The 115,343-nt window shown below is 66.4% G+C and carries 92 protein-coding genes and 1 riboswitch (1 of these 93 running past the window's edge); of the genes, 44 read left to right on the plus strand and 48 right to left on the minus strand.

The genetic code is table 11. The features are described 5' to 3' along the window. The 6 genes from ABE543_RS05265 to ABE543_RS05290 all read left to right on the plus strand — a co-directional run. Nucleotides 1-388 (plus strand): DUF2345 domain-containing protein (locus ABE543_RS05265; protein WP_346475396.1); only part of this gene is annotated, 388 nt, incomplete at its 5' end. Nucleotide 389: 1 nt separating this feature from the next. Continuing rightward, nucleotides 390-1,361: a DUF4123 domain-containing protein gene (locus ABE543_RS05270; RefSeq protein WP_346475397.1), complete on the plus strand. Its 972-nt coding sequence runs from the start codon at nucleotides 390-392 to the stop codon at nucleotides 1,359-1,361. After that, the gene (locus ABE543_RS05275) at nucleotides 1,348-4,716 is read left to right on the plus strand and encodes a T6SS effector BTH_I2691 family protein (protein WP_346475398.1); all 3,369 of its coding nucleotides are present in this window, start codon (nucleotides 1,348-1,350) and stop codon (nucleotides 4,714-4,716) included. Before ABE543_RS05270 ends, ABE543_RS05275 begins: the two co-directional genes overlap by 14 nt. Continuing rightward, nucleotides 4,713-5,636, plus strand: coding sequence for a DUF6708 domain-containing protein (locus tag ABE543_RS05280; RefSeq protein ID WP_346475399.1), 924 nt, complete (start codon nucleotides 4,713-4,715; stop codon nucleotides 5,634-5,636). The genes ABE543_RS05275 and ABE543_RS05280 overlap by 4 nt, the downstream gene beginning before the upstream one ends. Nucleotides 5,637-5,735: 99 nt before the next feature. Next, complete coding sequence (locus ABE543_RS05285; protein WP_346475400.1) at nucleotides 5,736-6,656, plus strand: DUF6708 domain-containing protein; 921 nt, start codon at nucleotides 5,736-5,738, stop codon at nucleotides 6,654-6,656. A 390-nt stretch (nucleotides 6,657-7,046) separates the two neighbouring features. Next, nucleotides 7,047-7,676 carry a DUF6708 domain-containing protein gene (locus tag ABE543_RS05290; RefSeq protein WP_346475443.1) on the plus strand — a complete coding sequence of 210 codons (630 nt, stop codon included), beginning with the start codon at nucleotides 7,047-7,049 and terminating at the stop codon, nucleotides 7,674-7,676. Nucleotides 7,677-7,795: 119 nt separating this feature from the next. On the opposite strand, the gene ABE543_RS05295 is transcribed toward ABE543_RS05290, so the two are convergent. Both ABE543_RS05295 and ABE543_RS05300 read right to left on the minus strand, forming a co-directional pair. Next, nucleotides 7,796-9,016 (minus strand): multifunctional CCA addition/repair protein, encoded by a 1,221-nt coding sequence (locus ABE543_RS05295; RefSeq protein WP_053519875.1) that lies wholly within the window; start codon nucleotides 9,014-9,016, stop codon nucleotides 7,796-7,798. A gap of 37 nt (nucleotides 9,017-9,053) precedes the next feature. Next, complete coding sequence (locus ABE543_RS05300; RefSeq protein ID WP_180875847.1) at nucleotides 9,054-11,027, minus strand: transglycosylase SLT domain-containing protein; 1,974 nt, start codon at nucleotides 11,025-11,027, stop codon at nucleotides 9,054-9,056. Between the two features lie 163 nt (nucleotides 11,028-11,190). Here ABE543_RS05300 and ABE543_RS05305 point away from each other — a divergent pair, with 163 nt between their 5' ends. Beyond that, nucleotides 11,191-11,598 carry a biopolymer transporter ExbD gene (locus tag ABE543_RS05305; RefSeq protein WP_346475401.1) on the plus strand — a complete coding sequence of 136 codons (408 nt, stop codon included), beginning with the start codon at nucleotides 11,191-11,193 and terminating at the stop codon, nucleotides 11,596-11,598. Between the two features lie 296 nt (nucleotides 11,599-11,894). Beyond that, nucleotides 11,895-14,756 (plus strand): TonB-dependent receptor, encoded by a 2,862-nt coding sequence (locus ABE543_RS05310; RefSeq protein WP_065181748.1) that lies wholly within the window; start codon nucleotides 11,895-11,897, stop codon nucleotides 14,754-14,756. 85 nt (nucleotides 14,757-14,841) lie between these two features. On the opposite strand, the gene fhuE is transcribed toward ABE543_RS05310, so the two are convergent. From fhuE to ABE543_RS05325, 3 genes are all read right to left on the minus strand, one after another. Next, nucleotides 14,842-17,001: a ferric-rhodotorulic acid/ferric-coprogen receptor FhuE gene (fhuE, locus tag ABE543_RS05315; RefSeq protein ID WP_053519871.1), complete on the minus strand. Its 2,160-nt coding sequence runs from the start codon at nucleotides 16,999-17,001 to the stop codon at nucleotides 14,842-14,844. A 199-nt stretch (nucleotides 17,002-17,200) separates the two neighbouring features. Then, nucleotides 17,201-17,770, minus strand: a complete 570-nt coding sequence (locus tag ABE543_RS05320; protein ID WP_277381087.1) for a M23 family metallopeptidase — start codon at nucleotides 17,768-17,770, stop codon at nucleotides 17,201-17,203. Between the two features lie 37 nt (nucleotides 17,771-17,807). Beyond that, on the minus strand, nucleotides 17,808-18,281 hold the full coding sequence (locus ABE543_RS05325) for an Lrp/AsnC family transcriptional regulator (protein ID WP_346475402.1): 474 nt from the start codon (nucleotides 18,279-18,281) through the stop codon (nucleotides 17,808-17,810). A gap of 72 nt (nucleotides 18,282-18,353) precedes the next feature. On the opposite strand from ABE543_RS05325, the gene ABE543_RS05330 reads away from it, so the two are divergent. Next, nucleotides 18,354-19,229, plus strand: coding sequence for an EamA family transporter (locus ABE543_RS05330; RefSeq protein WP_197572194.1), 876 nt, complete (start codon nucleotides 18,354-18,356; stop codon nucleotides 19,227-19,229). A gap of 133 nt (nucleotides 19,230-19,362) precedes the next feature. Here ABE543_RS05330 and ABE543_RS05335 read toward each other — a convergent pair whose 3' ends face one another. From ABE543_RS05335 to ABE543_RS05350, 4 genes are all read right to left on the minus strand, one after another. Then, on the minus strand, nucleotides 19,363-20,130 hold the full coding sequence (locus ABE543_RS05335) for an endonuclease/exonuclease/phosphatase family protein (protein WP_053519867.1): 768 nt from the start codon (nucleotides 20,128-20,130) through the stop codon (nucleotides 19,363-19,365). A gap of 23 nt (nucleotides 20,131-20,153) precedes the next feature. Further along, nucleotides 20,154-20,981, minus strand: a complete 828-nt coding sequence (locus tag ABE543_RS05340; RefSeq protein WP_053519866.1) for a thiol:disulfide interchange protein DsbA/DsbL — start codon at nucleotides 20,979-20,981, stop codon at nucleotides 20,154-20,156. Nucleotides 20,982-21,087: 106 nt separating this feature from the next. Beyond that, nucleotides 21,088-21,735, minus strand: a complete 648-nt coding sequence (locus ABE543_RS05345; protein ID WP_053519865.1) for a thiol:disulfide interchange protein DsbA/DsbL — start codon at nucleotides 21,733-21,735, stop codon at nucleotides 21,088-21,090. A gap of 105 nt (nucleotides 21,736-21,840) precedes the next feature. Then, the gene (locus ABE543_RS05350) at nucleotides 21,841-22,641 is read right to left on the minus strand and encodes a c-type cytochrome (RefSeq protein ID WP_065175142.1); all 801 of its coding nucleotides are present in this window, start codon (nucleotides 22,639-22,641) and stop codon (nucleotides 21,841-21,843) included. A gap of 156 nt (nucleotides 22,642-22,797) precedes the next feature. On the opposite strand from ABE543_RS05350, the gene yihA reads away from it, so the two are divergent. Further along, a complete protein-coding gene (gene yihA / locus ABE543_RS05355) occupies nucleotides 22,798-23,400 on the plus strand; it encodes a ribosome biogenesis GTP-binding protein YihA/YsxC (protein WP_053519877.1) in 603 nt (200 codons plus the stop codon). A gap of 67 nt (nucleotides 23,401-23,467) precedes the next feature. Here yihA and ABE543_RS05360 read toward each other — a convergent pair whose 3' ends face one another. From ABE543_RS05360 to ABE543_RS05370, 3 genes are all read right to left on the minus strand, one after another. Continuing rightward, entirely contained in the window at nucleotides 23,468-24,439 is a 972-nt protein-coding gene (locus tag ABE543_RS05360) for an MBL fold metallo-hydrolase (RefSeq protein WP_346475403.1), read from the minus strand. Between the two features lie 487 nt (nucleotides 24,440-24,926). Next, complete coding sequence (locus tag ABE543_RS05365; protein WP_111186175.1) at nucleotides 24,927-25,751, minus strand: helix-turn-helix transcriptional regulator; 825 nt, start codon at nucleotides 25,749-25,751, stop codon at nucleotides 24,927-24,929. After that, nucleotides 25,748-26,452 (minus strand): VIT family protein, encoded by a 705-nt coding sequence (locus ABE543_RS05370; protein ID WP_065175139.1) that lies wholly within the window; start codon nucleotides 26,450-26,452, stop codon nucleotides 25,748-25,750. The genes ABE543_RS05365 and ABE543_RS05370 overlap by 4 nt, the downstream gene beginning before the upstream one ends. 152 nt (nucleotides 26,453-26,604) lie before the next feature. Here ABE543_RS05370 and ABE543_RS05375 point away from each other — a divergent pair, with 152 nt between their 5' ends. Continuing rightward, nucleotides 26,605-27,969, plus strand: coding sequence for a glutamate--cysteine ligase (locus ABE543_RS05375; RefSeq protein ID WP_346475404.1), 1,365 nt, complete (start codon nucleotides 26,605-26,607; stop codon nucleotides 27,967-27,969). A 130-nt stretch (nucleotides 27,970-28,099) separates the two neighbouring features. Here ABE543_RS05375 and ABE543_RS05380 read toward each other — a convergent pair whose 3' ends face one another. Beyond that, the gene (locus ABE543_RS05380) at nucleotides 28,100-29,152 is read right to left on the minus strand and encodes an NAD(P)-dependent alcohol dehydrogenase (protein ID WP_053517445.1); all 1,053 of its coding nucleotides are present in this window, start codon (nucleotides 29,150-29,152) and stop codon (nucleotides 28,100-28,102) included. A gap of 106 nt (nucleotides 29,153-29,258) precedes the next feature. Here ABE543_RS05380 and ABE543_RS05385 point away from each other — a divergent pair, with 106 nt between their 5' ends. Beyond that, a complete protein-coding gene (locus tag ABE543_RS05385; protein WP_065181739.1) occupies nucleotides 29,259-30,143 on the plus strand; it encodes a LysR family transcriptional regulator in 885 nt (294 codons plus the stop codon). Between the two features lie 66 nt (nucleotides 30,144-30,209). Continuing rightward, nucleotides 30,210-30,878, plus strand: coding sequence for an SMI1/KNR4 family protein (locus tag ABE543_RS05390; protein WP_164152837.1), 669 nt, complete (start codon nucleotides 30,210-30,212; stop codon nucleotides 30,876-30,878). Between the two features lie 31 nt (nucleotides 30,879-30,909). Here ABE543_RS05390 and ABE543_RS05395 read toward each other — a convergent pair whose 3' ends face one another. Further along, nucleotides 30,910-31,314, minus strand: a complete 405-nt coding sequence (locus ABE543_RS05395) for a VOC family protein (RefSeq protein WP_065181737.1) — start codon at nucleotides 31,312-31,314, stop codon at nucleotides 30,910-30,912. Between the two features lie 145 nt (nucleotides 31,315-31,459). Between ABE543_RS05395 and ABE543_RS05400 the strand changes: the two genes are divergently transcribed. The 6 genes from ABE543_RS05400 to ABE543_RS05425 all read left to right on the plus strand — a co-directional run bounded on the left by ABE543_RS05400 (nucleotide 31,460) and on the right by ABE543_RS05425 (nucleotide 37,963). Then, nucleotides 31,460-32,467: a glycoside hydrolase family 43 protein gene (locus ABE543_RS05400; protein WP_065181800.1), complete on the plus strand. Its 1,008-nt coding sequence runs from the start codon at nucleotides 31,460-31,462 to the stop codon at nucleotides 32,465-32,467. Between the two features lie 68 nt (nucleotides 32,468-32,535). Further along, on the plus strand, nucleotides 32,536-32,811 hold the full coding sequence (locus tag ABE543_RS05405) for a metal/formaldehyde-sensitive transcriptional repressor (protein WP_053517440.1): 276 nt from the start codon (nucleotides 32,536-32,538) through the stop codon (nucleotides 32,809-32,811). 58 nt (nucleotides 32,812-32,869) lie between these two features. Then, a complete protein-coding gene (locus ABE543_RS05410) occupies nucleotides 32,870-33,979 on the plus strand; it encodes an S-(hydroxymethyl)glutathione dehydrogenase/class III alcohol dehydrogenase (protein ID WP_065175135.1) in 1,110 nt (369 codons plus the stop codon). A 51-nt stretch (nucleotides 33,980-34,030) separates the two neighbouring features. Continuing rightward, nucleotides 34,031-34,861, plus strand: coding sequence for an S-formylglutathione hydrolase (fghA, locus tag ABE543_RS05415; protein WP_340044959.1), 831 nt, complete (start codon nucleotides 34,031-34,033; stop codon nucleotides 34,859-34,861). Between the two features lie 192 nt (nucleotides 34,862-35,053). Next, on the plus strand, nucleotides 35,054-36,481 hold the full coding sequence (locus ABE543_RS05420; protein ID WP_346475405.1) for a GGDEF domain-containing protein: 1,428 nt from the start codon (nucleotides 35,054-35,056) through the stop codon (nucleotides 36,479-36,481). A gap of 159 nt (nucleotides 36,482-36,640) precedes the next feature. Continuing rightward, the gene (locus ABE543_RS05425) at nucleotides 36,641-37,963 is read left to right on the plus strand and encodes an alpha/beta hydrolase (protein WP_346475406.1); all 1,323 of its coding nucleotides are present in this window, start codon (nucleotides 36,641-36,643) and stop codon (nucleotides 37,961-37,963) included. A 45-nt stretch (nucleotides 37,964-38,008) separates the two neighbouring features. On the opposite strand, the gene ABE543_RS05430 is transcribed toward ABE543_RS05425, so the two are convergent. The 5 genes from ABE543_RS05430 to ABE543_RS05450 form a co-directional block, all read right to left on the minus strand. After that, nucleotides 38,009-38,347 carry a hypothetical protein gene (locus tag ABE543_RS05430; RefSeq protein ID WP_346475407.1) on the minus strand — a complete coding sequence of 113 codons (339 nt, stop codon included), beginning with the start codon at nucleotides 38,345-38,347 and terminating at the stop codon, nucleotides 38,009-38,011. A gap of 91 nt (nucleotides 38,348-38,438) precedes the next feature. Continuing rightward, entirely contained in the window at nucleotides 38,439-39,380 is a 942-nt protein-coding gene (locus ABE543_RS05435; RefSeq protein ID WP_053517434.1) for a DegV family protein, read from the minus strand. A gap of 94 nt (nucleotides 39,381-39,474) precedes the next feature. Continuing rightward, nucleotides 39,475-40,107, minus strand: coding sequence for a DsbA family protein (locus tag ABE543_RS05440; RefSeq protein ID WP_346475408.1), 633 nt, complete (start codon nucleotides 40,105-40,107; stop codon nucleotides 39,475-39,477). 17 nt (nucleotides 40,108-40,124) lie between these two features. Next, on the minus strand, nucleotides 40,125-41,387 hold the full coding sequence (locus ABE543_RS05445; RefSeq protein ID WP_346475444.1) for an amidohydrolase family protein: 1,263 nt from the start codon (nucleotides 41,385-41,387) through the stop codon (nucleotides 40,125-40,127). A 17-nt stretch (nucleotides 41,388-41,404) separates the two neighbouring features. Beyond that, the gene (locus ABE543_RS05450) at nucleotides 41,405-42,814 is read right to left on the minus strand and encodes an amidohydrolase (RefSeq protein ID WP_065181733.1); all 1,410 of its coding nucleotides are present in this window, start codon (nucleotides 42,812-42,814) and stop codon (nucleotides 41,405-41,407) included. A 151-nt stretch (nucleotides 42,815-42,965) separates the two neighbouring features. Here ABE543_RS05450 and ABE543_RS05455 point away from each other — a divergent pair, with 151 nt between their 5' ends. Then, entirely contained in the window at nucleotides 42,966-43,742 is a 777-nt protein-coding gene (locus ABE543_RS05455) for an AMP nucleosidase (protein ID WP_053517431.1), read from the plus strand. A 43-nt stretch (nucleotides 43,743-43,785) separates the two neighbouring features. Then, complete coding sequence (locus ABE543_RS05460; protein WP_111186169.1) at nucleotides 43,786-44,325, plus strand: DUF924 family protein; 540 nt, start codon at nucleotides 43,786-43,788, stop codon at nucleotides 44,323-44,325. Between the two features lie 87 nt (nucleotides 44,326-44,412). Here the strand turns inward: ABE543_RS05460 and grxD are convergent, their stop codons facing one another. After that, nucleotides 44,413-45,339 carry a Grx4 family monothiol glutaredoxin gene (grxD, locus tag ABE543_RS05465; RefSeq protein WP_053517428.1) on the minus strand — a complete coding sequence of 309 codons (927 nt, stop codon included), beginning with the start codon at nucleotides 45,337-45,339 and terminating at the stop codon, nucleotides 44,413-44,415. Between the two features lie 60 nt (nucleotides 45,340-45,399). Between grxD and ABE543_RS05470 the strand changes: the two genes are divergently transcribed. After that, nucleotides 45,400-46,209: a polysaccharide deacetylase family protein gene (locus tag ABE543_RS05470; RefSeq protein ID WP_197571741.1), complete on the plus strand. Its 810-nt coding sequence runs from the start codon at nucleotides 45,400-45,402 to the stop codon at nucleotides 46,207-46,209. A 61-nt stretch (nucleotides 46,210-46,270) separates the two neighbouring features. Here ABE543_RS05470 and ABE543_RS05475 read toward each other — a convergent pair whose 3' ends face one another. Genes ABE543_RS05475 through ABE543_RS05485 form a run of 3 tightly spaced genes read right to left on the minus strand, consistent with a single transcriptional unit; the run spans nucleotide 46,271 to nucleotide 48,886 of the window. Further along, a complete protein-coding gene (locus tag ABE543_RS05475) occupies nucleotides 46,271-46,987 on the minus strand; it encodes a class I SAM-dependent methyltransferase (RefSeq protein ID WP_053517426.1) in 717 nt (238 codons plus the stop codon). Between the two features lie 3 nt (nucleotides 46,988-46,990). Further along, the gene (locus tag ABE543_RS05480; RefSeq protein WP_065175127.1) at nucleotides 46,991-47,608 is read right to left on the minus strand and encodes an SGNH/GDSL hydrolase family protein; all 618 of its coding nucleotides are present in this window, start codon (nucleotides 47,606-47,608) and stop codon (nucleotides 46,991-46,993) included. A 3-nt stretch (nucleotides 47,609-47,611) separates the two neighbouring features. Continuing rightward, on the minus strand, nucleotides 47,612-48,886 hold the full coding sequence (locus tag ABE543_RS05485) for a pyridoxal phosphate-dependent aminotransferase (protein WP_065175207.1): 1,275 nt from the start codon (nucleotides 48,884-48,886) through the stop codon (nucleotides 47,612-47,614). Nucleotides 48,887-49,010: 124 nt separating this feature from the next. Between ABE543_RS05485 and rsgA the strand changes: the two genes are divergently transcribed. Beyond that, nucleotides 49,011-50,111, plus strand: a complete 1,101-nt coding sequence (rsgA, locus tag ABE543_RS05490) for a ribosome small subunit-dependent GTPase A (RefSeq protein ID WP_231107749.1) — start codon at nucleotides 49,011-49,013, stop codon at nucleotides 50,109-50,111. Between the two features lie 123 nt (nucleotides 50,112-50,234). Beyond that, on the plus strand, nucleotides 50,235-51,488 hold the full coding sequence (locus ABE543_RS05495; RefSeq protein WP_065175125.1) for a flavohemoglobin expression-modulating QEGLA motif protein: 1,254 nt from the start codon (nucleotides 50,235-50,237) through the stop codon (nucleotides 51,486-51,488). An 81-nt stretch (nucleotides 51,489-51,569) separates the two neighbouring features. Here ABE543_RS05495 and ABE543_RS05500 read toward each other — a convergent pair whose 3' ends face one another. The 4 genes from ABE543_RS05500 to ABE543_RS05515 all read right to left on the minus strand — a co-directional run bounded on the left by ABE543_RS05500 (nucleotide 51,570) and on the right by ABE543_RS05515 (nucleotide 57,294). Further along, nucleotides 51,570-53,846 carry a TonB-dependent receptor gene (locus tag ABE543_RS05500; protein ID WP_197601244.1) on the minus strand — a complete coding sequence of 759 codons (2,277 nt, stop codon included), beginning with the start codon at nucleotides 53,844-53,846 and terminating at the stop codon, nucleotides 51,570-51,572. 140 nt (nucleotides 53,847-53,986) lie between these two features. Beyond that, entirely contained in the window at nucleotides 53,987-54,727 is a 741-nt protein-coding gene (phbB, locus tag ABE543_RS05505; protein ID WP_053517420.1) for an acetoacetyl-CoA reductase, read from the minus strand. A gap of 25 nt (nucleotides 54,728-54,752) precedes the next feature. After that, nucleotides 54,753-56,081: a CitMHS family transporter gene (locus ABE543_RS05510; protein ID WP_053517450.1), complete on the minus strand. Its 1,329-nt coding sequence runs from the start codon at nucleotides 56,079-56,081 to the stop codon at nucleotides 54,753-54,755. 73 nt (nucleotides 56,082-56,154) lie between these two features. Beyond that, nucleotides 56,155-57,294 (minus strand): porin, encoded by a 1,140-nt coding sequence (locus tag ABE543_RS05515; protein WP_065175123.1) that lies wholly within the window; start codon nucleotides 57,292-57,294, stop codon nucleotides 56,155-56,157. Nucleotides 57,295-57,620: 326 nt separating this feature from the next. Here ABE543_RS05515 and ABE543_RS05520 point away from each other — a divergent pair, with 326 nt between their 5' ends. The 4 genes from ABE543_RS05520 to ABE543_RS05535 are packed head-to-tail and all read left to right on the plus strand — an operon-like array spanning nucleotide 57,621 to nucleotide 61,463. Further along, nucleotides 57,621-58,310 carry a response regulator transcription factor gene (locus ABE543_RS05520; RefSeq protein WP_053517418.1) on the plus strand — a complete coding sequence of 230 codons (690 nt, stop codon included), beginning with the start codon at nucleotides 57,621-57,623 and terminating at the stop codon, nucleotides 58,308-58,310. Further along, a complete protein-coding gene (locus ABE543_RS05525; protein ID WP_346475409.1) occupies nucleotides 58,303-59,694 on the plus strand; it encodes a sensor histidine kinase in 1,392 nt (463 codons plus the stop codon). The genes ABE543_RS05520 and ABE543_RS05525 overlap by 8 nt, the downstream gene beginning before the upstream one ends. Continuing rightward, nucleotides 59,691-60,746 carry an ABC transporter substrate-binding protein gene (locus tag ABE543_RS05530; protein WP_346475410.1) on the plus strand — a complete coding sequence of 352 codons (1,056 nt, stop codon included), beginning with the start codon at nucleotides 59,691-59,693 and terminating at the stop codon, nucleotides 60,744-60,746. Before ABE543_RS05525 ends, ABE543_RS05530 begins: the two co-directional genes overlap by 4 nt. Nucleotides 60,747-60,806: 60 nt before the next feature. After that, a complete protein-coding gene (locus ABE543_RS05535) occupies nucleotides 60,807-61,463 on the plus strand; it encodes a response regulator transcription factor (protein ID WP_074899758.1) in 657 nt (218 codons plus the stop codon). Nucleotides 61,464-61,504: 41 nt separating this feature from the next. Here ABE543_RS05535 and ABE543_RS05540 read toward each other — a convergent pair whose 3' ends face one another. From ABE543_RS05540 to ABE543_RS05555, 4 genes are all read right to left on the minus strand, one after another. Further along, a complete protein-coding gene (locus ABE543_RS05540) occupies nucleotides 61,505-62,863 on the minus strand; it encodes a GlcNAc-transferase family protein (protein ID WP_346475411.1) in 1,359 nt (452 codons plus the stop codon). 57 nt (nucleotides 62,864-62,920) lie between these two features. Further along, nucleotides 62,921-63,583: a hypothetical protein gene (locus tag ABE543_RS05545; RefSeq protein ID WP_346475412.1), complete on the minus strand. Its 663-nt coding sequence runs from the start codon at nucleotides 63,581-63,583 to the stop codon at nucleotides 62,921-62,923. Nucleotides 63,584-64,122: 539 nt separating this feature from the next. Beyond that, nucleotides 64,123-66,768: a PAS-domain containing protein gene (locus ABE543_RS05550; RefSeq protein WP_346475413.1), complete on the minus strand. Its 2,646-nt coding sequence runs from the start codon at nucleotides 66,766-66,768 to the stop codon at nucleotides 64,123-64,125. Nucleotides 66,769-66,836: 68 nt separating this feature from the next. Beyond that, nucleotides 66,837-68,006 carry a porin gene (locus ABE543_RS05555; RefSeq protein WP_262100463.1) on the minus strand — a complete coding sequence of 390 codons (1,170 nt, stop codon included), beginning with the start codon at nucleotides 68,004-68,006 and terminating at the stop codon, nucleotides 66,837-66,839. Nucleotides 68,007-68,339: 333 nt separating this feature from the next. Between ABE543_RS05555 and ABE543_RS05560 the strand changes: the two genes are divergently transcribed. Both ABE543_RS05560 and ABE543_RS05565 read left to right on the plus strand, forming a co-directional pair. After that, nucleotides 68,340-69,683, plus strand: a complete 1,344-nt coding sequence (locus ABE543_RS05560) for a dicarboxylate/amino acid:cation symporter (protein ID WP_053517411.1) — start codon at nucleotides 68,340-68,342, stop codon at nucleotides 69,681-69,683. 230 nt (nucleotides 69,684-69,913) lie between these two features. Further along, nucleotides 69,914-72,205, plus strand: coding sequence for an NADP-dependent malic enzyme (locus ABE543_RS05565; protein ID WP_065175119.1), 2,292 nt, complete (start codon nucleotides 69,914-69,916; stop codon nucleotides 72,203-72,205). A 96-nt stretch (nucleotides 72,206-72,301) separates the two neighbouring features. On the opposite strand, the gene ABE543_RS05570 is transcribed toward ABE543_RS05565, so the two are convergent. Together ABE543_RS05570 and ABE543_RS05575 are read right to left on the minus strand one after the other, a co-directional pair. Then, nucleotides 72,302-73,048 carry a basic secretory protein-like protein gene (locus ABE543_RS05570; protein WP_053517408.1) on the minus strand — a complete coding sequence of 249 codons (747 nt, stop codon included), beginning with the start codon at nucleotides 73,046-73,048 and terminating at the stop codon, nucleotides 72,302-72,304. A gap of 4 nt (nucleotides 73,049-73,052) precedes the next feature. After that, nucleotides 73,053-76,397: a GH92 family glycosyl hydrolase gene (locus tag ABE543_RS05575; protein WP_346475414.1), complete on the minus strand. Its 3,345-nt coding sequence runs from the start codon at nucleotides 76,395-76,397 to the stop codon at nucleotides 73,053-73,055. 455 nt (nucleotides 76,398-76,852) lie between these two features. Here ABE543_RS05575 and ABE543_RS05580 point away from each other — a divergent pair, with 455 nt between their 5' ends. From ABE543_RS05580 to ABE543_RS05595, 4 genes are all read left to right on the plus strand, one after another. Further along, on the plus strand, nucleotides 76,853-79,594 hold the full coding sequence (locus tag ABE543_RS05580) for a TonB-dependent receptor (RefSeq protein WP_197600590.1): 2,742 nt from the start codon (nucleotides 76,853-76,855) through the stop codon (nucleotides 79,592-79,594). A 120-nt stretch (nucleotides 79,595-79,714) separates the two neighbouring features. Continuing rightward, nucleotides 79,715-79,912, plus strand: coding sequence for a zinc-finger domain-containing protein (locus ABE543_RS05585; RefSeq protein WP_346475415.1), 198 nt, complete (start codon nucleotides 79,715-79,717; stop codon nucleotides 79,910-79,912). Nucleotides 79,913-79,925: 13 nt separating this feature from the next. Next, on the plus strand, nucleotides 79,926-81,041 hold the full coding sequence (locus tag ABE543_RS05590) for a glycosyltransferase (RefSeq protein WP_065181722.1): 1,116 nt from the start codon (nucleotides 79,926-79,928) through the stop codon (nucleotides 81,039-81,041). Further along, nucleotides 81,022-82,365, plus strand: coding sequence for an O-antigen ligase family protein (locus tag ABE543_RS05595; RefSeq protein WP_053517402.1), 1,344 nt, complete (start codon nucleotides 81,022-81,024; stop codon nucleotides 82,363-82,365). Before ABE543_RS05590 ends, ABE543_RS05595 begins: the two co-directional genes overlap by 20 nt. A 27-nt stretch (nucleotides 82,366-82,392) precedes the next feature. On the opposite strand, the gene ABE543_RS05600 is transcribed toward ABE543_RS05595, so the two are convergent. Then, nucleotides 82,393-83,310 (minus strand): LpxL/LpxP family Kdo(2)-lipid IV(A) lauroyl/palmitoleoyl acyltransferase, encoded by a 918-nt coding sequence (locus ABE543_RS05600; protein ID WP_253118300.1) that lies wholly within the window; start codon nucleotides 83,308-83,310, stop codon nucleotides 82,393-82,395. 60 nt (nucleotides 83,311-83,370) lie between these two features. Here ABE543_RS05600 and waaA point away from each other — a divergent pair, with 60 nt between their 5' ends. Beyond that, entirely contained in the window at nucleotides 83,371-84,669 is a 1,299-nt protein-coding gene (gene waaA / locus ABE543_RS05605) for a lipid IV(A) 3-deoxy-D-manno-octulosonic acid transferase (RefSeq protein ID WP_346475416.1), read from the plus strand. A 214-nt stretch (nucleotides 84,670-84,883) separates the two neighbouring features. Then, complete coding sequence (locus ABE543_RS05610; RefSeq protein WP_111186157.1) at nucleotides 84,884-86,083, plus strand: amino acid transporter; 1,200 nt, start codon at nucleotides 84,884-84,886, stop codon at nucleotides 86,081-86,083. Nucleotides 86,084-86,155: 72 nt separating this feature from the next. On the opposite strand, the gene ABE543_RS05615 is transcribed toward ABE543_RS05610, so the two are convergent. The 3 genes from ABE543_RS05615 to ABE543_RS05625 form a co-directional block, all read right to left on the minus strand. Continuing rightward, complete coding sequence (locus tag ABE543_RS05615) at nucleotides 86,156-87,514, minus strand: TolC family outer membrane protein (protein ID WP_065175111.1); 1,359 nt, start codon at nucleotides 87,512-87,514, stop codon at nucleotides 86,156-86,158. A gap of 16 nt (nucleotides 87,515-87,530) precedes the next feature. Further along, on the minus strand, nucleotides 87,531-88,178 hold the full coding sequence (locus ABE543_RS05620; protein WP_053520104.1) for a protein-L-isoaspartate O-methyltransferase: 648 nt from the start codon (nucleotides 88,176-88,178) through the stop codon (nucleotides 87,531-87,533). Between the two features lie 140 nt (nucleotides 88,179-88,318). After that, nucleotides 88,319-88,996 (minus strand): TetR/AcrR family transcriptional regulator, encoded by a 678-nt coding sequence (locus tag ABE543_RS05625; RefSeq protein ID WP_065175109.1) that lies wholly within the window; start codon nucleotides 88,994-88,996, stop codon nucleotides 88,319-88,321. A 114-nt stretch (nucleotides 88,997-89,110) separates the two neighbouring features. Here ABE543_RS05625 and ABE543_RS05630 point away from each other — a divergent pair, with 114 nt between their 5' ends. Continuing rightward, nucleotides 89,111-90,241 carry an efflux RND transporter periplasmic adaptor subunit gene (locus ABE543_RS05630; RefSeq protein ID WP_253118302.1) on the plus strand — a complete coding sequence of 377 codons (1,131 nt, stop codon included), beginning with the start codon at nucleotides 89,111-89,113 and terminating at the stop codon, nucleotides 90,239-90,241. 4 nt (nucleotides 90,242-90,245) lie between these two features. Beyond that, on the plus strand, nucleotides 90,246-93,407 hold the full coding sequence (locus ABE543_RS05635) for an efflux RND transporter permease subunit (RefSeq protein ID WP_346475417.1): 3,162 nt from the start codon (nucleotides 90,246-90,248) through the stop codon (nucleotides 93,405-93,407). Between the two features lie 174 nt (nucleotides 93,408-93,581). Here ABE543_RS05635 and ABE543_RS05640 read toward each other — a convergent pair whose 3' ends face one another. Beyond that, the gene (locus ABE543_RS05640) at nucleotides 93,582-94,487 is read right to left on the minus strand and encodes a LysR family transcriptional regulator (protein ID WP_053520100.1); all 906 of its coding nucleotides are present in this window, start codon (nucleotides 94,485-94,487) and stop codon (nucleotides 93,582-93,584) included. 117 nt (nucleotides 94,488-94,604) lie between these two features. Here ABE543_RS05640 and ABE543_RS05645 point away from each other — a divergent pair, with 117 nt between their 5' ends. Then, nucleotides 94,605-95,378 carry an SDR family oxidoreductase gene (locus ABE543_RS05645; protein ID WP_053520099.1) on the plus strand — a complete coding sequence of 258 codons (774 nt, stop codon included), beginning with the start codon at nucleotides 94,605-94,607 and terminating at the stop codon, nucleotides 95,376-95,378. Between the two features lie 112 nt (nucleotides 95,379-95,490). Here ABE543_RS05645 and leuB read toward each other — a convergent pair whose 3' ends face one another. The 9 genes from leuB to ilvC all read right to left on the minus strand — a co-directional run bounded on the left by leuB (nucleotide 95,491) and on the right by ilvC (nucleotide 105,152). Continuing rightward, nucleotides 95,491-96,552 carry a 3-isopropylmalate dehydrogenase gene (leuB, locus tag ABE543_RS05650; protein ID WP_197571665.1) on the minus strand — a complete coding sequence of 354 codons (1,062 nt, stop codon included), beginning with the start codon at nucleotides 96,550-96,552 and terminating at the stop codon, nucleotides 95,491-95,493. Further along, nucleotides 96,542-97,120 carry a 3-isopropylmalate dehydratase small subunit gene (leuD, locus tag ABE543_RS05655; protein ID WP_053520097.1) on the minus strand — a complete coding sequence of 193 codons (579 nt, stop codon included), beginning with the start codon at nucleotides 97,118-97,120 and terminating at the stop codon, nucleotides 96,542-96,544. The genes leuB and leuD overlap by 11 nt, the downstream gene beginning before the upstream one ends. Further along, a complete protein-coding gene (leuC, locus tag ABE543_RS05660; RefSeq protein WP_065181714.1) occupies nucleotides 97,120-98,538 on the minus strand; it encodes a 3-isopropylmalate dehydratase large subunit in 1,419 nt (472 codons plus the stop codon). Before leuC ends, leuD begins: the two co-directional genes overlap by 1 nt. 60 nt (nucleotides 98,539-98,598) lie before the next feature. Then, a complete protein-coding gene (locus ABE543_RS05665; RefSeq protein WP_111186152.1) occupies nucleotides 98,599-99,375 on the minus strand; it encodes a class I SAM-dependent methyltransferase in 777 nt (258 codons plus the stop codon). 10 nt (nucleotides 99,376-99,385) lie between these two features. Then, nucleotides 99,386-100,972 (minus strand): 2-isopropylmalate synthase, encoded by a 1,587-nt coding sequence (locus ABE543_RS05670; protein WP_065181712.1) that lies wholly within the window; start codon nucleotides 100,970-100,972, stop codon nucleotides 99,386-99,388. Then, nucleotides 100,969-102,060, minus strand: coding sequence for a threonine dehydratase (locus ABE543_RS05675; protein ID WP_053520293.1), 1,092 nt, complete (start codon nucleotides 102,058-102,060; stop codon nucleotides 100,969-100,971). Before ABE543_RS05675 ends, ABE543_RS05670 begins: the two co-directional genes overlap by 4 nt. Before the next feature lie 96 nt (nucleotides 102,061-102,156). Then, complete coding sequence (locus ABE543_RS05680) at nucleotides 102,157-102,420, minus strand: ACT domain-containing protein (RefSeq protein WP_053520294.1); 264 nt, start codon at nucleotides 102,418-102,420, stop codon at nucleotides 102,157-102,159. Next, nucleotides 102,404-104,140 (minus strand): acetolactate synthase 2 catalytic subunit, encoded by a 1,737-nt coding sequence (gene ilvG / locus ABE543_RS05685; protein WP_197600587.1) that lies wholly within the window; start codon nucleotides 104,138-104,140, stop codon nucleotides 102,404-102,406. The genes ABE543_RS05680 and ilvG overlap by 17 nt, the downstream gene beginning before the upstream one ends. Nucleotides 104,141-104,177: 37 nt before the next feature. Then, nucleotides 104,178-105,152: a ketol-acid reductoisomerase gene (gene ilvC, locus ABE543_RS05690; protein WP_053520296.1), complete on the minus strand. Its 975-nt coding sequence runs from the start codon at nucleotides 105,150-105,152 to the stop codon at nucleotides 104,178-104,180. Between the two features lie 696 nt (nucleotides 105,153-105,848). Here ilvC and ggt point away from each other — a divergent pair. Next, nucleotides 105,849-107,567 carry a gamma-glutamyltransferase gene (ggt, locus tag ABE543_RS05695; RefSeq protein WP_053520297.1) on the plus strand — a complete coding sequence of 573 codons (1,719 nt, stop codon included), beginning with the start codon at nucleotides 105,849-105,851 and terminating at the stop codon, nucleotides 107,565-107,567. Between the two features lie 357 nt (nucleotides 107,568-107,924). On the opposite strand, the gene ABE543_RS05700 is transcribed toward ggt, so the two are convergent. After that, the gene (locus tag ABE543_RS05700) at nucleotides 107,925-109,502 is read right to left on the minus strand and encodes a BCCT family transporter (RefSeq protein ID WP_053519166.1); all 1,578 of its coding nucleotides are present in this window, start codon (nucleotides 109,500-109,502) and stop codon (nucleotides 107,925-107,927) included. A 244-nt stretch (nucleotides 109,503-109,746) separates the two neighbouring features. Further along, nucleotides 109,747-109,847: riboswitch (TPP riboswitch) on the plus strand. Between the two features lie 82 nt (nucleotides 109,848-109,929). Here ABE543_RS05700 and thiC point away from each other — a divergent pair. From thiC to ABE543_RS05720, 4 genes are all read left to right on the plus strand, one after another. Then, nucleotides 109,930-111,774, plus strand: a complete 1,845-nt coding sequence (gene thiC / locus ABE543_RS05705) for a phosphomethylpyrimidine synthase ThiC (RefSeq protein WP_346475418.1) — start codon at nucleotides 109,930-109,932, stop codon at nucleotides 111,772-111,774. Between the two features lie 97 nt (nucleotides 111,775-111,871). Then, nucleotides 111,872-112,543, plus strand: a complete 672-nt coding sequence (locus tag ABE543_RS05710; protein ID WP_053519170.1) for an ion channel — start codon at nucleotides 111,872-111,874, stop codon at nucleotides 112,541-112,543. Between the two features lie 260 nt (nucleotides 112,544-112,803). Further along, the gene (locus ABE543_RS05715) at nucleotides 112,804-115,116 is read left to right on the plus strand and encodes a winged helix-turn-helix domain-containing protein (RefSeq protein WP_346475419.1); all 2,313 of its coding nucleotides are present in this window, start codon (nucleotides 112,804-112,806) and stop codon (nucleotides 115,114-115,116) included. Nucleotides 115,117-115,230: 114 nt separating this feature from the next. Next, nucleotides 115,231-115,343: the beginning of a helix-turn-helix transcriptional regulator gene (locus ABE543_RS05720; RefSeq protein ID WP_053519175.1), read on the plus strand. Its footprint extends 787 nt past the window's final position; 113 of the gene's 900 nt are visible here — the first part of the coding sequence; the start codon lies at nucleotides 115,231-115,233; its stop codon lies off the right edge, out of view.

Below are 115,343 nucleotides of genomic sequence, written 5' to 3' on the forward strand. Positions count from 1 at the left end.
CGCCGGCATGGAACCCAGCGGCGAGAGCCCGAACCAGGAGCGCGGCATCGCGCTGCATGCTGCACAGGGCAAGGTGAGTGCGCGTGCGCACAAGAACCAGGCGATCGTGGCCGCAAAGACGCAGGTGCGCATCGCCAGCACCGAAGCGGACGTGCAGCTGTCGGCACCGAGCAAGCATCTGCTGGCGACGGCGGCCGGGGCCTACATCCGGATCGAGGGCGACAACATCGAACTGGGCGCACCGGGCAAGGTGGAATTCAAGGCGAGCCAGCGCGAATGGCTGGGGCCGGCGAGTGTGGTGGGGCAACTCGCCGTGCTTGCCGCAGATCTCAAGGCGTGCCCAACCAAGGACAGTCAGCTGGCAGCGGCCGGCACTGCAACTATCTGAAATGAATCATCACTCGCTTGAATCGTTGATCCGGGATGTCGGTGAAAGATTGCATGGTCCGCGCCAGCCGCGCTGGGCAGGCGCAATCATCGATCCATTGGTGCGCGACCCATTTGATGATGGGCTTGTCGCGGAGCTGGGAGCAACCAAACTCAGAATCAATGTGCCGTTTCGTGACAAAACGCCATCGCGCCTTCCGTACCTGCTTCTGCTGGAAGCAACCTCTGATGGCGTCGCGCTGCTGCACGCCACCTGCCTTGAGGCAATGGAAGAGCAGCGGAACCCCGATAGTGAGGCAGAGCACGGGTTCGCCATTGGGCCTTGGATCGGCTTCGACTCCGAGCCTGATGAGATGGCCAGACATTGGGCCACGATCTGTACGATTCGAGTAGCCGGGCAGGGACGCCGGTATCTGCGCCTTGCGGATCGGCGGGTACTCAAGTGGCTCTGGCGCCGCCTGGACGCCGCCCAGCAGGCCTTCATGGCAGGACCCATGACGCAGATCCTGGTGTTGGGGCGAGATTCGAGTGTCGCTGAACTCCGCGTGTCAATGACACCACAGCGGGAGCGCACTGGGCTCCTATGGAAGTTCGATGGGAGCATGCTTGACGAGTGCGAGGCTGTGCAGAGCATGCTCAGAGGATGGCGGCGATTCGCACCAACCGTTCCGGCGAACTACCTCGATCTGGCCGAGTTCGCGCTATCCGAGGCGCAGGCCGCTGGCGCCCAAAGCCTGCATGATCGCGTGCTCCTCGGAGCGTACGCCTTGCAGGTAGACAATCACGTTCTCAGGTCGCCAGAGCTTCGGCGACTTGTTGCCACATCCCAGGCACAGGCCACGAATCTCGCTTTGGCCCTTGCTGCGATTCCCGATAGCAGGTGGGACGCCATGGCACTGGCCGTCCGACAAGGCCGATCCGGCGCTCGCTATCTGGAGGCCACTCAAGGAGGGAGCATTCATGGCTTCAGGTGATAGCAATCAATATTCGAGCAACGCCATCACCGCTGCCAGGAGAACCAAGACGTGCGGTGCTGGCGGTTGCGCGTCATGTGTCAAGTCTGGTCTGCCCGTGTTGCTTACCCGGCCGGGGCTGGCGGAAGCACGATACGCGGCCAGATCAGCCGTGCAGACACGTCAACTGATGGCCGGGCTTTCCGCGCCCGACCTGAAGTTCTCCGACTATGTCATGCGTGCGCTGAGGACAGGGTACGTCTACGTCTACTATCAGACTCCAGCAATGCATGCGCTGATCGGTGGAGAAGGTTGGGAGGCTTACGCTGTCGACGAGGCAGGCTATGTCAGCCCCATTCCGTTGGAGAATCCACCTCTGCCAGAGGAAATGCCGCGCTTCAGTCGTGAGCGCGCGGCGGGCTATGCCGCCGCTATGCTGATCAACATCAAAGAGCCCTCCCGTGCTGGTGAGGTCTGGATAGGTTTCAGCGAAGTGCCGCTATCCGTGAAGGTAAGGCAGAACTACGCGGCAGACCCGGAGCTTCTGAACCAGCGTTTTACTCGCCTGAACGCGTCCACCGGTCAAAGCAGCCGTGCGCTGGCGCTCACGGATGGTGCGATACAGGGCGCAATTGCGGACTACGACGTCGAGCGCGGTCGCATGCTTGAAGGTCTGCGCGGAAATCCCCATCGTCCAGGGCAGGTAGCGCTGGACAAGAATGGCAAGGTCCCGGAGAAGCCGGCTTCGGAAGATGCGCAGACCGAAGAGCGGCGCGAGTCCGCCAAGGACGTTGCCGCGGCGGCGGCTGCAATCGCGGGCGCATCCAGGGATCCAGCCGCCAGGCAGCCTCTGATCCTGGGTGTCAGCGACCCGGTCGGCATGGCCCACGAAGCCGCGCATCTGCGCCTGACACTACCCAGCAAGGCTGTGACGTGGTTGATGGCGCAGAAGGACGGTGCGCGACGCCTGCAGACTGCAGTGACGCTGGTGGGGCTTCAGCAGATGCTGGTTGAGCAGGCCAGGGTGCGGGAGGCTGACTTCCGTGATCGTAATCCGCCTGCGATGTCCGCAATGGATCTTCGTGCGGAAATGATAACGAAGACAGAGTTCGAGGCTCGCCAGAAGGCAGGCATCGTTCCTTCGTCCGCAAGCTGGTCGCCGCTCGCTATTCCCATGAACGGCCCGTGGGGTAAAGGCGTCGCCTCAAGCGGACAGAACGGCTACGGCACTGTGCACGTAGCCGGCGGCGCTTTTGAGGCCGACGCGCTTGAGCTGATCGAGAAGATCAAGAAGAAGGCGTCGGGCAAAACTCGCGACACCGTCACCGGAAATTTACTGGGCTGGGAAGACTACCTGAAGGAGTTTGGTAGGTTCTCCGCTGAGGACAAGGCACTGCGCAAGCACATCCAGGGGGATCATCGTGATCTTCTGTCGTGGCACGGCCGCAAGCTGGTCACCGGGTTCGATTTCGATGAGACGAGCCCCGAAGATGGCATCTACTACAGCCAGGTGGTCGCCAACCTATTGCACGGCGGGCCCATCGACGACGAGGCTGTGGAGTGGTACGCCGACTTCGTAAAGGATGATCCCAGCAACAAGGACAATCTGCTGGTCAGGGCCATGCTGGGCAATCAGAAAGACGCGTTTGAGCAGTTTTCCGGGTGGAGCGTCGAAGAGGGCCAGAGAAACAAGGCCACTGAGGTTCTCAACAATCTGCTTGATCTGGCAGAGAAGCTGAGCGAGTCCAACCAGGGCGGGAAGGCGGCCGCGTTGGCCGTGAAGCACGTTGACACGCTGCGGATTCTTGCACGTGCGTATGCCAGCCCGCTGATCGCGATGGTGGGCGCCGTAGCGCTTGGCGCAGGGAAAGTGAAGAAGACGCTCTCCCCGCTTCTGTACGACCGTGTCATGGCCTTGTTGAGCAGTATGGTCAAACGAGCAGCCCCGCAGATTACACATCTGATTGTTGATGCCCCTCTGCGGATGGCAGGGCGCGCGTGGCGGGAGGTCTCAAGGGCATTCACTGCGGCTGCGGCCGACACGCCGGCCGGCAAGCGCAATGGCGTGAAGAGCCTGGTGATTGGAAGCGGAAGCTCGCTCCAGCTTGCAGGTGCCGGTGAAGCGGCTGATACGCGAGTGAAGCTGCATCTGTGGACCAACCAGAGTGAAGAGCAACTGCGCGCGCTTCAATCCACGGTCCAGCCGGGGCAATCCGTGGCAAATGCGCGGCCAGCACCGGGATCGATGATGACGGGAGTTGTAGTTGCGGCTGCTCCCATCACGATGGGGTCCAGCGGTCTGATGAGCCTGGCTTCGGCCACCCCCAAGGTGATTGCCGATGTGCCCACGGTGATGAGTGCCGGTGCCGGCATCATTCACGCGATGGAAGTAGCCAAAGCATGGAAGAAGATGGAGGTTGGCACAGCGAAGGAGCGCAGAGATGCCATCTTCAGTTTCTTCTCGGCAGGGTTAGGAGTGGTCTCGGCATTCCTCGATGTCGCGAAATCGTACGCGCAGAATGTTCTCAAGAAGGGGCTTGCCAAGCGTCTGGAGGCCACGGTTGCTCTGTTTGCGGCTATTGGTTCGTTCATTGATTCGGCGCAGGCCTTTGTTGCTTCTGCGGACGATTTGAAGAATGGGCGCGGTGGTGCTGCTGTAGTGCATTTCCTAGAAGGGGTATCGCTGTTCGCTGGTGGGTTCGCTCTTGCTCTATACGCAGCATCCATCTTTGTTCAGAGTTTTGGCACAACTACTTCATGGCTTGGGTGGGGCATCGTCCTTGTGATTCTCGGACTTGCGCTCGGTTTCGTTGCCTCGCTTCTAATGACGCTTCCTCTCGAGGATTGGGCGGCCAGGACTATTTGGGGGAGGTGGATCTCGACCCGTTGGGTCACGCAGGAGGAAGAACTTGGAGAACTCAATAAAGTTCTTTTGGGTGTTGAGGTGGATGCGCAGTATAGAAGCGCGTTCAGCTGGAAGAATGTCGCATCTGCGGATGACGTGATCATCGGTGATGCAGTGAAACGCATGACCGCCCATGACTCCGGTGCAAGGTTCACTAGGGAGTTTTTGGTCACGCTTAAGCTTGTAGATCAGATTCGGAAACGGCTGGGAATAAATATTCTTGTGAGCGGTCAGGGCGCGGCAGGGATGGAGAGCATCGCCCGCTATTCCACCGATGAGTTGGGCAATGCCGGAGAGAACTGGGGCCAGGGCGTATCAGAAGGCAGGATGGATCATGTCTCGGTTGAGGCATTGACAATATCCGGCCATGTCGAGAGTAGTCGATTCTCGGCTTTGGCGGTGGAGCTCACAATTCGAGACGCTCTTGATGGAGGGGACGTTATTGTCTATGAGAGGATGGTGGTTGAATGAATAGACCCAGAAAGCGGTATGGCGACGTTCTGGTTGAAGAGTGGGAGGGCGAGGAGCCCTTCTTTGATACGGATTTTGCAAAGAAGCGGACTAACGGCACCGGACAGGTTGGTGTGGCCCAACCCCGCCGGATCCTGAATTCCACTGGCGGCGATCAAGTCCACAGTGGCCCCTCATCGTCCGATGTTGTTCTGGCGGCCTATGAGAACGGCATCATGATTAGCGGCCTGAGAGGGTCCGCAAGTCTTTCATTACTTGCGTGGTTCGGATTTCTTCCAGCCCTGGGTCTCGTCGCGTCCTCGTTCTTTGGTGCCTCTGTCTTGCTCAAGGGGGGCTGGGAGTTTCTGGTGCATGAGCCCGGCGTTGCGTTTGGCTTCGCATTTGGGACCTTGTTCGGTGCACTCTTTGGAACTAGTGGATTCAGTGTTCTGTTTCGTATTCTGGTGCTGATGCCATCGGATTTCCCGGTGATTTTTAACAGGAAAACGAAGGATGTCTGGGTGACAGTTCCTTCGATGCCGTCATTCATACGGATCTTTGAATTTATTCCGGTGAGGTTTGAACGGCACAGTTGGGAAAGTCTTCAACCTCGAATATACAGGATCCTCGAGGTCACTGCTGGCATGAGTTCTGCTCGCTGGACATACATCCTGACGATGGTTTTCGGACGTGAAGACGACCTCACGAAGGTCGCCAGTGAGGTGAACATCGGCTTCAAGGGATGGGGAGACGATTTCGAGTTGCTGCAGCTTTGGGAGCACATTCGTCAATACATGAACGATGCCGGCCCCGCTTTGGACCCGGGCGAAGAGTTCAAGACCTTCAGCACGGGCCGACTTCCCAAGTTCCCGGATGAGGCAATGGCGGCCTTAGGGCGAAAGCTCTCGGAAACCGAGGCTTGGGAAACTACGAGGGCCTAATGGCCCTGCTATTGGCGGTGGGCCAGATGAACCATGAACTCTAAAGAGCCCCGCTGCTGAAAAACAGAGGAAGTCGGTCTATGAGAGGATTTTGGTTGAATGAATAGACCCAAGAAGCGGTATGGCGACGTTCTGGTTGAAGAGTGGGAGGGCGAGGAGCCCTTCTTTGATACGGATTTTGCAAAGAAGCGAACTAATGGCGCCGGGCAGGTTGGTGTAGCTCAACCGCGCCGGATTCTGAATTCTACTGACGATGTCCGAGTTCATAGTGGTCCCTCGTCGTCCGAAGTTGTTCTGGCGGCCTATGAGAACGGTATCCTGATCAGTGGGCTGAGAGGTAATGCAAGTCTTTCTATACTGGCGTGGTTCGGATTCCTTCCTGCTTTAGGTCTTATTGCAGTAGCGATCTTTTGTGCAAATGTACTGTTTAGATTGGGCGCCAATGCTGTTTTTGAGCCCGGTATTGCCATTTCTTTTTTCTTTATTTCAATAGCTGGATTTCTGTTTGGTATTGGTTTAATTAGTTTTTTATTTCGTGTTCTTGTGTTAATGCCATCGGACTTTCCTGTAATTTTTAATAGGAGTGCGAAGGATATATGGGTGGCTGTTCCTACGCTGCCATCGTTTGTCCGGATACTTGAGCTCCATCCGGTGAGGTTTGAACGTTACAGCTGGGCAGATCTTCAACCTCGAACGTATAGGATCTTAGAGGTTACTCCAGGGGCGAGCTCTGCCCGCTGGATCTATATTCTTACCTTAGTCTTTGGTCAAAAAAATGATCCAAGAAGGGTCGCCTGTGAAATGAATATCGGCTTCAAAGGCTGGGGAGACGATTTCGAGCTGCTGCAGCTTTGGAAGCACGTTCGCCAATACATGAACGATGCCGGCCCGGCTTTGGACCAAGGCGAAAAGTTCAAGACCTTCAGCACGGGCCGACTTCCCAAGTTCCCGGATGAGGCAATGGCGGCCTTGGGGCGAAAGCTCTCGGAATCCGAGGCTTGGGAAATTACGAGGGCCTAATGGCCCTGTTATTGGCGGCGGGCCAGATGAAATGTGAGCTCTAAAGAGCCCCGCTGCTGAAAAACGGAGGAGGTCGGTCTACGAGAGGATTTTGGGTGAATGAATAGACCCAGGAAGCGGTATGGCGACGTTCTGGTTGAAGAGTGGGAGGGCGAGGAGCCCTTCTTTGATACGGATTTTGCAAAGAAGCGAACTAATGGCGCCGGGCAGGTTGGTGTAGCTCAACCGCGCCGGATCCTGAATTCCGCTGACGGTGCCCGAGTTCACAGTGGCCCCTCATCGTCAGATGTAATACTGGGGGTGTATGAGAATGGAGTGGTTGTAAGTGGATTGAGAGGAGCTTCCAGCTTATCCGCTCTTGCGTGGTTTGGGCTAATTCCATCGTTCTGTATGATTTTGATTGGCATTTATTGCGCGCATCTTATTATCAAGCTTGGGGAGGGTTTTGCTCAAGAGCCAGGGTTGGCCCTTGGCATTGGATGTGCTGGCTTGTTCGGATTATTTTTTGGGTTTAGTACATTCAGTGTGCTTTTCCGCGGATTGGTTCTAATGCCGTCCGATTTTCCGGTCATATTTAATAGGGGGACTAAGGAGGTATGGGTGTCTGTGCCCAAGATGCCGTCATTCATACGGATCTCTGAATTTCAACCGGTGAAGTTTGAACGGCACAGTTGGGAGAGTCTTCAACCTCGAACATACAGAATTCTCGAGGTCACTGCTGGCATGAGTTCTGCTCGCTGGACATACATCCTGACGATGGTTTTCGGACGTGAAGACGACCCCACGAAGGTCGCCAGTGAGGTGAATATCGGCTTCAAGGGGTGGGGGGACGATTTCGAGTTGCTGCAGCTTTGGGAGCACATTCGCCAATACATGAACGATGCCGGCCCGGCTTTGGACCCGGGCGAGAAGTTCAAGACGTTCAGCACGGGCCGACTTCCGAAGTTCCCGGATGAGGCAATGGCGGCCTTAGGGCGAAAGCTGTCGGAGTCTGAGGCGTGGGCTGCTCCAAAGACTTGACGCAAGATTGGCTGCGTCGGCATTTGACCTGCCCCGGTTTGTAGTCTCGACAACCACGATCTGGCGTGTCGGCCGTGAGCCTCTCCCCTCAGATGGGAGGAGAACCTGAAAATAGGGGATTACCGAGCCGCCGCAATCGCCTTCACCCGCGCCCTGGCCAATGCTTCACCAATCGCCGGGCCTTTCAGGTGCGTCGTATCCAGATCCCGTGCCTGTACCGATAGCGCGGCCTGATGCAGGCGCTTGAGCGTTTCGCCCTGCGGGTAGTCACTGTCCTCGAATCCCAGTCGTCCGCGCTTGTCGGCCTCGCAGCACACTGCGATGCGCGCGATGCGTTCGGGCCGGCGCAGCGCGTCGCAGCGACCGAGCAGTTCCAGCACGGTGGCATCGCGGAGCTCGTCGATGCGGTGCACGTTCAAGTGCTCGCGGCAGACCGCTTCCGCCAGCTGCTGGTGTTCGGCCGGGACCTTCAAGCGGGCGCACAGCGCCTTCAGCGGCGTAATGCCGCGCTGCTCGTGCATGATGTGGCGCGGCCATTCCTCCGGCGGGGTGAGGCCCTTGCCGAGATCGTGGGTGAGCGCGGCGAAGCCGACCAGGTCATCGCCCGGGGCCAGTCCCGCTGCCATGTCACTGACCATCTCCTGGTGCAGGCCGGTGTCGATTTCCGGATGGAACTCGGCACGCTGCGGAACGCCATACAGCGCTTCCAGCTCGGGCAGGACCGGGCCCAGTGCGTGCGCCTCGTGCAGGGTGCGCAGGAACGCCGAAGGCCGTTCGCTTGCCAGCGCCCTTCGTAGTTCCTGCCAGACTCGCTCTGGTACCAGCGCGTCGAGCTCACCGCTGGCAGCGACCTCGCGCATCAGCGCCATGGTTTCGGGGGCAACGGTGAACCCCAGCGGGGCAAAGCGGGCCATGAAGCGGGCCGCGCGCAGCACGCGCAATGGATCTTCAACGAAGGCAGGACCGACGTGGCGCAGCACGCGCTGCTCGATGTCACGCACGCCGCCGTAAGGATCGACCAGCGCACCGCTGTCTTCGTCGCAGGCAATGGCATTGATGGTGAAGTCGCGGCGCTGCAGGTCCTCTTCCAGCGTTACCGCCGGATCGGCATCGACCACGAAACCGCGATAACCGCGGCCGGATTTGCGCTCGGTGCGGGCCAGGGCGTATTCCTCACCGGTCTGCGGATGCAGGAACACCGGGAAGTCCCGCCCCACGGCGCTGAAGCCCTGCGCTTCCATCTGCGCGGGCGTGGCACCGACCACCACCCAGTCGCGGTCGCCGGCGGGACGCTGCAGCAGGCGGTCGCGCACGGCGCCGCCGACAAGATAGATCTTCATGGCGGGGATGATGGCATGCCCGGCGCGCAGAGCCGAATCAGTCGCCGCCCTGGCCCGCGTCCGCCGGACAGCTGAAGCTCTTGCGCTTGTCGACCAGGCGTCCCATCAGGCGGTCGCTCAGCGGCAGGGCGTCACCGTTGAGGCGCCAGTCGTAGATCACGCTGAAGGCCAGCACGCGCGCGACGTACTCGCGCGTTTCCTTGTAGCTGATCGTCTCGATCCACAGGTCGGGATCGAAACCGGGGCGCTGGCTCTGCCAGCGTGCCGTAGGCGTCGGACCGGCGTTGTAGGCGGCGATGGTCACATAGGGCAGGCCGTCGTACTTGTTCATCAGCTGGCGCAGGTAGGCGGTGCCGATGGCGATGTTGGTGTCGGGGTCGTAGAGGCTGTCGGCACCGCCGTAGCCGGTCAGGCCGATGGACTTTGCCACGGCGGCACCGGTGGCCGGCAGCACCTGCATCAGGCCCATCGCATTGGCAGGCGAGCGCGCGCGCGGAGTGAAGATGCTTTCGGCGCGGATTTCCGCAGCGACCCAGGCCGGATCGATGGCATTGCGCGCCGATTCGCGGCGGATCGTGGCGTCATGGTGCAGCGGGAAGCGCAGGTCATACAGGCGCTGTTCCTGCGGCTGCTTGCCGAGGGAGAACACCGCGCGGTCGAACCAGCCGTTGTCCTGGGCCACCCGCACGGCCAGTCGGCGCTGGGTGTCATCGAAGCGCGACAGCGCGCTGTTCCATTCGGCCACGGCCCAGCCGGCGCGATCGATCTGGAACAACGCCACTGCGCGCTGGATGGCAGGATCGCGAGCCACTGCGGCCTTGGCCTGTTCGCTGTCGTTGGGTTTCCACGGGCACAGCGTGTAGCCCTGCTGCAGCTTGTCGGCCGCGAGGAAGCCGTGGAAGGTGGGCGTGCGCGCGGCCTCCCGGAACAGCGACTGTGCCTGCTGTGCCTGCCCGGTCTTCTCCAGCATGCGTCCTTCGTAATAGCGCCAGCGTGGATCGTTGCGCTGCTTCGGCCCCATCTTGCGGATCGCCGCCAGGGTCGCCGGCCAGTCGCCACGCGACATCGCTTCGCGCACGCGCCATTCATGCAGGCGCTCGTCGTAGGCGGCGTCGGGGACTGCATTGAGGCGCCGCGCGGAATCAGGCAGGTAGGAGGCGACCGTCCACAACGCGATCTGGTAGCGCACCTGGGCCTGCTGCTCGGCACTCAGGCCCAGGGCCTGCGCGTACTGCGGCAGCTGCTGCTCGGTGGCATCCGGATCGGCCTTGGCCAGCTTGACCAGGCCGTCGGTGGCGATGCGCCGGCTGCGATCATTGCGCGGCCAGTTCAGTGCGCTGGCATTGGGCTTGTCGACGAACGCGGCATAGGTGTTGGCCAGCGCCAGGTCGGCAGCGGGAAGCCCACGCGCGGCGCTGCGCATCACCGCCGGCTGCTGCGCGTCGGCGGCCGCGTCGATGCGCTCCCAGCGCAGTGCGTCGCTCAGGCCCCCCTGGGCCTGCAGCACGGCGAACACCGCATCGCAGCCGTCGGGCAGTGACTTGCCGTTCCGGCGCCACAGCTCCTGGGCGTCGCTGATCCATTGCGGATCCACACCGCTGGTCACCTGTCGGGCGGTCAACTGCGCACAGCGCAGGCCGAGATTGTCGGTAGGCACCCAGTTGGCGAGCAGGGTGGGCCAGTCCTGCCGGCGTGCCACCGAAGGCAGCCACACGCTGCGGAAGGTGGTGGCCACGGCCTGGCCCTCGTAACGCTTGAGGAAGGCCTGCGCCTGCGCGGTGTCGACCGTGTCGATGTTGCGCCGCAGATTGGCGTACTCCAGCCAGCCATAGGCCGGATGGCGGCTGAGCGCGGCGGCCTGGCCGGGATCGAACTGGCCGCGTTCGGCAGCTGCGATGGCGGCTTTGAGCTGCGCGTTCTGGGCATCGAGGGACTGGGCACCGGCGCAGCCGATCAGCAGCAGGGAGGCCAGCGGGAGCAGGGACAGGGCGGTCGAAGAGCGTCGGGTCATGGCGCCAGCATAGCGGGCACTGGCTGAATTCAGTTTCGCATCGCGTGCACGCCAGACAAAGGCAACGGCGGCTGAATGCAGGTGCATGCAGCCTCTGCCGCAACGGCGGGATGCCGGCGTAACGTCAGAGCCGGGCGAACCGCCCGGCTGCAGGGAGCGGCACATGGCGTTCAGTAGCGCAGGAAGGAATGGCCCGCTGGCGGAGATCAATGTCACGCCATTGGTGGATGTGATGCTGGTGCTGTTGATCATCTTCATCGTGACCGCACCGATCGTGGCCCGGCCGATCGCAGTGCAGTTGCCGCAGGCGACCGATCGCGTGGTCGCCCGGCCGGACCCGCCGCCGCCGATCGAACTGCGTCTGGATGCAGCCAACCAGCTCAGCTGGAACGGCCAGTCTCTGGCCATTGCCGATCTGCAGTCGCGCCTGCAGGCGCAGGCGGGTAAGTACGCCGGCAACCTGCCGGAGCTGCGCATCGCGACCGATCCGGCGGCCGAGTACGAAGGGATGGCACGGATCCTGGCGGCGGCCGAGGCCACCGGCATGGAGCGCATTGCGTTCGTGCGCTGAGCAGCGGACGAGGGGCGGTCGATGGACAGCCCCTCCACCAAGAGTGCTTTGGAGCACTCCGCGGATGCCGGCACCTGCTGTCGCAACGGGCGCGTGACCGCCGCGCCAAGGCCGGAACAGAAGACAGAATCTGTCGCTATCTGATGTGATTGCCCGTCAATCGCGTCAAGCCTGCGTGAAAGGGTGTCGGTCATCACGCCGTGATTTTGACTACTTGTTTACAAAGGAGACGCTGCCGCCATGCAGGAGGGGCGTACGGCAGCCAATGTCCCGACATTCCTTTGGAGAGAGAGCGAATGAATCACCTGCACCACCGCCCCCTGGCGGTTGCCGTCGCCCTGTGCGTGACTGCCCTGGCACCGCTGGGCGCCGCCGCACAGTCCACCACCAACCTGGACGCGGTCGAAGTCACCGGTACCCGCATCAAGCGCGCTGAAGTGGAGGGCCAGGTTCCGATCCAGACCCTGACGCGCGGCGACATCGAGCGCACCGGCCTGAGTTCGATCGGCGAAGTGCTGCAGCAGCTCACCGGCTCCGGTTCGGCGCTCAATGCCAAGTTCAATTCGTCCGGCAACTTCGGCTTCCCCCCGGATGGCAGCGGCGTCGGTGCGGGTTCGGCGCAGGTCGATCTGCGCCACCTGGGGGCCAAGCGCGTGCTGGTGCTGGTCGATGGCATCCGCTGGGTCAATGAGTCTTCGGCGTCGGGTGTCGGCGCCGCGACCGATCTCAATACCATTCCGCTGGCCATCGTCGAGCGCATCGAAGTGCTGGAAGACGGCGCGTCGTCGCTGTACGGCTCCGATGCCATCGCCGGCGTGGTCAACATCATCACCCGCCGTGATTTCGATGGCGGCCAGGTGACCCTGAACTACGGCGAATACAGCAAGGGCGACGGCACGCAGAAGGGCGTGGACCTGGCCTGGGGCAAGAGCGGTGATCGCTTCAGTCTGTTCCTCGGCGCCAGCTGGACCAAGCAGGATCCGGTGTATGCGAAGGACCGTGAACAGTCGCGCTTCCCGATTCCCGGTACCGGCCTGGCCTTCGGCAGCGGTGCCATTCCGCAGGGCCGCTTCGCCTTCGTCGACCCCAACACGGGCGCGCAGCAGAACATCGTGCCCAACACCGGCGTGAGCAATCCACGCTATGACGGCAGTGCCGGCTGCAACCGCACTGACGACTACCACTGCTTCACCAGCGCTGACCGTTTCAACTTCGCCGAGTACAACATGGTGCTGACGCCGTCGGAGCGGAAGGGCCTCTTCGGTCAGTTCCGCTTTGACATCACCGACAACGTGCAGTGGTACGTCAAGGCACTGGGCAACCGTCGCGAGTCGACCAACCAGGCTGGCCCCGAGCCGCTGTTCTTCGGCCCCGATGGCGCCACCGGCAATCCGCTGGCCGACAACATCACCATCTCGGCGCTCAATCCCTACAACCCGTTCGGCTTCGACCTGGTGTCGTCCGGCAACATGAGCCTGGTCGGCCGCCGCCCGGTGGAAGGTGGCGCGCGCGTGTTCGAGCAGGAGGTCAACACCACGTACTTCGCCACCGGCCTGGTCGGCAACTTCCAGGCGGCCGACCGCAGCTGGTTCTGGGACGTCAACGGCATGTACAGCAAGAACAAGGCCGAACAGACCAACTACGGCAGCTACAACATCTACAACGTCAACCTGGCGCTGGGCGATCCTGCCGCATGTGCGGCGACGCCGGGCTGCGTGCCGCTGAACATCTTCGGCGGTGCCGGTTCCATCACCCCGGACATGCTGCGCTGGATCCAGCCGGTGGTACGCGACCGCAGCCAGAACGAGCTGAGTCTGTTCACCGCCAATCTGTCCAGCGATCTGTTCAACCTGCCGGCCGGCCCGCTGTCCTTCGCCACCGGTTACGAGTACCGCAAGTACGAAGGCTGGTACCAGCCCGACCCGTTGACGGTGATCGGTCACTACAACGGCGTGCCGTCGCAGCCGACCTCCGGCTCGTACGACGTCAATGAAGCCTACCTGGAACTGAGCGTGCCGATCTTCGCCGATTCGGCACTGGGCAAGAAGCTCGACCTGAGTCTGGCAGGCCGCTACTCGGATTACTCCACCTTCGGTGGTGAGTTCACGCCCAAGTACGGCCTGCGCTGGCAGGTGACCGATGACTTCGTGCTGCGCACCACCTATGCCGAAGGCTTCCGTGCGCCGTCGATCGGCGAACTGTACGGCTCGGCCGCGCGCGCGGACCTGCAGCTGTTCGATCCGTGCTCGATCGGCCTGGGCGGCACACCGCCGCGTGGCAGCGCCGCCAACTGTGCCGCGCTGGGCGTGCCGGCCGGCTTCCAGCAGGCCAACTCGCAGATCTCGGTGACCACCGGCGGCAACCGCGAGCTGGAACCGGAGCGTTCACGCAGCTTCAGTGCCGGATTCGTCTGGAGCCCGTGGTTCGGCAACAACACCTCCTGGTCGGAGCGCTTCGACGTGGAAGTGACGTTCTACCGCCACAACATCGATGGCGCGATCCAGGCGATCAACGCGCAGACCCAGCTGGACCTGTGCGTGGATACGCTGGATCCGGTGTACTGCGATGGCATCACCCGTGCCAGCACCGGCGCGGTCAGCAGCTTCAACAACCGACTGACCAACCTGGGTTCGATCAAGACCGATGGCTGGGACGTGGACCTGTTCTGGACCCTGCCGCAGACCTCGATCGGCCAGTTCAAGCTGGGCTGGAAGAACACCTTCGTCGGTCGTTACGAGGCCACCGGTGCGGCCGGCCAGCGGCAGCCACAGAAGCCGGGCGTGGAAGTGGCCGACAGCTCGATTCCGGAATGGACCAGCAACGCCAGCATCGGCTGGACACTGGACAACTGGAGCGCGAACTGGACGGTGCGGCACATCTCCGAGTTGACCGAAGACTGTGGCGACGCCGTGGCGTTCCCGGTGTGCAGCAACCAGGTGGCGGGCACCAACACGCTCTCGGCGACCACCTTCCATGATCTGCAGGTGGGTTACAGGATCGACTGGATGAAGGGACTGCAGCTGACCGCTGGCCTGAACAACGTGTTCGACAAGGATCCCCCGATCTGCCTGTCGTGCTCGCTGAACGGCTATGACGCGTCGACCTATGACATTCCGCGTGGCCGCTACTGGTACATGCGCGCGGACCTGCGGTTCTGATGTGATGAGGGGCAGCGCCGGACACTCCGGCGCTGCCCTGCGGGTGTAGAGCCGAGCCCATGCCCGGCTGATTCCCTGCAGTTGATCAGAACGACCAGGTGAACGTCAGCGAGCCGTTGCGGCCATCGCCGTACGCACCGTAGCCGTTGATCTGCGAGAGGTACTGCTTGTCCAGCAGGTTGTTGAGGTTGGCCTGCACGCTGAACTCCGGCGAGATGCGGTAGCGCACGAAGGCGCTGACCAGGGCATAGCCGTTCTGCTCGATGCGGCCGTAGGCCGGCACCGCATAGTAGATGCGGTTCTGCCAGTTCGCCCCACCGCCGACCGTCAGTGCCTGCAGCGACTGCGGCGTGTAGCTGGTGAACAGCTTCAGCGCAGTCTGCGGCAGGTTGGTGTTGATGTCGGCATCGTTGGCATCCTTGGCCACGTAACGCGAGGCACCGAAGGTCGCGTTCCAGCCCGGGGCCAGCTCGCCGTTCAGTTCGAATTCGAAGCCGCGGCTGACCGTGCCGCGCGCGGCGCGGTAGGCGAATTCGTTCTGGCTGCCCTGCACCGGCTCACCGGTGGCCTGGCCGACGTTGTCCTGCTCGATGCGGAACACTGCCAGCGAAGCATTGAGGCGGTTGTCGAACCAGGCGCCCTTGACGCCCACTTCGTAGCTCTTGCCATCGACCGGATCGAGGTAGCTGCCGTTGCGGTCCTTCAGTGTCTGCGGCTGGAAGATCTCGGTATAGGCGGCGTAGGTGGAGAAGGTATCGTTGATGTCCAATACCAGGCCGGCATAGGGCGTGGTGACCTTGTGCGAGCGGTCCGCACCTTCGCCTTCACTCTTCCAGTCGGTGTAGCGTGCGCCGACGATGAGCTTCAGCGGGTCGGCCAGCGACAGGCGCGTGGCCATGTAACCGGCCTTCTGGGTGATGGTGCCTTCGCTGGCCAGCGCCAGCGGGTTCCAGTTCGGCTCGGAGATGTCGCCGGTCCAGCCAAGGTAGCTGGTGAACGGGTCCCAGCTCTGGCCGGGGCCGCCAATCTGGTAGTCGCCGTAGTTGGCGTACTCGCGCTTGTTGTAGCTCAGGCCGGCCATGAACTGGTGCTCGCGGCCGAACAGCCGGAACGGGCCGTCGATATAGCCATCGACCGCGTTGACCTTGCGCTCGGTGTTGTAGAAGCCGGCCGACGGCGAAATGCCGGTGCCGGTGCTCCTGTCGAAGAACGAGGCACCACTGGTCCAGTCGTTGTAGGCCGGGTAGAACAGCTTGTCGTCGGCCTTGGTCTCATCGTGGGTCGCACCGACCTTGAACTTCCAGCCATTGCTGAAGGCATGCTGCAGGGTGGCGAACGCGCGCTTGCTGGTGGTGTCCCAGTAGGTCCAGTTCGGACTGGCGTTGAACGATTCGTCGTAGCCGGTGGCCGAGCCGTCGGAGAACAGCATCGGGAAGCCGCCCCAGGTCGCACCATTGGCGCGCTTCTGCTGGTAGTCGTAGCCCACGCTCAACTGCGTGTCCGGAGTCAGGTCGGCGTCGATCACCGCGTAGCCCAGCGTCTTGTGCTGGTTATAGCGGTCCATCTGCGCGTCGGTGTCGAGGTAGCTGCCGATCACCCGGCCACGCACGGTGCCGCTGGTGTTCAGCGCGCTGCCCACGTCCACGGTGGTACGGGTACGGCCCCAGCTGCCGACGTTCACCGATACGCTGCCGGCCAGCTCGGCGCTGTCGGCATGCTTGCGGATCAGGTTCACCGAGGCGGACGGGTTGCCTGCGCCACTGAGCAGGCCGGTGGCGCCGCGCACCACCTCCACGCGGTCATACAGGGCGAGGTCCAGGCCGGAATCGCCGTAGCTCCAGTTCTGCACCATCTGCGTGGGCAGGCCATCGAACTGGTAACTGTCGATGTAGAAGCCGCGCGCATAGAACTCGGTGCGCTCGCTGTCCGATTGCGTGCTGGTCACACCGGTAGTGTTGGCCAGCACGTCGATGATGTCGTCCAGGTTCTGATCTTCGATGCGCTGATGGCTGATGATGCTGACCGACTGCGGAATCTCGCGCGGCGTCAGGTCGAAGCGGGTACCGGCCGAGGTGCGGCGCACCGAGTAGCCCTCCGCGCGCTCGCCCTTGACCACCACCTTGTCGAGGGTGGTCGCATCGGTGGCAGTCTCTGCGAAGGCGGTCGGGGCGATGGCGCAGAGTGCGGCGAGCACGGCAACGGACAGCCGCTGTGGCTGCGGGATACGGAATGCAGGACGGTTCATGGGATTCCTGGACGAGCATGCGCGTTCGGCCGACATCCAGGAGGCGAGGCGCTAGGGGTAGGAGAGAGGCGGGCGCGCCCTCCTGGCGGCGCCGTAATCGAAAGGAATGTTAATACGAACTATTCCTATTTACAAACGATGAACAAGGGCGCGCGGGGCAGGATCGTCCGGCTGCCGGGGACGACCGCCGTCCGGCGGCTTAGCGGCGCAGCAGTGGCAGAGGATCCCGCGCGCCGTCTGCGCCATAGATGCCCCAGTGCAGGTGCGGCGGGGTGCCCTTGGCGTTGCCGCTGTCGCCGACGTGGCCGAGCAGATCGCCCGCGGCTACGACCTGGCCGCGGGCGAGGCCTGCGGCCCAGCTCTCCAGATGGGCGTAGTAGTAGCGCTCGCGGCCGGGGCCGATCACCCAGACCTGACGGCCACCCAGGCCGCCTTCCCGCACCTCGGCAACCACGCCCGGGGTCGCGCTGCGGACCGGGGTACCCCGCGCGGCGAAGATGTCGATGCCGGCATGGCTGCGGTCTCGCCCGCGCGGCGCGCCGAAGGTATCGGCGATCTGGCCCGGCCGCACGCCGTCCACCGGTACCGGCAGCTCGGTGGCCGGTGGCATCCGGGCCAATGACCACAGCATCTTCGGCGCTTCGGCCCAGCGGCTGTTCCAGACGGACAGGGCGGCAACGACGGTGACGACCAGCAGGAACGCACGCAGCAGCCAACGGCGCAGCTGGCGGGCGGAAGACGTGGAGGGTGTGCGGGGCGAAGGATTCATGCCGTGCCAGTATGGCCCGGTTGGCGTCGAGGCCGGTTCATTGCAGGGGGACTTCGAAACCGCGCTTCAGCGTGGACAGTGCCACCGCGGTGCGGAATCGTTCGATGTTGTCGTCGCCACCGAACAGCCGCTCGCTGATGGCGTCGTACTCCTCCATCGAGGTGGCCGAAAGCACCAGCAGGAAATCGCCGTCACCGGTGATGGCATAGCACTGCTGCACCGCCGGGTCGTCCTGCACGCGCTGCTTGAACGGTGCCACGCGATCACGCTGCTCGCTGACCATGCGCACCTCGACGATGAGGGTCAGCGGTCGGCCGATCCGCGCCGCCGCCACCACGGCCACATTGGCCGCGATCACGCCGCTGTCCTGCAGACGCTTGATCCGCCGCTGCACGGCCGGCGTGGACAGGTGCACGGCTTCGGCGATCTCCCGCTGTGGCAGCGTGTTGTCCCGCTGCAGCAGGGCGAGGATGGCGCGGTCGAAGCTGTCCAGCACGGGGGCAGTGGCCATGGCGAGCAGAAGTTGCATGGACGGGCCGGTAATTGAGCCAAGTGCTCGCCGTCGACGCAATAGACTGGACGCATGCAGACTTCACGATTCGCGCCGATGTTGCCGGCGCTGGCGGTGCTCGGCTCGGTAACCGCGCTGTCCGTTGGCACGTCCTATGCAAAGCATCTGTTCCCGCTGATCGGCGCGCAGGGCACCAGCGCACTGCGCGTGGGCTTCTCCGCACTGTTGCTGCTGCTGTTCTGGCGACCCTGGCGCTGGAAGACCCGCCGCGCGGATGCGATCACCATCCTGCGCTACGGGCTCACGCTGGGCCTGATGAACCTGCTGTTCTACATGGCCATCCGCACGATCCCGTTCGGCATCGCGGTGGCCATCGAGTTCACCGGGCCGTTGACCGTGGCGATGCTGTCGTCACGGCGCCCGATCGATTTCCTGTGGGTGGGATGCGCAGTGGTCGGCCTGCTCCTGCTGTTGCCGCTGGGCGGTGCGGCGGCACTGGACCCGGTGGGCGTGCTGTATGCACTGGGTGCGGCGGCGTGCTGGGGCCTGTACATCGTGTTCGGCAAGCGCGCCGGCCACCTGCATGCCGGCCATTCGGTGTCGCTGGGCCTGCTGGCGGCGTCGCTGGTGGTGGTGCCGGTCGGGGTGATCCATGCCGGCGCGGCCCTGCTCGATCCGAAGATCCTGCTGGCGGGCCTGCTGGTGGCACTGGTGTCCAGTGCGATTCCGATGTCGCTGGAGATGGTGGCGCTCAAGCGCCTGCCGAAGGAAACCTTCGGCATCCTGATCAGCATGGAGCCGGCGGTGGCCGCGCTGTGGGCGATGCTGTTGCTGCACGAACACCTGCATGGACTGCAGTGGCTGGCGATCGGCTGCACCGTGGTGGCTTCGGTGGGGAGCACGATGACGGCGCGGCGGTCGAAGGCGCCGGCATTGCAGGCGGGGTAGCGCCGGGGGGGGGGCGGGCGGCGGGGGGGGGGGGGGCGGGGGGGGGGCCGGCCCGGGGTGGGCGGGGGGGGCCGGGGGGGGCCGGCCGCGGGGGTGGGGGTCGGGGCGGCGGGCCGGGCCCCGGCGCTACCGATCAGCGCAGGGCGCTGGCCGGTACGTCGATGGCCATGGCCAGCGCCAGATGGTCCGAGAAGGCCGCCGGTACGGCTTCGACCGCGCGGGTCTGCAGGCTGCTGCTGACCAGGATGTGGTCGATGGCGCGGTCCGGGCGCCAGCTGGGGAACGTCGGCACGATGCAGCCTGGAGGCTGCAGCCGGGTCTTCTGGTACAGCACCTGCATTTCCGGTCGTTCGGCCAGGCAGTTGAAGTCACCCATCAGCACGGCATTGGGGTGGTCGGACAGCAGCTCGGCAATGAAACCGAGCTGTGCCATCCGCGAACCGGCACCCAGCGAGAGGTGGGCCACGGCCACGGCCAGGCCGTCCCTGCCATCACCGAACCTGGCCAGCAGCACGCCACGCCCGCCGATACGGCCGGGCAGGGCGTGGTCCTGCACCTCCACCGGCTCCAGTTTGCTCAGCAGGCCGTTGGCACTGGATGCCACCCCGCCCATGCGCCGGTTCGGCTGGTGGCTCCAGTAGTTGAAGCCGGCACGCTGGGCCAGGTAGTGGGTCTGGTTGGTGAAGCCCGAACGCAGGCTGCCTGGATCGGCTTCCTGCAGGCCAACGATGTCGTGCCCACGCGCCAGTGTGGCAATCGCATCAAGACTGCTGCGCTTGCGACCCGCCGGCAGCGCATGTGACCAGCTGCGGGTCACATAGTCGCTGTAGCGGCGGGTACTGGAGCCGGCCTGGATGTTGGCCGTCAGCAGACGCAGGGTCCGTGTAGAGGGGGAATTCACGGCCGGGGACAGCTTCTCTTGGATCAGTGAGCCTGGGCCGCACCGCGCTCGCGGGCGATCAGGTGGTCGGCGATGCGCAGCATGTCCGGGAAGCTCTTGCCCTTCACCAGGTACTTGCCATTGACGATGATCGACGGGGTGCCGCTGATCTGGCTGCGCTGCGCGAACTGCTTGGCCGAGTTGGTCTTGGCATTCACCGCGAAGCTGCCCATGGTGGCGGCGAACTGCTTCGGATCGACGCCGTAGCCGGCGTAGAACTTGGCGATGTCCTCGACCGAATCACGGCCGCGTTCGCCCTTCAGGGTCTTCTGCGAGTGGATGGCGGCGTACAGCGCCTCGTGGGTCTTCTCCTGCACGCCCAGCGTCTGCGCGGCATAGAAGGCACGGGCGTAGTCGTCCCAGGTGCCGCCGAACATGGCGGGCACGTAGACGAAGTTCACGTCGCCCGGCAGACCGGCTTTCCACGGGCCGACCAGCGGCTGGAAGGCGGCGCAGGCCGGGCAGACGTAGCCGAAGATCTCGACCACTTCGACCTTGCCGGCAACCGGCTGGAAGGGCTGGCCGTTCGGAATTTCCTGGTAGTCCTCACCGGCCACCGGCGCCGGACCGGTCAGTGCGGTGGTGGTCGGGGCCGGAGCGGCCGCAGGAGCGGCTTCGGCGGCCTTCTCGCCTTCGGCTGCCGGGGCCGCGCCTGCGTTGTCAGTGGCCGGTGCCGCAGCGGGGTCGGTGCTGGCCGGGGTGGTGGTCGGCTCGGCCGGGGCGGCGGAGGTGTTGGCGGTGCCGTCGTCGGCCTTGCAGGCCGCCAGGATCGGCAGCAGCGCTGCGAGTGCGAGGGCGTAGCGGATCTTCATGGAAGCGTCTCCAGCATCTGGAATGGTGGGGCCGGCGGCGGGCGCCGGCCAGGGGGAAATGATGACACGCGGCGGCGACAGCGCCGTGTCGGGAGTGGGCGTTGGTTCAGCGGCCGCGGTTGGCGCGGACCTGGGCGATCAGCGCCGAGGCAATGCGCAGCTGGTCGTCGAAGCTGTTGCCGCGGACCAGATACTGGCCGTTGATGATCAGCGCCGGGGTACCGGGGATGCGGGTGCGCTGGGCGAATGCCCGCGCCGCGTCGACTTTCTTCTGCACGGCGTCGCCCCGCAGGGCCTGGGTGTAACGCTCGGGCGCCACGCCGTACGCCTTGTAGAAGGTGGCGAGCTCATCGGCCGAGACATTCTGCATCGGCAGGGTGCCCTGCTCGTGCAGAGCCTTGAACACGGCCGCATGGCTGCGCTTGGCGACGCCGACTTCTTCGGCGGCGTAATAGGCCAGCGCCCAGGCATCCCAGGCGCCCCCGAACGCCGCAGGCACCGGAGTGAAGCGAACATCCGCCGGCAGCTTGGCCGCCCAGGCTTCCAGCTGCGGTTCGAAACGCGCGCAGTGCGGGCAGGTGTAGCCGAACACCTCGACCACTTCGATCTTGCCGGCGAGCGGCTGGAACGGACCGGCCTGGGCGATGCGCTCGTAGTCGCGACCTTCGACCAGCGGGGCTGCGGCAGGGGCGGCACTGGCGGCCATCGGCAGCAGCACCAGCAGGGACAACAGCAGGCGGGGAATCAACCTCATCGACACGCATCTCCGTTGAAAAAGCAACGCCGGCGCAGTCGCCGGCGTGAAGGAAACATACCGCAGGCGCGGGCCGCGGTGGCGGCCCGGGCCGACCAGTGGCGGTCAGGGGGCGGCGGCCGGTCGTGCCGGCGTGGCTTCGGTGGCCACGTCGTCGGCCCGGTTGTGCAGGCCCTGCAGGTAGCTGGACAGCGCCTGCACTTCCTGTTCGGTCAGCTTCTGTGCCACCGCGGCCATGATCTGGAAGTGTGCCTTGTCGGTTTCGTTGGTCTGCCCGGCCTGGTACTCCTGCAGGCGGCGCGCGACATAGCTGGCGTGCTGGCCACCGATATGCGGGTAGGCCGGGCCCGGGTTGCCGGCGCCGCTGGGGCCGTGACAGGCCATGCAGGCCGGCAGCCCGCGCGACGCGTCGCCGCCGCGGTACAGCTGCTGGCCGATCTGGTAGAACTTCATGCCCTTGTAGGGGCCTTCGGTCACCGCCGTGTCGTCGGCGATGCCGGCGGTGGCCTTCTGCGTGGCGAAGAACGCGCCGATGTCGCGCATGTCCTGCGGGGTGAGGTTCTGCACGAACGGCACCATCGCCACTGCCGCACCGGAGCTGCGCTGGCCGTTGGCGATCAGGGCCATCTGCTGGGCGACATAGCGCTCGCTCTGGCCGGCGATGGACGGGTACATCTCGACCGTGGAATTGCCGTCGGCACCATGGCAGGCCGCGCAGGCCGCAGCCTTGCCCTGGCCAGCCTTGGCATCGCCCCAGGTCGTCTTGCTGAAATCCACCTCCAGCGAGGCGGTGTTGATCGGCCCGTTGTCGGGCAGCGGGGTCAACGTGGTCTGCGCGAACGCAGCGGCGGCAACAACGACAGCAGTGGCAAGGGCGGATACGGCAAGAACGCGAGCGTGGCGCATGCTAAAGCTCCGTATGGACCGGGCCGGGCGGTGGCCGCCGGCATCGCCCGGATTATCAACGGCGTTTCCACGCACGGTCAACGAAGCAGTGCAGCAAAATCCCCGCTGGGGCCGTCGGCACGGGCGCGCGGCGCCGCAACATGCGATCCTATGCGCATGTCATTGCTCCTTGAACGCGCCCGTTATCACCTCTCGGCCCACAACGCGCGGCAGCTGCCGCCCGACGAAGGGGCCGAAGTGGCCTTCGCCGGCCGCTCCAACGCCGGCAAGTCCAGCGCCCTCAATGCGTTGACCCGGCAGAATGCCCTGGCCCGCGTCTCCAAGACCCCCGGCCGCACGCAGCAGCTGGTGTTCTTCCAGATCACCCCGGAAGCAAGCCTGGTCGACCTTCCCGGCTACGGCTACGCCAAGGTGCCGCTGGAGCTGCAGGCGCACTGGCAGGCCTTCATCGACAGGTACTTCCGTACCCGGGAGGCACTGAAGGGGCTGGTGGTGGTGATGGACATCCGCCACCCGTTGAAGGACTACGACCGCCAGATGCTGTCTTACGCCGTACAGCGCGGCCTGCCGGCGCATGCGCTGCTGACCAAGGCCGACAAGCTGGGCCGCGGCCAGCAGATGCAGACGCTGCAGAAGGTGCGCAAGGAACTGCAGTCGGCCTACGGCGACAGCGTCAGCGTGCAGGTGTTTTCCGGCGAAGACCGCACCGGCGTGGACGAAGCCCGTGCCGTGATCGGTGGCTGGCTGGGACTGGAGTAACCTCTCGCCCGCCGGGCATGGCCCGGCGCTACCGGATCGGTGGGTGCCGACCTTGGTCGGCACACCCTCACAATGGCGAATACTCCGCCGGCACCCAGGCATAGGCCTGGCCGTCCCTGCGCACGTGGCCCAGGCCCGGGAAAGGCAGATGCGCACCCGCCACCCACCACGCCCCGGCGGTGGCCTGCTGCAACAGACTGCGGCGGCTGGCCGTGGCCGCCTTGCGGTCCGAATCGGCCTCGAACGCGGCTTCCGGGTGGGCGAACTGCACCGCGTGGAAGTGCAGCACGTCGCCCCACACCAGCAGTGACTGGCCCTGGCTGTCGAACCGGTAAGAGACGTGGCCGGGGGTGTGGCCATGGGTATCCATCGCCAGGGCACCGCCGGGGCGGGCATCGCCAGGCTCGAAGGTACGCAGGTGGCCGCTGGCCTGATAAGGCGCCACGGCGGTTCGGGCGAGCGGGAAGGCAAAGCGCACGCCCTCCGGTGCGGTGGCTTCGCTGGCCGGGTTGAGCCAGTAGTCCGCGTCGGCCCTGGACAGCCACACTGTCGCGTTCGGATAGGCCGGCTTGCCCTGCGCGTCGAGCACGCCGCACAGATGGTCGGGGTGGGCGTGGGTCAGCAGGATGTCGTCCACCTCGGCGGGATCCACGCCTGCGGCACGCAGGTTGCCCAGTACCTGGCCCAGGCCGGGACCGAAGCACTGTGCGGTGCCCGTGTCGACCAGGGTGAGGTGATTGCCCTGGCGGATCAGGTAAGCATTGACCGCGGTCTGCAGGCCCTTGCTGTCTTCGGGGACATAGCGGCCTTCCAGCAGGCGGGTGACCAGCGTCGGCGGCACGTCGACCACTTCCTGCCGGCCGAGTGCGACCACGCCATCGAACAGGGCGGTGACCTGCAGGGTGCCGATGCGGTGGTGATAGACGCCGGGCATCTGCCGGGTGGGTGCGGGTGAGGTGGCTTCGGCGAGTGCGGTCAGCGGCAGCGCAGCCAGGGCCAGCAGCAGGGCGCCGCGCAGCGGCAGGTGATGCAGGGTCATGAGGGTTCTCGATGGAGGACGGGCGGTTCCGTTGCGGCTAGCGTGCCGTGGCCGGCGTGCGCGCGGCGCTCAAACCGCTGCGCGGAATGCTCAGGGAAGGGAGTGTGCTGGCAGGGCTGCGCCCTGCACCCGCAGAGGCAACGGCCGAAGCAACAGCCGAAGCAACGGCAACAGCGGGCTGTCCGTGGGATGGCGGGGTGGGTCCGGCTGCGGGGGACGCCGTAAATACGTCCCTGTAGGCTCGGTCGCGCCATCCATGGCGCTCACGCCCCCGCAACCGGACCCACCCCGCCTTCGACAGTTTTGCACGATCTGTCGGAAATGCTCTTGGGGTCAGATCCGTTTTCCGCGGGAAAACGGATCAGACCCCGGAATTTCATTCGATATCTGACAGAGGTGTCGACCAAGGTCGACACCTACCAACAGCCGCCGGAATCTGTCGAAGGCGGCGCACTGCGGGTGCAGGGCGCAGCCCTGCCTGACCCCCTCAGATGTCTGTAGGAGCCAGTCCGTACTGCTCGGCGAAGCGCTTGCTGAAACTGGCCGCGGAACGGTAGCCCGCGCGTGCGGCCACGGTCTTCAGCGGCAGGTCGGTGGTGTACAGCAACTGCATGGCGTGGGCCAGTCGTGCCTCGGTCAGCAGCTGGCGCAGGCTGGTGCGCTCGGCCGCAAGCCGACGACGCAGGGTGGCGCCGCTCAGTGCGAACTGCTCCTCCAGATCACGCGATTGCCAGTCGCGCGCAGGTTCAGCGGCGACGCGATCCCGTATCTGCTCACCCAGCGTCGGTGCAGTGGGCAGCAACAGGTTGCCGTGGCCTTGCCGGCACAGGGTCAGCACCATCGAGGCCAGGGCCAGCCGGGCGTCGCTGTAATGGCCATCCTGCAACGATTGCCGCCAGCGGCGCAGCACGGCGCCATGTTCGGCCAGCGACAACCGCGCCATCGACGGACCGGCGCTGGGCAGTTCCTCGTTCCACAGTGTCCGCGCCGCGGCCAGCACTTCCGCACACAGCGGCACGATGGCGCTGAGGTAACGGCCGCTGCGCGGGTCTGGACGGTTGACCACGTCGATGCGGCAACGCTGGGTCAGCAGCAGTATGTCGCCGGGCGCGAACTCCAGCGTCTGGTGTGCGGTACGTACCTGCTTGCGTCCTTCCAGCAGGATCGCGAACTGCGGTTGCGGGATCTCCACCGAGCTGGCGCCATGCTCGCGCCGTGCGGTGACGCAGGCATAACCCTCGGCGCGATCACAACCGGCCAGCGAAGACATCTCGGCCAGCAGCGCCGTTGCGGCGGGCAGCATCGTGGTCATGTCACGTGGGCTCCCAGCAGCCGGCCGACGCCGGCGGCTGCAGCCATTGCCAGTGCGCCCCAGAACATGACGCGCAGGGCGCCGCGCAGGGCAGGCGCACCTCCGGCGCGGGCCGCCATCGCGCCGGTCACGCACAGGCCCAGCAGGGTGCTGGCAGTGGTCACCCCTGCCACGGAGTCGGCCGGTGCCAGCAGTGCGGTCAGCACCGGCAGGGCCGCCCCACAGGTGAAGGCTGCGGCGGAGGCCAGTGCGGCCTGCAGCGGCCGGGCGCGCAGGGTATCGGTGATGCCCAGTTCGTCGCGAGCGTGCGCACCGAGGGCATCATGGGCCGTGAGCTGTTCGGCCACCTGCCGCGCCAGCGCCGGGGCCAGGCCGCGATGGCGGTAGATGGCGGCCAGCTCTTCCAGCTCGCTGTGCGGATCGTCCTGCAGTTCGCGCTTCTCCATCGCCAGGTCGGCGCCTTCGGTGTCGGCCTGGGTCTGCACCGAGACATACTCGCCGGCGGCCATCGACATCGCCCCTGCGACCGTGCCCGCCAGGCCGGTGGCCAGCAGGGTGCTGGCCGATGCGCCACTGGCGGCAACGCCGACCACCAGCCCTGCCACTGAAACGATGCCGTCGTTGGCGCCGAGCACGGCGGCGCGCAGCCAGCCGACGCGGTCGGCCCTGTGTCGTTCCGGATGGCGCGAATGACGGGTCATGCCTTGCAGTGTACGAGGGTCAAGAGGTCGTCGGTAGGATGCTGAAACCCGTCTCCGTCGCATGCTGCGACGGGGCGCCACGCTATAGTGCGCCCTTGCGATGGAAGGCTCCCAGCCCCACATCCCCCGTCACCGTACAGCGAGTCTTCCCCTTGTCGAGCCCCAGCCACGTCGCCGATACGCCCATTACCGACCGCTCGCAGCTGGTGGAGGTGATCGCCTCCGGCGAAAAGCCCCGCGCGCAGTGGCGCATCGGCACCGAGCACGAGAAGTTCGGCTTCCGCCTGGACGACCTGCGACCGCCGGCCTTTGAAGGCGAGCGTGGCATCGAGGCCCTGCTCAACGGCCTGGTCCGTTTCGGCTGGGAACCCGTGCAGGAAAACGGCAACACCATCGCCCTGCTGCGCGATGGCGCGTCGGTGACGCTGGAACCGGCCGGCCAGCTGGAACTGTCCGGCGCGGCGCTGGAGACCATCCACCAGACCTGCGTGGAGACCGGTACCCATCTGAACGAAGTGGCGCAGGTGGCCGGCGAGCTCCAGTTGGGCTTCCTGGGCATGGGCTTCCAGCCGAAGTGGGCGCGCGATGAGATGCCGTGGATGCCGAAGGGCCGCTACAGGATCATGCGCGCGTACATGCCCAAGGTCGGTTCGCTCGGCCTGGACATGATGACCCGTACCTGCACGGTGCAGGTCAACCTGGACTACGCCAGCGAAGCGGACATGGTGAAAAAGTTCCGCGTTTCGCTGGCACTGCAGCCGATCGCCACCGCGCTGTTCGCCGACTCGCCGTTCACCGAAGGCAAGCCGAACGGCTACCTGAGCTATCGATCGCACATCTGGACCGACACCGACGCCGACCGCACCGGCATGCTCGACTTCGTGTTCGAGGATGGCTTCGGCTATGAGCGTTACGTCGATTACCTGCTGGACGTGCCGATGTACTTCTCCTACCGCGATGGCATCTACCACGATGCCAGCGGGCAGAGCTTCCGCGATTTCATGCAGGGCCGGCTGCCGGTGCTGCCGGGCGAGTTGCCGACCCTGCGCGACTGGTCGGACCACACGACCACGGCGTTCCCGGAAGTGCGCCTGAAGAAGTATCTGGAGATGCGGGGCGCCGATGGCGGTCCGTGGAGCCGCCTGTGCGCCCTGCCGGCGTTCTGGGTCGGCCTGCTGTACGACGACACCGCGCTGGATGCGGCCTGGGATCTGGTGCGTGACTTCACCCTGGCCGAGCGCCATGTACTGCGCGACGGCGTGCCGGAGCATGCGATGAACCTGCCGTTCCGCGATGGCACCGTGCGCGATCTGGCGCGCGAGGCGGTGAAGATTTCCGTTGAAGGCCTGAAGCGCCGCGCCGCGCGCAATGCCGATGGCCAGGACGAGAGCAAGTTCCTGGATGTGCTGCAGGAGATCGTCGAATCCGGCCTGACACCGGCCGAGCGCAAGCTGGCGCTGTTCCATGGTCGCTGGCACGGCAACGTGGATCCGGTGTTCCGGGAATTCGCGTACTGAATGCGGCCGCCGGGCATGGCCCGGCGCTACCCGCCATGGCTCCGGCAGCGTCGGGCCATGCCGGCGGGTGTCGCGCGCAGAAAAAACCCCGGCCTCCACGCCGGGGTTTTTCATTCCATCAGCCGGGCCGTCAGGCCTTGAGGCTGGCCATGTCGATCACGAAGCGATAGCGCACATCGTTCTTCGCCATGCGCTCCCACGCGTGGTTGACATCCTTGATGTCGATCACCTCAACATCGCTGACGATGTTGTGCTCGGCGCAGAAATCCATCATTTCCTGGGTCTCGGCCATGCCGCCGATGGCCGAGCCGGTGACGTGCTTGCGGCCGAAGATCACGCTGGCACCCATCAGGGGCGGGTCCAGCTCGGTGATGACGCCGACCAGGCACATGGTGGCATCGCGCTTGAGCAGGCTCATGTACGGGTTGGTGTCATGGCTGACCGGCACGGTGTTGAGCAGGAAGTCGAAGCTGTTGGCGTGCGCCTTCATCTGCGCCGGATCGCGCGAGACCAGCACCTCGTCCGCGCCCAGGCGCTTGGCGTCGGCGCCCTTTTCCGGGGTGGTGGTGATCATCACTACGGTGGCGCCCATCGCCTTGGCAAACTTCACGCCCATGTGGCCCAGACCGCCCAGGCCGATCACGCCCACCTTCTGGCCGGGGCCGACCTTCCAGTGGCGCAGCGGCGAGTAGGTGGTGATGCCGGCGCACAGCAGCGGCGCGGCGGCCTTCAGGTCCAGCGTCTCGGAGACCTTCACCACGAAGCGCTGCTCGACCACGATGTGGTCGGAGTAGCCGCCCATCGTCAGCTCACCGGTATTGCGGTCGCGGCTGTTGTAGGTATAGGTCGGGCCCTTTTCGCAGTACTGCTCAAGGTCGTGGTCGCAGGCATCGCAATGGCGACAGGAATCCACCATGCAGCCGACGCCGGCGATATCGCCGACGCTGAGGCGGGTGACGGCCGGACCGACTTCGACCACGCGGCCGATGATTTCGTGGCCGGGAACCATCGGGTACTCCGCGCCGCCCCAGTCGTCGCGGGCCTGGTGCAGGTCGGAGTGGCAGATGCCGCTGTACAGCACTTCGATGCGGACATCGTTGGCGCCGACGGCGCGGCGTTCGAAGGTGAAGGGCTCGAGCGGAGCGGTATTGGTACGCACCGCATAACCATGGGCGAGGGACATGGGGAATCCTTGGCGGGTTTGTGGAAAGGCGTTTTACAATACGCCCCTCATACCCGCCCACAAAGCGTGGATATCGGCATGATTCATCAAGGCAGACTGCACAATCATGGCCACTGACAATCTCACCCACCTGGCCGCCTTCGCGGCGGTGGCCCGCCACCGCAGCTTCCGCCGGGCCGGCGCCGAGCTGGCCCTGTCGACCTCGGCGGTGAGCTATGCGATCCGGGCACTGGAAGAGCGGTTGGGGGTGGGCCTGTTCCATCGCACTACCCGCAGCGTGGCCCTGACCGAGGCCGGGCAGCGCCTGCTGGACCGGTTGCAGCCGGCGCTGGGCCAGGTGCACGAGGCGCTGGAGGAAATGAACCAGTTCAGGGACAGCCCAACGGGCCTGCTGCGCATCAACGCGGCCCGCGCGGCAGTGCCGACCCAGCTCGGCCCACGCCTGACCCGCTTCCTGCGCGCGCACCCCGATGTGCGCCTGGAGCTGACCGAGAACGATGGGCTGGTGGACATCGTTGCCGAAGGCTTCGATGCCGGCGTGCGGCTGCATGAGTTCGTGCCCGAGGACATGGTGGCCGTGCCGTTGGGCCCGGCCCTGCACGGCATGATCGTGGCCTCGCCCGGGTATCTGCGCCAGCACCCGGCACCGCAGCATCCCCGCGACCTGCTGCAGCACGAATGCATCCGCTTCCGCTTCGCCAGCGGTCACCTGTACAAGTGGCAGTTCGACCGCGATGGGCAGTCGCTGGAAATCGACGTGCGTGGGCGACTGACGCTGAGCGAGCAGACCACCATCATGCGCGCGGTGCTGGATGGCTTCGGCCTGGCCTATGTGCTTGAGGATGCCGCGCGCCCGCACATCGAAGCCGGGCGGATGGTGGCGGTACTGCAGGACTGGAGCGAACCGTTTCCCGGCTTCGTGCTGTATTACCCCAGGCAACGGCAGATGGCGTCGGCCTTGCGCGCATTCGTGGACATGCTGCGCGAATAGATCCGTGCCTGCGCGGATGCTGCCTGTCGAGGTAAAGTGCGTGCCGATCCAATCACAGGGACGTTCATGCATACGCTTGCCGAGATCGAACTGGCCACCGGCCAGACCTTTCCTGCTCTCTACCACCGGCTCGATACGGAAGACCGGCTGAGCTGGGGGGCGACCCATCCGCAATGGGCGCAGGTGTGCCTTCCGGAGCTGCAACCGGTACCGCCGATTCTGTTGTATGCGCAGGATTACGAGCCGCTTGAGCGTGGCGAACTGCTCGAGGCCTGGCAGGAGCTGACTGCAGAGGATCACTACAACCCATTGCGCGAGGATCTGCAGCTGCTGCCGTTCGCCCGCACGGGGGCCGGTGACAGCTACTGCTTCTGGACCAATGCGCCGGGCTGCGACGAGCCGCCGGTGCTGCTGGTGTGGCACGACGATGATCGCGCTGACGTACTGGCCCGCAACCTTCAGGATTTCCTGTTCCGCAAGATGGTGGAGGCAGTGGCGGACTACGAGGCCCCCTACACGCTGTTGTCGCACGGTGACCTGGCCGACAATCTCCAGCGCTGGCTGGGCTCGCATCGCGCGTGGCTGCGGGACGACCAGGCCACTGCGCTGGAGGCCCTGTTTGCACGCAGCGCAGAGATCGAGCAGGGAGAGATCGATGAGGATCAGGCGCAGGCGCTGGTGCAGCAGCTGATCGGATTCGAGCGGCTGGACGAATCATTCGCCTACGTGCGCTGATGCTGGCGGCGGGCCCGGTGCATTCCGCCGATCAATCCAGCAAGGCGTCGTAGCCGGGGCCGGTGAACTGGATCAGGCAGAAGCCGTGTCCGAACGGATCCGCCAGTACTGCGATGCGCCCCCATGAACGCTCGCGTGGCGCCTGCTCGAGCGCCGCGCCTGCCGCCAACGCCTGGGCAAGGGCGGCGTCGAGGTCCTCCACGATCCAGTCGATGTGCAGCGCGGTCCAGTGACGTTCGTAATCCCGCACGTCACCGTCGACGGTAGCTGCGCTGCCCGCTTCGTTCTGCAGCAGATAGAGCGGTGTCGGGCCGCCCAGCAGTTCCAGCACCTCCGGGCCGAGACGGCGCCCGGCATGGAGGCCGAAGGCGCGTGTGTAGAACGCCTCGGCGGCCGCGAGGTCCGGAACGTCCAGATTGATGATGAAGGGGATCATGGCCCGGGCCCTGCGTTGTGCCAGGCACCATGCGCCGATGATTCCCGTCGATCAAGAGGGTGCGCGGTTTGAGGCAGCGCGTCGCGGAAAGGCGCCGGCGATCGTTCTAGACTCGAGCGATCGAACCTGCATGGGAGTGGCTCTGATGGGACTGCGCGAATGGGGGAGGGGGGCCGCACTGGCCGTGCTGCTCGCAGCCACTGGCGTCGGCATCGCGGATGCGCGTGACAGCCAGGCACCGGTGATGTCCGGCAATCCGATCCTGCCGGGCTGGTACGCGGACCCGGAGGCGGCCGTATTCGGCAGCACCTACTGGATCTTTCCCACGCGCTCGCGGCCCTATGCAGAACAGGTTGCCTTCGATGCCTTTTCGTCGCCCGACCTGGTGCACTGGCGCCGGCACGACAGCGTGCTGTCCATCGAGAACATTCCCTGGGCCAGGCAGGCGTTGTGGGCACCCTCGGTGGTGGCCAACGACGGGCGCTACTTCTTCTTCTTCTCCGCCAATGACATCCAGAACGACGGCGAGACCGGTGGCATCGGCGTGGCCGTGGCCGACCAGCCCGAAGGGCCTTACCGCGATCTGCTCGGCAAGCCACTGGTGGGCGCGTTCCACAATGGCGCGCAGCCGATCGACCAGTATGTGTTCAAGGATGACGATGGTGCCTGGTACATGATCTATGGCGGCTGGAAGCACGCCAACATCGTGCGCCTGAAGGCGGATTTCAGCGGCCTGCTGCCCTGGGACGACGGCACGCTGTTCAAGGAGATCACGCCGGCGCCGGAGTACGTGGAAGGTCCGCTGATGTTCAAGCGGGGCGGTCGCTACTACTTCATGTGGTCCGAAGGCGGCTGGGGCGAGCCGGACTACTCGGTGGCCTATGCGATCGCCGACGCGCCGACCGGGCCGTTCACACGCATCGGCCGGGTCCTGCAGCAGGACCCGGCCATCGCGACCAGCGCCGGGCACCACTCCCTGATCCACGCGCCCGGCGATGACACGTGGTACATCGTCTACCACCGCCGGCCGCTCGACCAGACCGACCGCAATGCCCGCGTCACCGCGATCGATCGCCTGTACTTCGACGCGCAGGGCCGCATCCTGCCGGTGAAGATGACGCACGAGGGCGTACCCGCGCACCGCCTGCGCTGAGGCGCAGGATGTACCTTTCCGCCACCTGTGTATACTATCCCCCAGTATAGTTCCTGAGTCACCCTGCCATGCCGCACTCTCCCGAAGAGAAGAAGAAGGTCCTGGCCCGCGTGCGCCGCATCCGCGGCCAGTGCGATGCACTGGACCGTGCGCTGGAAGCCGGCGCCGACTGCGGGCCCGTGCTGCAGCAGATCGCCGCCATCCGCGGGGCGGTCAACGGGCTGATGTCCGAGGTGATGGAAGCCCACCTGCGCGAAGAGTTCGGACAACCCGCAGCGTCCGATGAACAGCGCGCCGAGCGCGTGCGCGAGATGAGCGGGCTGATCCGCTCGTACCTGAAATAAGCAACGGCGCAGCATAGCGTCGTCCATCTGTTACTGCCTGTCTTTGGAGAATCCCGCCATGAAATCCCGTGCCGCCGTCGCCTTTGCTCCCGGCCAGCCGCTGCAGATCGTCGAGATCGACGTCGCCCCGCCGAAGGCCGGCGAAGTGCTGGTCAAGATCACCCACACCGGCGTCTGCCACACCGATGCGTTCACCCTGTCAGGGGATGATCCGGAAGGTCTGTTCCCGGTGGTGCTGGGCCATGAAGGTGCCGGCATCGTGGTGGAAGTAGGCGAGGGCGTGACCAGCGTCAAGCCGGGTGACCACGTGATTCCGCTGTACACCGCCGAGTGCGGCGAATGCCTGTTCTGCAAGAGTGGCAAGACCAACCTGTGCGTGTCGGTACGCGCGACCCAGGGCAAGGGCGTGATGCCCGATGGCACCAGCCGCTTCAGCTACAACGGCGAGCCGATCTATCACTACATGGGCTGCTCGACGTTCAGCGAGTACACAGTGGTGGCCGAAGTCTCGCTGGCGAAGATCAATCCGCAGGCGAACCCGGAACATGTCTGCCTGCTCGGCTGCGGTGTCACTACCGGCATCGGTGCGGTGCACAACACGGCCAAGGTGCAGGAAGGCGACAGCGTGGCAGTGTTCGGCCTCGGCGGCATCGGCCTGGCCGTGATCCAGGGCGCGCGCCAGGCCAAGGCCGGCCGCATCATCGCGGTGGATACCAATCCGTCCAAGTTCGAGCTGGCGCGTGAGTTCGGTGCGACCGACTGCATCAATCCGAAGGACTTCGACAAGCCGATCCAGCAGGTCATTGTTGAAATGACCACCTGGGGCGTGGACCACAGCTTCGAGTGCATCGGCAACGTCAACGTGATGCGCGCGGCGCTGGAATGCGCGCACCGTGGCTGGGGCCAGAGCGTGGTGATCGGCGTGGCCGGCGCCGGCCAGGAAATCTCCACCCGTCCCTTCCAGCTGGTCACCGGCCGCAAGTGGATGGGCACGGCCTTCGGTGGCGTCAAGGGTCGCAGCCAGCTGCCGGGCATGGTGGAGGACGCGATGAAGGGCGACATCGAACTGGCGCCGTTCGTCACCCACACCATGGATCTGGACGGGATCAACGATGCCTTCGATCTGATGCACGAAGGCAAGTCGATCCGTTCGGTCGTGCACTACTGAGCCATCCCGGGTGGCAGGCCGTCAGGGCTGCCACCCTTCTGGAGAGACACCATGGAACGCATCGAACATCGTGCCTGCTTCGGCGGTTGGCAGGACGTGTACCGTCATCCCTCGTCCACGCTGGGCTGCGACATGCAGTTCGCCGTTTACCTGCCGCCGCAGGCGGAAACGCAGGCGCTGCCGGTGCTGTACTGGCTGAGCGGACTGACCTGCACCGAACAGAACGTCATCACCAAGGCGGGCGCGCAGCGCTATGCGGCCGAACATGGCGTGATTCTGGTCGCGCCCGACACCAGCCCGCGTGGCGACGATGTCGCCGACGCGGAGGGCTACGATCTGGGCAAGGGTGCCGGCTTCTACCTCAACGCCACCCGCGAGCCGTGGTCCAAGCACTACCGCATGCATGACTATGTGGCGCAGGAACTGCCGGCGCTGATCGAGGCGAACTTCGTGGTGACCGGGGCACGCGCGATCAGTGGTCACTCGATGGGAGGTCACGGTGCACTGGTGGTCGCGCTGCGCAATCCGGGGCGTTACCGCAGCGTGTCGGCATTTTCGCCGATTGTTGCCCCCAGCCAGGTGCCCTGGGGACAGAAGGCGTTCCAGGCCTATCTGGGCGACAACCGCGCCGACTGGGCCGCGTGGGATGCCTGCGAACTGATCGCTGCGGCCAGCGAACGCTTGCCGCTGCTGGTGGACCAGGGCGGGGCCGATGAGTTCCTGCAGAGCCAGCTGCAGCCGCAGCGCCTGCAGCAGGCCTGCGACGCCGTCGGCCATCCGCTGACCCTGCGCCTGCAGGATGGCTACGACCACAGCTATTACTTCATCGCCAGCTTCATCGGCGAGCACATCGCTCACCACGCCCGCGCGCTGCACGGCTGAATAGCCCGCGTGACAGCTGCGGTCCCGGGGACGCAACCGCGCATGCCCCGGCGCGACGGAACGCCTGCGTCGATGTAGCGCCGCGCCATGCCCGGCGCAGGGGCAGGGGAAGCAGGTGTGGCGTGGATCACGCCTCCATGGCGGCCTGTCGCGCTATCGTGCGTGCAGACAGGCTTGCGCAGTGGGGGATGCATGCCGGTAGTGCTGGCGCTGCTGTACGTGTTCGGCCATGGCCTGGTCGTGGCCCTGTGGCCGGGGCCGGCAGGCCTGGGTTCGTTCGTGTTCCTCACCGGCGCTCCGCTGCTGGCCGCCGCCGCATGCCTGTGGCGCGCGCGTGCGGATCGCGCCGCGCTGGGCTGGCGTGCCATCGCGCTGGCACTGCTGCTGTGGGCGGGGGGCATGGGCATCAACATGCTCGATGCACTCAGTGCCGACCGCCCCGACATCACCCCGGGCGCCAGCCTGCTGCTGTACGTGCTGTATGGCGTGCCGCTGGTGTTCATCCTGGCCCGCTCGCGGCGGGAGCGCTGGGCCATCAGCGTGATCGACGGAATCATGGCGGCCCTGCTGGGCGTGCTGTTCTTCGTGCATACCCAGTCATTTGCCGACCATGTCGGCATCGACGACCAGGCGCTGGCCAACATGCAGCGCATGTTCGATATCCAGAACCTGTGCATCGCTGTCTTTGCCATCGTGCGCTGGGTGTCCTGTGATGTCCCGGAGCGACGCAGCGTGTTCCGCGCGCTGGCGCTGTACGCGCTGGCCTATCTGCTGGTGGCCTACTACATCAACCACTTCACCTCCGAACAGTCTTTCGGCGCCTACAACGATCTGCTGATCGACGTGCCGTTCCTGTTGCTCGCGCTGCTGGCACTGCGGCGGTCGCCAGCTACCGGATTCGTGCTGCAGCCGCGGCTGGCCCGGCTGGTGCAGGCCGGCGGCCCGATCATCCTGCCGCTGCTGTTGCTGGTGGTGGGCACCCTGGTGGTGGACCATGCCAGGCCCCTGGCATTGGCTGGATTCGTTCTGGCCACGTTGGGCTTCAGCCTGCGCAGTGCGCTTCTGCAGATCGATCTGCTGGAACGGCAGGCCGGGCTCGACCAGCTCGCGCGCCAGGATGGCCTGACCGGCGTAGCCAACCGCCGCCAGTTCGATGCCGAACTGCAGGCCGAATGGAACCGGGCGCGGCGGAGCGGCAGCGAACTGGCGCTGCTGCTGGTCGATATCGATCATTTCAAGGCGTTCAACGATGCCCATGGTCATCCCGCCGGCGACCGTTGCCTGCAGGCCGTGGCGGCGCTGCTGCAGCACAGCGCCGGGCGTGCGGGCGACAGCGTGGCGCGCTACGGCGGTGAGGAATTCGCGGTGATCGTGCCCGGCACGCCGTTGGACGGCGTACAGGCCTTGGCCGAGCGACTGCGACGCGCGGTGGAAGCGCTGCAGTTGCCGGAAGGGCGGGTCAGCATCAGCGTCGGCATCGCGTTCCTGCATCCGCCGGCAACAGCCGATGCCGGACAGCTGCTCGCCGATGCGGATGCGGCGTTGTATGCGGCCAAACGCGCGGGACGCAATCGCGTGGCCATGCAGGGGGCAGCACCGGCTGGCGCAGACCGCCGCTAGCCCCCGCCCCCGCGCATTCGCCAAGGGAGCGCGGTTGCGCCGCCGGTGGCTGTCGCCCGCGGACGCGCCTTCGTCGGCTGTACCGGCACTCCGTCGCACCGCGCTGGCGATCGCGCGGGAGCCGGTCCACCGTCAGCCCCAGTGTGGAGAGGAGCAGACATGCACAGAACCCTGGTGTCGCTGGCCGCGTGGAGCGCGATGGCCTTCAGTGCGCAGGCGGTCGCGGCCACGGCGGCGTCGCCTTGCGCCGCTGCGAGCTATCGGATGGCCGATGGCAGTACGCTGGACATCGGCCCGGGTGCGGGCGATCAGCTGCGCTGGCGCACGCCAGATGGTCGCAGCGGCGCACTGCAGCGCACCGCGGGCGATGCCTGGACCAGTACCCGCGGCTGGACCGGGCAGCCGGACGGGCACCGGATGGTGCTCACGGACTGTGGGAAGCGCGGCATCAGCGTCGATGGAATGAAGGGCGAGCGCATTCCGCTGCGGCAGATCGACACCCGTTTCAGCGGTGCCGGCGCAACGCTGCAGGGGCGGCTGACGCTGCCTCCGGGCGATGCGCCGGTTCCACTGGTGGTGCTGGTGCATGGTGCGGAGAACAGCTCCGCGCTGGAGCGCTACTCGCTGCAGCGCGAGTTCGCCAGTGCCGGCATCGCCGTGTTCGCGTACGACAAGCGGGGCACGGGACGCTCTGGCGGGCGGTACACGCAGAACTACCTGACCCTGGCCAATGATCTGATCCTGGCCACGCGCGAAGCACGCCGGTTGGCGGGGGCACGTGCGCAGCGGGTCGGCTACCAGGCCGGCAGCCAGGGTGGCTGGGTGGCGCCGCTGGCGGCACGCATCGAGCCTGTGGATTTCATCGTGATCAGCTTCGGCCTGGCGGTCTCGCCGCTGGAGGAAGACCGCGAGGCGATCGCTTTCGACATGCAGCGGGCCGGCCAGGACGCAGAAGCCACTGCGCAGGCGATGCAGATCGCCGATGCGGTGGCGACCATCGTCGAAAGCGGATTCACCGAGGGATTCGATGTACTGGCGGAGGTGAAGCAGCGTTACCAGCATGCGCCCTGGTTCCCTGCGGTACGCGGGAACATTGCCGGGTATCTGTTGTCGACTCCGGAGGTCACTGCGCGCGAGCAGGGGCCGCGGCTGCTGGACGGGGTGCCGGCCCATTACGACCCTTTACCGGTGCTCACGCATCTGCAGGTGCCGCAGTTGTGGATCTTTGGCGGGCAGGACCGCGATGCGCCGCCGGGGGAGACGCTCAGGCGTCTTGCGGTTCTGCAGGGCCAGGGACGGCCGATCTACACGGCCGTGTATGCAGACGCCGATCATGGCATGTACGAGTTCGAGCTGGATGCGGCCGGGGAACGTGTATCGACACGGCAGCCGGCCGGGTACTTCCAGCTGATGACGGACTTCATCCGTGGCGATGCGCTGCGGGCCGAATACGGCCAGGCCCGCCCCACGTCCGCGCGATGAGGGCTTCGACGGGCGAAGCCCAGCAGAAGCCAGCGCGTTCGCCGCTCAACGCACGTCGCGCAGTTCCCAGTGATGGCCGGCCAGCAGACGCAGGCGCTGCTTGAACACATCGCTGTCGATGCGGGTGGTGGCCACCAGGTTGATGCGCAGGTCCTTCTGCTCACCGGTTACGGTGGCGTCCGGGTCGGTCACGCCCCACTGCGGCTCCACTGCATCCGGATCGGGTTGCTTGGCTCTCCAGCGCTCGAACAGCGCGCCGCTGCGCAGGGCGTCCTGCAGTTCTTCGGCAAAGCCGGCGGCGCCCTGCGAATGGAAGGACAGGTCGGGGTCGTTGCCGCGGGCCTTGGACGGGTCGGGAAGGCTGATGTGGTACTGCGCAGGCATGGTGATCTCCTTGAAGTGCGGCAAGGCTGGCATAGACGCGGTGCAATGCTTGTGTACATCCGGCGCACCTGCATGCAGGCGTCGCCCGCCCTCATTCGAACCGATGCGGTCCATCGGCAAAGCCCACGGTAACGGCGCCCTTGCCGACGTTGACCATGCCGGTCAGGCTCATCACCGATTCGTACACGGTGACGCCGTGGGTGGCGCAGACGTCCGTCAGCTGCGCATAGCCGGGCAGGGCGCGCAGCTCCTCCAGCTCACCGCCATAGCTGACGCAGACTGTCGGTGTCATCAGTCCACTACGCACGCGCTGGCCAACCACGGCGAAGAGCTTCTGCACGGCATTGTCGAAGCCCTTGATCTTGGCTACCGGGCCGGTCTCACCGCGGTAGCCGTGCAGCACCGGCTTGATGTCCAGTGCGCTGCCCAGCGCGGCACTGAGCAGGCCGACACTGCGGTCGCCCTTGTGCCGCGCGCGGGCCCGCATGTAATACAGGTCACGGGTGACCATGTAGCCATGCACGTTGCCGGCCAGTTCCTCCAGCCGCTCGCGGATCTGCTGCACGCTGGCGTTGCTGTCGCGCAGGCGAACCGCTTCCACCGCCGTCACCGCCTGCGCGGCGAACAGGTTCTGGGTGTCGAGCACGCGCAGTGCGAAGGGCGAGTTGTAGCCCGCGGCCTGCCGCACCGGCTTGTAGTCGTTGAGGATGGCGAAGCTGGCCTGCAGGGCGTTGTCGTGGATCGGGCTGCGGGTCTTGGTGATGGTCATGCAGAAGACGTGGTCGTAGTCGATCACCAGCTGCTGCAGGAACAGGTCACGGATCTGGTTGACGCTGAAGGGGATGGTCTCCGCCTCGGCACCATGTTCGGCCACGTGTGCGTGCAGGAAGCTGAGCGTGGCCTGTTCGTCGCGGTGGTCGGCGAGTACGGCTTCGCCGATCCGTACGGTGATCGGGAGCAGCACGATGTTGTGTTCGGCAATGAACGCCTGCGGCAGGTCGCAGGCCGAGTCGACGACGATTCCGATGCGCATCCGCGGCTCCCCCTCCAGGGCGGTTGTTGGTTCGGAAGTGTGAAAAATATCTCAAAACGGGAGCCCGCGCGCGAGGGAAGCGCAGGCGCCCTGTTCAGCGTCTGCGCTGTACCGCGATCGGCAGGGCCTCCACCCGCTGCCATTCCGGCTGCCTCAGCAGGTCCGGATCGGCCAGCACAGCGGCCATCAGCGGGTGCGCGTCATTGCCCCAGAACAGCTCGTCGCCGATGGCCAAGGTCGGTACGCCGAACACGCCGGCCGCGAGCGCAGCCTCGGTGTTGCGCCGCAGCTGCTCCTTGACCTCTGCGGTTGCCGTGGCGGCCGCCACATCCGCGATGCCCAGCCGCGCGCCGGGTTCGCGCAGCGCCTCGGCGCTGTCGGCGGCGTTGCCCTCGCGCCAGATCCAGTCGAACAGCACGTCCACGGCCTGCGCGCCGCCGCCTGCGGCCAGGCACAGCCGCAGAGCGGCCAGCGGGTTGAACGGGTGGGCAGGCGGGAAGCGCAGCGTCACGCCTTCCGCCTGCGCGTTCCAGAGCAACTGGCGGTAGATGAAGCGCCGCTTGGCCGGGATCTCGGCCGGGCCGAGATTGCCAAGCTGCTGCAGCACCGCCCCGAAGGCGATCGGCACCGGCTGTACCTGTGCGAACTGGGGCAGTTGCTTGACCTTCTGCCAATGCAGGTAGGAGTAGGGCGAGACGAAATCGAAGTACCAGTGCAGCGGGGCCATGGGGCTTTCCTCGTCGGTCAGGGCTGCGCGTTGCGCTGCAGATAGCGGTCGCGCAGGTCGGTCTGGCGCGAGCGCATCGGCATCGGCCGCCCTCCCATCCAGACCTGTTCGGCATAGTGCGCCACATCCAGCGGGTCGCCTTCCCACAGCACCAGGTCGGCGCGCTTGCCGGGCTCGATGCTGCCGATCTGGTCGGCCACCCCGAACGCCTGTGCGGGAACCCGGGTCAGGCCTGCCAGCCCGTCGGCCCAGGGCAGGCCATGGGCTACCGCATTGCCTGCGAGCTGGCGGATCTTGCGTGCGTTGTGCGAGGCATCGCCACGTTGCACGAAGCTGACGGGCACGCCCGCACGCTGCAGTCGTGCCGCGTTTTCCAGGGTGGCGCCGATCTGGTCGAAGCTGGCCGGCAGGTTGGCCAGCACGTCGACGAACACCGGCACGCCGGCCGCAGCCAGCTCCGGCGCCAGCTGCCAGGCTTCGCTGGCTCCAGACAGGGCGATCTTCACCTTTTCGCGTGCAGCCCAGCGCAGCAGCTGGCGGATATCGGCAGCGCGATCGATTTCAACCACGATGCGGCCCTGGCCGGCCAGATAGCGCGACAGTGTGCGGCGACCGGCCGGTGTCAGCACGGCGTGCGGTGAATCGGCGGCGACCTGGCCGCGCGCTTCATCCACCATCTGCTGCAGCAGCATCCACTGTGCTGCACGCGAATGACCGGTCAGTTCCGACGCTGCGGCGCCCAGCCGCAGGAACAGCGCACGTGGACCCAGCGGGTCGGCGCTGCCATCGAGCCGCATCACCCCGCCCTGGCCCGCCACGAAGCCACCGCCGGTGACGGCGCCCAGCGCGGTGAAGCCGATGCCCTCCAGTCGCGCCACCGGAATGAGCACCGACGCGGGGTTGTAGGCCAGGGTCACGTCGAACTCCGGACGCAGCGGTTGCTCGCCGATCTTCAGGCTGCTGTCGACCGTACTCGCTTCTCCCGAGACTTCCTCGATGCCGATCTCGGCGATGCCACCGAACAGCGCGGGCGTGAGCGGGCGGCCATCGGCTTCAACCACGGTCGTGCCGGCCGGTGCGGCCAGGCCCGTACCCACGGCACGGATGATGCCGCCCTGCACCAGCACATCGGCGTACTGCAGGCTGCCGCGTGCGCTGGCGGTGTGAACCGTCGCGCCGCGCACCAGCAGATCCTGTGCCGATGCCGTGCCGGTGATGGCTGCCAGCACCATGATCGCAGCGCCGAGCCATGCCCGGTTGCGGCTGGAAGACCTTGCCATCTGCATGGAACCGGCCATCAGTGCACCTCCTGCCCGAGCTGGAAGTCCGACTGCGGCGTTGCCGGCAACGCACTGCGGTCGTACAGGCGGCGGCCATCGACATAGACCTGCTCGGCCAATGCGTAGGAGCTGAAGGGATTGCCGTTCCACACCACCACGTCGGCCATCTTGCCGGGCTCCAGCGTGCCGGTCTGGCGCTCGATGCCCAGCGCCTTGGCGGCATTGGCGGTCATCCAGGTGATCGCATGTTCAGGAGTGATCGGGGCCATGCGTGCACGGCGCGCGGCGGCCATGACCTTGGCCGCCTCCTGGTTCAGGCGCTGGATGCCTTCGGGTGAATCGGAATGGACGATGGCGCAGCTGTTCTTCGCCCGGTCCACCAGCGCGATGTTCTCGGGGATGCCGTCGAAGGCTTCCATCTTGAAGCCCCACCAGTCGGCCCACAGTGCACCGCAGACGCCGTCCGCCGCCAGCCGGTCGGCCAGTTTGTAGGCCTCAACGCCGTGGTGGAACGCTGCCACCTTGAAACCGAATTCCTTGGCCAGATCAAGCATGGTGGCCATTTCGTCGGCACGGTAGCAGTGGATGTGCACGCGGATGTCGCCCTGGATCGCGCCGGCCAGGGTGTCCAGCTTGAGATCGCGCTTGCCACCGGCATCGCCCGCGCTGTCACCTTTGTCGCTGCCGAACCAGCGCTTGCGCTTGGCTGCCTTGGGCGTGTTCTTGGTGATGTAGTCGGCGGCATCGATGAAGGCTGCGCGGTAGCCGGCGACGTTGCCCATCCGGGTAGCAGGCGTCACACCCTTGCCTTCGCCATAGACGCGTTTGGGGTTCTCGCCGCAGGCCATCTTCAGGCCCCACGGCGCGCCGGGAAACTTCATCGCCTGGTAGGTGATGGCCGGAACATTCTTCAGGGTCACGCCGCGGCCACCGACCAGGTTGGCCGAGCCGGGCAGCACCTGCATGCTGGTCACGCCGCCGGCCAGGGCGGCAGCGAAGCCGGGATCCTGCGGCCACACCGAATGCTCCGCCCAGACATTGGCCGTCACCGGTGCGGTCATCTCGTTGCCATCGCTGTGGGCGCCCACCCCCGGGCTGGGATATACGCCCAGGTGCGAGTGCACGTCGATCAGCCCGGGGGTGACCCACTTGCCCTGCGCGTCGATGCGGGTGACATCGGCCTCGGCCTGCAGCTGCTGGCCGACAGCAACGATGCGGCCCTCACGCAGCAGCACGTCGGCATTGTCCAGGCGCTGGCCGGTGCCGGTCAGCACCGTTGCGTTGTGGATCAGCACCGGCGCATCGGGCTGCGCCCGATAGGTGCTGGGGTAAGGATCGGCCATGAAGCGCGAGGCGCCCAGTGCTGGCGCGGCGGCCAGCGTAACCAGCGCCAGCCCCAGCCCGGCGCGCAACAACGTCGACGTCATGCAGATCCCCTCGGCTACGTAAGCAACCGCTGACGCTAGCCGGGCAGCGGTGGGCTTGCCAAGTGACCTTCTTCACAGGGTGCGACCGCGTGCCTCGACGGCGTCGCCCCACTGGCCGAAAATAGGCGGTCCCCGCCGTTCCGGACCGAGCATGAAGAGCAAGCAGGAAATCGTCGACAACTGGCTGCCGCGCTATACCGGCGTGCCCCTGGACCAGTTCGGCCCGCACGTCCTGCTGACCAACTTCGGCGGCTACCTGCACACCTTCTCCGAACTGACCGGTGCGCCCATCGTCGGCCTGGACCGGCCCATGGCCAGCGCCACCAGCGATGGCATCACGATGATCAACTTCGGCATGGGCAGCCCCAATGCCGCGATCATCATGGACCTGCTGTCGGCGGTGATGCCCAAGGCGGTATTGTTCCTGGGCAAGTGCGGGGGCCTGAAGCGCAAGAACCAGCTGGGCGACCTGGTGCTGCCGATCGCCGCGATCCGTGGTGAAGGCACTTCGGGCGACTATCTGCCACCGGAAGTACCGGCACTGCCGGCCTTCGCCCTGCAGCGCGCGGTCTCGACCATGATCCGCGATCTGGGGCACGACTACTGGACCGGTACCGTCTACACCACCAACCGGCGGGTCTGGGAACACGACGAGGCATTCAAGGAACGGCTGCGCGCGATGCGCTGCATGGCCATCGACATGGAAACGGCCACGGTGTTCGCCGCCGGCTTCGCCAACCACATCCCCAGCGGCGCCCTGCTGCTGGTTTCGGACCAGCCGATGATTCCCGACGGGGTCAAGACCGAAGCCTCCGATGCCAAGGTCAGCTCCCAGTTCGTGGAAAACCATATCCAGATCGGCATCGAGGCGCTTAAGCTTATCCGGCGCAACGGCAAGTCGGTCCGCCATCTGCGCTTCGACGAATGATGATGAGGGCCGGGCGCGGGACGTCCGGGCCCGGGAGTAGGTAATGGACGTTGCCGCGCAGGTGGTGGAATTCTGGAAGGAGGCGGGCCCTGCGAAGTGGTTCGCCCGCGACGATGCGTTCGACGCGCAGTTCCGCCGATTGTTCCTCGATGAGCATTTCGCTGCGGCCGCGCGTGCGCGCGAACACTGGCTGGGCAGCGCCGAGGGTGCGCTGGCCCTGATGCTGCTGTTGGACCAGTTCCCGCGCAACTGCTTCCGTGGCACCGCCCACTCCTACGCCACCGATGGGCTGGCCCGGCACTACGCCATGCGTGCCATCGAGGAAGGGCTGGACCTGCAGCTGGTTCCGAAGCTGCGGGCCTTCATCTACCTGCCGTTCGAGCATTCCGAGGATCCGCTGGACCAGGACCGTTCGGTGGCCATGTTCGACGCGCTGGGTGACAAGGAATACCTGCAGTACGCCGACCTGCATCGCGACATCATCCGCCGTTTTGGCCGCTTCCCGCACCGCAACGCCGTGCTGGGCCGCATTCCCACGCCGGAGGAACTGGACTACCTGGCCGAAGGCGGGTTTGCCGGCTGACCGGGCGGCGCCAGCCACGCGCGCGGCAGGCAGGAAACGGAAAACGCCGGCGTGCGCCGGCGTTCTCCTGTTCCGCGCTGCAGCCGATCAGTACTTCGGCACGCCGTTGTCCACCTCTTCGGACCAGGCGTTGATGCCGCCGGTGATGTTGAAGACCTTGGTGAAGCCAAGCGCGCGGAACTGCTCGGCAGCCTGCGCACTGCGACCACCGTGGTGGCACAGGAAGGCCAGTGCGGTGTCCTTCGGCAGTGCTTCCAGCTCGGCGCGGCCGTTGCCGTCGAACACCTTGAACGGCACGCCGACGGCGGCGATGGCGCGCTCGTCAGCCGGGCGTACGTCCACCAGGATCGCGTTGCCGGCGCGCACCAGGTCGTCGGCGTCGCGCACGCTGATTTCCTGCACCGGCTTGGGCGCATTCGGGTTGTCGATGGCCAGGCCCTTGCCGCGGATGTCGTCCACCCAGTCGATGGTGATGCCTTCGGCGCGGCGCGCGCTGGCCAGGTCGAACTGCACGCGCAGTCCATTGGATTCGGCGGCGATCGCAGCCTCGTCATGCGGAGCGAGCTGGAAGTTGGGCTGGAAGCCTGCATCGATGCTCAGCTGCAGGGCGGCGCCCGGGGCGTCGGCCAGCGCGCCCTTGAGCATCTCCACCGCGGCCGGGGTGACGGTGATGCGCGGCGGGGTGCGGTCCGGCGCGGGCAGGCCCAGCACGCTGCTCAGTTCGCCGCTGGCGGCCATCTGCAGCACGATGTCGCTGCCACCGACCAGTTCGCCGTCGATGTACAGCTGCGGGATGGTCGGCCAGTCGCCGTAGGCCTTGATGCCTTCACGGATTTCCTGGTCGGCCAGCACGTTGACGTGAGCGAACTCGACGCCCAGGTCCTGCAGCGCGCCCACGGCCTTGGCCGAGAAGCCGCACTGCGGCATCGACGGCTGGCCCTTCATGAACAGCACGACGCGGTTGGCGTTGAGGAGGGATTCGATGCGCGAACGCAGGGCAGGATCGAGAGACATGGGAAGTCGGGGGTCCAGTAATTCGAATCTTCGATTCTACCCCTCATGGCATCATGGGGTATGAGCAGCGCAGGAACATTGCATCGCATTCCGCCCCGGCCATGGCGCTGGCTGCCCTGGCTGGTGGCGTCGCAGTTGGGGGTGATCCTGGCCTGGGTGCTGGCGGGATGGCACTGGGGTCTGCCGCTGATGGTGGCCAGCCACGCGCTGTTCATCGTGCCGGTGTTCCTGCCCAACAGCCGCTTCTACACGCCGGTGCTGAGCCGCCTGGCGCAGGCGGACGACGCGGTCTGGCTGACCATCGATGACGGTCCCGGTGCGGACACGCTGGCCGTGCTTGATCTGCTGGATCGGCATCAGGCGCGGGCGACATTCTTCCTGGTGGGCGAGCGGGCCCTGGCCCAGCCGGCGCTGGTGGCCGAGATCCTGCGCCGCGGGCACGATCTGGGCAACCACAGCTTCAGCCATCCGCAGGCGCGCTTCTGGCGGCTGGGACCGAAGGCGATGCGTGCGGAGATCGAAGGCTGCCAGCATGCGCTGCAGGCATTGTCGGGCACGCCGGTACGCTGGTACCGGTCGGTGGTGGGCATGACCAATCCGTTCGTGGGCCCGGTGCTGCGCCGCCTGGGCCTGGTGCGGGTGGGATGGAGCGCCCGCGGCTTCGATGGTGTCGGCTGTACGCCCGAGCGCGTGCTGGAGCGCCTGCTGCCGGATCTTCGCCCGGGCGCCATCGTGCTGCTGCATGAGGGGGCCGCCCATGGCCACAACCTGGTAATCATCGAACGCGTGCTGCAGGCACTGGATCAGCGCGGATTGAAGGCAACGCTGCCTTTGATCCGTCAAGGGAATGGGCAGCCAGGCATCCGGTAGCGCCGGGCCACGCCCGGCGAGCGCAGCGGCGCGCATGGAACCCGCCGGGCCACGCCCGGCGTCATCCAGGCCGTTCGGCCACCACCAGCCAGCTGTTGAACGGTGTGCGCCCGTGCAGCGGCCGTGGTGCGGCGACGCGCAATCCCGCTTCGCTCAGTGTCGCCAGCAGGGTCTTCGGCTGGGGATAGTGCCGCGGGCGGGTACCCATCCAGCCCACCAGCCAGGCAAGGCGGTCCGCGACCCGCGTGGTGCGGTCCCGGCCATCACCGGTCGCCAGCGGCGTGCGCAGCAGCAGCCGTCCTCCGGGGGACACCCGCGCGCTTGCGGCACGCAGCAGCGTCTGCTGCGGTCCGGCATCCAGGTACTGCACTACGTCCAGCAGCAGTACATGGCCGACGTGCGACGGCAGCGCAGCCTGCACATCCAGGCATTCGAAGCGCACGGCCGGCAGGCCTTCACCGGCTTGCCGCGCCCGCTCGATCTTGGCGGCGTCCACGTCCACCCCGAGATAGGGCTGGCCGCGCCCGCGCTGGCGCAGCACATGCGCGAACAGGCCCAGTCCGCAACCCAGGTCCAGCACCGGCTGGCCATCCTCGGGCAGCTGTTGCAGCACGCCGTCGTACAACGGATCGCTGCCGAGTTTGCCGCGGGTGTAGTAATAGTCGCGGCGGCTGCCCCAGGCCTGTGCAGGTCGGAACGCCTCGGCGATCGCGCGGGCCTGCGGGGAGGTCAGCGGGGAGCAGGGCAGGGGCGTGCCATTCCGTGGCGTGCCGTCCACGGGTCAGCCGGCGTCGCCGAGCCGGCGCAGGGCGACCGGCAAGGCACGCTCGCTCCACAATGCATACATGCGCGCGGAGGGGTGCAGACCGTCTTCGGCGATCATCGCCGGGTCGTGACCGTGGACGCGGCTGATGTCGGTGATGTCGACGAAGTCGACGCCGAGGCCACTGCAGACCTGCTCCGCAGCCGCGTTGAACGCGTCGGTTTCGATGCCGATGCGGCCACGGTGTCGGCCGCTGCTGGCGCCGAACGGCGTCACGCCCCAATCGGGAAACGACAGCACCAGCACCCGATCGGTACGGCCGCCGGCAAAACCGATCGCGCGCTGCAGCAGGGCCTGGAACTGCGTGCGGTATTCGTCGAGCGGGCGGCCGCGGTACTGGTTGTTGACCCCGATCAGCAGGCTGACGAAGTCGAACGGCCCCTGCGGGGCGGCCTCGTCGATGCCGGCATCGAGCTCGTCCGTGGTCCAGCCGGTGGTGGCGATGGTCTGCGGATCGGCCAGCGCGACGCCCTGTGCGCGCATCGCGGCGGCCAGCTGATGGGGCCAGCGGCCTTCGACCGCGACGGCCTCACCGATGGTGTAGGAGTCGCCCAGCGCCAGATAGGACAAGCCCACGACTCAGGCCACCGAACGGCGTGGCTTGATCGGTACGACCTTGGTTGCATCCTCGGCGCGGCGGGCCAGCACGCGGTCGATGCGGGCGAACACATCGCGCATCACCGAGGCCTCCGGCAGCAGGGTTACGCGGAAGTGGTTGCGGTAGGGCACGTTGAAGCTGGAACCGGGCACCACCAGCACGCCCTCGTTGTCCATCAGGTCCAGGGCGAAGGTGTGATCGTCGAAGCCCTTGGCGGCAGCGCCGACCACCGCCGGGAAGGCATACAGCGCGCCGGCGGGGGCCACCAGCGACAGATGCTCGCTGGCCTCGCATGCTTCGATCACCGCGCGGCGGGTTTCGTACAGGCGCCCGCCCGGGGCACACAGTGCCGAAATGGTGTCGGGCCCGTTCACCGCAGCCTCGATGGCGTACTGGCCGGGCACATTAGCGCACAGGCGCAGCGCGCTGAGCAGGTCCATCGCCGCGCGGAAGTCGCCCAGGCGTGCGTCATCGCCGCTGAGGTGCGCCCAACCCACGCGCCAGCCGCAGGCGCGATGCACCTTGCTCAGCCCGCTGAAGGTCAGGCACGGATGGTCGCCCGCCAGCGGTGCGACCGGCTGGAACACCGCCTCGTCATACAGGATCTGGTCGTAGATCTCGTCGACCAGCAGCAGCAGGTTGTGCCGGCGCGCGATGTCCACCACGCGTTCAAGCAGTTCGCGCGGGTAGCTGGCGCCACTGGGATTGTTCGGATTGATCAGCACGATCGCGCGGGTGCGCGAGGACACCAGGGTCTCGATCTCGCTCGGGTCCGGCTGGAAGCCGTTCTCGGCGGCGCAACGGTAGTACACCGGCCGGCCGTCGTTGAGGATGGTGGAGGCCGACCACAACGGGTAGTCCGGGGACGGCACCAGCACTTCATCGCCGGGGTTGAGCAGCGCACGCAGCGACAGGTCGATCAGTTCGCTGACGCCGTTGCCGACGAACACACGGTCCGGGTGCGCGTCGGGAGCGCCGCGACGGGTGTAGTAGGCAGCGATCGCCTCGCGCGCCACCGGCAGGCCCTGCTGGTGGGTATAGGGATCGGTGCGACCCATGTCGTCGGCGATCGCGCGCTGCAGGTGTTCCGGGGCACGGAAGCCGAAATTGCCGGGGTTGCCGATGTTGAGCTTGATCAGCTTGCGGCCCTGCGCCTCCAGCTCCCGGGCTCGCCGGGCCAGTTCTCCGCGGATTTCGTAGCGCACTTCGGAAAGGCGCTCGCGGGTGGCCAGGGGCTTGGGCGCGGAGGTTGACATGGTCGGTGAGCCGTCGGATGGCATGGAGGTTCCATGGTAGCGGAATTGCTGCACTGCATGGCAAGGCCCCCAGGGCCCACCGCTGCTGGGCTGGAGCGGCGTTGGCACGGGTAGAATGGAGGCGATGACCCAGACCCCCGATTTCACCGCCCTGCAGACCATCGGCTGGCCCTGGCCGGGCCCGGCGCAGCAGGCCGACTGGCAGGCCATGATGGCCGAGCACCCGCAGGCACGCCCGGCCCGGGTGATCGAGCAGCACCGTACGCACTATGTCGTGGCCGACGCCCCGGACGCTGCGATCAAGGCCGAATCGCTGCCGGAATGGCAGCGGCCACGCTTTCCCAGCCATGAGCGGCCGGCGGTCGGCGACTGGGTGCTGCTCGACGGCATCCGCATCCTGGCGCTGCTGCCACGTCGCACCGCGATCAAGCGCGGTGCCGCCGGCGAGCATTATCACCAGCAGGTGATCGCGGCCAACATCGATACGGTGTTCATCGTCTGCGGGCTGGATGCGGACTTCAATCCGCGCCGTATCGAGCGCTACCTGTTGCTGGTGGGCGGCGGCGGTGCCGAACCGGTGGTGGTGCTGACCAAGGCCGACCAGACCGAATACAGCGAAGATGCGCTGGCGGTGCTGGAAGAACTGGAAATGCAGGGGATCGCCCTGCATGCCATCAATGGCCTGGATGCTGACAGCGTGGCTGTGCTGCAGCCGTGGTTGGGCCCGGGCCGCACCGTGGTGCTGGTGGGCTCCTCCGGCGCCGGCAAATCCACGCTGACCAACACGCTGCTTGGCGAGCAGCGGATGAAGACCAACGCGGTGCGCGCCAACGACTCACGCGGGCGTCATACCACCACTCATCGTGCGCTGATGCCGTTGCCGACCGGCGCCTGCCTGATCGACACGCCCGGCATGCGCGAGCTCAAGCCGACCGGCGAGGAGACGCTGGCCGAAGGGGGCTTCGCCGATATCGAAGCACTGGCCGAACAGTGCCGCTTCCGCGACTGCTCGCATCACCAGGAGCCCGGTTGTGCGGTACGGGCGGCCATCGACGCGGGTGAGATCGAGGAAAGCCGGCTGCTGAACTACTTCAAGTTGAAGGAAGAAGTGGCGGCCGCCGCCGCCAAGCTGGCCGTGCGCCAGGCCGAGACCGCGCAGGAACGTGGTGGCAGGAAAGGCAAGGGCCAGCAGTTCCGTCCGGCAGGAAAGCCGCGACGTCGTTGATGAGGCAGCCGGCCACGGGCGCGGCTGCATGGAGATTCATCCCGGGTTGCCGGGGTAACGCCTTCACTGATGCTGGGCGCGCGGAGGACAGCGCACGGCCGGGCAGGGCGCTATAGTCCGCGCATGGAAACGACCGCCGTGCTGGATCGCGAGGTGGCCCACCATGCGGCGCTCGATGCGCGGCTGGTCGAGGCCGTGGGTGGCATCCGCCTGCTGGGCCTGACCAGCTGGCCGGCGACGGTGCAGGCACCGTTCCTGGACAGCGTTGCGCGCGGGCAGCCGCAGTTGCCGAAGGTGGACTACCCGAAGCTGGATTTCAGCGAGGAACGCCGCACCTTGGCAGCCATCGCCGCCGACTGCGACGCGGGGCATCCCTTGGGTCACTACGTGCAGCAGTCCGCGCACAGCTGGGACCTGGCCGCACGCCTGCTGGAGGGCCTGGGTACCGCAGCGGTGGACACCTGTTCGGTGCAGCTGTTCGGCGCCCCCGAACAGCCCTTGCCGGGCAATGGCCCGAGCACGCGCGATGCAGCGCGCCATTTCATCCAGATCGCGGCCGAGCTGGACCATGAACTACTGGCGCCGGAAGAACAGGTGCCGGTGTCTGCGATCGCGCTGCAACTGCAGCTGCAGAACGATCTGGATGCCTTCTTCGAATCGCGGATCATCCAGGTGCAGCTGGACCCGGAACTGGTGTCCAAGGCGGCCGCCGGACCGACGCGGATCCGCCTGCGTACCAGTGCGCGTTTCAGCGCCTACGATCGTGCACAGCTGTTCCATCACGAAGCACTGGTGCATTCGCTGACCGCGTTGAATGGCCGGGAGCAACCGGTGCTGCCCAGCCTGGCCTTGTCCTCACCCCGGGTGACGGCTACCCAGGAAGGGTTGGCCACGTTTGCCGAGCAGATCACCGGCAGCATCGACATCGAGCGCCTGAAGCGGATCAGCCTGCGTACCGAAGCCATCGCGATGGCCCGCGAGGGCGCCGACTTCATCGAGGTGTTCCGCTACTTCTGCGATGCCGGGCAGAACCCGGAAGAGAGCTTCGCATCGGCCCAGCGCGTGTTCCGCGGGGTGCCCCCCGGCGGCGGGCTGGCCTTCACCAAGGACACCGTGTACCTGCGCGGGCTGGTTTCGGTGCACACCTTCTTCCGCCACATGCTGGCCGAGGATCGCCTGCAGGTCTGCCGGTGGCTGTTCGCGGGCAAGATGAGCCTGCAGGACGCCATCGCGTTCGCACCGTTGTTCCAGGCCGGGGTGTTGAAGCCACCGCGCTGGCTGCCGCACTGGGTCAGCCGGGCCAATGGCCTGGCCGGCATGCTGGCGTTTTCGCTGTTTGCCAACCGGATACGGATGGACCAGCTGGCGCCGGAGTGACATGCGTTGGCGGATCCTGCATGGGCCTGCCTGCCCGCGCCATGCAGGAACACTCGATGCGCCGCAGCGCCCGCTTCTGACTTAGAACTCCGCCGCCACCGTCATGAACACCTGCCGCGGCGCGCTGGCGTGGATCGCGTAGCGCTTGCCTTCCGGATCGGTCGGCGCGAACGAGCTCAGCTGGCCGGCGTAGCGCTTGTTGGTCAGATTGGTCGCGTTCAACGAGACCCGCACGTTGCGCAGTCCCAGCCCAGGGCCGAAGTCATAGCCGGCACCCGCATCGAAGGTGGTCACGCCCGGCACCGACTGATCGTTGGTGTAGGTGTAATAACGCTTGCCGGTGTACTTGGCACGCAGGCTGGCGAAGAAGCCATCGCGGTTCCAGCTGATTTCGCTGGAGGCCATGCGCTGCGGCGTGTCCACCGTGATCTTGCCGGCCACCGGCACCACCGCGCCGCCGGAGATGTAGTCATCTTCGTAGGTGGTCTTGTTCCAGGACAGCGCGTTGTACCACTGCAGGCCATCGACCGGCTTGAGGATGAAGGTCAGTTCCGCGCCGTGGCTCTTCACCGAGCCGACGTTGATGAAGCGTGTCACGCACTCCGGTCGGGTGCCCACTTCGATGCTGGAGCACGGGTTCAGTGACAGCAGGCGGTTGTCGAACGTGACGTTGTAGGCGGCGATCGAGGCCTGGTACTTCTCGCCGAACGTGCGGAAACCGGCCTCCAGGCTCTTCGACTTTTCCGGTTCCAGGTCGGCGCTGGCAGCGAACGATTCCGGTGCCACCTGTAACGGGCCGCCACTGCCACCACCGACGAAGGCGGCGATGTTCTCGGCGTACGAGGCGAACAGCTCGTTGTTGGCGTTGAGCTTGAAGCCCACGCCCAGCTGCGGCAGCACCGACTCCTTGGCCGTCAGCGTGCCGGACGCCAGGCGGGTTTCCACGCCCGGGCGGGCCGTGGCACGCATGCGGGTGTTCGGGCTCTTGATGCCGACATCAACGGTCAGGCGCTGGTCGAGGAAGCGCATGCGGTCCTGCACGTAGAACTGCTGCGTGCGGATGTCGTAGTCCTGGTTGAACAGCAGGCGGTCCGGATTCTTCAGGTACAGGTCGTCCAGGAACGGACCGCTGATGTAGTAGAAATTGCGCGACACGTTGTGGTCGTTCTGCTCGTACCACAGGCCGGCTTCCAGCTGGTGGATGCCAGCCGTCCATGACAGCGCTGCGGTCACGCCGTCGCGGTTGATCGTGTAGTTGGTGCTGCGGATGGAGATCGGCAGCATCCGGTCGGTGCCGGGGTAGGACGGCTGGCCCGGCGCCCACCAGTGACCCTGGCCGCGGTTGTCATGGTGGTAGGCCAGCAGCTTCAGGCGGCCCTGCTCGCCCAGGCGAAGGTCGGCATCGATCGAGTACAGGTTGTCATCGCGCAGCGCACGGCTCTGGTAGTACGCATCGTCGATGCTGGTCACGCCGCCGCTGTAGGCACATCGCGCCGGATCACGCGTAGCCGGCGCGCAGTAGGCGGCGGCCACCGCGCGGTTCCAGTCCGGCGCATAGATGTTCCAGTCCCAGCCCAGGCCCCTGGCCAGCATGTCCTTGGACAGGTAGGCGTAGTTGGCCTGGCTGGCACGCGAGGTCGCCACGAACGCGCCAAAACGATGGTCGCCCACGTTCCACACGGCCTTGGCATTGAACTGGCGGGTGGTCTGGTTCTGATGCGGCGCGGCCCACATGTCCTGGTCCTGGTGAACGCCGGAGACATACGCAGAGAAGCCGTTGAGGTCGCCCGTATCCACGCGCAGGTAACCACGGCGCTGATTGTCGTCGCCGACGGTGACGCTGGCACGGCCGCCGAACTCGGTGGACGGATCGGACGAGAAGTACTGGATGGTGCCGCCGAGATTGCTGGTCGAGGCCACGCCGAGTGAACCGATGCCCTGCGACAGCTCGGCGCCGGCCAGGTTTTCGGCGATCAGCGCACGGGCGATGCTCAGGCCGTTGTAGTTGCCGTAGCTGTTGTCGCCCAGCGGAATGCCATCGAGGGTATAGCCCAGCCGGCTCTTGTCGAATCCGCGCAGGCTGATGGTCTGCGATTCCTCATTGGCGCCGAACGCATCGTTGGACTGCACCGAGACGCCCGGCAACCGATCGAGGATCTTCTGGCCGCTGGTGCCTGGCGGGAGCACCTGCTTGTCGACGCTGGTGATGCGCTGCACCTGACGGGTCTCGCCCTGGCCGATCACCGAGACGGTATCCAGCGTCTGCGCGCTGGGCGCGGCGTCGGTATCGGCGGCGGAGGCGCTGGTAGCGGCGGAAAGCGCGATCGCTACGGCGATCGTCAGGTGTCGAGTCTGCATGGTGGTCCGTTGCATGGGGGATGGGCACCGGCGTGCGTGCGCGATGCCGCCCCACTATGCGAACGGAACATGAAAGCTTCTTTACGGAACACCCATGCGGGTACGCGCCGCCGCGTTGGCGGCGCACCCAGGGCGGCTCATTAGCCCATGTACAGCCCACCATTGACCGGATAATCGGCGCCGGTCACATACGACGCCTCGTCCGAGGCCAGCCAGGCGCACAGGCCGGCGACTTCTTCCGGACGGCCCAGGCGCCGTACCGGCACCGATGCGGCCAGGCGGTCCAGGACATCCGGGGGGAAACTGCTGATGGCCTGGCTGGCGATGTAGCCCGGCGAGAGCGTGTTGACCGTCACTCCGCGTGACGCTACTTCAGCGGCAAGCGCCCGGCTGAAGCCATGCATGGCGGCCTTGGCGGTGGCGTAGTTCACCTGGCCGATCTGCCCCTTGTGGGCGCTGACCGAGCCGATGTTGATGATGCGTCCCCAGCCCCGCGTGGCCATGCCATCGACCACCTGCTTGGTCAGGTTGAAGAGCGCGTTGAGGTTGGAGGCGATCACCGCATTCCAGTCCTCCACCGTCATCTGCCGGAACAGCAGGTCGCGGCTGCCGCCGGAGTTGTTGACCAGCACGTCCACTTCACCCACTTCCGCGCGCACTTTGGCGAAGGCGGCGCTGGTCGAGGCCCAGTCGGTGGCATTGCCCTCGGAGGCGATGAAGTCAAAGCCCTGCTCGCGCTGCTCGCGAAGCCAGTTGGCCTTGCGCGGCGAGTTCGGCGCACAGCCGGCAACAACCGTATGGCCGGCGCGGGCCAGGCTCTGGCAGATGGCAGTGCCGACACTGCCCATGCCGCTGGTGACGTAAGCGATGCGAAGAGTCATTGCGGAACGCTCCTTGGTAACGGGATCAGGCGGCGAGGGGATACAGGCCGAACAGCAGGCTGCCGACCATCAGCAGCAGCGAGATGGCGATGGCCCATTTCAGGGTGAATTTCTGGTGGTCGGCGAACTCGACCTTGGCCAGGCCCACCAGCAGGTAGGTGGAGGGCACCAGTGGGCTGAGCAGATGCACCGGCTGGCCGGCCAGCGAGGCGCGGGCCATTTCCACCGGCGTGATGCCGTAGTTGCCAGCGGCTTCGGACAGGATCGGCAACACGCCGAAGTAGAACGCGTCGTTGGACATGAAGAAGGTGAACGGCATCGAGGCCACGGCAGTGATCACCGCCAGATAGGGGCCCCACGAATCCGGAATCACCGCCAGGAAGCTGTGCGACATCGCCTCGACCATGCCGGTGTTGTTGAGGATGCCGGTGAAGATGCCCGCCGCGAAGATCAGCGACACCACCGACAGCACGTTGCCGGCGTGGTTGACCACGCGACGGCGCTGCTCGGCCAGGTTCGGGTAGTTGATCACCAGGGCAATGGCGAAGCCGACCATGAACAGCACCGGCATCGGCAGCACGCCGACGATCAGCGCGGTCATCAGGACCAGGGTCAGCACCAGGTTCACCCACAGCAGCTTGGGCCGCTTGATGTCCTCGGCATCCTCGACCGTCGGCAGCGCATTGCTGTCGTCGGACACGCTGCTGTCCATCCAGCTGCCGCCCTTGGGCAGCGTCACCACGCCCAGCCGGCGGCGTTCCTTCAGGCCCAGGTACCACGCCAGCAGCAGCACGCCCGCGCAGGCGATCACCATCGACGGGATCAGCGGCACGAACACATCAGCAGGATCAACGTGCAGTGCGGTGGCGGCGCGTGCGGTCGGGCCGCCCCACGGAGTCAGGTTCATCACGCCACCGGCGAGGATGGTCACGCAGGTCATGTTCAGCGCGTTCATGCCCAGCCGCTGATACAGCGGCAGCATTGCCGAGACCGTGATCATGTACGTGGTCGAGCCATCGCCATCGAGCGAGATCAGCATCGCCAGCACGGCGGTGCCGAGCACGATCTTCATCGGATCGCCCTTGACGAAGCGCAGGATCACCCGCACCAGCGGATCGAACAGTCCCGCGTCGATCATCACGCCGAAGTAGAGGATGGCGAACATCAGCATCACGCCGGTCGGCGCGATCTTCTTGATGCCTTCCAGCATCATTTCGTCGATGCCGGCGCCAAAGCCACCGATCAGCGCGAACAGGATCGGGATGGTGATCAGGGCCACCAGCGGTGACAGCCGCTTGCTCATGATCAAGTACATGAATGTAATGACCATGCCAAAGCCGAGGATGCTCAGCATCATCTGCGGACTCCTTGAGAAAACAGGACGTGGGAAAGGGAGGGGCGGGTGCGGAGGGGGGCGCGGAAGAGGCTCAGAAGTCGTACTGCAGGCGGCCGGTCACGGCGCGCGTGCGGTCCACCGTGATCCCGGCCAGGCGGTCACGGTTGCGGCTTTCGATGACGTTGAGCATGAATCGCAGGTTGTCGCGCAGGTACCAGTTGCCGCCGAGCGTCCAGGCTTCGGTGCTGCCGCGGCGCAGGTCGGGAGCGCCGTCGAGGTGCTGCGCGCCCCACATCCGGTCGTAGCGCAGCGCGACTTCAAAGGCACCGGCCTTGTGGCGGATGTCCTTCACCCGTGCGAAGCGGCCGGTCTTGCGGTCGTAGGCGCGGCTCTCGCCGGTAACGAACCAGCTGAGCATGCCGTAGCCGGCCATGACGTCGCCGCGCTGGGCGCCGTCATCGAAGGTCGCACCGCTGAACTCGCCCTGCCATGACAACGGGCCGCGGACCTGGGCGTACTCCAGCGACCACTTGTTGACGTCGGTATCGCGGCCTGCGGAGAAATCGACCAGGGTCAGGCGGCTCTCATCGGACAGATGGCCGGCGGGGCGCGGGCGGATGCGCAGTGCCGGCACACCGTTGGCGCCAGGGTTGTCGTACGCCTCACGGGCCAGCGACAGGCCCAGGTGCAGTACATCGCCGTCGCTGGGCGAGGGCGCCCAGGTCACGCGGCCGCCGGCGGCGCGCCCCTTCACCTGCCAGGCATCGATGCTCTCCAGGCTATAGACGCTGGCGGCCCAGGTGAAGTCACCCGGATTGGCCTGCCACGAGGCACCCAGCCGGTACAGCGGCGCCAGCGTGGTACCGGCATTGCCGCGCTCCAGGAAGCTGCCGTAGTTGGAGCTGGTGCGGTCATCCAGCGAGAAGTACTGCTTGAACTGGCCGACCGTCAGCTTGCCGGCCTTGCCGAAGCTGCGTGCCAGGTAGACGTCCTTGGCTTCTACACGGTCGCCGGAGAAGTCGGCTTCCATCTTGTAGTCAACCACGAAGAACCTGCCGGAGACATCCAGCCAGGCGCGGCGGATCTCGGTGTCATCCTTGTTCGGCGTACCGCGGTTGTCATTGTCGAACGTGGCGAAGTCCAGGTGCAGGCGACCGCCCAGCGTGGCGGTGACCGGCCGCTCGTCATCAGCGGCAAAGGCCGGCGCGGCCAACGCAGCCAGGGCCATCATGGCGGCGGAACGCGGCCAGGCAAACGTGAATTCCACAAACCCTCCCAGGTGCGCGCCAGGCGCGCGGCAATCGTGGGCACCGGATGGTGCGCGGCCGCAGTCTGGGTCGCGCAAGCTGTCATCCGCCTGTCAGCGGTTTGTGCGTTGCAGCGTAAAAGCGGCCGCTGCGCTTGCCGGGCATGGCCCGGCGCTACCCCCGTGCAGGCTCCCCGATCGCGCCGGTCCATCCATCCCCCCCCGCGACGCCCGGGTAGCGCCAGGCCACGCCCGGCGGGCAGGCCGGGCGGCATGCGGTAGCATTCGCTTCCCCTCCCACGCTTGTCCCCATGCGCCTGCTGCTGGTTGAAGACAACCCGGATCTGGCCGATGCGATCATCCGTCGCATGCGCCGCAGTGGGCACGCGGTGGATTGGCAGGCCGATGGCCTGGCCGCCGCAAGCGTGCTGCGCTACCAGAGTTTCGATCTGGTGGTGCTGGATATCGGCCTGCCCAAGCTTGATGGGCTACGCGTGCTGGCCGGCATGCGCGAGCGCGGCGACAGCACGCCGGTGCTGATGCTGACCGCGCGCGACGGCATCGAGGACCGCGTGCAGGCGCTGGACGTGGGTGCCGATGATTATCTCGGCAAGCCCTTCGACTTCCGCGAGTTCGAGGCGCGTTGCCGCGTGCTGCTGCGACGGGCCCGCGGCCAGGCCAGTGAGGTGGTGCAGGTGGGCGGCTTCCAGTTCGACAATGCCGCGCATCGGGTCACCCTGGATGGTGAGCCCATCGAGCTGCCCAACCGCGAGTACCGTCTGCTGGAAATCCTGGTCGGCCGGTTGGGCCACGTGGTCGGCAAGGATGAGATCGGCAACGGCCTGTTCGGCTTCGACGACGAGGCCGGGCCGAACGCAATCGAGCTCTATGTCGGCCGCCTGCGCAGGAAGCTCGCCGACGCGCCGCTGCGCATCACGACCGTGCGCGGCGTCGGCTACCTGCTCGAGGCCCGCGACGAAGGCGTGGACAGCGATGGCTGACGCGCGCCCGGCAGCGGCCGCGCCGGGTTCGCTGCGGCGGACCCTGCTGCTGTATCTGGGTGCGCTGCTGGCGGTGTTCGCAGTCGCCCTGCTGTTTGCCGCACGCGACTACGGCCAGCGTGCGGCCAATCGCTCCTACGATCACCTGCTGGCGTCCTCTGCACTGTCCATCGCCGATTCGGTGGCGCTGGCCGATGGCCAATGGCAGGTCGACCTGCCGTACGCGGCGCTCGACCTGCTGGCGATGGCGCCGGAGGACCGGGTGTTCTACCGCGTCGCGGACAGTCGCGGCACGCTGATCACTGGCTACGGCGACCTGCCGGTGCCACCCCGGCGCCCGGGAAGCCAACCGCAGTTCTTCGATGCGCGCTACAGCGGTGAGACCGTGCGCTTCGTGGTGGTGGGCCGCAGCTTCGCTGCTGCGTCCGCGCAGGGGGAGGTGCTGGTGCAGGTCGGCCAGACCCGGCGCGCGCGCGAGGCGGTGGCGCAGGACATGGTCAACCGGTCGCTGCTGGCGATCGGTGTGCTGTCCGGTCTGCTGCTGGCGCTGGTCGCCTTCGGTGTACACCGTGCATTCCGGCCACTGGTGAGGGTGGAACGCGAACTCTCGCGCCGTGAACCGTCGGACCTGAAGCCGCTGGATGCACGTGTGCCCCGTGAGATGGACCAGATGGTGGCGGCGCTGAACCGCTTCATGGAGCGGCTGTCGAGCAGCAACGAGACCCTGCGCGCGTTCATGGCCGAAGCCGCGCACCAGATGCGTACCCCGCTGGCCGCCCTGCGCGCGCAGGCGCAGCTGGCGCTGGATGACGACGACCCGCAGGACATGCGGCGCAGCCTGCAGGCCATCGAGCGCAATGCCACGCACATGAGCCGGCTGCTCAACCAGCTGCTCAGCGATGCCAGCGTGATCCACCGTTCGCACCTGCAGCGGTTCGCGCCGGTGGATCTGGCAGAAACCGTGCACCAGGCATTGCACGATGCGTTGCCGCAGGCCGGTCCCGCGCCGCTCGTGCAGCTGGCCGTCACTTCCGAGCAGGTGCATGTGCACGGCGATGCGCTGCTGCTGCGCGAGGCGATCAAGAACCTGGTCGACAATGCGTTGAAGTATGGCGGCGATGGTCCGCTGCAGATCGCACTGACGGTCGAGGGCGGCCAGGCGGTGCTGACCATTGCCGACCACGGCCCGGGCATCGCCGCGGCCGACGCCGAACGGGTGTTCGAGCGATTCGCCCGTGGCGAAGGCGTGCCATCCGGTGGCGCCGGCCTGGGGCTGGCCATCGTCAAACGCGTGATCGACAGCCATGCAGGCCATATCGACCTCAGCAACCGCCCGCAAGGGGGGCTGATCGCCACCATCCGCCTGCCCCGGAGCAACCCATGATCCGCCTGTTTGCCGCCGTCATCGCGCTGCTGCTGGCTCTGCCTGCGCAGGCTGCACCCGGCGACGTGCGCCGTTTCCCCGCACGTGAGACCGCCACTGCCCAGCTGCGCATCCACGGCACCACCGACATCGAGGTGTTCGCCGTGGTGATCGCCGACTACCAGCGGCTGCATCCCGGCACCGAAGTGGTGTACGAGGACATCATCACCCAGGATCTGTACGCGCGTTACCTGCAGGACCGCACCAGCCCTGCGTCGCCGGATCTGCTGATCTCCAGCGGCATGGACCTGCAGACCAAGCTGGTCAATGACGGTCATGCCCTGCCACACCGCTCGGCGCAGACCGCGGCGCTGCCGGCCTGGGCACAGTGGCGGGGCGAGGCATTCGGGATCAGCTACGAGCCGGTGGTGATGGTCCACAACACGCGCACATTGCCTGCTGCCAAGGTGCCGCATACACGCCGGCAGCTGCTGGACCTGCTGCGCGCGGAAGGCGCGCCCCTGCGCGGACGGGTGGGCACCTACGACATCGAACGCAGCAGCGTGGGCTACCTGCTGGCCACGCAGGATGCGCAGCGTGGCAGCATTGCCGGTGCGCTGCTCGGGGCGCTCGGCGACAACCAGGTGGTTCGCGAGGAGCGCACCGGGGTGCTGCTGGACAAGGTTGCCAGCGGCCAGCTGTCGCTGGTCTACAACGTGCTCGGCTCGTACGCGCAGGCGCGCATCGATGCCGGCGCGCCACTGGCCATCATCGAGCCGGAGGACTACACGCTGGTGGTGCTGCGCACGGCCGTGATCCCGCGCACCGGTCCGCATCCGGAGGAGGCGCGGCGTTTCCTCGATTACCTGCTGTCGCCGCGTGGCCAGCAGGTGCTGTCGCGCGAGGCGCGGCTGATGCCGATCGTGCGCAGCGATGCCCGGCGCGATGATGCGCCCGGTCGCAGCCGGCGCCCGATCCAGCTCGGGCCGGGACTGCTGGTCTACCTGGACGCGCTCAAGCGGCGCCAGTTCCTCGATGCCTGGCGCAGCAGCGTGGAGCCGGCGGGGCGCTGATGCCCTGGTAGCGCCGGGCCATGCCCGGCGGATGCAGTGCGCTGCCCGTACAATGGCCGCATGAGCGAATACACCATCCTGATCGCCGATGACCACCCGTTGCTGCGTTCGGCGGTGGTGCAGTCATTGCGGCAGAGCCTGCCGCTTGCCCAGGTGCGCGAGGTGGCCAGTGCCGAAGCGCTCGCCGAGGCGCTGGATGCGCATCCTGACGTGGACCTGGTGCTGCTCGACCTGACCATGCCCGGTGCCCACGGTTTCTCCGCGCTGCTGCACGTGCGTGGCTCGCATCCGGACATTCCGGTGGTGATCCTGTCGTCCAACGATCATCCACGGGTGATCCGGCGCGCGCAGCAGTTCGGCGCAGCTGGTTTCATCCCGAAGTCGGCGCCCGCCGAGACCATTGGCGAGGCGGTGACGGCGGTGCTGGAGGGTGGCTTGTGGTTCCCGGCGATGGCGGCCGAGCGTTCTGAGGCCGATGCACTGCTGGCCAGCCGCCTGGCGCAGCTGACACCGCAGCAGTTCCGGGTGCTGCTGTGCCTGGCCGATGGCCTGCTCAACAAGCAGATTGCCTACACGCTGGGGTTGGCCGAAAACACGGTGAAGGTGCATGTCACCGCGATCCTGAAGAAGCTCGAATGCCACAGCCGCACGCAGGCCGCGGTGCTGGTGAAGGCGCTTGAGCCGGAAGGTGATGCGCGGACAGGATTGAATGGCTGATGGAGGCAGGCATCCAGACGGCGATGCTTCGTCTGCTGCAGTCAGGCAAGAACCTCTTCAACGAAAACTGAAAGCTGATGATCTGTCGGTGCGCTGCTACGTGCATGTACGGCGTAGCGGACAGGCAGACGGTCTAGCGGTACTTTCAGAGTGTCGATGTATTGGACGCGGCCTTCTTTCGAGAGAGCTTTCAGTTCAGGTCTCGACAGCTCGCGGATGGACTGTCTCGCGTTATCCGCCGAGTGGGAAGAGACAAGCACTGCGGCTGGGAACGACGGGCGATCATCGGTGCGGGAAATATGGACTCGCATTGAGCGGAAGTAGATGAGGCTCTTCTCCCATTCGCCTTCCATGGTAGCGTCTGAAAAACTGGCAGACGGCTCATGGAGAGTGAGTGATTCCTTTCGAACGGCCCGGAGGCGAAAGCTGACCCCGGTGTGTTGCTCGTACTGACGCAGCGTGCGTTGTGAGCCCAGGCCGAAGATGCCCAGGTCATCCGCTCCGGACTCCGTGGACAGATCCAGCAGCGCGAGTGTCTTTCCCAGTGCCCGGTCGGCGCGATCCTGGAGCGTCATTCCGGCAATGCGTTCGATCGCTGGTGATTCGGATTGGTCATCCCATACCTTCCGGGCAGGGTTGTTGTACTGATGCCATAGCAAGGGCGTATACGGATGAAAGAAATCGTATCCCTTGGTGAATGCCCTCACGGACATTGCGATCTCTTCGGTGCAGAAAAAGTGGTCGGGATCGCTCATTACTTCTTGGATGAAGCTCCCATCTGAAAAGATGAATCCGCCGGCGAGGAATTTCGCTCCGAACGCGATGTCACCATGGGCCGGGGGCGGAAGGGGGACAGATCGCAATCTGACTACGGCAGTTGGTGAGAACGCGTCGAAGATCATTGCGGCGGAGAATTCCTGACGTCCCCTAGGGTAGGTGCCGGGATCGAAGCTGGGGGGATATCCTGTCAGAAGTGGTTTTGGTGAGCGCGCTTTCAGAAGCTCGAGCAGGCTCATCATCTTGGCGTCCCAATCGCTTGAAAAGCGGTGGTGTGAGTCGATCTGAAGATTGTAGTCCTCACCCCGATAGCGCTGCTGCGCCATGTTTCTGGCCCAGCCGCATCCCTTGGCGTGGACGTAATCTATGTCGATCAACTCGATGCTGGCCCCATGCCTCTGAAGGCGGTGGACCGTTGTGCCTTCTTCGCTTGTTGTATCGATCAGGTCGAATCCAGCTGATTCGAAGAACTGAATACCCTGCTCTGCTCCATGTTGCCAGCAGACAACAATGCGCAACCGGGATGGCGAGGTGGCGTTTTCTATCATGTCCTTCAGCGTTGGCACCAGCTGTGGGTCTCGATAGCTCGGTATCTGCACGAAGATTGTTTTCTTCAAATTCATCGGAGAGGGTGTTGTTCGTGGCCTGATGCAACGGGATGCTTCAGTCTGATTGATCCATCAGTTTCCGCCGATCGAGTTCGCTGCAGGATCGGTGGAGAAGATGAATCTGTTCTGGTAGCTCGAGCCAAGATTCTCAGAAGCTTCGGCGTAGCTGAAGGTAGGTGAGGATGCATCCGATGCGAACCTGCGGCCCCAGGCTTCATGCTCGGCGTTGCTTCGGGCCCGGGCGATGCCGAGGCAGATGGTCAGGCCGCATGACAGCTGCTCCAGTACGGCCTTCTGACCCATTGCGCGCGTGAGTGATGACCGATAGTGCCTGGTCAGATCCTGCGCTTCGGGGATGGACGCAGCGTCCTTGTCCATGCGATCCATCGCATCTGACATGCTTCTGCTTGACTGCAGGAGGTCTTCAGCAGCCTGGCCTGAGATGCCATGCTCGAACATGAGCATGGATTCTGAACGCAGATGCCCGGGTGATGATGCTGCATGCTGGATGGTCGCCGTCGGAATGTCTGTTCTCGGCCGCTTGGTTGGCGGTTCTGTGCTGGCAGCATTTGATCCGTCTTGATTGAGCTCCGGTCCCGCCGCCGCATTTCGATGACTGGCGTTGGGGTCTGAGGTTCTGTCGTCGGTGCACCCTGCACAGGACAAGCAAAGCAGCATTGCAGTGGCCAGACGAGCGAACGGCATGATTGAGCGGGATGTGTCAGGGAAGCGCACGGTGGATCCTCGGTCGTGGGTCGCGGCAGTCAATCCAGAGGGCAATCGAAGGGACCGTTGCAGTCCGGCGGACGAGTTGTCTGAAACACAGTCTTCACTCTTCCGCCGCAGCAGTCAGTGACTCTCCAGTTTCCGGCCGTGCCGACAGTGACGACACAGCTGTTTGTGCAGCGATACCTGACGCCGTTGAAGATCGTTTCGCTTTCTGCATGCGCTTCGCTGGCTGTCATTGCCAGGCCTGCTGCCAGAACGACGCTGCCAAGATGACGTTTGTCCATCCATTGTCCTGAGTGTGGTCGGCCGATCGGCCAGGTCAGGAGATGCTCCTCTGTTCTGCGGCGCATGTCAGTCGGGAAACTACCTGTCTTCACTCCGCATTTTTCTGTGTACTGCGCATCCATACCCATCTGAGGGGCATGCTGGGCTTTCCCGCCCGGCCGGTATCGCGCGAACAATGGCTTGCGCAAAGCGAGCGGAATCTGCGGAGTACGATGCTACTCGGGGAGTGGTGCAGCGGTGCCCTGCGTGGCAGAACCGCGCTACCCGCGGTGTCGCAGCAGCAATTGTGTCATCAGCGCCCGCAGCGCCGGCGGCTTCACCGGCTTGGCCATCATGCCCCAGCCTCGTTCGGCCGCCATTTCGCGCAGTCCTGCGTCGCGCTCGGCGGTCACCAGCACCACCGGCGGCCGTGCTTGCCAGTGCTCGGCCAGCACTTCGTACAGCACCGGCCCGTGATGGTCGCCCATGCGAACGTCCAGCAGCACCAGTTCCGGCACGGATTCCACGCTGGCCAGCTGCAGCGCGGCCTGGGGGCCATCGGCCAGGACCACCTCGCATCCCCAGCGCTCCAGCAGGGCACGGCTGGCTGCGCAGACATGCGGATCATCATCGATCACCCACACGCGGCGGCCGCGCAGCGGATTGTCTGCCGCCGGTTCCTGTGCCTGCGCCGGTGCCTGCGCAACAGCGGGAATCGCGTTGGCATCGCCAAGAGGTACGCCCACTGCGAACACGCTGCCTCGCCCCAGTTGCGAGCGCAGGCGGATCGGATGGCCGAGCAGGCGGCCGATACGGTCGACGATCGCCAGGCCCAGGCCGGCGCCGCGCTGGTGACCATCGTGCAGGCGGCGGAATTCCTCGAAAATTTCACCCTGCAGCGCATCAGGAATGCCGGGGCCCTGGTCATGCACTTCAATCCACAACTGGTCTCCGCGCCGGCGGCAGCCGAGCAGCACCCGGCCACGCTCGCTGTAGCGCAGTGCGTTGGACAGGAAATTCTGCAGGATGCGGCGCAGCAGTGCTTCGTCGCTGACCACCACTGCGCGGGTATCGACCCAGTCCACGACCAGCCCGCGTGTCTGCGCGGCGATGCCGAACTCGCGTGCCAGCGTCTGCAGCAGCGGGCCCAGCCGGAACGCATGCACGCGCGTGGGCAGGCTGCCTGACTCCAGTCGCGCGATGTCGAGCAGGCTGTTGAGGATGGCATCCTGCGCGGCCAGTGCGGCATCGATGTGGTCGGTGGTCTGCTGCTGCGCCGGGTCGGTCAGCTTGCCGCGCAGCACGGAGACGAACATGCGCGCGGCGTTCAACGGTTGCAGCAGGTCGTGCACCGCTGATGCGACGAAACGGGTCTTGTAGCGGTTGGCCTGTTCGGCTTCGCGGCGGGCCTCGTCGAGGTCATGGGTGCGCTCGGCCACGCGGTGTTCCAGCGCATCGGCCAGTGACCGCAGTTCGCGTGCAGCGTTCTTGTAGCTGGTGATGTCGGCGTAGCTGGTGACGAAGCCGCCATCAGGCAGCGGATTGCCACGGATCTCCAGAACGGTGCCATCGTCCTTTTCGCTCTCGCGCATGTGCGGGCGGCCACTGCGCAGGTGGTTCAGGCGACGCTCGATGGCCTCGTCGATCGGCCCCGGCCCGAGCAGGCCGCGGCGTGCGTTGTAGCGGAACAGCTCTTCGATGGGCCGGCCGACACGGACCAGCCCCGGCGGGAAGCGGAACAGCTCCAGATAGCGCGAATTCCAGGCGACCAGCCGCTGTTCGCGATCAATGATCACTACGCCCTGCGGCAGGTGCTCCAGGCTGCGGCTCAGGCCGCTGTCGGCATCGGTGGCTGCCTGCAGCAATCCGTCCTGGGCGGTGCGCAGTTCCTGTGCATGCTGCTTGAGCAGGGTTTCCAGTTCGCTGCGGCTGCGCTGGCGGTGCCGGGCCAGGCGCCGGCGCTGCTGCACGAACAGCAGCAGGAACCCCAGCGCCAGCCACGCAGCGGCGCCGGCCAGGGCGGCACCGCGTCCGGCGCTGGTGGCGGCACTGGCATCGTGCAGCAGATGCAGGTTCCAGTGTTCGTCGGGCAGCGCCAGGCTCTGCCACAGCATCGCCTGCGGCAGCACCGGGTCGAGCAGGCGCACCATGCGGCCACCATCGGCCAGCACATCCTCGGTACGCACCCGCAGGGGCTGCAACGAGCGGTCGGCATACTGGCGGGCATCAAGCATCTCGCGGCGCTCGTCCGCGCCCAGCGGCCGCAGCAGGCGGTAGCGCCAGGCATCGCGGTTGGACAGGAACACCACGTCATGGTTGTCGCTGGCCAGCACCACGTCCGGGCTGTTCAGCCACTCCTGTTCCAGCGCCGACAGCTCGATCTTGATCACGATCACGCCGATGCGCTGGCCGCGGTCGTCGACGATCGCCTCGGACATGAAATAGCCGGGCACGCCGGTGGTCATGCCGATGCCGTAGAAGCGGCCGCGGCCGTGGGCCAGGGCCTGCTGGTAATAGGGCCGGTAGCTGTAGTCCTCGCCGACGTTGGTGGTCGTCTGGTCCCAGTTGCTGGCCGCGACCGCGACGCCATCGCGGCCGACCAGGGTCAGGGTGGAGGTTCGGGTGACCTGGTTGGCGCGCTGCAGTTTCAGGTTCAGCTGCTGGCGCTCGGCGGGCGAGGGCGGCGTGCGCAGTACGCGCAGCAGGTCCGGGTCCAGTGCCATCACCTGCGGCAGGGTGCCGAAGCGGTCGATACGCTGCTGCAGGCCCTGGCCGTACAGCTGCAGCTGGCGCTGGACCTGCGTGCTCTCGGCAGCCAGGGCGCTGCGCCACGCGTAGTGGCCCGCCGCGATCGCGCACAGCACGGTGCCTCCGGCCAGCGCGAGGAGGGTCAGCAGCAGCATCCTGTGGCGGCCGAGCCAGTACATGGCGGCAGTCTACGCAGTGAGGGCGGGCATGACGTGCATGCCCGCCGGATTCCGCACCGTGGCGCGGATCAGAAGTGCATCTGTGCGCGCAGTTCGAAGATCTCCGGGGTGCTGTGCACACCGCGGCGGCTGGCATCGACCTTGACGTAGTTGGCCTGGAACTTGAAATGGCTGGTCAGGTACCAGTTCGCGCCCAGGGTCAGGTCGTGCTGACGCCCCCCCAGGATGCTGCCGTCGTCCAGATCCAGGCGGCTGTAGCGTGCCACCAGCTCGACCGCGCCGTAGTCGTGGCCGGGCTTGATGTTGGCCACGGCGCCGGCGTTGTACGGACGGGACTCGCCGGTCAGCACCCAGCTGGCCATCGCGTACTGGCCGTGGCCGGTGTAGTCGGGCTTGCCGTCGTTGCGGGTGACAGTGGCCTGCAGCGCTTCGGCCTGCAGCGAGAAGGGGCCACGGATCCAGATGCCTTCCAGGCCGGTGCGGCGGATCTGGTCGGCGGTCACCAGCGCGCCGGAATCCACGTAGCGGATGTCGGTCAGGCCGGCTTCCGGGCGCGCGCGCAACCGTGCGCTGGCCTCGTGATGGACGTCACGGCCATCGCGGTAGCCGCGCGGGTTTTCCTGCGAGTAGGCCAGGCCCAGGTGGATCACATCGCCAGGCGCCTTCACCGGCGTCCACACCGCACGTACCGCCTGCGTGGTGCCGGGGTTGTCGCCCTGCAGGTCCTTGCCGCCGTAGGCACCGGCCTGCAGCAGGTACTGCGGGCGCTCCAGCACCCATTCCACACCGGTGCGGCGGCCGGCGTAGAACGCCTGCACCGGCAGCGCGGTCTCCAGGAAGCTACCGGCGCGCGAGGAGGTGTTGGCATCCAGGCCGACCGGCGTCTTCATGTAGCCGAAGCGGAAACGGCCGATGTCGCGGCCCACGAAGGCCTTGCTCTCCAGGCGCAGGAACACGTCCAGCCAGGTGTCGGCCTGGAAGTCGTAGTACACCATCGCGTCGTACACGCCCTTCTTCTTCAGCGTGGCGCCGAATTCCTTGCGGCGCACGGCATCGTCATCGTCCAGGCCACTGCCGGAGGAGAAATCGTTGTAGTCGTAGGCGATGTTGGCGGTGGCCGCCAGCTCGGTGCCGTCGCCGAACGCGTACTTGGTCGGCCAGTTGTCGAAATCGGCAGCGGACGCGAAGGCGGGCAGGGCGGCCAGCGACAGGGCCAGCAGGGTGGGAATGGGGCGCATGTTGGGTGCGGCTCTCTCGGATTGCGTAGGGTCAGGACAACAACGGCCGCCAGGGCCGGAACTTGGGCAGGGACGCCACGGGCCGTTCAGCCCGCGCCACCGGGCCTCCCGGCGCGGTGCGATGCCGGGCCAGTTTAGGGGTCCCGGCCACCTGAACCGGGGGGCTAGTACCAATAGGTTATCTGCGTTGGCGTGCCCGGCGCGTACAAAGGCGTCCATTGGTCGCCACCCTGCGCGTGGAGCGAGGGGGGCGGTGACCAGCTTCCACGGTATCGGCTCCCATGCAGTTCCGGGGCCGTACGTGCCTGAAAACGCCCTTCCCCGGAGTCCGCCATGCACATCCCGACCGCTGCCCCGGCGCCTGCAAAGCCGTTGCCGATCTACCGCCAGCTGTACTTCCAGGTGATCGTGGCGATCGTCCTGGGCGCCATCCTCGGCCATTACGAACCCCTGATCGGCGAGAAGATGAAGCCGCTCGGCGATGCCTTCATCAACCTGGTGAAGATGATCATCGCGCCGGTGATCTTCCTGACCATCGTCACCGGCATTGCCGGCATGACCCATCTGCGCACGGTCGGCCGCGTGTTCGCCAAGGCCATGGCCTACTTCCTGTTCTTCTCCACGCTGGCGCTGGTCGTGGGCATGATCGTGGCCCACGTGGTACAGCCTGGCGCGGGCATGAACATCAACCCGGCCGAGCTGGACCAGACCGCGGTGCACAGCTACGTCGAGAAGTCGCATGACCTGACCCTGGTCGGCTTCCTGATGGATGTCATCCCGAAGACGCTGATCAGCGCCTTCGTGGACGGCAACATCCTGCAGGTGCTGTTCGTGGCCGTGCTGTTCGGCATCGCGCTGGCGTCGGTCGGCGAGAAGGGCAAGCCGATCCAGAACTTCCTCGAAGCGCTGGTGGCTCCGGTGTTCAAGCTGGTGCACATGCTGATGAAGGCTGCTCCGATCGGTGCCTTCGGCGCGATCGCATTCACCATCGGCAAGTACGGCGTGGGGTCGTTGATCAACCTGGCCTGGCTGGTCGGTTCGTTCTACATCACCGCCTTCCTGTTCGTGGCGGTCATCCTGGGCGTGGTCTGCCGCCTGTGCGGGTTCTCGGTGTTCAAGCTGGCCCGCTACCTGAAGGCCGAACTGCTGCTGGTGCTGGGTACCTCTTCGTCCGAGTCGGCGCTGCCGTCGCTGATGGAGAAGATGGAGCGGGCCGGCTGCAGCAAGTCGGTGGTGGGCCTGGTGGTCCCCACCGGCTACTCGTTCAACCTGGACGGCACCAACATCTACATGACCCTGGCGGCGCTGTTCATCGCCCAGGCCACCAACACCGAACTGACCCTGGGCCACCAGATCGCGCTGCTGCTGGTCGCCATGCTCAGCTCCAAGGGCGCGGCCGGCGTCACCGGTGCCGGCTTCATCACCCTGGCGGCCACCCTGGCCGTGGTGCCGGAAGTGCCCGTGGCCGGCATGGCGCTGATCCTCGGCGTGGACCGCTTCATGAGCGAATGCCGCTCGCTGACCAACTTCATCGGCAATGCCGTGGCCACGGTGGTGGTCTCGCGCTGGGAAGGCGCACTGGACCGTGACCGCCTGAAGCTGGCGCTGGATGGTCGCGAAAGCGAACTGCCGCCGCCGGTCGATGCCGTGCCGGAGGCACTGCCCGCCAAGGGCTGATCCAGGTGTGTGGTACCGCGGGGCCGGTCACGTGAGTGGTGCGGCCCCGCGGCGTTTCAAGGCGTCCCATGGCTGTCATGGGCAGCGCCGAAGCTGGTGGCTCCAGGTTGTCGCATACGCCAGGGAATTGTGCGGTCGCAGCATGCCTGCGACAGGATAGCGACAGGTCCGGGCGCCCCAACGGGGGTATGATCCCCTGTCCCTCTTGCCCATTCATGTATCCAACGTCGATGTCCAACGAAGATTTCAAACAGGCCGCCCTCGATTACCACCGGATGTCCCCGCCGGGCAAGATCAAGGTCTCCGCGACCAAGCCGATGCTGACCCAGCGCGACCTGTCGCTGGCGTACTCGCCGGGCGTGGCGTACGCCTGTGAAGCAATCAAGGCCGACCCGCAGCAGGCCAGCGAGCTGACCGCCCGCGGCAACCTGGTGGCGGTGATCTCCAACGGCACCGCGGTGCTGGGCCTGGGCAACATCGGCGCACTGGCCGGCAAGCCGGTGATGGAAGGCAAGGGCGTGCTGTTCCAGAAGTTCGCCGGCATCGATGTGTTCGACATCGAAGTGGACGAAACCGATCCGGACAAGCTGGTCGACATCATCGCCTCGCTGGAGCCGACCTTCGGCGGCATCAACCTGGAAGACATCAAGGCGCCGGAATGCTTCGTGGTCGAGCGCAAGCTGCGCGAGCGCATGAAGATCCCGGTGTTCCATGACGACCAGCACGGTACGGCGATCATCGTCGGCGCGGCGGTGCTGAACGCCATGGCGATCACCGGCAAGAAGATCGAGGAGGTGAAGCTGGCGACCACGGGCATGGGCGCGGCGGGCGTTTCCTGCGTCAACATGCTGGTGCAGCTGGGCCTGAAGCCGGAGAACATCCTGGCGTTCGACCGCGAGGGCGTGATCCACACCGGTCGTACCGATCTGGACCCGGAAAAGCAGCGTTACGCACGCGACACCGACAAGCGCACCCTGGCCGAGATCGTCGACGGCGCGGATATCTTCCTGGGCCTGTCGGCGCCCGGCATCCTCACCGCCGAAATGGTCAAGACCATGGCGCCGGACCCGGTGATCTTCGCACTGGCCAATCCGACCCCGGAAATCATGCCGGAAGTGGCGCGTGCGGCGCGTCCGGACGCGATCATCGGCACCGGCCGTTCGGATTACCCGAACCAGGTCAACAACGTGCTGTGCTTCCCGTACCTGTTCCGCGGTGCGCTGGACGTGGGCGCCACCGCGATCAACGAGGAAATGAAGATCGCCTGCGTGCGCGCCATCGCCGCACTGGCACGCCGCGCCGCGACCGACATGGGCTCGGCCTACGGCGGTGAAACCCCGAGCTTCGGCCGCGAGTACCTGATCCCGCGCCCGTTTGATCGCCGCCTGCTGGTGGAGCTGTCCGCTGCCGTGGCCCAGGCCGCGATGGACTCGGGGGTGGCCGCCCGGCCGATCGCCGACATGGGCGCCTACCGTGACAAGCTGGCCCAGTTCGTCTACCGCACCAGCCTGATGATGAAGCCGGTGTACGACCGTGCACGCACCGACAAGCAGCGCGTGGTCTATGCCGAAGGCGAAGAGGAAGTGGTGCTGCAGGCGGTGCAGAACGTGGTCGATGAAGGGCTCGCACATCCGATCCTGATCGGCCGGCCGGACGTGATCGAAGCGCGCATCGAGCGCCTGGGCCTGCGCCTGAAGGCTGGTGAGCACTTCGAGATCACCAACATCAATGATGATCCGCGCTTCAACGAATACTGGCAGTACTACCACGGGCTGACCGGTCGTCGCGGCGTCACCGTGGCGGCGGCGAAGAACCTGATGCGTTCGCGGCCGACCCTGATTGCCGCGGTGATGGTCGCGCGTGGCGAAGCCGATGCAATGCTGACCGGCATCGTCGGCCGTTTCCACAAGAAGCTGGGTTATGTCCGCAGCGTGCTGCCGCTGGAGCCGAAGGTCACCTCGACCTCGGCGATGACCGGCGTCATCAACCAGCAGGGCGTGTTCTTCTTCGTCGACACGCACGTGCAGGAAGATCCCAGTGCCGAGCAGATCTGCGAGGCGACCCTGCAGGCTGCGTACCGCATGAAGCTGTTCGGCATCGAACCGAAGGTGGCGCTGCTGTCGCACTCCAATTTCGGCAGCCACGATTCCAAGGACGCGCTGAAGATGCGCCAGGTCCGCGAGCTGCTGCTCAAGCGCAATCCGCGCCTGAACGTGGACGGCGAGATGCAGGGCGATACCGCCTGGGACGAGGCGCTGCGCCAGAAGCTGCTGCCGGGTTCCACCCTGCAGGGTCGCGCCAACCTGTTCGTGCTGCCCAATCTGGAAGCGGCCAACATCGCCTACAACCTGGTGCGTGTGTTCACCGATGGCGTGGCGATCGGCCCGATCCTGATGGGCGTGAACAAGCCGGTGCACATCCTGACCACCAGCGCGACCTCGCGCCGCATCCTGAACATGACCGCCATCGCTGCGGTCGATGCGCAGATCCGCAAGCAGCTGGAAGCGGAAAAGAAGGCGTAATCCTTCGTCACCGCGATCGGTAGCGCCGGGCCATGCCCGGCGAGCGCGCAGCGCGGCAAATCAGGCATTCCGCCGGGCATGGCCCGGCGCTACCGGTCAGCGCTTGCCGCCTCGTGCCGGTGCCGGCGGCGGGGCATCCGAACGCGGCTTGGCGTACTCGGCCCATAGCGCCGGCAGGCCCTTGCCGGTGTGCTGCTGCCACAGCGCCAGGGTGTACTGGCCGTTGCGCAGGGCCTTGTCCAGCGCCAGCACCAGGCCGGGGTGTCCAGCTTCGGCCCATTTCAGGAAGGCCCCGGTTACCCGGTAGCCGCTTTCCACGCTTTGGCCCTTGCCCACTTTTTCCGGCAGCGCCCAGCCCGCTGCGGCATTGTCCGTGCCGTAGCGGTCGCGGGCGTAGTCGGCGATGCCTTCCACCAGCCAGCCCGGTACCCGCGTGTCGCCGTAGCTCGGGTAGCCCTGCACGATGTGCATCGCCTCGTGGGTCACCAGGTCGATGTCATCGGGGTGCTTCACCAGCCAGCCCGGGTTGATGGTGATGGTGCTCGCCTTGTCCTTCTCGCCGACGTAGGCGACGCCGTCGTAGGCCGGATCGATCACGATGTGCACCTCGGCCGGTGCCGCCGGGTGGAAGTCCGCCCGTTCGCGCAGGTAGGCGGAATAGAACGTATCGACGATGCGCTGGCGTGCCGGTGCGGCCAGCGCACCGGTCGCATCCTGGTAGTGCAACGTGATGCCTTCGCGGGTGAACTGGCCATCGAAGGCCCGGCTCTGCGACGGCTGGGCCAGCGCAATGCCGGGCAGGGTGAATGCAGCAAGTGCAAGGGGCAGCAGGCGAATGCGCATGGGGTCACCGTACAGTGGAGGGGGACAACAGTTCGATCTCAGCCAGCTGCAGGCGTCCCGGCGCAGTTACGCGCAGGCGGTACTCGGCATAGCGTGAGGGCGAGGCGATGCGGAACGGACGGGTCTGCCGCGCAGCACTGAAGTCTTCGCCACGCCGCTGGTCCAGCGTGGTCCAGCGGTCGTCGCCGTTACGGGCTTCCAGGGTCCATCCGGCCCCCCGGATCGGCCCTTCGCCGCTGGTCAGCGTATACATCGTCGGCGCGCCATCACCCACGGCGCTCAGCATGAGGGTGGCACCCGCGCCCAGCGGAACGGCCGTGGTCGCATCGTCGTCCAACAGCGCGGGCACGGCGCGGCCATCGGCCAGCGCAGCGCGCGCGCCGCTGCCCAGCAGATCGTGCAGCATCTGCGGTCGCTGGCCCGGTGCGGTCAGCGAACGGGGCACGTCGTCGGCGCCTGTGCCCCAGCGCGAAGGCTGCGGGCCCATCTCGAAGTCCAGCGTCGCGCCCTTGGCGATCACCTCGTGCGGTACCCAGGTCCGGGTCCATGGCGTGCCGTTGATCTTCAGCGACTGGACGTAGACGTTCTCCGCGGAGTTCTGCGGCGCGTTGACGGTCAGCACCGCGCCACCCTGCAGTTCCACCCGGGCGTGCCTGAATGCCGGGGAGCCGATCACGTATTCCGGCGCGCCCATCCGCAGTGGATACAGGCCCAGCGAAGCCAGCACGTACCATGCGGAGGTCTCGCCATTGTCCTCATCGCCCGGATAGCCCTGGCCGATCTCGCTGCCCACGTACAGCCGCGACAGGATCTCACGCACGTGCTGCTGGGTCTTCCAGGGCTGCCCGGCGTACAGATACATCCACGGGATATGGTGCGCCGGCTGGTTGCTGTGCGCGTACATGCCCATGCGCACGTCGCGCGCTTCGGTCATCTCATGGATGATGCCGCCGTAGGAGCCTGCAAACGCTGCATCGGCGGTCTCCGGCGTGGCAAAGAAGGCATCGAGCTTGGCGGCCAGCCTGTCGCGGCCACCGTACAGCGCGGCCAGGCCCTCGCCATCGTGCGCGGCGGTGAAGGCGAACGTCCAGCCGTTGGATTCGGTGTAGTCGTGGCCCCACACGCGCGGATCGTAGTCCTTGGCGTCCACGCGCCAGCTGCCGTCGGCCTTGCGGCCCTGGAAGAAGCCGGCGGCAGGGTCGAACAGGGTCGCGTAGCCGGCAGCGCGGTAGCGGAAGTAGTCGGCTTCGGTGCTGTAGCGCTCGCGCTGCGCGGCGGTGGTCGCGCGCTTGGCCAGTGCCTCGGCCATGTTGGCGATGCCGAAGTCGTTCAGCGCGCCTTCCATCGTCCATGACATGCCTTCATGCACGTCGGCACTGGCATAGCCGCGGAACGTCGAGCGATCCATGCCCTTGCGCCCTACATGGCGATCGGGCGGTACCACGGTGGCATTCTTCAGCGCCGCGGCATAGGCCTCGGCGGGATCGAAACCGCCGACGCCCTTCAGCCATGCGTCGGCGAAGGCCACGTCGGAACTGGTGCCGACCATCAGGTCCGCGTAGCCCGGCGATGACCAGCGGGCGATCCAGCCGCCCGCGCGGTACTGCTCGATGAAACCCTGCACGAGCTGGCCGGCGTCCTCCGGCGTGAACAGTGCGTACGCCGGCCACGTCGTGCGGAACGTATCCCAGAAGCCATTGTTGACGAACACCCGGCCATCGCGCACGCCACTGAAGGTGCGGCTGTCACTGCCATCGGTGTTGTTCTCGCTGGCGCTGGCCTGGTTGGCGTAACGCCACTCGGGGGCGGCAGCGCTGCCGACGTTTTCGTGGCCGGAGTTGGGATACAGGTACAACCGGTAGAGGCTGGAGTACAGCGTGGTTTTCTGGTCGTCCGTGGCATCGCCGATATCGAAGCGGGCCAGGCGCGCATCCCAGGCATCCTGGGCACGGCCGGCCACGCTTTCCAGCGTATCCGTGGCGGAAATCTCCAGAGCAAGGTTGTGCCGCGCCTGTTCGAGCGAGATCAGCGAGGTGGCAATGCGCATGGTGACGCGGCGATCGCTGCCGGCATCGAACTTGATGTAGCCGGTCGGGCGGCCGCTGTCGATGCGTCCGCTGCTGCGCCACGGCCGGTCGAAGCGGGCCACCACGAACATGCGGCCGGCACCGTTGGACAGGCCGCTGCGCGTGTCGGTGTAGCCGGACAGTGTCTGCGTGGCCGCATCCAGTGTCAGCCCGCCGCGTGCGTCCACATTGTCGAACAGCAGGTTGGCATCACCTTCCGCAGGGAAATCGAAGCGGAAGACCGCGGCGTGGTCCGTCGGCGCGATGGAGGCGGCGATGCCGTTGTCGAAGCGCACGTCGTAGCGGTAGGGGCGCGCGTTCTCGTGCGTGCGGTCGAAGGACAGCGCCCGCTTGCTGCGGTCGGCCTCGGGCACACCGCGGCTGGCCGATGGCATCACCTGGAAGGTCTGGCGGTCGCCCATCCAGGGACTGGGCTGGTGACTCAGCGCGAGCGCCTGCAGCTGCGGGCGGTTGTTCGCATCGTTCTGCTCGTTCCAGCGGTACAGCCAGTTCAGTGCACCGGCATCGGTCACCGGGGTCCAGAAGTTGAAGCCGTGCGGCACCGCCGTGGCCGGGAAATTGTTGCCGCGCGAGAACGTGCCGTTCGCCTGCGTACCGCGGGTGGTCAGCACCCAGTCCGAGACCCGCTGCGGCACCTGCCGCGGCTGTGCATCCAGGCGCACGTCATCGATCCAGCCGGACACCGGCGCACCGTCGGCGCTGGCCACTTCCAGCTCGATGGCGACCACCCGGCGGCCGCGCAGCGCAGGCACATCGCCCAGGCGTACGGCCTTGCGCGCCCACTGCTGCGGGTACAGCGTTTTCGAATCGCCCTGCGCACGCGCGCCCACGGCGATGCCGTGCTGATCACGCGCGGAGCTGGCCGATACGCGGCTGCCATCGTCCAGGCGCAGGTCCAGCGAGACGTAGGTGGAGGCCACCGTGTCCTTGTCGACGATCTCCGGCAGCACCAGCCAGGACAGGGTGGTGTCGGCGTCGATGGTCAGGTCCGTGCTGAACAGGTCGCGCCGCGCCGCGCCACCGTCGGCCTGGTAGTGCAGCGCGCGCAGGCCGCTGTAGCCGGCGTTGCGCTTGGCCGCATACGGCGCCGCCGGACCGGTGCCGATCTGCACCTGCAGCGCGCCGCCGGCCTTGGCCGGTGCGGGCTCACCTGCTTCGAACGAGGTCTGCAGGCCCTGTGCCACTGCGGGCAGGGCGGGCGTGGCGCAGGCCAGGGCCAGGGCGAGCGGAAGCAGGGCGCGGCGCGGATCGGACAGGGTCATGCAGGGTCTCCCGGAAGGGCAGGCGGCAGGCAGGACCCGCATCGGCACGTACCACGGCCAGCATCGCGCCCGCCGCCCAGGGGCGGTGGAAAGGAGCGATGCCGGTCCGGTGGGGGCGGGCCATGCGATCGGGTCGTCGGAGTGGTCCCGATCCTGCCTCAGTGCGTTGCCCCCTGACAAGTGCAATTAGTTCGATCCAAATCCGGGAAAAACGTTTCATTTCAAATTATTGACAGAGGGATTGGATCGATTTAAAAGTGGCCGGGGTCCAGGCCCGGGGAAGGCGGCGTCCTTCCCGTCCCGATCCCAACCCTTCCATCTGTCCCGGAACACCCTGCATGCCCTGATCCGGGCGGGCGGCCTGCGCTTGCTGCTGCCCGTCACCACCGTCCATCCACGACCCTCCCGTCCGCCCCCCACCGGCAGGACCGTCATCCGTCTCTGGAGAGCGCTTGATGAAACCCAGGTTGCTGTCGTTGTTGATGTCTTCGCTGCTGCTGTCGCCGCTGGCCGTGCAGGCCCAGTCCTCCAACGCAGGGGAGGGCGCCGATCCGCCGCGTACGCGCGACCTGGATGCGGTCACGGTGACCGGGTCGCTCATTCCACGCGCGCAGGTGGAGGGCCCCTCACCGGTGACGACCATCACCGCCGAGCAGATCCAGGCGCAGGGTTTCACCACGGTGTTCGATGCGCTGCGCTCGCTACCGGTCTCCAATGGGTCGGTGCAGGATTCCCAGGGAACCGGCTTCTACACTCCGGGCGCCAAGACCATCAGCCTGTTCGGTCTGGACCCCAGCTACACCCTTACCCTCATCAACGGGCGGCCGATCAACAGCTATCCGCTGGCCTACAACGGCAACACCAGCATCGCCGACATTGCCAACATCCCGCTGGGCATGGTCGAACGTATCGATGTGCTCACCGGTGGCCAGTCCTCGGTGTATGGCTCGTCGGCCGTGGCCGGCGTAGTCAACATCGTGCTGAAAGACCGCGTGGAAGGCACCCATCTGCGCTACCGCGTCGGTGGTTACAGCCAGGGCGGCGGTTCCAGCCAGCGCTTCAGCGCCAGCAGTGGACAGACCTTCGGCAACCTCGATATCAGCTACGGGCTGGAATACATCAACCAGAAGGCGATCTACGCCTTCGACCGCAGCCGCATCGACAGCGTCAACGACAACCCGACCGGGCCGCAGGATCCGTCGCGCAGCTTCCTGCGCATGCGCCAGGGGCCCAACGCCTACATCGACCCGGGCGCGGCCACCTGCGCGCCGCTGTCGAATCTGTTCGGTGGCAGCACCGTGTACGCGCACCGCGACATTTCCGGCGGTGGCTACTACTGCGGCACCCCCGACAACGTCGGCACCGCGTCGCTGTACAACGCCAGCCAGGACGTCAACGCGACCACCTTCCTGCGCTATCACCTCAGCCCGGATACCGAGTTGTACTCGGACATCCTGTTCGGCTTCAGCCGGCCGACCTACAGCGGTGGCAGCCCGTTCTGGAACAAGACCTTCTACAACCGCACCAGTGGCCAGTACGAGCAGTGGCAGCGCATCTACGCGCCCGAGGAAGTCGGCCTGGATGCCAAGGACCAGCGCGTCTACACGCGATCGCTGAACGTCACCGCCGGCGTGCGTGGCGTGCTGGGCAGCTTCGACTACGACGTCTACGTCAACCGTTCCAGCACCGATGTCACCCGCAAATCCACCGACTTCCTCGCCCGGAACGGCGTGGACGATTACTACCTGGGGCCGATGCTGGGCATGCAGGATGGCTACGAGGTCTACGCCCCGGACCTGTCGCGCCTGTACCAGCCGATCACCCGCGACCAGTACGACAGCTTCAGCGGCCTCAACCGTGCTGCATCCAGCGCGTCGCGCACAGCAGTGACGGCACTGCTGACCCATCGTTCGCTGTTTGCCCTGCCGGCCGGCGACGTCGGTTTCGCGCTGATCGCCCAGGGCCAGCGCGAGAAATTCTTCAACCAGTCGGCCGATCCCGATGCCGGTGTGCTGTTCCGCGGGCAGACCGCCGGCACCTCGGCGCAGGGCCAGCGGGATCTGTACGCGCTGGGTGCGGAACTGCAGGTGCCGATCATCGATACCTTCAGCGCCAACCTGTCCGGCCGCTACGACAAGTACGCCCTGCAGGGCGGTGGCGGCAACGGCAAGGCGACCTGGAAGCTTGGCCTGGAGTACCGGCCGATCGAATCGCTGCTGCTGCGTGGCAGCTACGCCACTGCGTTCCGTTCGCCGGACATGTTCTACCTGTTTTCCCGCGAGAGCAGCGGCTATACCACCAACACCGACCTCTACCAGTGCCGGCAGGCCGGTTACACCTCCGACAACTTCGATGACTGCGAGCAGTCCGGGTTGGCGGTGCTGTCTTCCAGTACCGGCAACCGCGATCTGAAGGACATCACTGCACGCACGTTCACCTATGGTGCGGTGTGGTCGACACTGGACAACGCGCTGACGTTGTCGGTGGACTACAACTCGGTGGTGATCGAGAACGAAGTGCGCATCCTCGGTACCGACAGCATCCTCGACACCGAGGCCAACTGCCGGCTGGGCGTATCGGAGAACGGGCAGACCCGCTTCGACATCACCTCGCCCACCTGCCAGCAGGTCCTGGGCCAGGTGCAGCGCAAGCCGGCCACCGATCCGCTCAACCCCAACGGTGTGGACAAGGTGTTCTCCTACCCGATCAACATCGCCAGCCAACGCCAGACCGGTGTGCAGGCAGCGCTGGACTATCGCTGGGGTACCTCCTCGGTGGGAGATTTCACGGTCAACGCGGGCTACTACCGCCCGCTCAAGCACACCACCCAGGACAAGGAAGGCGACCCGGTCTACGACCAGTTGTGCTGCGGCAATTCCAATGAACTGCAGTACCGGGCCACGCTGGGCGTGAACTGGAAGCGCGGGCCGTTCAGCGCCAGTGCGTTCGGCGTGCGCAACGCGCCCACCTGGGACAGCCGTGGCGAGCAGCGCAACATCGGGCCATGGACCACCTGGAACGCCACGGTCGGCTACCGCATCAATGACCTGGCCAGCCTGCTGCTGACGGTCAACAACCTGACCGACGAGATGCCGCCGATCGACCGCAGCAACGGCAACTGGCCGTACTACGACCAGGGCATCTACAACGCCTATGGCCGCTCGGCCTTCCTGGAGCTGTCGCTGGACTTCCAGTAGGCCGGGCGCTGGCAGGTCCCGGCTGTCAGGGGGCGGGGGCCAGGAAAGGACAGGGGCGGCCGGGTCGCCGCCCCAGGTGCTAGAATCGCAGGCCTCGCAATCCGTTCATCGACATCCGCCATGAGCCATACCGCCACCGCGCCCGCCAACGCCGAGAAGCGCTACACCGTGCACCGCAGCGACCTGCCGCTGAGCTGCCCGACCCCGGAGATGGCGCTGTGGAACTCGCATCCGCGGGTCTACCTGGCGATCGAAGACGAACCCAACGGTGCAGCGCAGTGCCCGTACTGCGGTTCCGTGTTCGTACTGGCTGACTGAACGGCCTTCACCGATGCGTCGACTGACCGTGGTGCAGTTGCTGCCGGCGCTGCACTCCGGCGGCGTCGAGCGCTCGACCCTGGAAATCGCGTCGGCACTGGTGGCAGCCGGCCATCGCGCGCTGGTGGTGTCGGCCGGTGGCCGCCTCGTTGAACCGCTGCTGGCCAGCGGTGCCGAGCATCTCACCCTCGATATCGGCCGCAAGTCGCTGCTGACCCTGCGTCATCTGCCGACCCTGCGTCGCCTGTTCGCCGAGGTCGGCGCCGATATCGTGCACGCCCGCTCGCGCCTGCCCGCGTGGCTGGGGCTGTATGCGATCCGGGCGATGCCGCAGGCGCAGCGGCCGCACTGGGTAACCACCGTGCACGGGCTGAACTCGCCCAGCCGCTACAGCGCGGTGATGACCAGCGGCGAGCGCGTGATCTGTGTCTCCAACAGCGTGCGCGAATACGTGCAGCGCCACTATCCGACCGTGCCGGAGGACCACCTGCGGGTGATCCCGCGTGGTGTCGATGTCAGTCAGTTCCCGCGGGTGGCGCGCGGTGATCGCCGGCCGCGCCTGTCGCTGGTGGCGGACTACCCGTGGCTGGCCGGGGTGGACGGGCCGCTTCTGCTGCTGCCGGGCCGTGGCACGCGCCTGAAGGGGCACGCGCATGCGCTGCAGCTGCTGGCCGACGTCCGCGCTGCCGGCGTGCCGGCGCAGCTGTGGATGCTGGGCACCGACGAGCCGGGGCGCGAAGCCTATGTGGCCGACCTGCGCCGCCAGGCCGCCACGCTCGGCATCGCAGACGCGGTCCACATCAGCACGCCGACCGCCCGCATTGCCCAGGCCTATGCCGCCAGCGATCTGGTGCTGCAGCTGTCCGACAAGCCCGAAGCCTTCGGCCGTACCGTGGTGGAAGCACTGTCGGTGGGCCGACCGGTGCTCGGCTGGAACCACGGTGGGGTGGGCGAACTGCTGCAGCAGCTCCAGCCCACCGGTGCGGTGCCGCTGGGAGATGCGCAGGCACTGGGTGAACGTGCGCTGGCCCTTCTGGCGCAGCCGCCATCGTTGCCGGGCCGTATCCCGTTTACCCTGCAGGCCATGCAGCGCGATACCCTCCGTCTCTATGCCGACCTCGCAGGCTGACACCGCAGCCGTCCTGCGCGATGAACGCGCCGGGCGCTGGGCGCCCTGGTGGGTGCTTGCCTACGTGGCGTTGTGGCCGCTGCCAGGCATCGCCGAGACCGTCCTGGGCCTGGGCGCGATCTATGCCGCAGTGCGCATGGTCATCCGCCGCCTGCAGCGCCGGCCGCATCTGCTGAGCCCGGCGGCCTGGGCGCTGACCTCGATCCTGTTCCTCGGCTACTGGTTGCCGCAGGCATTTTCCGCATTCGATGCGATCGACCCGTCGGCCTCGTGGACCAAGGCGGCAGCAGGCCTGCGCTACCTGCCCTTCATGTGGCTGGTAGCGATCGCAGTGGCCACGCCGGAGCGGCGCAGACTCACCCTGGGTGGACTGGCGGTGATCACCGGCGCCTGGACGCTGGATGCGCTGGTACAGGCGGTGGCCGGCACCAGCCCATGGTTCTGGTCGCTGGAGCAGCTCAAACTGGCAATCAGCGGGCGTGCGCTGTGCCCGGCCGATGAAGCGGCGTTGGCCGACCGGCTCAGTGGCGTACTGGGCCCGTGCAACCTGAAATTCGGCCAGGTGCTGGCCAGCCTGTCGCCGTTCCTGCTGCTGCCGCTGGCGCGCCGCTTCGGTGCTGCCGGCTGGCTGCTGGCCGCTGCGGCCCTCGGCAGTGTGTTGCTGCTGGCCGGCTCACGCGCCTCGTGGATCACCTTCGCGCTCGTGCTGGCCTACAGCGGCATGCGCCAGTTCGGCTGGAAGCGGCTGGCGCTGTTGGCGATGGTCGGGGTCCTGGGGGCCGGGGTCCTGGTTGCCAGCGTGCCGCAGCTGCGCGAGCGCGTGCTGCGCACGACGATGGCCTGGGAGGGGGACGAGACGGGCGTCGACCAGGCGTTGTCCGGGCGTGCGCGGATCTGGAGCGCAGCGGCCTGCATGATCGAAGCACATCCGATCAACGGTGTCGGCGCGCGTGGCTTCCGCGACGCGTATCCCGCCTGCGTCGCAGGGGAGGGAACCGCGGTGTGGGGCGCGGAACCGGCCCTGCACGCGCACCAGATCGTGCTGGAGATCGTGGCCGAGACCGGCGTGCTGGGCCTGCTGTTGTGGCTGGCCGCCGTGGCACAGGCCTGGCGGGCGTGGCGCTTCGCACCGACCGCGGCCCGCGAGCGGGCGCGGCCGGCGATGTTGGCGCTGGCAGTCACCGTGTTCCCGCTCAACACCCACCTGGCGTTCTACTCTGCGTTCTGGGGTGGGCTGACCGTGCTGCTGGCGGCGCTGTTCGCCGGCAGCCTGCTGGCGCGTGACGCGGATGACTCACCACGCGCGATGGAAACGGGCAGGTAATCCGGGCGGATCGAGGCGTGCCTGGGTCTACTTGTAGAAGTCGCTGCGCCCGCCGGGCTGGCGCTTGAAGCGGCGATGGATCCACAGGTACTGGTCAGGGGCTTCGCGCACCATCTCTTCGATCGCCTGGTTGACGCGCGCGGTATCGGCTTCCACATCCTCGCTCGGGAAGTTCTCCAGCGGCGCGCCGATCTTCAGGAAGTACTTCCCGCCTTCGCGGCGGTGGAAGTACGGAATGACCGCGCAACCGGTCATCCGCGCCAGCTGGTGGGTGGCGGTGATGGTGGCGGCGGTGTGGCCGAAGAACGGAACGAACACGGTGTCCTTGCCACGCATGTCCTGGTCGGGGGCATACCAGAGGAAGCCGCCCTTCTTCAGGTGGCGCACGGTGGCGCGGATGTCCTCGTTGGCGAACATCGCCTTGGCATAGCGCAGGCGGCCGAACTTCACCGCCCACTCGTACACCGGATTCTTGTGTTTACGGTACATGCCGGACAGGTCGACGTAGTCGCACAGCAGGCGGCCGCACATCTCCAGGGTCATGAAGTGCCCGGACACCAGCAGCACGCCGCGACCCTCGGCCTGCATCTGCCGCAGGTGCTCCAGCCCTTCGATCTGCACCTGCGGGCGGATGCTGTCGATGCTGCCCCACCAGGCACGGATGCACTCGAACACGCCCACGCCCAGGGCATCGAAGCTGTCGCGAACCAACCGCTTGCGCCAGGCAACGTCCTTTTCCGGGAAACACAGTGCGAGATTGACCTCGGCTGCACGGCGACGGCTGCCGGCCAGGCGCCAGGCGATCGACCCCACCCCGCGACCGAGGGCGCGCTGCAGCATCCACGGCAGGCGGGCGATGGCGAAAGCGCCGTACATGGCGGCGAACATCGGCCAGTTGCGGGGATCGCGCAGTGACGGGCGGACGGCAGTGGAGGCATCGGACATGGCGCCATTCTAGCAATCCGGCTGCGTGTCTTTCCCGGGGGTGTCCCGTATCCTTGCCGCATGCGCAAAGACCCTGTCGAATGGATCCTGCGCGGCCTGTATTCGGTCGTGCTCTACATCCTGCTGCCGATCACCGTGTACCACCTGGTCTGGCGCGGCTTCCGGGTCCGTGAGTATTTCCGCCGCTGGGACGAGCGCTACGCCTCCTATCCCCAGCCCAGCGGCCAGCCACGGGTCTGGCTGCATGCGGTCTCGGTGGGCGAGGTCAACGCCGCCGCGCCGCTGGTCAACGCCCTGCGCCAGCAGCGCCCGGATATCCGCTGGGTCATCACCACCATCACCCCCACCGGCTCCGAGCGCGTGCGCGCGCTGTGGGGCGATGCGCTGGACCACGTCTACCTGCCGTATGACGTGCCCGGCAGCGTCAACCGTTTCCTCGGCCACTTCCAGCCCAGCCTGGCGCTGATCCTGGAAACCGAGCTGTGGCCGAACATGCTGTTCGGCTGCCGTGACCGCGACATTCCGGTCTACATCCTCAATGCCCGCCTGTCGGCCCGCTCGCTGCGTGGCTACCGGCTGCTGGCCGCGCTGATCCGCCGCGCGCTGCGCACGGTGACGTGCGTGGCAGCCCAGTCGCAGGACGACGCAGAGCGCTTCGTGCAGCTGGGGGCGGCGCCTGACCAGGTGCAGGCACTGGGCAACCTCAAATTCGACATCGCCACGCCGGACGTGCAGGCCTTCGTCGAACAGTTCCACGCACGGGTGCCGGACACGCGACCGGTCTGGATCGCGGCCAGTACCCATGATGGCGAAGAGCAGGCGGTGATCGAACTGCACCGGCGCCTGCGCCAGCACCATCCGGACCTGCTGCTGCTGTGGGCACCCCGGCATCCCGAGCGCTTCCCGAAGGTGGAGGCGCTGGCGCGCGAGCAGGGCTGGAACGTGGCGACCCGCCGTGCGCAGCAGTGGCCGTCCGCCGATACCGATGCCTTCATCATCGACACCCTCGGCGAACTGATGCCGTTCTATGGCTGTGCGCAGGTCGCTTTCGTCGGCGGCAGCCTGCAGCCGATCGGTGGCCACAACCTGCTGGAGCCGGCGGCGATGGGCACTGCCGCGGTGACCGGTCCGCACCTGCACAATTTCTCGGAGATCTCGCGGCGCATGCGCGAGGCCGGTGCGCTGTTGATCGGCGAAGACGTGCAGGCGGTCGGCGGTCTGCTGCAGCACCTGCTGGAGGATCCGCAGGCCCGCGAGGACATGGCGCACGCTGGATGCACGCTGGTCAGCAATGGGCGCGGCGCGCTGCAGCGGACGCTGGCGCTGGTGGCCCCGCACCTGCCACCGCCCCGCGGCTGAGCCGCACGCGGCGCGCTTGCCGCCGTACTGTCGCGATCAACTGGATTAAGCCTGCTTGACGGCCATCGTTCTGTCGTCGCAGGACCGATTGCCGACGCCGCAACGTGCCTCGGATCACACCTCGCGGCATGCAGATGCAAATTGACTATCGATTGCCAACACAGGCTGCCAGCCTGATGTCGACCGTGCTTGGACGGCATCAAGGGAGCTTGAGATGAGCGGCAGCGATGGCCATCGGCTTGGAATGGATCATCTGGGCGTGATCCTGATGACGTTGCTGCTCGGTGGCAGTGTCATCGCACGGGTCGGTCAGTACACGGCGGCGCAGGCGGGGCCGGCCGTCGTTCTCAGTCTGCTGCTCGCAGCCCTCGGTGCGGCGCTGGTGCTGGCACGCCTGTACAGGGTGGTGACGCAGGCGGATATGGCCGATGGCCTGGATGGCCTGCATGGCCTGCTGGTGGCCGGCTGGGGGCGGTGGATTGCCCGCGTGCTGTGCCTGGCGTTGTTGCTGGAGTGCACGGCGACGCTGGCGGGTGCGGCGCAGTCCGGGGCTGGCCATCTGCATGCGGCACTGGCGGCGGCGAGCGCATCCAGCGCCGGTACGCTGCCGGTGCAGGTGACGGCCGCTGCAGGCCTGCTGCTGTTGGGAGCCGCCGCGCTGATGCGACCGTCGCGCACCGTGCTGCTGGTGTGCGCGCTGTTGACCGTGAAGATCGGCATCGGCGTGCTGCTGCTGGCGCTGGCGGCCCGGTATGTGCACTACGCGCACTGGATCCCATGGGTTCCCCCCGCCACTGCACCGTATCGCTTCGGCCTGGGAGGTGTGCTCGCCGCGGCTGTGCCGCTGCTGGGCATCTTTGCCAGCGCCGGCCTGGCACTGGGCGTTCCCGGGTTGCCTGTTGGCGGGCTGGCGCGACGCCCACTGACGATGCTCATGGTGCTCGTCGCGGCGACGCTGATGCTGATCGCACTGGCCGCACTGCAGGCGGGCCTGGTCGACTATCCAGCGCTGGCCAGCAGCCGGCCCTTGACGGTCGCGCTGCGAAGCCATCCCCAATTGTCCTGGATGTTGCCGTGGCTGCCGCTGGCAGGGTATGCAGGGTTGGCGGCGCTGCAGCTGGTGCTGCTGATGCTGGCGGCACGGCTGGCGCTGCCGCTGTGGCCGCTTGGAAACGAGGGCGACCCACCGGCGGCGTGCGTGGCGACCGTGGCGATCATCCTGTTGGCGACCCTGCTGGCGCTGTGGCTGCCGGCCGGCGTCTTGCCGACGATGCCGGGGCCGGTGGCACTGCTGGTGGTGGCCGCGTTGTGCCTGGGGGGACTCCAGCGGCGCAGCGAGGTGACGCGCTCGCCTGCCGACGCCGTGCTGGGCATGGTGGCAGCGGCGTTGTGCCTGCTGCCGCTCCTGCGCTAGATCCCATCGCGGCTGCACAAACAGAAAAGCCACCCGGTCGGGTGGCTTTCCGTCAACACAGGCGACGACGACTTACTGCGTGGTCGTGGCGGGGTTGCCCGCGTCCTGGGTCAGCAGGCGATTGATGTCCTGCAGTTCGGCCACGTCCAGCGCGCCCAGCGACTGGCTCAGCAGCAGGCGGTTCTGCAGGAAGGTGTAGCGGGCCTGCGCATAGTCCAGCTGTGCCGAGAACAGGATGCGCTGGTTCTGGATCACGTCCAGCACCGTACGGGTACCCACTTCCAGGCCGACCTGCGAGGCGTCGTACGCGCTCTGTGCCGAGACGACGGCCAGGCGGCGCGCTTCCACCTCGCTGATGCCCTGCACCAGGGTCTGGTAGGCATTGCGGGTGTTGCGATCCAGCGCGCGCTTCTGCTGCTCGTAGCCATCCTGGGCGATGTCACGCTGGGCCAGCGCCTGGCGCACGCCGGACTGGGTGGCGCCGCCGGCGAAGATGGGCACGCTGAGGGTCAGGCCGATGCTGTTGGTGCGCGCATCCGGGGACAGCGAACCCGAACCGGTGCTGTCGCCCCAGGTCGCGGTCTTGCCCCAACTGCCGCCCAGCGACAGCGTCGGGTAGTGGGCGCCACGGGCGGCCTGCACGCCGGCCTCGGCCGCGCTGACCTTCAGCTCCTGCGCCTTCAGCGACGGGTTCTGGCTGGTCGCCTGCTGCACCAGTTCATCGATGTTGCCGCGGTTGGCCGGCACTTCGGGACGGAAGTCGGCCGGCAGCCCCTTGAGGTTCAGCACCGGCTGGCCGGTAAGTTCGGTCAGCGCCTGGTAGTTATCGGCCAGGGTGTTCTGCGCGACGATGGTGTTGGCGCGCGCCTGGTCATACTGCGCGCGCGCTTCGTGCACGTCGGTGATCGGCGCCAGGCCCACTTCCAGGCGCTTGTCGGCGAAGTCGAACTGCTTCTTCGCGGCCGCTTCGTTGGTCTGTGCGGCATTCAGCGATTCGATCGCCACCAGCACGTTGAAGTAGGCCGCCGAGGTGCGGACGATCAGGCTGTCGTTGGCCGAATCCAGGGTGAAGTCAGCCGCCTTGCTCAGTTCGCGCTGCGAGCGCAGGTTGTTGATCTGCGTCCAGTTGAACAGGGTCTGCGAACCGTCGATCGTGTAGTTGCGGCGCTTGCTGCTGACCGTGCCGGTATTGGCATCGGCGTTGGCTTCGCTGCGTGTGCGGTTCAGCGTGGCCTGGCCGTTGATCTGCGGAAGCAGGGCAGCGCGCGCCTGCACGGCGCCTTCCTTGTCGTACAGCCGGGTGGATTCGGCGGCCGACAGCTGCGGATCGCCGTTGCGCGCCATCTCGTAGACCTGCAACAGGTCAGCGGCATGGGCAGACAACGGCAGCAGGGCAGTGGCCAGCGCAACAGCGAGGGATCGGCGGATCATTGCGGCTTCCTTGGACTCAGAGGTGGAACTGGGGTGCCGGGGCGGCACCGCGCAGGTAATCGATATCGGTCTCGAACAGGGATTCGGTGCTGCCATCGGCCTTGATCAGAAGCGCTTCCATCGCCGGCGAACGGCCCTGGATCACGAACAGGCGACCACCCGGACGCAGCCACGAGGCGAACTGTGACGGCACCACGTTGACAGCACCAGTGACACAGATCACGTCAAAGCGACGTTCGGTCTGCCACGCCAGCGCGTCAGCCACTTCCACACGGACGTTGGTACCCAGGCCGGAGGCATCCAGCCGCGCACGCGCGGCGGTCGCCAGTTCCGGGTCGATCTCCAGGCTCAGCACGTCGCGCGCCAGCGCGCCGATGCAGGCGGCCAGGAAGCCGCTGCCCGTGCCGATCTCCAGCACTTCGTCACCCGGTTGCAGGTCCAGCGCCTGCAGGGTACGGCCCTCGATGACGGGCTTCATCATCTTCTGGCCATTGCCGATCGGCAGTTCAACATCGGCGTAGGCCAGTGCCCGGTGCGCGTCGGCGACAAAGGCCTCGCGCGGCAGGCGGGCCAGGACGTCGAGCACCTTGATGTCCAGCACGTCCCAGGGACGGATCTGCTGTTCCACCATCAGTTCGCGGGCGTGGGCGTAATCAATCGTCATGAGGTTCAAATCCAGCGCAGTGGGCCGGCCATTTTACCGGTGCCGGAGGCCGGCGGCGCGCCCAGAGCATCCGCTGCCGGGGGGCCGGGGTCGCAGTGCCGGAAGTCATCGCGACCACCGGTTCGTTCAGCTTTGCCGTTTCAGCCGGTTCCGGCTCCTCCGGGCGCATAGGCGCGCAGGAAGAAGTCGACGCTGGCCGCCACGTGGGTGACAGGATCGATCTCCACCGATGACAGTGGCATGCCGCACATCATATGCATGTGCACTTCACCCTTGACCAGGGTCAGGAACTGCTGCCCGGCCAGGTGATGGTCGGGAATCTGCAGCTCGCCCCGCTCGCTGCGCGAGCGCAGGAAGTCGGCCAGCGCCTCGCAGGTGCGCTCGGGCCCGGCCTGCCAGAACAGCTCACGCAGGCGTTCGTCGGTCTCCGGGGCCATCATCACCCGTTGGATCGAGATCGCCGCGTCGGAGGTGATCAGCTTGAAGAAGGCCAGGCCGATCCCGATCAGCTGGTCTCGCAGTGGCCCTTCGGCGTCGGCCACGAACAGCGCATCCGGCAGCATCTCGATGCATTTGGACTGCACGGCCTCGGAGAACAGGGTCTCCTTGTCGCCGAAATGGCTGTACACCGTCAGCTTCGACACGCCCGCCTGGGCAGCGATGCTGTCCATGCTCACACCGGTATAGCCCTGTTCGATGAACAGGGTCTTGGCCGCCTCGAGGATCGCCGCGCGCTTGCCAAGATCCTTGGGACGCCCGGGTCCGGCGGCCTTGGCAGCAGGCTTGGCCGACGGCTTGCGGGAAGTGGAAGAACTCATTGCGGTAATACTAGACCAAGCGGTTCGATATTTATACTATACCGGCCAGTTTACTAAATTGGGCCGGACGTTGCGGCTCCCCTGCTGAACTCAGTGTTGTCAGGACGTTGACCGATGAAGATCGTGCGCTGGATGGGCGGTATCGTGTGGGTGGCTGCGTTGGCAGCCTGTTCGGGACAGGAGCAGGCGCCACCGGCGGCCGTGCCGGTGCTGGTGGTGCATCCCGGCGAGCAGGTCGGGCAGGCGCCGGCGGCGTTTCCCGGTACGGTCCGGGCACGCCGGGAGAGCCCGCTGTCGTTCCGCGTCGGCGGCAACCTGGTCAAGCGCCACGTGGACGCCGGCCAACGGGTGAAGAAGGGGGACGTGCTGGCCGAGCTGGATGTCGCCGACTTCGCCCTGCAGGCGCGTGCCTCGCAGGCGCAGCTGGCTGCGGCCGAAGCCGATCTGGTACGTGCCCGCGACGATCTCAAGCGCTACCAGGTGCTGGCCGACCAGCAGCTGGTCAGTCGCTCGCAGCTGGATCAGCAGTCTGCCGCGTTCAAGGCCGCGCAGGGCCAGGCCAACGCGGCCCGGGCCAACCTGGACGTGCTGCGCAACCAGGCCGGCTACGCCCAGCTGCGTGCGCCGGCCGATGGTGTGATCGCCAGCCGTGAGGCGGAAGCCGGGCAGGTGGTGGCCGCGGGCCAGACCATCTTCAACCTGGCCGCAGACGGTGGCCGCGAAGTGCTGATCGACCTGCCGGAAGCCACCATCCGCGACTACGCGGTAGGCCAGCCGGTGGAAGTGGAGTTGTGGAACCGCCCGGGGCAGCGCCTGCCCGGCACGATCCGCGAGATCGCCGCCGCCGCCGATCCGCAGGCGCGGACCTACGCAACCCGGGTCAGCCTGCCCGCCGATGCACTGGCCGATGTCGAGCTGGGGCAGAGCGCGCGCGTGTTCAGCAGCGCCGGCCGCCACGGCACCCTGCAGCTGCCGATGGCCGCTCTCCAGCGCGGTGCAGGTGGCGCAACCAGTGTGTGGGTGGTGGACCCGGCCAGCAGCACGTTGAAATCGGTCACCGTCAGCACGGGCGCCTATGGCATCGACGCCGTGCCGGTGCTGTCCGGCGTGGACGCCGACGACTGGGTGGTGGCTGCGGGCGGCCATCTGCTGCGATCCGGCCAGCAGGTCGTGGCGGTGGACCGGCAGAATCGCCCGGTGCTGAAGCCCGCAGCGCCGGCTGCCGCACCGAAGGCGAAGGAGTAAGCCTGTGCGCCGTTTCAATCTATCCGAATGGGCGCTGGGCAACCGCGCGCTGGTGCTGTTCGCCATGCTCGCCTTCGCCCTCATCGGCGCCTGGTCGTACAAGCATCTGGGCCAGTCCGAGGATCCGCCGTTCACCTTCAAGGTGATGGTGGTACGCACGATGTGGCCGGGCGCGACCGCCGAGCAGGTCTCGCGCCAGGTGACCGAGCCGATCGAGAAGGCGCTGCTCAACACCGGGCAGTACGAGTTCATCCGCTCCTACTCGCGCCCGGGCGAGTCGCAGGTGATCTTCGCGGCCAAGGACAGCCTGCGCTCCAAGGCCATTCCGGACCTGTGGTACCAGGTGCGCAAACGCGTGGGCGACATCAAGCCGAACCTGCCGCGCGAAATCGTCGGTCCGTTCTTCAACGATGAGTTCGGCGACACCTTCGGCAACATCTACGCGCTGACCGGGCAGGGCTTCGACTACGCCGTGATGCGTGACTACGCCGATCGCATCCAGCTGGAACTGCAGCGGGTGCCGGACGTGGGCAAGATCGAGCTGCAGGGCCTGCAGGACGAGAAGGTCTGGATCGAGCTGTCCAACACCAAGCTGGCCACGCTGGGCGTGTCGCTGCAGCAGGTGCAGCAGGCGCTGGCCGACCAGAACGCGATCAGCGCCACCAGCTTCTTCGAGACCCCGACCGATCGCGTGCAGCTGCGCGTGACCGGCCAGTTCCAGAGCATCGATGACATCCGTCGCTTCCCGATCCAGGCCGGCGACCGCACGGTGCACCTGGGCGATATCGCCGAGATCAAGCGCGGCTTCGCCGATCCGGCGTCGCCGAAGATGCGCTTCATGGGTGAGGATGCGATCGGCATTGCGGTCGCGATGAAGGACGGTGGCGACATCCTGAAGCTGGGCTCCACGCTGGATGCCGAGTTCGAGCGCCTGCAGAAGACGCTGCCGGCGGGCATGCACCTGCGCAAGGTCTCCGACCAGCCGCATGCGGTGGAAGAGTCGGTGGGTGAGTTCGTGCAGGTGCTGACCGAAGCGGTGGTGATCGTGCTGCTGGTGAGCTTCTTCTCGCTGGGCCTGCGCACGGGCCTGGTGGTGGGCGTGACCATTCCGCTGGTGCTGGCGATGACCTTCTTCGTCATGCACTACTTCGATATCGGCCTGCACAAGATCTCGCTGGGCGCGCTGGTGCTGGCGCTGGGCCTGCTGGTTGACGATGCGATCATCGCGGTGGAGATGATGGCCACCAAGATGGAACAGGGCTACGACCGCCTGCGCGCGGCCAGCTTCGCCTGGGAATCCACGGCGTTCCCGATGCTGACCGGTACGCTGATCACGGCGGCAGGTTTCCTGCCGATCGCCACGGCGGCGTCAAGCACCGGTGAGTACACCCGTTCGCTGTTCCAGGTGGTGACCATCGCACTGGTGGTGTCATGGATTGCGGCGGTGCTGTTCATTCCGTACCTGGGTGACAAGATGCTGCCGGATCTGTTCAATCCGCAGCTGCCCAAGCCGGACAGCCTGGCCGGTCGCTGGCGTGCGAAGCGCTTGGCCTGGGCCGATCGCCATCCGGCGCTGCTGCGCTGGGTCGCACCGAAGGAGCATGCACACGACCATGATCCGTACCAGCGGCCGTTCTACACGCGTTTCCGCCGTTTCCTGGACATGTGCCTGCGCCACCGCTGGTGGGTGATCGCAGCAACGGTGGCCCTGTTCGTGTTCTCGCTGCTGATGTTCCGCTTCGTGCCGCAGCAGTTCTTCCCGGATTCGACCCGCCCGGAACTGATGGTGGATATCGAACTGGCTGAAGGCGCGTCGCTGCAGGCCACGCAGGCGCAGGCCAGCAAGCTGGAAAAGCTGCTGAAGGGCCGTGAGGGCATCGCCAACTACGTGGCCTATGTGGGTACCGGTTCGCCGCGCTTCTACCTGCCGCTGGACCAGCAGCTGCCGGCGACCAACTTCTCGCAGTTCGTGGTGCTCACCGAAGACGCCAAGGCGCGCGAGGCCACGCGCGACTGGCTGCTGAAGGACGTGATCCCGCAGTTCCCGGATGTGCAGATGCGCGTGACGCGGCTGGAGAACGGTCCGCCGGTGGGCTACCCGGTGCAGCTGCGGATCTCCGGCGAGCACATCGAGCAGGTGCAGGCGATCGCACGCCAGGTACAGGACAAGGTGCGGGAGAACCCGCATGTGATGAACGTGAACCTGGACTGGAGCGAGCCGAGCAAGGTCGTGCGGCTGGTGCTGGACCAGGACCGTGCGCGCGCGCTGGGCGTGAGCAGTGCGCAGGTGAGCCAGCTGCTGGGCACTTCGCTGTCGGGCATGAGCGTGAGCACCTATCGCGAGGGCAATCGCCTGATCGAGATGCTGCTGCGGGGTCCGGAGAACGAGCGCGTGCAGCTGGGCATGCTGGGCAGCCTGGCCATTCCCACCGCCAATCGCCCGTCGGTGACGCTCTCGCAGGTGGCGCGCCTGGAGTACGTGTTCGAGGACGGCATCATCTGGCATCGCAACCGCCTGCCGACCGTGACCGTGCGTGCCGATATCAGTGACGGCAGCCAGGCGCTGGACGTGGTGCAGCAGATCCTGCCGACGCTGGATGGCATCCGCGCTGCACTGCCGAGCGGTTACCTGCTGGAAACCGGCGGAACGGTGGAGGATTCGGCACGTGGCCAGGACTCGATCAAGGCAGGCATGCCGTTGTTCCTGATCGTGGTCGCAACGCTGCTGATGCTGCAGCTGCGCAGCTTCTCGCGTGCCGCGATGGTGCTGGTGACGGCACCGCTGGGCATCATCGGCGCGACCTTGTTCCTGCTGCTGTTCCGTGCACCGTTCGGGTTCGTGGCGCTGCTGGGCACGATCGCGCTGGCCGGCATGATCATGCGCAACTCGGTGATCCTGATCGACCAGATCCAGCAGGACATCGATGCCGGGCATGATCGCTGGCATGCGATCATCGACGCGACGGTACGGCGTTTCCGCCCGATCGTGCTGACCGCCCTGGCGGCGGTGCTGGCGATGATTCCGCTGTCGCGCAGCGCGTTCTATGGCTCGATGGCGATCTCGATCATGGGCGGGTTGATCGTGGGTACCGTGCTGACCCTGGTGTTCCTGCCGGCGCTGTATGCGGCGTGGTTCCGGGTGAAGCCGGATGAATCCGGGGCGTAATGCCCCCGGGTTCCAGGACCACCGCCTCTGGCAGGTGCCAACCCTGGTTGGCACGGCTCTGCTCGCGGGATCTGCTTTCTGTAGAGCCGAGCCATGCTCGGCTGCTCTTTGCGCGATGATGGGATGAGTCGAGCATGGCTCGACTCTACAGAAGCATCCACGCATGGCGTGGATCTACTGCAGTTGCAGGCCGCTCCGCAGCAGTGGCACCAGCCACTCCAGGAATACGTGCACGCGCTGTGCCCGATGCTGCCGATGCGGTTGCAGCAGGGTCACCGGCAACGGTTGTGCGACGTGCCGTGGCATCACTTCCACCAACGTGCCGGACTGCAGCTCGTCCTGCACGTCATAGCGCGGAATCTGCAGCAGTCCCAGTCCGGCCACGCAGCAGGCGATCGAGGCTTCGGCGCTGTTCACCCGCACCCAACCCTGCATGGGCAGCGTGCGCAGCTGGGTTCCGTCCTGCCATTCCCACGGTTCCACCCGCGCGGTCGTCGGCGAGGCGTAGTTCACCGCCCGGTGCTGCTGCAGGTCCGTCGGTTGCTGCGGGACGCCGTACGCGCGCAGGTAGGACGGCGCGGCCACGTTGACGAAGTCCAGCGTGCCCAGCGTGCGCGAAACCAGGCTGGAATCGCCCAGCTGGCCGACCCTCAACACCGCATCGCAGCCTTCCTCGATCAGATTCACTGCGCGGTCGGTCATGCCCAGATCCACCTCCACCTGTGGGTAACGGGCGAAGAAGTCAGGCAGCGCTGGTGCCACGATGCGCCTGCCGATGCGGCTGGGTACGTCGATCCTCAGCAGGCCGACCGGCTGCGCGTCCTCCTGGCGGAACAGCGATTCGGCATCTTCGACCTCGGCGATCAGGCGCAGGCAGCGGGCGTGGAACACATCGCCATCGTGGGTGGTGGAGACGCGTCGCGTCGAGCGTTGCAACAGGCGCGTACCCAGCCGCTGCTCCAGTTCGGCGACCGCCGCCGATACCGTGGAACGGGGCAGTCCGAGCTGATCGGCGGCGCGGGTGAAGCTGGCGCACTCCACCACCCGGCTGAAGATGCGGAAGCGGTCGATCCGATCCATTGTTCGCTCGATCTGGAAAGTTAAGTCAATGTTGCGGGCTTTATCCGCATTTTCCGCACGATATCGTCATCGGGGCAGGGTTGCCATCCCGGACAGCCCCACTCCGAGACCGAAGCCATGACCGACCACTCCCTCAAGGGCAAGACCGTGCTGATCGCAGGCGGTGCCAAGAACCTCGGTGGCCTGCTCGCCCGCGATTTCGCCGCCCACGGCGCCGGGGCCATCGTCATCCATTACAACAGCGATGCCAGCCAGGCCGACGCCGAAGCGACCGTCGCGGCGGTCCAGGCTGCGGGCAGCAAGGCCGTGGCCCTGCAGGGTGACCTGACCTCCGCTGCCGCCATGGAGCGCCTGTTCGCCGACGCTGTCGCAGCCGTCGGCCGTCCCGATGTCGCCATCAATACCGTCGGCAAGGTCCTGAAGAAGCCGCTGCTGGAGATCAGCGAAGCCGAGTACGACGAGATGAGCGCGGTGAATGCCAAGGCGGCGTTCTTCTTCCTCAAGGAGGCCGGCCGTCACGTCAATGATGGTGGCCGCATCTGCACCCTGGTGACGTCGCTGCTGGGCGCCTACACGCCGTTCTACTCCAGCTATGCAGGTACCAAGGCGCCGGTGGAGCACTTCACCCGCGCGGCATCGAAGGAGTTCGGCGAGCGGGGCATCTCGGTGACCGCGATCGGTCCCGGGCCGATGGACACGCCGTTCTTCTATCCTGCCGAGAGTGCCGATGCGCAGGCGTATCACAAGACCGCGGCGGCGCTGTCCGCGTTCACCCGCACCGGTCTGACCGACATTGCCGACATCGTGCCGTGGATCCGTTTCCTGGTTACCGACGGCTGGTGGATGACCGGGCAGACGGTGCTGGTCAACGGTGGCTACACCACCAAGTAACCGGGCCACGCTGGGCGCGGCTCCACCGCACTGCACCTGTGGCGCCGGGCCATGCCCGGCTCATGCAACAGCCATCGGGCATGGCTCGACGCTACAGGTGCCGCCCGGCGGGTCAGCCCAGCTTCGCCAGCACGGCGTCGGTCGCCGCCGCCGTGCTCACGGCCTGGCCCTTTGCAGCCAGATCAGCAGTGAACACGCCATCATCCAGCACCGCGTGCACGGCCGCCTCCACCGCCGCCGCTTCGGCATCCAGGCCCAGCGAGTGGCGCAGCAGCATGGCCGCGCTGAGGATCGTCGCGTAGGGGTTGGCGATGCCCTTGCCGGCGATGTCCGGTGCCGAACCGTGGATCGGCTCGTAGATGCCGACCGCACCCGGTTCTCCCAGCGATGCCGACGGCAGCAGGCCCAGCGAACCGGCCAGCATCGAGGCCTCGTCGGTGAGGATGTCGCCGAACATGTTTTCGGTCACGATCACGTCGTATTCGCGTGGCTTGGCCAGCAGGTGCATCGCCATCGAATCGACCAGCTGGTGTTCCAGCGCGACGTCCGGGAACTCCTCGCGGCCGATACGGGCGGCGACGTCACGCCACAGGCGGGACGTCTCCAGCACGTTGGCCTTGTCCACCGAGGTCACCTTGCCTCGGCGCTGCTGTGCCAGGCGGAACGCGCTGCGCAGCACGCGCTCGATTTCGGCCACGGTGTAGCGGCAGAGGTCGCTGGCGCTGTCGGCATCGCGGGTCTTGTCGCCGAAGTAGATGCCGCCGGTCAGTTCGCGTACCACCACGAAGTCCACGCCCTTGAGCAGTTCGGCCTTGATCGGCGATGCCCCCAGGGCGGCATCATGGGTACGCACCGGCCGCAGGTTGGCGTACAGGCCCAGCGCCTTGCGGATCGCCAGCAGGCCCTGCTCGGGGCGCACCTTGGCGTTCGGGTCGGACCACTTCGGTCCACCCACTGCACCCAGCAGCACGGCATTCGCGGCCTGGCATGCGGCGAGGGTGGCGGCGGGCAGGGGATCGCCATGGCGATCGATGGCGATGCCACCGATATCGTGCTCGCTGAACGTGAAGGTGTGGTTGAAGCGTTCGCCGATGGCTTTCAGGACCGCAACCGCAGCGGCGGCCACTTCCGGGCCGATGCCATCACCGGGGAGTACAACGATCTCAGCGTGCATGCTCACTCTCGTAACGTTCGATGTCAGGGACGCGGCCCAGCAGATAACCCAGTTGATCGACGCCTTCCAGCAGACAGGTCTGCGAGAAGCCATCCAGCGGGAAGGAGTAGACCCGGCCATCCGGCGTACGCAGCTCGCGTGCCGCCACGTCGATGGTCAGTTCGTCGTCGGGGCGCTGCATCAGCGCCTGAACGTCGGCTTCGTCCAGGACAATCGGCAGCAGGCCGTTCTTCAGTGAGTTGCCACGGAAGATGTCGGCGATCTCGCTGCTGACGATGGCGCGCAGGCCCAGGTCGGTCAGCGCCCACGGCGCGTGCTCGCGCGAGGAACCACAGCCGAAGTTGCGGCCCGCCAGCAGGATGCTGCGGCCGGCGTTGTGCGGCTGGTTGAAGGCGAAATCGGCCACCGGCGAACCGTCGGACTGCCAGCGCCAGTCATTGAACGCGTTGCGGCCCAGTCCGGCACGCTCGGTGGTGGACAGGAACCGGGCCGGAATGATCTGGTCGGTGTCGATGTTGGTCTGGCGCAGCACGACGCTGGACGAGGTCAAGGTGCGGAAACCGGCCATTACGCCACCTCCTGCGCGAACAGTTCGCGGGTATCGGCCACGTGGCCCTTCACCGCCGCCCAGGCGGCGCTCATCGGCGAGGCCAGCAGTGTGCGCGAGCCCGGCCCCTGGCGGCCCTCGAAATTGCGGTTGCTGGTACTCACTGCCAGTTGGCCGGGGGCGACCAGATCACCATTCATGGCGATGCACATCGAGCAGCCCGGCTCGCGCCATTCGGCACCGGCTGCACGCACGATCTCATCGATGCCCTCCGCTTCGGCCTGGCGCTTGACGATCTCCGAGCCCGGTACCACCAGCATGCGCACGCGCTCGGCGACGCGGCGGCCACGCAGCACCTGTGCCACTTCGCGCATGTCGCTGAGGCGGCCGTTGGTGCACGAACCGACGAACACGACATCGACCGGCGTGCCGGCCAGTGCCTGGCCGGCCTGGAAGTGCATGTAGTCCAGGCCCTTCTGCGCGGCGGCGTCGTTGGCCGCAGGAATCGGCACATCGACCGCGATGGCGGTGCCGGGATGCGTGCCCCAGGTCAAGGTCGGACGGATGTCGGCTGCATCGATGTGGACTTCGCTGTCGAAGCGCGCGCCTTCATCGCTGCGCAGTTCCTGCCAACGGGCCACGGCCGCCTCGAAATCGGCGCCCTTGGGGCCGCGTGGCGTGTTGGCGACGAAATCGAAGGTAACCTGGTCCGGAGCCACCATGCCCGCGCGCGCGCCGGCCTCGATGGACATGTTGCACAGGGTCATGCGCTGCTCCATGTCCATCGCTTCGATGGTGCTGCCACGGAACTCGATCACATGGCCGGTGCCGCCGTTGACGCCGATCACACCGATGATGTGCAGGACCACGTCCTTCGCGCCGACGCCCGGCGCCAGGGGGCCGTCGACCGTGATTGCCAGCGTCTTCGCCTTCCGCTGCAGCAGGCACTGTGTTGCCAGCACATGACCCACTTCGCTGGTGCCGATGCCGAAGGCCAGCGAGCCGAACGCACCATGCGTGGAGGTATGGCTGTCGCCGCAGACGATGGTCATGCCGGGCTGGGTGAAACCCTGCTCGGGCGCGATGACATGGACGATGCCTCGGTTGTCCGAGCTCATGTCGAACAGTTCGATGCCGTGCTCGCTGCAGTTGCGCGCAAGCGTGGCGACCTGCGCCTCGGAGGCGGCGCTGGCGTACGGCAGCCGGCCGTCGGCGGTGGCCGGCAGGGTCGGCGTGGAATGATCCATCGTCGCCTTGGTGCGGTCCGGCCGGCGTGGGCGGAGACCGCGTTCGCGCAGCTCGGTGAACGCCTGCGGCGAGGTCACCTCGTGGATCAGGTGCAGGTCGATGTACAGCACCGCAGGGGCGCTGTCGGATTCGGGAACGACCACGTGGGCGTCCCACAGTTTGTCGTACAGGGTGCGGGGTGCGGAGGTCATGCGGTTGCCTGGCAGAAGTACGATTGAACGAACATCGGGAAATAACGGGAAAGGGTCAAGTCAACGGCGGCGCGCGAGTACGCGCAGGCGCACGTAGTCAGCCAGCGGCTGGCCCGCCGCGTTGCGGGGCAGGTCGGCCAGCAGGGCCGCGGCGGCCTCGCGAACGGTGGCACGGGCCTCGACCGGCAGGTCGTCCAGCAGCGGTGCGGCGAACACCCGCAGCCATCCTGCCACGCCGGTCGGCAGTGCGGTGGGGCGCGGCAGGCATTCGATCAGCTGCACCTGGAAGCCGTGCTGGCGCAGGCGGTCGGCATAGGCGTCGGCGGTCGGGAAATACCACTGGAAACCGCTGGCGCCATGGCCATGCGCAGCACGTGCGGCCTGCACCGCGGCGATGATGGTCGCTACGTTGCCATGGCCACCGAACTCGGCCACGAAGCGGCCGCCGGGACGCAGTGCACGGCGCACGCCTTCCAGCACGGCGTCGGGGTGGCGCATCCAATGCAGCGCGGCGTTGCTGAACACCGCGTCGAACGCGCTGTCGAAGGACAGGGCATGGCCGTCCATCACCTGCGCATCGACGCCGCGCGCGCGCGCGGCGATCACCAGTTCCGGCGACGCGTCCACGCCGTGGATGCGTGCACCGCTCAACGCCAGTTCACTGCTGAGCACCCCATCGCCACAGCCCAGATCGAGGATGTGCTCACCGGCGCGCGGGTCGAGCAGGCGCGACACCGCGCCGCCGAGCAGCGGCACGAAGCCGGCATCGATCGCATAGTCCTGGGCGTTCCACTGCTGGCCCGCCGTAGCGGACGTGGTCGTGTCGAAGGCGCTCATGTCAGGTTTCTCAGGCGGTGGCAGGGGTGGCGGTTTCGCTGACGCTGCTGGCAGCAGCCTGGCGTTGGCGCAGCAGCCGGTTGGCAACGTCCAGCCAGGCCAGCGCGGAGGCTTCGATGATGTCCTTGCTGGTGCCGGTGCCGTCGTATTCGATGCCGTCGTGGCGCACGCTCAGGTTGGCCTCGCCGCGTGCATCGGCACCGATGCCGACGCTGTGCACGTGATAGCTGTCGAGCATCAGCTGCACGCCGGTGGCGGCCGACAACGCGCCGAACAGCGCATCCACCGGGCCATCGCCCTGCGCGGTCTCGGCCACGCGGTTGCCGTCCGGGTCGGACAGCTCGACCAGTGCATTGGCGCGACTGCCGACATCGCTGATGGTCATCGAGGCCAGGCGATAGCCCTGTGCATTGGCGCCGCCCTGCATCAAGGTCTGCAGGTCGGCATCGGTGACTACCCGCTGCTGCTCGCACAGGCCCTTGAACTGTTCGAACACCAGCTTCAGCTCTTCTTCGTCCAGCCAGAAGCCCAGTGCACGCAGGCGCGCTTCGACGGCGGCGCGGCCACTGTGGCGGCCCAGCACCATCTGCGAATCCTCCCAGCCCACGTCTTCCGGGCGCATGATTTCGTAGGTGCCGCGATGGCGCAGCATGCCATGCTGGTGGATGCCCGATTCATGGGCGAAGGCATTGGCGCCGACGATGGCCTTGTTGCGCTGCACCGGCATGCCGACCAGGCGCTGCAGCAGCTGAGAGGTGCCGACGATGCGCGGGGTGTTGATCGCGGTGTCCTGCTCGTAGAAGGCCTGGCGCACCTTCAGCGCCATCGCGATTTCTTCCAGTGAGCAGTTGCCGGCGCGTTCACCGATGCCGTTGACGGTGCACTCGACCTGGCGGGCGCCGCCCTCGATGGCGGCCAGGGAGTTGGCCACAGCCAGTCCCAGGTCGTTGTGGCAGTGCGCGCTGAAGATCACGTTGGCGGCATTGGGCACGTCGGCCACGCCGGCAATGACCTGCTGGAACATCGCGCGGATTTCCTCCGGCGTGGTGAAGCCGACGGTGTCGGGCAGGTTGATGGTGGTGGCGCCGGCGGCGATGGCCACGCGCGAGACCTCGATCAGGTAGTCCAGCTCGGTGCGGGTGGCATCTTCGGCCGAGAATTCGACATCGTCGATGTAGGAACGGGCCAGCGATACATGCTTGCGTACCGACTCCAGCACCTGCTCCCGGGTCATCCGCAGCTTGTGCTCGCGGTGCAGCGGGCTGGTCGACAGGAACACGTGCAGGCGCGGGTTGGCCGCAGCTTCCAGGGCACGTGCCGAGGTCTCGATATCGGCCTGCAGGCAGCGCGACAGCACGGCCAGGCTCAGGCCCGGACGGCGCAGTTCGCGGCCGATCAGGGCCATCGCTTCGCGGTCGGACTGCGAGCTGGCCGGGAAGCCGGTCTCGATGATGTCCACGCCCAGTTCGTCCAGCGCACGCGCCATCACCAGCTTCTGCGGTGGGCTCATGCTGCAGCCGGGGGACTGCTCGCCGTCACGCAGGGTGGTGTCGAAGATGCGGATGCGCGGGGTGGTAATTCGTTCGATGGTGGTCACAGGGAGATCTCCTCGACAACAGGTGCAACGGCGTGCAGGGGGGAAGGGGGGGCAGCGGTGGTGGGCGTGACGCCGGTCCGTGCCGGCGGGCGGGGCGTCTCGGCGCGACGCCGGCGCGGCTTGCGCGGCGGGCGTGGGCGGATGTCGGTCAGCAGGCCGGCCAGCACGCCGGCATCGATGTTGCCGCCGGAGACCACGGCGCACTTGCGGCGCCCGGCGATGCGTCGACCGGCAGCCAGTGCCAGCGCGCCCGCGCCTTCGGCGATGATGTGTTCTTCCAGTGCCAGCCGCACCAGCGTTTCACGCAGTTCGGCCTCGCGCACGATCACCACGTCGTCCAGCAGCGAACTGCACAGGCGACGGGTCAGGAAGCCGGGGATCTTCACCCGCACGCCATCGGCCAGCGATGCCACCGGGGCGATCTCGCGGACATCGCCGTGGATCGCACGGGCCATCGAGTCCACGCCTTCCACCTGCGCACCAATCACGCGCACGCCCTGCGACTTGAGCGCCAGGGCGACGCCGGCGGCCAGGCCGCCACCGCCGATCGGTACGATCACCACGTCCGGCGCGTGCGCGGCCAGCTCGATGCCGACCGTCCCCTGGCCGGCGATCACGTCGGCGTCGTCGAAGGCGGACAGGAAGCGATAGCCATGACGCTGCGCCAGTTCGACGGCGAAGGCGCAGGCCTCGTCATAACTGTTGCCGTGCTGGCGTACGGTGGCACCCCAATGGGCGACACCGGCGATCTTGGTTGCCGGTGCACCGTGCGGCATCACGGTGATCGCGGGGACATCCAGCCGGTAGGCGGCCCAGGCAACGCCCTGGGCGTGATTGCCTGCCGAGGCGCAGATCACCGGGCGGCTGTCACCGCGCTCGCGGCCTGCCAGCAGGGCGTTCAACGCTCCGCGCACCTTGTAGGAGCCGGTCCGCTGCAGATTCTCCAGCTTCAGCCAGGTGCCGAAGCGTTCGGCATGATGCAGTGGGGTGGGCGGCAGGAAGCGGCGCAGGCGCGCCTGCGCGGCTAGGACATCGGCGACGCTTACGTCGCCGACATCACTTTCCTTGCTGGTATCAGCGGCCGGCATGGGCCACCGGCGCGGTGTGCGCGACCACCGCATGCGGGTACGGGCGGCGAAGAAGACGCCTCCGTACCGGCACCGTGGTCACAACGGTACGGGTGTTCATTGCGATACTCCTTCGATGCTGCTGTCTACCGGCGTCAGCTCCACCGATACGCAGTCGTAGATCTTTTCGATCTGCCGGCACAGCGTCTCCGCCGGCCGCTGGCCGTCCACGACCAGCTGCAGGTGCCAGCGTCCGTCATCGGCGGCGTCCGGAGCACCGCTGATCGAACGCGGCGCGAAGCCACGGCGCTCGGCCATGCCGATCACGCGCAGCAGCGCGCCTTCGGCCGGCTGCAGCACCAGGTCAAGCCGGTATTGCATTGGGAGTCTCCTGGCGGGCATGGGCTGGATTGCTTTCCAGCATGGTGCTGTTGGCGGTGTTCGGCGGCACCAGCGGCCACACGTTGGCGCGCGCGTCGATGGCCACGTGCAGCAGCGCCGGGCCCGGCTCGGCCAGCAGCGCGGCCAGGCCGCCTTCGACGTCATCGCGCGAATCGATGCGGCTGGCGGCGATGCCGAACACCTGGGCCAGGGCGACGAAATCCGGGTTGTCGGACAGATCGATCTCGCTGTAGCGCTCGGCGAAGAACAGCTCCTGCCACTGCCGGACCATGCCCAGCGAGCTGTTGTCCAGCAGCACGATCTTCACCGGCAGGCGGCACCGGGCGATGGTCGCCAGCTCCTGCACGTTCATCATGAAGCTGCCATCGCCGGACACCAGCACCACGGTACGCTCCGGGCAGGCAAACTGCGCGCCCATCGCCGCCGGCAGGCCGAAGCCCATCGTGCCCAGCGCGCCGCTGGTCAGATGGTTGCGCGGATGATTGAAGCGACAATGCTGGGCCACCCACATCTGGTGCTGGCCGACGTCGCAGGCAATCACCGTGTCGGCGGGTGCCAGTTCGCTCAGGCGCTTCAGCAGCGCTGGTGCGTAGATGTGCTGCCCTGGCGCGTCGTAGCGGGCGGCGAAGCGGTCGCGATGCTGCGCACAGCGGCTGCGCCATGCGTCCTGATGGGCCCTGGGGGAGGGGAAGGCCGCATGCAGGGCACGGATGGCGTGGCCGACATTGCCGGGCACGGCGACGTCGGCGCTGCGCAGCTTGGAGATCTCGTACGCATCGGCATCGATATGGACCACGCGCGCGAACGGAGCGAACTCCGCCAGCTTGCCGGTGGCGCGATCATCGAACCGTGCGCCCAGCACCAGCAGCAGATCGCTTTCCTGCACCGCCATGTTGGCTGCGCGGGTGCCGTGCATGCCCAGCATGCCCAGCGACTGCGGATGGTGTGCCGGCAGAGCACCCAGTCCACGCAGGGTCATCACCGTGGGAATGCCACTGGCCTCGACGAAATCGCGCAGGTCCTGCACTGCATCGCCCAGTGCGATGCCACCGCCGGCATACACCACCGGCTTCTCCGCCGACGCCAGCGCTGCGATGGCGGCGGCAATGGCGTCGCCGGTGGCTGCCGGCGGTGGTTCGACGCTGCTCGGCACATGCACCGGCAGGTGACTGGCATCGGCCACCTGCACGTCCTTGGGCAGGTCGATCAGCACCGGGCCGGGACGTCCTTCGCGGGCAATGCGGAAGGCATCGGCGACCACGCGGGGCAGGTCATCGACGCTGCGTACCAGCCAGCTGTGCTTGACGATCGGCATGGTCAGGCCGAACACATCCAGCTCCTGGAAGGCGTCGGTACCCAGCAGGGGCGTGCCGACCTGGCCGGTGATGCAGACCATCGGCACCGAGTCCAGCATCGCATCGGCGATACCGGTGACCAGGTTCGATGCGCCGGGGCCGGAGGTGGCCACGCAGACGCCCACTTGGCCGCTGGCGCGTGCGAAACCGTTGGCGGCCAGCGCCGCGCCCTGCTCGTGCCGCACCAGGATGTGCTTCAACGACGAATCCACCAGCGCGTCGTAGAACGGCATGATGGTGCCGCCGGGATAGCCGAACAGCGTGCGGACGCCTTCGGCCTCCAGTGCCTGGGTCAGCCAGCGCGCCCCGTTGGGTGGCGCGCTGCGGTGTGTGGAAGAGTTCATGGGGGACCTTGCAAGCGGGTGGGGGAGGGCCGCGTGGTTACGCGGCCTGTCCTTGCAACCAGACCATCTTGGCGCGCAGTTCCTTGCCTACCTTCTCGATCGGATGCTCCAGGTCGGCCTGCTTGAACCGGTTGTAGTTCGGCAGGCCCGCTTCGTACTCGGCCACCCAGTTCTTGGTGAAGGTGCCGTCCTGGATGTCCTTCAGTACTTCCTTCATGCGCTCCTTGGTGCCGGCATCGATCACCCGCGGGCCGCTGACGTAGTCGCCGTACTGCGCGGTTTCGGAGATGAATTCCAGCATGCGCGAGATGCCGCCTTCGTAGAACAGGTCCACGATCAGCTTCAGTTCGTGCAGCACTTCGTAATAGGCGATCTCGGGCTGGTAGCCGGCTTCCACCAGGGTCTCGAAACCGGCCTGTACCAGCGCCGAGGCGCCACCGCACAGCACCGCCTGCTCACCGAACAGGTCGGTCTCGGTTTCTTCCTTGAAGGTGGTCTGGATCAGATTGGCGCGGGCGCCACCGAGACCGGTCGCATAGGCCTGCGCATGCTGCGCGGCCTGGCCGCTGGTGTCCTGGTAGACCGCCCAGATGCACGGAACGCCACGGCCGATCTCGTACTCGCGACGCACCAGCGCGCCCGGGCCCTTCGGTGCGACCAGCACCACGTCCAGGTCGGCGCGCGGCTCGATCATGCCGTAGTGGACATTGAGGCCGTGGGCGAACAGCAGGCACGCGCCCTGCTTCATGTTGGGCGCCAGCACGTCGTTGTAGAGCTTCTTCTGCACCATGTCCGGAGTCAGCACGGCGACCAGGTCGGCATCCTTCACCGCATCGGCGGGAGCCACGACGGTGAAGCCATCGGCCTGGGCCTTGGCTTCGGTCGGGCCGCCCGGCCGCAGGCCTACCACCACATCGAAGCCGGATTCGCGCAGGTTCAGTGCGTGGGCGCGGCCCTGGCTGCCGTAGCCGATGACGGCGATCTTGGTCTGGGGCAGGTCGTTGGTGCTCATGGGGGAGGTTCCTTGCGGTGGGAAGAAAAAAGAACGGCCGGTCGTCGAAGCGACGTACCGGCCGGTCAGGGGAAAGCGGTGGAGGAGGGGCCGCGCATCGCACAGGAACGGCCGCCACGAGGCATCGTGGTGCAGCAGGTCCGGGTTTTGCAGAAGGCGGTGGTCATGGTGGTTGCGTCTGAAACCAGGTCTTGAAATGAAAAAACCCGCACCTGGGCGGGTGCGGGTTTTTGATCGAGTTCCGGTGTGTTCTATCTGCTTACACGCTGGCTCGTCCCGCACCTGTTGGTTGGGTAATAAGTACGAGCACAAGAATCGAACGCAGCGACGCGGCGCCGATGTCGGCGGCTTCGATGTGGGTTCGCGGTGGTGTGTTGTGTTGCAGCATGTGATCGAGAGAAACACAGCTGTTTTGACGATGTCAACCCTTGTCGGGGTGATTCCAGGCACTTTCCGCTGCGTCCAGCGGAATCGCTTGTGGCGCAAGGATGGTTGCCGCTGAAAGTGTTTCGGTGAACCCGAATTCACTCCTTTCACCAAGGTTTTTGCGCGGATTTTGGGGGTTCTGCCCGCCGGGCATGACCCGGTGCCGGCAGCGGTCGCCGCGGCCGCCTCGCCCCATGACCTCTGCCCGATACCGCGTGAAGGCCGTAGCGGCGATGATCGGTGCTACCACCCTTCCATCGGAACCCGACTGTGTCCCGACGCCTTGCCCGTTCCCTGCTGGCTGCCGCCGTCCTGGCGGCCATGCCAGCGCTTTCCCTCGCTGCCGACCGCATCACCGGCCACACCTTCGCCACCCGCTCGGAAGTCATCGCGCCTCACGCCATGGCGGCCACTTCGCAGCCACTGGCCACCCAGATCGCACTGGACGTGATGAAATCCGGCGGCTCGGCGGTCGATGCCGCCATCGCCGCCAATGCTGCGCTGGGCCTGATGGAGCCGACCGGCAATGGCATCGGTGGCGATCTGTTCGCCATCGTCTGGGACCCGAAGACACAGAAGCTGTACGGCTACAACGGGTCCGGCCGCTCGCCGAAGTCGCTGACCCTGGCCGAGTTCCAGCGCCGCGGCCTGAAGGAGATCCCGGCGACCGGGCCGTTGCCGGTCTCCGTGCCCGGTGCCGTCGATGGCTGGTTCGCCCTGCATGGCCGCTTTGGCCGCAAGCCCATGGCCGACAATCTTGCGCCCGCCATCCGCTACGCGCGCGAAGGCCACCCGGTGGCCGAGGTGATCGCCTATTACTGGGATCGTTCCGTGCCACGGCTGTCGCAGTATCCCGGCTTCAAGGAACAGTTCACGGTCAACGGGCATGCCCCGCGCAAGGGCGAGATGTGGAAGAACCCGAACCTGGCCGATACGTTGCAGAAGGTGGCCGACGGCGGCCGGGATGCCTTCTACAAGGGCGAGATCGCCCACACCATCGGCGATTACTTCAAGGCCAATGGTGGCTACCTGAGCTACCAGGACATGGCCGACCACCACGGCGAGTGGGTCGAGCCGGTCAGCAGCAACTATCGCGGTTACGACGTATGGGAGTTGCCGCCGAACAGCCAAGGCATCGCCGCGCTGCAGATTCTCAACGTACTTGAAGGCTACGACTTCTCGAAGATTCCATTCGGCTCGCCCGAGCACGTGCATCTGTTCGTGGAGGCCAAGAAGCTGGCCTTCGCCGATCGTGCGCGCTTCTACGCCGACATGGCCTTCCAGCCCGCACCGGTCCAGAAGCTGATTTCCAAGGAGTATGCCGCGCAGCGGCGTGCACTGATTTCCATGGACAAGGCGTTGAAGGAAGTGCAGCCGGGCACGCCGAAGCAGCTGGAGGAGGGCGATACGATCTACATGACCGTGGCCGATGCTGACGGCATGATGGTGTCGCTGATCCAGTCGAACTACCGCGGGATGGGCAGCGGCATGGCGCCACCGGGGCTCGGCTTCATCCTGCAGGACCGCGGCGAGATGTTCGTGCTGCAGAAGAACCATCCGAACGGCTACGCACCGGGCAAGCGCCCGTTCCAGACCATCATTCCGGCGTTCATCACCAAGGATGGAAAGCCCTATGCCAGTTTCGGCGTGATGGGCGGTGCGATGCAGCCGCAGGGCCACGCGCAGATCGTGATGAACCTGGTGGACTTCGGCATGAACCTGCAGGAGGCCGGAGATGCGCCGCGTATCCAGCATGAAGGTTCCACGGAGCCGACCGGTCAGGCCACGGCGATGACCGATGGGGGGGAGGTGAACCTGGAGACGGGCTTCCCGTACGAAACGGTGCGCGCGCTGATGCGCAAGGGGCATCGCATCGTGTTCGCCGACGGTCCGTACGGCGGGTATCAGGCGATCATGCGGGATCCGGACACGGGCGTGTACTACGGCGCGTCGGAGAGTCGAAAGGATGGGCAGGCGGCGGGGTATTGAGGTCTCCCGGCCACCGGGCTGAGCCCCCTCGCGGCTGATCGCCAGAGCCGATCATGGATTGGGGCGTGCGGATGGGAATGCCGGGGGACGCCGTGAATACGTCCTTGTAGGCTTGGCCGCGGCATCCATGCCGCGGACACCCCCGTCCTTCCCCACCCGCACGCCCCCCGACAATTTCCGTGCGCGTCAGCCACGGAAGAGAAAGAAGAAGATCAAAGGCAACAGCCGCGCGCTGTGGGTTGGGGTCGGATCCGTTTTCCAGAGGAAACGGATCCGACGCCTTCGTGTTTCTCCGGCCGCTTTTGCCGTTGCTCTTGCTTGAGAAAAAGCGGTGCAGCCGCAGGCTGCCGAACACCCTCAATCCGAATCCTGCGCGCGCGCTGCTTCGGCCTGGGTTTCTTCCTGTGCCGCCATTTCGCGCGCGATCCACGCATCGATCATGTGCCGCTGGCGCTGTGCCTGCCGCCGCTCCCGCGTGTACTCCTGGTCCAGTACCCGGTACAGCGAGACCATCACCAGCACCATCAGCAGCGCGAATGGCAGTGCCGAGATCGTGATCATGCCCTGCAGCGCGTCGAGGCCGCCGGCCAGCAGCAACGCACCTGCGATCAGCGCGATGCCCACACCCCAGGCCAGCTTGCGCTTGGCGGGCGGGTCGCCTGCCTCGTCGGTGGACATGCTGGCCAGCACCAGCACCGCCGAGTCAGCCGAGGTCACGAAGAAGATCATCAGCAGAACCAGCGCGATGCACGACAGCAGCAATGGCAGCGGCATGCTGTCGAACAGGGTGAACAGTACGGTCTCATAGCCATTGCCCAGCGCCTGTACCAGGTCTGCATGGCCGAAGATCTGCGACCAGATCGCGGTGCCACCGAACACCGAGAACCAGAAGAAGCCCAGCAGCGTCGGCGCCAGTACCACGCCCACCACGAACTCGCGCACGCTGCGGCCACGCGAGATGCGCGCGATGAACGAACCCACGAACGGTGCCCAGGAAATCCACCAGGCCCAGTAGAAGATCGTCCAGTCGGCGACCCACGTACTGGAGGAGAACGGTGACATGCGCAGGCTCATCGTCACCAGCTGGTTCAGGTAGGACCCCAGCGTCGTGGTGAAGGTATTGAAGATCGCGCCGGTCGGCCCGAGCACCAGGACCAGTGCCAGCAGCAGGGCGGCCAGTGCCAGGTTGAAGTTCGACAGCCATTTCACGCCGCGCTCCACGCCGCTGAGGGTGGAGGCCATGTACAACACGAAGGCGACGGCGATGATGGTCAGCTGCAGCGGCACACCGGCATGCACGCCGAACACGCGCTGCATGCCGGCTGCGATCTGGATGGTGCCGAAGCCCAACGTGGTGGCCACACCGATTGCCGTGGCCACCACCGCGGCAATGTTGACAATCCGTCCGATCCAGCCCCGATGATGATGACCGATGATCGGCTGCAGCATGTCGCTGACCAGCCCGCGGCCGTTGCGGTTGAACTGGAACCATGCCATTGCCAGACCGATCAGCGCGTAGATCGCCCACGGATGCAGGCCCCAGTGGAAGAACGCATAGCGCATCGCTGCACGTGCGGCGTCCATGCTTTCCGGTGCCAGTCCTTCCGGCGGCTTGCTGAAGTGGGAGATCGGCTCGGCCGCCCCCCAGAACACCAGGCCGATGCCCATGCCGGCGGCGAACAGCATCGACATCCAGCTGGCCCGCGAGAATTCGGGTTCGGCGTCTTCGCCACCGATGCGCAGGTTGCCGAAGCGGCCGAACGCCAGGTACATCAGGAACACCAGCGCCAGGAACACCACCAGCAGGTACAGCCAGCCGATGCCGCGGATGAGTTCGCCGAGGATGCTCTGCACCACGGCGTTGAAGGGACCGGGTGCTACGCCGGCAAGCAGCACCAGCAACAGGACCAGTGCGATGGAAACACGAAACACCATGAAGGAGCTTCTCCGATCAAAGGGATTGAGGGAGCGAGCAAATGCTTGCAGCGAGGGGCCGGCGGCACTCGAGCGCTAGCCGGGCAGGGGCCGCGATGGCGGCGATGCGTCATCGGTCGCAGCGACACGATGCGCGTGCACGTTACTGAACGCGACGTCATGGTTGCGTTAATTCATCAATGTCGCGTGACGCGCAGCCGCCCCGTGGGCTCGCCCTGTTGCAGGACTTCTATGGTCTAATGCCGGCAAGAAGCGGGGGTACCGCGGCCATCGGCCACGGTTGAGACAGTCCCTTGGAACCTGATCCGGCTCATACCGGCGTAGGGAAGCTTTGCAATGCAACCGAACCCGGACGCGGCCCAAGGGCCGTCCGCGTGCGGGGGCAGTGCGCCGCCGCTTCGTCCCTGACCCTCCTGGACGATGCCCGATGAACGCACAGCTCTCCGCCCTGCAGCAACAGGCCCAGCAACTCTCCGAATCCGTGACCCGGCCGATTCCCGGCTCGCGCAAGATCCATGTCACCGGCTCGCGCCCGGACCTGCGCGTGCCGATGCGCGAGATCGCACTGAGCCGCACGCCGACCCTGTTCGGCGGCGAAGAGAACGCGCCGGTCACGGTGTATGACACCTCCGGCCCCTACACCGATCCTGACGTGCGCATCGACCTGTCCGCGGGCTTGCCGGCCCTGCGCCGTGCCTGGGTCGAAGCGCGGGGTGACACCGAACAGCTTGATGGCCTGAGCTCTTCCTTCGGCCGCGACCGCGAGCACGACCCGAAGCTCGATGCGGTGCGCTTCCCGGCCCGCAGCCTGCCGCGCCGCGCCCGTGCGGGTGGCAATGTCACCCAGATGCACTATGCGCGCCGCGGCATCATCACGCCGGAGATGGAATTCGTCGCCATCCGCGAGAACCAGCGCCTGGACGCGATCCGCGATGCAGGCCTGCTGCAGCAGCATCCGGGCGAAGCCTTCGGCGCATCCATCCAGAAGATCATCACCCCGGAGTTCGTCCGCGACGAAATCGCCCGTGGCCGGGCGGTGCTGCCCAACAACATCAACCATCCGGAAAGCGAGCCGATGATCATCGGCCGCAACTTCCTGACCAAGATCAACGCCAACATCGGCAACAGCGCGGTGTCATCCGGCATTGCCAAGGAAGTGGAGAAGCTGGTGTGGTCGATCCGCTGGGGGGGCGATACGGTGATGGACCTGTCCACCGGCAAGCACATCCACGAGACCCGCGAGTGGATCATCCGCAACTCGCCGGTGGCGATCGGCACGGTGCCGATCTATCAGGCCCTGGAGAAGGTCGATGGCCGTGCCGAGGCACTGACCTGGGAGATCTTCCGCGACACGTTGATCGAACAGGCCGAACAGGGCGTGGACTACTTCACCATCCATGCCGGCGTGCTGCTGCGCTACGTGCCGCTGACCGCCAAGCGGGTGACCGGCATCGTCAGTCGCGGCGGCTCGATCATGGCCAAGTGGTGCCTGGCCCATCACAAGGAGAATTTCCTCTACACGCACTTCGAGGACATCTGCGAAATCATGAAGGCCTACGACGTGACCTTCTCGCTGGGCGATGGGCTGCGCCCGGGCTGCATCGCAGACGCCAACGACGCGGCGCAGTTCGGCGAGCTGGAAACGCTTGGCGAGCTGACGAAGATCGCATGGAAGCATGACGTGCAGACGATGATCGAAGGTCCCGGGCACGTGCCGATGCAGCTGATCAAGGAAAACATGGACAAGCAGCTGCGCGAATGTGGTGAGGCTCCGTTCTATACGCTGGGGCCGCTGACCACGGACATCGCGCCCGGCTATGACCACATCACCAGTGCCATCGGCGCAGCGATGATCGGTTGGTTCGGTACCGCGATGCTCTGCTACGTGACGCCGAAGGAACACCTTGGCCTTCCCAACCGCCAGGATGTGCGCGACGGCATCATGGCCTATCGCATCGCCGCACATGCGGCCGACCTGGCCAAGGGGCATCCGGGCGCGCAGGTCCGCGACAACGCATTGAGCAAGGCGCGCTTCGAGTTCCGTTGGGAAGACCAGTTCCACCTCGGGCTGGACCCGGAGAAGGCAAAGGAATTCCATGACGAGACGCTGCCCAAGGACGCGCACAAGCTGGCGCACTTCTGCTCGATGTGCGGGCCGCACTTCTGCTCAATGAAGATCACCCAGGACGTGCGCGAGTACGCCGAGGCCGGAATGAAGGAGAAGTCCGAGCAGTTCCGCGCTGCGGGCGCGGAGGTCTACCAGCAGGGCTGACCGGACTGGCGTAGCCGGGCGTGCCCCGGCGGCGCTGCATCGCGCGCCTCACGCGCATCCCGTTATCCTCCGCCCATCTTTCCGGGGAAGGGACGCCATGCCTGTTGCCGTGACCACCCGCTGGCTGGCCATCGCCCGCCGCCATCCGTCCGCGTGGCTGCTGGGCGCGCAGCTGCTGGCGGTGATGCTGTATCCCGCGCTGGACGACACGGCCGCCGGCCGCGCCGCATTGGGCATGTTTGGAATGGCGGTGCTGGGCCTGGCGTTGTGGGTGGTCCAGCGCAGCCCGTTGGGTACATGGCTGGCGCTGCTGCTGGCGATTCCGGCGGTGGTGTTCTCCATCGCCGGCGCGCTGCTGGACCGCGCCGCGCTGGTGACCACCGCGCAGCTGCTGGAGAGCCTGCTCTACTTCTATACGGCCGGCGCCCTGATCGCCTACATGCTGCAGGACCACAAAGTCACCCGCGACGAACTGTTCGCGGCCGGCGCCACCTTCACCTTGCTCGCGTGGGCATTCGCCTTCGCATTCGGGGTGTGCCAACAGTGGTATCCGGGCAGCTTCCAGGGCAGCAGCGAGGGACCTCAGCGAAGCTGGATGGAGCTGCTTTATCTGAGCTTCAGCTTGCTGTCCGGGGTCGGCCTGAGCGATGTCGTGCCGCTGCATCCGCAGGCACGCGCACTGGTCATGCTGGAGCAGTTCTCAGGCGTGATGTACGTGGCTTTGGTGGTTTCGCGGCTGGTCGGATTGACCATGCTGCGGCGTTTCTGAAAATGAATGGCAGATAAAAATTTCGCGCCCGAAAGGGCGCGAATGATGGTGCGAAGTTATGTGAATGCGTCGGCGAGAGAGAGCCTGATGTCGACCACGCGATAGGCGAGGTAACCGGCATAGGCTAGTATTCGCGCGCTCCATTGTTTTTGCGGTATGCGCCGATGCTTTGTGCGGAGTCTGGCTTTTCGCTGTTCCCCGTTGGGGACGGTATCGAAGGCGAACACTGCCCGGAAACTGTCTCTACTGTTTAGCAAAAAATGAACCGCAGCGAAATCCAGCCCACCGAATCTGATCGGATCCGGATTGGCGAATGTGTCGTCACTTTGTCCTCGCGAGAGGTCGAAGTTGCCGGCGCGCGTCGCCCGCGCCGGCTGACGCCGAAGGCGCTGGGCGTGCTGCGTGTGCTGCTGCGGCAACCCGGGCGCGTGGTCACCCGCGAAGAACTGTTCGCCGAGGTGTGGCCCGATACGCTGCCCACCAACGATGTGCTGACGCAGGCGGTCACCCAGCTGCGCAAAGCCTTCGCCAACGACGATGACAACGGCCAGGCGTATATCGAGACGATCGCCAAGACCGGCTACCGCCTGCGCGTGCCGGTGCAGGCCATGCCTGAGCCCGAAGCGGAACTGGCGGTCGATGCCGAAGGCGCGGCTGGCGATTCCAACGCGGCCATGGAAGTGCACACGCCAGCCCCGGAGGACATGCGACGCCGTCGCTGGCGCTACCTGCGACGTCGATTGTTGCTGGTGCTGGGCCTGTTGATGCTGGCCGCACTGCTGGTGATGACGGTCCTGCTGCTGCGCCGTGCGCCGGCCAGCTCTCCGGTGGAGGCGGCGGTGGAGAACGGCACGCGGGTGATCGGCAGCCCGCAGCGGCCCTATCGGCTGATCACCGCCACCGCAGGCTTCGAAACCTATCCCACGCTGTCGCCGGATGGTTCGCAGGTGGCCTACGAAGGTGCCAGCGAGGATGGCCTGGGCGGCGGTGCGATCAAGGTACAGACGTCCGGCAACGCGCCGGCGCGGCAGCTGCTTGTTCCTCCTGCGGGTGCGGTTGATCGCTTCCCGAACTGGTCGCCGGATGGACGCGACATCGCCTTTGCCCGCTTCTCCGCCGATGGGGGTTGTCAGGTGCTGATCGCCAGTGCGACCGGCGGCGCGTTGCGCCAGGCCACGCGCTGCGATGGCACCGAGCTGCTCAGCTTCGATTGGACACCCGACGGGCGCGGCCTGGTATTCGGCAGCATGGTGGGCCGCTATGCCCACCGCGGTATCCGAGTACTCGATCTGGCCAGCGGACAGTGGCAGCCGCTGCAGTACGCCGTCGATCAGGACGATTTCGATTACGCGCCGCGCTATTCGCCGGACGGCAAATGGCTGGTGTTCGTGCGCAACCCGCAGATGGGCGACCTGTGGCGGGTTCCTGCCGCGGGTGGCACGCCGGAGCAGCTGACCAGCGAGTCGGCCGAGCTGCGCGGATGGGCCTGGCTTGGCGACGGCCGCACCATCGTGTTCGGCCGCCGGGTCGACAGCGAGGTGCGGCTCTATTACCTCGACATCGAGCGGCGCACGCTGCGTGATGCCGGACTGGACGATGCGCAGTGGCCGGCGGTATCGCGGCATGGCGGCATGCTGGCCTTCGTCCATCGCCGTGCACAGTTCGGCGTGTTCAAGGTGCCGATGCAGGGCGGTGAACCGGAGCGCCTGTTTGCGTCCAGCGGCCGCGATGGTCAACCGATGGCAGCACCGGACGGTCGCCAGCTGGTATTCACCTCTGACCGCTCGGGCAGCTTCGCTCTCTGGTGGGCGGACATGCAACGCCCCGATTCGCTGCGGCCGATCGAGGGCCTGCGCCCGGAAGCACGGCAGGCCCCCGATTGGTCGGCCGACAGCCGGCAACTTCTGGTGGTTGGGCGCGATGCACACGGTCGCGCGGTGGTCTACGAGATCGCACCCCGCGACGAGCGTCTGCAACCGCTGCCCGTGCCCGCCGAACAGCCGCTGCAGGCGCTGTATGGCGCCACGCCCGAGCAGCTGCTGGTGGTCGAACGTGATGTCGACCAGCGTACGCGGCTCAGTCTGTTCGATCGCAGCACCCAACCCTGGCGGCGGCTGGCGAGCATCGACGGCGTCTCCCAGGTCCGCTTTGACCGCGCAGGCCGTCGGGTGCTGTTCACCCGCCTGGCGGCGGAGGGGTTGTGGGCGGCGGACGCGGCGCTGTCCCCGGACAGCGTGCGGCAGATCAGCGAGGACAAACCCAGCCGCTGGCGCTACCGCTCGTGGACGGTTGCCGGCCACGACAGCATCGGCTATCTCGGCAGTTCCACCCGCTGCAGCACCATCCTCGTCCGCATCGCCGCCGGGCAGGAGGATGCCGGGCGCTGCCTGGACGCGCAGCGCTTGAGCGCGAGCAACGGACTCAGCGCCAGCGCAGACGGGACGGCCCTGTTTGTCGCTCTGGCAGTCAGTGATGGCGCCGACATCGGCGTGATGCGGCTGCCCGAAAAGGCGCCAGCGCTGTTCCCGGCCTTCTCCAAGATGTTGATGTTCAAGGGAAATGGGCCTTCGTAATTTCTTCGTCGGGATCTCGCCGCGAATTCGTGGCGATCTCGTCGGTCTTTCCTGACGCGGTGCCGCCTGATTGGGCAAAACGGAGGCCTGTACTTGGCAAATCCGTGGTGCACCATGCGTCAACTCTCACTGGCCGATCGTGGCCAATCCGTCTCCCTGGACAAGGCACTCGATGACGTCGTGCCGACCTGCCTGGGCGTGGCCCGGCTCGGCAGCCTGCAGACCGC

The sequence above is a fragment of the Stenotrophomonas sp. TWI169 genome (assembly GCF_039674705.1).
In the GTDB taxonomy this organism is placed as follows: Bacteria; Pseudomonadota; Gammaproteobacteria; order Xanthomonadales; family Xanthomonadaceae; genus Stenotrophomonas; species Stenotrophomonas maltophilia_P.

Coding starts and splice junctions, on each gene's coding strand:
- ABE543_RS05270 (WP_346475397.1), top strand. CDS start 390: ATGAATCATCACTCGCTTGAATCGTTGATCCGGGATGTCGGTGAAAGA.
- ABE543_RS05275 (WP_346475398.1), top strand. CDS start 1,348: ATGGCTTCAGGTGATAGCAATCAATATTCGAGCAACGCCATCACCGCT.
- ABE543_RS05280 (WP_346475399.1), top strand. CDS start 4,713: ATGAATAGACCCAGAAAGCGGTATGGCGACGTTCTGGTTGAAGAGTGG.
- ABE543_RS05285 (WP_346475400.1), top strand. CDS start 5,736: ATGAATAGACCCAAGAAGCGGTATGGCGACGTTCTGGTTGAAGAGTGG.
- ABE543_RS05290 (WP_346475443.1), top strand. CDS start 7,047: ATGATTTTGATTGGCATTTATTGCGCGCATCTTATTATCAAGCTTGGG.
- ABE543_RS05295 (WP_053519875.1), bottom strand. CDS start 9,016: ATGAAGATCTATCTTGTCGGCGGCGCCGTGCGCGACCGCCTGCTGCAG.
- ABE543_RS05300 (WP_180875847.1), bottom strand. CDS start 11,027: ATGACCCGACGCTCTTCGACCGCCCTGTCCCTGCTCCCGCTGGCCTCC.
- ABE543_RS05305 (WP_346475401.1), top strand. CDS start 11,191: ATGGCGTTCAGTAGCGCAGGAAGGAATGGCCCGCTGGCGGAGATCAAT.
- ABE543_RS05310 (WP_065181748.1), top strand. CDS start 11,895: ATGAATCACCTGCACCACCGCCCCCTGGCGGTTGCCGTCGCCCTGTGC.
- fhuE (WP_053519871.1), bottom strand. CDS start 17,001: ATGAACCGTCCTGCATTCCGTATCCCGCAGCCACAGCGGCTGTCCGTT.
- ABE543_RS05320 (WP_277381087.1), bottom strand. CDS start 17,770: ATGAATCCTTCGCCCCGCACACCCTCCACGTCTTCCGCCCGCCAGCTG.
- ABE543_RS05325 (WP_346475402.1), bottom strand. CDS start 18,281: ATGGCCACTGCCCCCGTGCTGGACAGCTTCGACCGCGCCATCCTCGCC.
- ABE543_RS05330 (WP_197572194.1), top strand. CDS start 18,354: ATGCAGACTTCACGATTCGCGCCGATGTTGCCGGCGCTGGCGGTGCTC.
- ABE543_RS05340 (WP_053519866.1), bottom strand. CDS start 20,981: ATGAAGATCCGCTACGCCCTCGCACTCGCAGCGCTGCTGCCGATCCTG.
- ABE543_RS05345 (WP_053519865.1), bottom strand. CDS start 21,735: ATGAGGTTGATTCCCCGCCTGCTGTTGTCCCTGCTGGTGCTGCTGCCG.
- ABE543_RS05350 (WP_065175142.1), bottom strand. CDS start 22,641: ATGCGCCACGCTCGCGTTCTTGCCGTATCCGCCCTTGCCACTGCTGTC.
- yihA (WP_053519877.1), top strand. CDS start 22,798: ATGTCATTGCTCCTTGAACGCGCCCGTTATCACCTCTCGGCCCACAAC.
- ABE543_RS05360 (WP_346475403.1), bottom strand. CDS start 24,439: ATGACCCTGCATCACCTGCCGCTGCGCGGCGCCCTGCTGCTGGCCCTG.
- ABE543_RS05365 (WP_111186175.1), bottom strand. CDS start 25,751: ATGACCACGATGCTGCCCGCCGCAACGGCGCTGCTGGCCGAGATGTCT.
- ABE543_RS05370 (WP_065175139.1), bottom strand. CDS start 26,452: ATGACCCGTCATTCGCGCCATCCGGAACGACACAGGGCCGACCGCGTC.
- ABE543_RS05380 (WP_053517445.1), bottom strand. CDS start 29,152: ATGTCCCTCGCCCATGGTTATGCGGTGCGTACCAATACCGCTCCGCTC.
- ABE543_RS05385 (WP_065181739.1), top strand. CDS start 29,259: ATGGCCACTGACAATCTCACCCACCTGGCCGCCTTCGCGGCGGTGGCC.
- ABE543_RS05390 (WP_164152837.1), top strand. CDS start 30,210: ATGCATACGCTTGCCGAGATCGAACTGGCCACCGGCCAGACCTTTCCT.
- ABE543_RS05395 (WP_065181737.1), bottom strand. CDS start 31,314: ATGATCCCCTTCATCATCAATCTGGACGTTCCGGACCTCGCGGCCGCC.
- ABE543_RS05400 (WP_065181800.1), top strand. CDS start 31,460: ATGGGACTGCGCGAATGGGGGAGGGGGGCCGCACTGGCCGTGCTGCTC.
- ABE543_RS05405 (WP_053517440.1), top strand. CDS start 32,536: ATGCCGCACTCTCCCGAAGAGAAGAAGAAGGTCCTGGCCCGCGTGCGC.
- ABE543_RS05410 (WP_065175135.1), top strand. CDS start 32,870: ATGAAATCCCGTGCCGCCGTCGCCTTTGCTCCCGGCCAGCCGCTGCAG.
- fghA (WP_340044959.1), top strand. CDS start 34,031: ATGGAACGCATCGAACATCGTGCCTGCTTCGGCGGTTGGCAGGACGTG.
- ABE543_RS05420 (WP_346475405.1), top strand. CDS start 35,054: ATGCCGGTAGTGCTGGCGCTGCTGTACGTGTTCGGCCATGGCCTGGTC.
- ABE543_RS05425 (WP_346475406.1), top strand. CDS start 36,641: ATGCACAGAACCCTGGTGTCGCTGGCCGCGTGGAGCGCGATGGCCTTC.
- ABE543_RS05430 (WP_346475407.1), bottom strand. CDS start 38,347: ATGCCTGCGCAGTACCACATCAGCCTTCCCGACCCGTCCAAGGCCCGC.
- ABE543_RS05435 (WP_053517434.1), bottom strand. CDS start 39,380: ATGCGCATCGGAATCGTCGTCGACTCGGCCTGCGACCTGCCGCAGGCG.
- ABE543_RS05440 (WP_346475408.1), bottom strand. CDS start 40,107: ATGGCCCCGCTGCACTGGTACTTCGATTTCGTCTCGCCCTACTCCTAC.
- ABE543_RS05445 (WP_346475444.1), bottom strand. CDS start 41,387: ATGGCAAGGTCTTCCAGCCGCAACCGGGCATGGCTCGGCGCTGCGATC.
- ABE543_RS05450 (WP_065181733.1), bottom strand. CDS start 42,814: ATGACGTCGACGTTGTTGCGCGCCGGGCTGGGGCTGGCGCTGGTTACG.
- ABE543_RS05455 (WP_053517431.1), top strand. CDS start 42,966: ATGAAGAGCAAGCAGGAAATCGTCGACAACTGGCTGCCGCGCTATACC.
- ABE543_RS05460 (WP_111186169.1), top strand. CDS start 43,786: ATGGACGTTGCCGCGCAGGTGGTGGAATTCTGGAAGGAGGCGGGCCCT.
- grxD (WP_053517428.1), bottom strand. CDS start 45,339: ATGTCTCTCGATCCTGCCCTGCGTTCGCGCATCGAATCCCTCCTCAAC.
- ABE543_RS05470 (WP_197571741.1), top strand. CDS start 45,400: ATGAGCAGCGCAGGAACATTGCATCGCATTCCGCCCCGGCCATGGCGC.
- ABE543_RS05485 (WP_065175207.1), bottom strand. CDS start 48,886: ATGTCAACCTCCGCGCCCAAGCCCCTGGCCACCCGCGAGCGCCTTTCC.
- rsgA (WP_231107749.1), top strand. CDS start 49,011: ATGACCCAGACCCCCGATTTCACCGCCCTGCAGACCATCGGCTGGCCC.
- ABE543_RS05495 (WP_065175125.1), top strand. CDS start 50,235: ATGGAAACGACCGCCGTGCTGGATCGCGAGGTGGCCCACCATGCGGCG.
- ABE543_RS05500 (WP_197601244.1), bottom strand. CDS start 53,846: ATGCAGACTCGACACCTGACGATCGCCGTAGCGATCGCGCTTTCCGCC.
- phbB (WP_053517420.1), bottom strand. CDS start 54,727: ATGACTCTTCGCATCGCTTACGTCACCAGCGGCATGGGCAGTGTCGGC.
- ABE543_RS05510 (WP_053517450.1), bottom strand. CDS start 56,081: ATGCTGAGCATCCTCGGCTTTGGCATGGTCATTACATTCATGTACTTG.
- ABE543_RS05515 (WP_065175123.1), bottom strand. CDS start 57,294: ATGATGGCCCTGGCTGCGTTGGCCGCGCCGGCCTTTGCCGCTGATGAC.
- ABE543_RS05520 (WP_053517418.1), top strand. CDS start 57,621: ATGCGCCTGCTGCTGGTTGAAGACAACCCGGATCTGGCCGATGCGATC.
- ABE543_RS05525 (WP_346475409.1), top strand. CDS start 58,303: ATGGCTGACGCGCGCCCGGCAGCGGCCGCGCCGGGTTCGCTGCGGCGG.
- ABE543_RS05530 (WP_346475410.1), top strand. CDS start 59,691: ATGATCCGCCTGTTTGCCGCCGTCATCGCGCTGCTGCTGGCTCTGCCT.
- ABE543_RS05535 (WP_074899758.1), top strand. CDS start 60,807: ATGAGCGAATACACCATCCTGATCGCCGATGACCACCCGTTGCTGCGT.
- ABE543_RS05540 (WP_346475411.1), bottom strand. CDS start 62,863: ATGAATTTGAAGAAAACAATCTTCGTGCAGATACCGAGCTATCGAGAC.
- ABE543_RS05550 (WP_346475413.1), bottom strand. CDS start 66,768: ATGTACTGGCTCGGCCGCCACAGGATGCTGCTGCTGACCCTCCTCGCG.
- ABE543_RS05555 (WP_262100463.1), bottom strand. CDS start 68,006: ATGCGCCCCATTCCCACCCTGCTGGCCCTGTCGCTGGCCGCCCTGCCC.
- ABE543_RS05560 (WP_053517411.1), top strand. CDS start 68,340: ATGCACATCCCGACCGCTGCCCCGGCGCCTGCAAAGCCGTTGCCGATC.
- ABE543_RS05565 (WP_065175119.1), top strand. CDS start 69,914: ATGTCCAACGAAGATTTCAAACAGGCCGCCCTCGATTACCACCGGATG.
- ABE543_RS05570 (WP_053517408.1), bottom strand. CDS start 73,048: ATGCGCATTCGCCTGCTGCCCCTTGCACTTGCTGCATTCACCCTGCCC.
- ABE543_RS05575 (WP_346475414.1), bottom strand. CDS start 76,397: ATGACCCTGTCCGATCCGCGCCGCGCCCTGCTTCCGCTCGCCCTGGCC.
- ABE543_RS05580 (WP_197600590.1), top strand. CDS start 76,853: ATGAAACCCAGGTTGCTGTCGTTGTTGATGTCTTCGCTGCTGCTGTCG.
- ABE543_RS05585 (WP_346475415.1), top strand. CDS start 79,715: ATGAGCCATACCGCCACCGCGCCCGCCAACGCCGAGAAGCGCTACACC.
- ABE543_RS05590 (WP_065181722.1), top strand. CDS start 79,926: ATGCGTCGACTGACCGTGGTGCAGTTGCTGCCGGCGCTGCACTCCGGC.
- ABE543_RS05595 (WP_053517402.1), top strand. CDS start 81,022: ATGCCGACCTCGCAGGCTGACACCGCAGCCGTCCTGCGCGATGAACGC.
- ABE543_RS05600 (WP_253118300.1), bottom strand. CDS start 83,310: ATGTCCGATGCCTCCACTGCCGTCCGCCCGTCACTGCGCGATCCCCGC.
- waaA (WP_346475416.1), top strand. CDS start 83,371: ATGCGCAAAGACCCTGTCGAATGGATCCTGCGCGGCCTGTATTCGGTC.
- ABE543_RS05610 (WP_111186157.1), top strand. CDS start 84,884: ATGAGCGGCAGCGATGGCCATCGGCTTGGAATGGATCATCTGGGCGTG.
- ABE543_RS05615 (WP_065175111.1), bottom strand. CDS start 87,514: ATGATCCGCCGATCCCTCGCTGTTGCGCTGGCCACTGCCCTGCTGCCG.
- ABE543_RS05620 (WP_053520104.1), bottom strand. CDS start 88,178: ATGACGATTGATTACGCCCACGCCCGCGAACTGATGGTGGAACAGCAG.
- ABE543_RS05625 (WP_065175109.1), bottom strand. CDS start 88,996: ATGAGTTCTTCCACTTCCCGCAAGCCGTCGGCCAAGCCTGCTGCCAAG.
- ABE543_RS05630 (WP_253118302.1), top strand. CDS start 89,111: ATGAAGATCGTGCGCTGGATGGGCGGTATCGTGTGGGTGGCTGCGTTG.
- ABE543_RS05640 (WP_053520100.1), bottom strand. CDS start 94,487: ATGGATCGGATCGACCGCTTCCGCATCTTCAGCCGGGTGGTGGAGTGC.
- ABE543_RS05645 (WP_053520099.1), top strand. CDS start 94,605: ATGACCGACCACTCCCTCAAGGGCAAGACCGTGCTGATCGCAGGCGGT.
- leuB (WP_197571665.1), bottom strand. CDS start 96,552: ATGCACGCTGAGATCGTTGTACTCCCCGGTGATGGCATCGGCCCGGAA.
- leuD (WP_053520097.1), bottom strand. CDS start 97,120: ATGGCCGGTTTCCGCACCTTGACCTCGTCCAGCGTCGTGCTGCGCCAG.
- leuC (WP_065181714.1), bottom strand. CDS start 98,538: ATGACCTCCGCACCCCGCACCCTGTACGACAAACTGTGGGACGCCCAC.
- ABE543_RS05665 (WP_111186152.1), bottom strand. CDS start 99,375: ATGAGCGCCTTCGACACGACCACGTCCGCTACGGCGGGCCAGCAGTGG.
- ABE543_RS05675 (WP_053520293.1), bottom strand. CDS start 102,060: ATGCCGGCCGCTGATACCAGCAAGGAAAGTGATGTCGGCGACGTAAGC.
- ABE543_RS05680 (WP_053520294.1), bottom strand. CDS start 102,420: ATGCAATACCGGCTTGACCTGGTGCTGCAGCCGGCCGAAGGCGCGCTG.
- ilvG (WP_197600587.1), bottom strand. CDS start 104,140: ATGAACTCTTCCACACACCGCAGCGCGCCACCCAACGGGGCGCGCTGG.
- ilvC (WP_053520296.1), bottom strand. CDS start 105,152: ATGAGCACCAACGACCTGCCCCAGACCAAGATCGCCGTCATCGGCTAC.
- ABE543_RS05700 (WP_053519166.1), bottom strand. CDS start 109,502: ATGGTGTTTCGTGTTTCCATCGCACTGGTCCTGTTGCTGGTGCTGCTT.
- thiC (WP_346475418.1), top strand. CDS start 109,930: ATGAACGCACAGCTCTCCGCCCTGCAGCAACAGGCCCAGCAACTCTCC.
- ABE543_RS05710 (WP_053519170.1), top strand. CDS start 111,872: ATGCCTGTTGCCGTGACCACCCGCTGGCTGGCCATCGCCCGCCGCCAT.
- ABE543_RS05715 (WP_346475419.1), top strand. CDS start 112,804: ATGAACCGCAGCGAAATCCAGCCCACCGAATCTGATCGGATCCGGATT.